The sequence below is a fragment of the Amycolatopsis sp. cmx-4-54 genome, from assembly GCF_046548895.1.
Taxonomy (GTDB): Bacteria; Actinomycetota; Actinomycetes; order Mycobacteriales; family Pseudonocardiaceae; genus Amycolatopsis.
The window spans coordinates 1-115,343 of record NZ_JAEBEJ010000008.1; the positions used below are offsets into that span (position 1 = coordinate 1).

A 115,343-nucleotide genomic window follows, 5' to 3' on the forward strand; every position below is an offset into this window, starting at 1 on the left:
ATCATGATCGGCGACACCATCGCCCGCCAGCTCACCCTCAACCGAGCAGTACGCTACCAACCACTCAACACCAAACTGTCCGACAAGTCCTGAAACACATCTGTCCGTGAGGTCCTGAAACAGCACATGTCGTTCTAGCGACCTAAACCACTCACGACCCACCCAAGCCCATCGCCTCCGCTTGCTCGCGGAACACGTCGTAGGCCGCCTTCCCGAAGAGCACGAACCTCACCAGCTCCACCGAACACGACCCGGCCGAGAGCGTGGTCACCACCGTCTCGAGGGCGATCTCCGCCGCGGATTCGACCGGCCATCGGTAGATCCCGGTCGAGATCGCGGGGAACGCCACGGTGTGCGCGCCGAGATCGGCGGCGACGTGCAGCGAGTTGCGGTGGCACGCCGCCAGCAGCGCGGAGCGGTCCTCGGTGTCGGACCACACCGGCCCCACGGTGTGCACCACCCAGCGCGCCGGAAGGCGGCCCGCCGTGGTGGCGACCGCCTCTCCGGTCTTCAGTCCCTTGCCGTAGTGCCCCGCGCGCAGTGCCCGGCATTCGGCGAGGATCTCCGGGCCGCCGCGGCGATGGATCGCGCCGTCCACCCCGCCGCCCCCGAGCAGTGACGAGTTCGCGGCGTTTACCACGACGTCGACCTGCTGTTCGGTGATGTCGCCTTCGACCAGTTCGATCATCGTGAGCGCTCCGTCAGTCGGTGAAGTACTCGATCAGTATCGGGGCAATGGCCTTCGGCTTGAGCATATGCGTCTGACCCTCGATCGTGCGGTGCTCGGCGCCGGGCACCGCCTGCGCCAGCGCGGCGACCCCGTTGCGGATCCACGCGGGGCTCTTGCCGCCGTCCATGACCAGCGTCGGCACGGAAACGCTCGCCCAGCGGCCCTCGGGCAGCGGGGCACCGTCGTGCAGACCGTCGAACAGCGCGGCGTCGTAGCGCAGGGTCGGCGCGACCTTCTTCAGCTTCGGCCAGGCGGGCATGAACTGCATCATGAACACGACCGGAGCCGGGACGCGGACGCCTTCCCGCATGAAGGTCTTGATCGCGGTGCCGGGCTTGCCGGTGGCGATGGCCTTCTCCAGCCGTTCGGCGTAGTCGGCCGGGACCGGCGGGCGGGTGGCGTCGACGACCAGCGGGAACTCGTAGACCGCCAGTTTCGTGATCGGCAGCCCGGCTTTCGCGGCTTCGAGGGCGAGTGCGGCGCCGGAAGAGATCCCGTAGACGTGGGCGGTCCCGCCCGCTTCCTTGAGCAGGGCCGCGATGTCCTCGACTTCGCGGGCGACGGAGAACGGCTCGGTGTCGCCGCTTTTGCCGCGGCCGCGGCGGTCGTAGGTGTAGACGGTGAAGTGCGCGGCCAGTTCGGCGGCCAGCGGCGTCGCCGGGCCGAACTCGCGGTGGCACATCGCGCCGTCGACCAGGATGACGGCAGGGCCGGAGCCGGTGCGGGTGTAGGCGATGGTGGTGCCGTCTTGCGAGGTCACGGTGTTCATGGCGGTGATTCTCCTGGAGGTGTTCAGCGGTTCGTGCGGAGGATGACGGCGGTGACCCAGCCCCAGGCCAGCATCACGGTGGTCCAGAAGGCGAGCATCACGACGGCGTTCGCGTTGCCGGAGCTGATCCCGGCGAACGAGGCGAAGAACGCGATGCCGATAACGCGGGAGTAGACGGCCCAGCCGCGGTTGCCCTCACGGGAGAAGCGGCTCGCGAACACGAAGGTCGCGGCGATCAGCGAGAGGAAACCGATCGAGCCGGCGGCCATGTGCAGGACGCCCGCGGTGCTGATGGTGCCCGGGCCGGAACCCACCGGGAAGCCGTTGCCGGGGTCGGCCTTGAAGACCGCGGCGAAGAGCATGCTCACGCCGAAGACGCCCAGCAGCCGCGGTCCCCACGTGCTGCCTCTGCCCGGTTCGAGCGTCCGGCGCAGGCCGATCGCTCCGGCGATCACCAATACGCCGGAGACCAGGAAGTTCGTCACCTGGATCCAGCCCGCGCCGCCGTTGCTCAGCATGCTCGCCGGGTGCTTCGTTAAGTCGAAGCCGTCGCGGACGGCGGCCTGGACGAGCGTGGTCAGGAAGTACAGCGGGCCCGAGGCGGCGCCGCACGCGAGCAGGGCGCGGGCAGGCAGTGCGACGTGGGTGCGGGCGGCGGTGATGGTCATCGTTCGGCCTTTCGGGGCGGCGGGTGTGTTGGCACAAACTCTCGCTCCGAAAGTCTCGATTGTCAAGACAAAAAAAATTGTCGGTGGTGCCCGGCGCGCCGCCGGAGGTGTCGCGACCAGGTGACTACTTGCCGTTTCGCAAGGTCAGGAGGGTGATCTCGCTCGGCGCAAAGACGCGCAGCGGCGGTCCCCAGAAGCCGGTGCCGCGGCTCGTGTAGAGCTGTGTGCGCTCGCCGTGGCGCGAAAGACCGGCCAGTACGGGCTGATCGAGCCGGACCAGGAGATGGAACGGCCAGATCTGGCCGCCGTGGGTGTGCCCGGAGATCTGGAGATCGATACCGGCTTCGGCGGCCTGCTTGACCTGCTTCGGCTGGTGGGCGAGCAGGACGACCGGCGTGTCCGAGGTGACGCCGTCGAGCGCGGCGGGGAGGTCGGGGCCGTGACCGGGCAGGCCGGACGCGGCGCCGGTCGGGTCGTCGATGCCGGCGAAGACGAGCGTGTCCCCGCCTTGGCGGACCTTCGCGTGCCGGTTGTGCAGCGGGTCCCAGCCGAGGTCGCGCATGTGGTCGAGCCAGGCCTGTGCCTCGCCGAAGTACTCGTGGTTGCCGGTGATGTAGAACTTGCCGAGCTTCGCCCGCACCTTCCCGAGCGGCGCGACCTGGTGCGCGCGTCTGGCGACCGAACCGTCGGCGAGGTCACCCGCGTGGGCCACGACGTCGGCGTCCAGCTCGTTCACCACTTCGACGACCTTCTCCGACCACGTCGTCCGGTTGAGCGGGCCGAAATGGGTGTAGGTGATGATCGCGAAACGGAGGCCGTCGAGCCCCGCGCCGAGACGGGGGATCACGACGTCGAGTTCCTTGAGCCTCGGCACGCGCCGGGCCTCGAACATCCCGTACGCCGCCAGTGCCACGAAGGCGACGAGGACGACGCCGGACACGATTCCCGCCGCACTGTCCACTCCGGACACGGCGAGCACGAGCCGCAGCACGTTTCCGAGCACCGACAAGGAGAACAGCAGCCAGATCAGCCCGAGGGAGAGGTCGCCGATCTTCGCCGCGAGGTCACGCTGCCACGGGCCGTGGCCGAGGACCATGCACGCGGGGACGGCGACCGCGGCGGTGGCGAACACGATCGTGCCGAGGACTTCGAGTGCGGCCGGGAGTTCCGGAGAGCCGACGATCGTCCACCACGGCACTCCGAACAGGAGGGCGAGAGCGGCGATGAGCACGGCTACGCGGACAAGGATGCGGGACATGATGTCGGCCAGACTAACAGACCATTGGTCTCTACCGCCGTCCTCGCTGAGGCGCGTCTCAGGTACGTAGATGGGCGTACGCGCGGTGTCGCTCCACGGCCGACGCTTTTCGTCTTGGTGCGGAAGACACTCGTCGGCATGAAGTCTGTCGCCTGTTCCTCAGCGGTCTCGTGCACGCGGTCGTGCTGGTCGCGTCCGGCGGTTCGTGGACCGGGCCGCTGTCGATGCGGAAGGCGGTCACGTTCGGGCTGACGCTGATCACCGTCGCCTGGGCGACGTCGTACGTCGCGGTGCGGCCGCGCGTGCGGAACGTGTTGCTGGGCGTTTTCACGGGAGCGAGCGTCGTCGAGACGGCGCTGGTGAGCATGCAGGCCTGGCGCGGGGTGCCGTCGCATTTCAACTTCGAGACCGGCTTCGACAACGCGGTCTCCACGACCCTCGCGGCGGGCGGTGGCGTCATCATCCTGACGGCGGTGTCGTTCACTGCCGCGGCATTGCGCGGCGAAGGGGAGACCACGGCGAGTATGCGGCTCGCGGTGCGGTTCGGCCTTGTCGCGCTGCTGGTGGCGCTGGGCGCGGGCGCGGCCATGATCGCGAGCGGTGTCGTGGCGGCGCGGGGCGGGAACCCGCAGGCCGCGTACACCACCGCCGGCGCGCTGAAGCCGCTGCACGCGGTGGCGATGCACGCGATCCTGATCGTGCCGGGGCTCGCCTGGCTGCTGCGGTTCGCGGACTGGACGGAACGGCGGCGCGTGCGGCTCGTTGGGGTGGCGATCGGTCGCGGGGGTTTCGCCGCTGGCGGCTTCGCCGGTCGAGATGGTGACTTCGGGGGTCGCTTTGGGGGTGCTGGGGGTTATCGGTGCGGTGGCCGCTCGTGAAGCGGTTCGGCGTCGGTCCCGAGTGCTATGAAAGGCCCCTTCATTGCAAAATTTGCAATGAAGGGGCCTTTCATGGCGCGCGCTAGCGGCCCACGTAAGCGCGAAGGTGCTGTGCCGTGAGCGTGTCACCGGAGCCGACCAGCTCGTCGGGAGTCCCCGTGAACACCACCTGACCCCCGTCCGAACCGGCGCCCGGCCCCAGATCCACGATCCAGTCCGCGTGCGCCATCACCGCCTGGTGATGTTCGATCACCACCACCGTGTTCCCGTCGTCGACGAGCCGGTCGAGCAGGCCCAGCAGCTGATCGACGTCGGCGAGGTGCAGACCGGTGGTCGGTTCGTCGAGGACGTAGGTCGCCGACTTCTCTGCCATCCGAATGGCGAGTTTGATGCGCTGCCGTTCCCCGCCGGACAGCGTCGTGAGCGGCTGCCCGAGCCCGAGGTAGCCGAGGCCGACGTCGGACAGCCGGTCCAGGATCGTCCGCGCCTGCCCCGAGGGGAAGAACTCGCGCGCCTCGGCGACCGGCATCGCGAGGACCTCGCTGATGTTCTTGCCCCGCAGCTTGTACGTCAGCACTTCGGCGGTGAACCGCTTGCCCTCGCATTCCTCGCAGACCGTCGCCACCCCGGCCATCATCGCCAGGTCGGTGTAGATCAGCCCGATGCCCTTGCAGTTCGGGCAGGCGCCTTCGGAGTTCGCGCTGAACAGGGCCGCCTTGACGCCGTTGGCCTTGGCGAACGCGGTGCGGATCGGGTCGAGCAGGCCGGTGTAGGTCGCCGGGTTGCTTCGCCGCGAGCCGCGTATGGCCGACTGGTCGAGCACCACCACGTCGTCCCTTGTGGACAGTGAACCGTGAATGAGGGAGCTCTTGCCCGAACCGGCGACGCCGGTGACCACGGTCAGCACGCCGAGCGGGATGTCGACGTCCACCCCGCGCAGGTTGTGCCGGGTCGCGTTCCGGATCGGGATCTGCCCGCGTGCCACGCGGACGTCGGTGCGCAACCGGGCCCGGTGGTCGAGGTGCCGTCCGGTCAGCGTGCCGGACGCGCGCAGTCCGGCGACGTCGCCGGTGTAGCAGATCTGCCCGCCGTTCGGCCCGGCGCCGGGGCCGAGGTCGACGACGTGGTCGGCGATTTCGATCGTCTCCGGTTTGTGCTCGACGACGAGCACCGTGTTCCCCTTGTCCTTCAAGAGAAGCAGCAGACCGTTCATCCGCTGGATGTCGTGCGGATGCAGCCCGACGGTCGGTTCGTCGAAGACATAGGTGACGTCGGTGAGGCTGGAACCCAAATGCCGCACCATCTTCACGCGTTGCGCCTCACCGCCGGACAGCGTCCCGGATTCACGGTCGAGGCTCAGGTAGCCGAGGCCGATCTCCACGAGCGAGTCGAGGGTGCCGCGCAGGGTCTGCATCAGCGGCCCGACCGATGGATCGTCGATCTTGCGGAGGAAGTCGGCAAGGTCGTCGATCTGCATCGACGAGCAGTCGGCGATGTTCAGCCCCTCGATCTTCGAGGACAGCGCCGCCTGGTTGAGCCGCGCGCCTTCGCACGACGGGCACTGCCGGAAGGTGAACGCCCGGTCCACGAACGCCCGGGCGTGCGCCTGCATCGACTCCTTGTCCTTCGACAGGAACAGCCGCTGCACCTTCACCAGGAGGCCTTCGTAGGTGGTGTTCATCCCGCCGAGCTTCATCTTGGTGGCGGGCTTGTGCATGAAGTCTTCCCACTGCTGAGGCGTGTAGTCCTTCAGCTTGACCGCGGGATCGACGAAACCGGATTCCGCCAGGCCCTTCCAGTACCAGCTGCCCGGCGTGAAGTTCGGGACGGTGATCGCCCCTTCGTCGAGCGAAAGCTCCTTGTCGACGAGCTGGTCGACATCGATGCTGGAGACCTTCCCCAGCCCCTCGCATTCGGGGCACATCCCCTCGGGAAGGTTGAAGCTGAACGCGCCCGACGTCCCCACGTGCGGCGTGCCCAGCCTGCTGAAGACGATCCGCAGCATCGTGTGCGCGTCGGTCGCGGTGCCGACCGTGGACCGCGAGTTGGCGCCCATCCGCTCCTGGTCGACGACGATCGCGGCGCTCAGATTCCGCAGCGCGTCCACGTCCGGCCGTCCGACCGGGGCCATGAAGGACTGGATGAACGCGGTGTAGGTCTCGTTGATCAGCCGCTGCGACTCCGCGGCGATGGTGCCGAACACCAAGGACGACTTCCCCGAGCCCGAGACACCGGTGAAGACGGTGAGACGGCGTTTGGGGATGTCGACCGAGACGTCGGCGAGGTTGTTCTCTCTGGCTCCGCGCACCTGGATCATGTCGTGGCTGTCGGCGGCCGAAGGCATGGCTCTCCCCTGGTTGGAACTCTTTAGCCTGTAAAGTGAGGGTAGCAGAGGTTGGTTTATGCTGTAAGGAGTTGGCAAGTGGTCGTCTACGCGGCGCAGGGAGACCCCCGTCGGTCGATGGCTCTGCTGTGGCGGACCGAGACGCCGGACGCCGAGCGGCCCGGCCCCAAACCGGGGCTTTCGGTGGATCTGATCGTCGAAACCGCCATCGCCATCGCGGACGCCGAAGGGATGGCGGGCCTCTCGATGCGGGCCGTCGGAGACCGGCTCGGCCGCACGGCCATGGCGCTTTACACCTACGTCCCGAGCAAGAGCGAACTCGTCGATCTCATGTACGACACGGCGCTCGCCGAGGTGCCGGCCGCTTACGACGGAGATGGCTGGCGGGCCGACGCCGCGCGCTGGGCCGAGGACCTCTGGGACTTCTACCTGCGGCACCCCTGGGTCCTTCAGGTCTCGCAGGCGCGGCCGGTGCTCGGGCCGAACGAGTATGTCGTCCTGGAGGCGCTGGTGAAGATCCTGCGCCGGACCGGATTGCCCCCGAGGGCGCTGCGGCGGCTGGTCAGCGCGCTGTACTCGTGCGTGCGCGAGCCGGCCAGGACGGCCTCGGAGGCGCGGCTGGCCGAAAAGATGACGGGGCAATCCGACGACGAGTGGTGGTACGCGCGCTCCGCGCATCTGAAGGAGGTCTCGCCGGATTTCGCCGAGCGTTTCCCGACGCTGACCTGGATGGAGAGCGAGCACGCGTTCCGGATGGAGGACGAGACGGTGTCCTATCTGGAGCAGGAGGCGAGGGAGGCCTTCGAGTTCTCGCTGGCCGTTCTCCTGGACGGAATCGAAGTCGCGACGAAAGCGGAGTAGCCTTCTCCGCATGCCCTCCGATTTCGCCTTGAAGACCATGAACGCCGTCCACCGCGTCATCCAGAAGGTCAGCGGTGGCCGCGCCGGCTGGCAGGTCGCCGGGATGACCGTCCTGGAACTGACCACTATCGGCCGCAAATCCGGCCAGCCGCGCACCGTGCTGCTGACTTCGCCGCTGCGCGACGGCGACGCGTACGTCATCGTCGCCTCCCGGGGTGGCGACGACCAGCACCCGGCGTGGTTCCTCAACCTCCGCGACAACCCCGAAGTCCAGGTCACCCTGAAGGGCGAGAGCGCGAAGCCGATGGTCGCGAGCGTGGCCGACGCCGAGCAGCGCGCCCGCCTGTGGCCCAAGATCACCGCGGACTACAAGAACTACGCGCAGTACCAGACCAAGACCGAACGGGAGATCCCCGTGGTGCTGCTGACCTCGAAGGCGTGACCCGCCGCTTTTGCGGTGGCGACACCTGGCGTGTTGCGAAAGCCACTTTCACAACCTTCAACGTTGCGAAAGTGGCTTTCGCAACAGCGCCTCCCCGAGCCGGTGGACGCGGTGAACGCGTAACCCGGCATCCCCCGCACGGGCCGGGTCCATTGGCCCTACCGGCGAGTCGGTAAGCCGGGGACCGTGGACCTCGACGCAGTACACGACGAGAACGCGGGGATGCCGATGTCCGACTCCTTGGGTCTCGAGACGCTCGGCCGCGAGCAGTGCCTGGCACTGCTCGCGGGCGCCGGGCTCGGCCGGGTGGTGTTCACTTCGCGGGCCATGCCGGCGATCCAGCCCGCGCGGTTCGCGCTCCACCACGGCGCGATCGTGGTGCGGACGCCGTCACAGAGCGCGCTGTTCGCCGGCGTACTCGACAGTGTGGTGGCGTTCGCCGTCGACGAGTTCGCCAAGGATCTGGGGGCGGGCTGGTTCGTCACCGTCGTCGGCCGCGCCGCCGAGGTGCGTGATCCGATCGTGATCGCCGAGTTGGAGACCCTGCCGCTGGGCTGCTGGACTGGTCAGGCCGATTCCCGGTACCTCCGGATCCCGATCGAGTCGGTGACCGGACGGAGGATCCTCGGCGCTCGCGGTAACGAAGCACTGTCCGTGATCGACGCACCAGATGAGCGATCCGGGCGCGTCTGTCATTCCTGACCCCACTGCCCGGGGCGGTACTCCGGGACGGTGACGCCAGTGCGGCGGGTGAGTGCGGCGAGCGACGCCAAAGTGCCCAGGATTCTGGACGCCGTGGCCGGGATCGCCCACGATCTCAGCCTGTCCGACGTCCTGCGGCGGATGGTCGAATCCGCCTGCGAGCTGACCGGCGCGCCGTACGGGGCGCTGAGCGTGCTCGACTCCGACGAGTTCATCCGCTTCGGCGATGCCTGGGAGCGGCCGCCGTCCGAGGACGAGTCCCGGGTGGTGCCCATCCGGATGCGCGGCCGCATCTTCGGCATGCTGTACCTCGCCCGCAAACCGGACGGTGCGGAGTTCACTGACGCCGAAGACGACCTGCTCGTCGCGCTCACTGCGGCGGCCGGTGTGGTGATCGAGAACGCCGCCCTCTTCGACCAGGTGCAGCGGCGCGAGCGCTGGCTCGAAGCCTCCTACCACGTCACCGGCGCGCTCCTGACCGACCAGGATCTGACCGCGACCCTGCGCCTGATCGCCGAGCGCGCCCGCGTCGTCGCCGGCGGTTCGGCGGGTGCGGTCGCCCGTCCGCGCGGTGACGGGATGCTGGTCTTCGAGATCGTCGAGCCGCCGGGGCCGGACGCCGACCGGATCGCCGGGGTCACCGTGCCGACCGAGGGCACCGCGACCGGACTGGCGTACACGAGCGGCAAACCCGTCGTGGTCCGGGAGTACGGCGACAAGGTGATCGAGCACCAGGGCGGCCGCGGCGTCACGATGCCCGCGATGATCAAGGACCTGGATTCCACGGTCGCCGTCCCGCTGATCGTCGGCGAGGAGAAACTCGGCGTCCTGCTGGTGGCCAAGTTCCGCGACAAGACCCCGTTCTCTGCCTACGACGTCCAGCTCGCCGAGACCTTCGCCGCGCACGCCGCGCTCGCGGTCGAGTTCGCCCGCGCGCAGCAGGACAGGCAGCGTCTCGCCGTCTTCGAAGACCGCGATCGGATCGCCCGCGACCTGCACGACCTGGTGATCCAGCGGCTCTTCGCGATCGGGCTCGGCCTGGAGGGGCTCAGCAGGCTCGCGGGTGAACCCGCCGTCTCCGAGCGCGTGGCGAGCTTCGCGCACGAGATCGACCGCACCATCCGCGAGATCCGCAACAGCATCTTTTCGTTGCAGGAACCGGCCGAGGCGCAGGGCAGCCTCCGGTCGGAGCTGCTGCGGGTCGCGCTGGACGCGGGCTGCGCGTCGGAACCCCGGGTCGGCTTCGACGGGCCGCTCGACTCGGCCGTGCCGGACACCGTCCGCTCGGATCTCATCGCGACCCTGCGCGAAGCACTGTCCAATGTGGTCAGACATGCCGAGGCGACCGCGGTCTCGGTCGACGTCTCCGTCGACCGCGATGGCCGGTGGCTGAAACTTTCGGTGGTGGACGACGGCGTCGGCATGCCCGCCGAACCCGGCCATCGCAGCGGCGTCGCGAATCTGGCCGAACGCGCGGCCCGCTGGAACGGCTCGTTCGCCGTCGAAGCGGCGCCGGAAGGCGGGACGAAGCTCGACTGGTCGGTGGAGCTGCCGGCCCGACAGGGGAGTGTGCGATGACGATTTCGGTGTTCCTGCTGGACGATCACGAACTCGTCCGCACCGGGCTGAAGACGGTCTTCGAGGCCGAAGACGATCTCACCGTGGTCGGCGAAGCGTCCACGGCCGCCGAAGCGTACGTGCGGATCCCGGCGGTCAAACCGCAGGTCGCGGTGCTCGACGTCCGGTTGCCGGACGGCGAGGGGGTCAGCGTCTGCCGGGAGATCCGGGCGTCGATCGACCCGCCGCCCGCCTGCCTGATGCTGACGTCCTATTCGGACGACGACGCGTTGTTCGGCGCGATCATGGCGGGCGCGGCGGGGTACATGCTCAAGCAGGTCTCCGGTGGCGCGCTCGTCAAGGCCGTCCGCACGGTCGCCGCGGGCGGATCGCTCCTGGACAGCACGCTGACGGCGTCGGTGATGAACCGGCTGCGCGGCGAGAGCGAACTCCCGGACCCGCGGTACGAACAGCTGAGCCCGCAGGAACGGCGGGTGCTCGACCACATCGCCGACGGGCTGACCAACCGCCAGATCGCGGAAAAGCTGTACCTGGCGGAGAAGACGGTCAAGAACTACGTGTCGTCCCTGCTGCACAAGCTCGGTTTCGAACGCCGCACCGCCGCCGCCGTCTACGCCTCGCAACGCCGCAAGCCCACGGTCTAGAAGATCGCGAACCCGCCGGCGAAATCGGGGTTCTCGCGCAGCACCCGGCGCAGTTCGTTGAGGGCCCGGTGCTGGGTGACGCGGACCGCGCCGGCGCTCGTCATGCCCAGCGCGCCGGCGGTCTCTTCGGCGCTGTACCCGTGGATCACCCGCAGCACCAGCACGTCACGCTGTTTCGCCGAGAGCACCTCGAACAACCGCGACAACCGGCGGGCCCGATCCGCCTTCTCGACCTCTTCGAACGTCGGGTTCCACGGCCCGTTCGGTTCGGGCTCCGGATCGGGTACCGGCGCGGAGGGGTCGCGGGCGAGGTTCCGGCGGACGTCGGCCACCTTGTGCGACGCGATCCCGAAGACGTACGGCAGGAAGCTGTTGTCCTGGTAGCTGTAGCGGGGCAAGGCAACGAGGACGGCCATCAGGACCTCCTGGGCGCAGTCCTCGGCGCCGGAGATGCCGCGGGTCACCACGCCCAGCCTGCCCGCGCAGTACCGGAACACGATCGGCCGGAGGAGCGCCAGCAGGTTTCCGACGGCCAACCGGTCACCGCTGATCGCCGCGCGGATCAGCTCGCCGTCCGGCTCCCCCGGGCGGTGTTGATACCTCGGGCGGACCGCTTCGGACACGGTCATCACGCCGGATCGGCCGTTCTCGGCGCGCCCCTGTGCGTTCCCATCGTCCCCACCTCCCGAAAGCCCCCAGCCCTGTTTGGCCCCTTCGACGTTACGGAGCGCGTCCGCGCGTCACACCGGTACAGCAGCCCGGAGTGGTCGGGTCTTTGGACCCTGGTGCCGCCGGGGTATGGACTTTCGCCAGATTGGTCTAGACAATTAGCGGAGCGCGGCGGCAGGCCGCCCTTCCACGGAGGAATCGCGATGAGGCGTTCCAGATCCTTGTCATTTCTGGCCGTTTTGGTGCTCGTCTTCACCGGCCTGATCACCGGCGGTGGCACCGCGAGCGCGGCCAACCTGCTCCTCAATCCCGGCTTCGAGGCGGGTTCGACGTCCGGTTGGTCCTGCGCGGCGGGCGCGACCGTGACCACACCGGTCCGTTCGGGCGGTTACGCCGTTTCGGTCACGCCCGGCTCGACGATCGGGAAATGCGCACAGACGGTATCCGTCCGGCCGAGCACGACCTACGCGGTTTCGGCCTGGGTGAACGGGAATCCGGTGTACCTCGGGGTCACGGGCGGGCCGTCGACCTGGACCGCGGCGACCTCCTACACGCAGCTGTCGCTGTCGTTCACGACTTCGGCCACTCAGACGACGGCGGAGGTGTACGTCCACGGCTGGTACGGGTCGGGCACCTACTACGCGGACGACATCAGCCTCGACGGGCCCGGCGGTGGCACCCCCGGCGCGCCGCCGTCACCGGGGAATCCGGCCGTGGGCACGGTGACTAACTCGTCGATCGCGCTCTCGTGGGGCGCCTCGGCGGGGACGGTGACCGGCTATCGGGTGTACGAGGCGGGCAAGGTGGTCGCGACGGTGACCGGGACCTCGGCGACGATCTCGGGACTGACGGCCTGTTCGTCGCACAGCTATTCGGTGGCCGCCTACAACAGCACGGGCGAGTCGCCGAAGACCACGGAGGCGGGCGCCACGACCTCCGGCTGCGTCGACTCCGGGCTGCCGAAGCACGCGCTGATCGGCTACCTGCACGCGAGTTTCGCCAACGGCTCCGGCTACACGCGGATGGCCGACGTCCCGGCGGCGTGGGACATCGTCAACCTGGCCTTCGGTGAACCGACTTCGGTGACCTCCGGCGACATCCGCTTCACGCGGTGCCCGGTCGCGGAATGCCCGACCGTGGAAAGCGACGCGGACTTCATCGCCGCTATCCGCGCGAAGCAGGCACAGGGCAAGAAGGTCCTGATCTCCATCGGTGGCCAGAACGGTCAGGTCCAGCTGACCACGACCGCCGCTCGCGACGCGTTCGTCAGTTCGGTGTCCGCGATCATCGACCGGTACGGGCTGAACGGGCTCGACATCGACTTCGAGGGGCACTCGCTGTACCTCAACTCCGGTGACAACGACTTCCGCAATCCGACCACACCGGTGATCGTCAACCTCATCTCGGCGCTGAAGACGTTGAAGGCTCGCTATGGTGCGGGATTCGTGCTGACGATGGCGCCGGAGACGTTCTTCGTGCAGACCGGATACCAGTACTACGGCGGCCTCGGCGGCGCCGACAACCGGACGGGCTCGTACCTTCCGGTGATCCACGCGATGCGGGACGCGCTGACCGTGCTGCACGTCCAGGACTACAACTCCGGGCCGGTGATGGGGCTGGACAACCAGTACCACTTCATGGGCGGCGCGGACTTCCACATCGCGATGACCGACATGATCAAGGCGGGTTTCACGGTGTCCTCGACCGGGTTCCGGTTCCCCGGGCTGCGTGAAGACCAGATCGCGTTCGGCCTGCCCGCCGCGGTGAGCGCGGGCAACGGGCACACCGCGCCGGCGGCGGTGCATTCGGCGCTGAACTGCCTGGTGAAGAACTCCGGATGCGGGTCGTATTCCTTGCGTGGCGGCGCTTCGCCCGCGTTGCGCGGGTTGATGACGTGGTCGATCAACTGGGACCGGTACTACGGATGGGAGTTCCAGAACGCCCACGAGCCGTTCCTGAACGCCCTGCCCTGATTCGCACACCCGGCGCGATTAGTCCTCTGAATGCGGTCCTTGCGTGTGCATGTACCGCATTCAGAGGACTAAACGCTTTTCGGGGTGGGTGCCTCCGCCTTCGCAACAGTGCTTCTCGGAGTGGGGCGACCCACTTGGCCTGCACGAACACCGGCGGCCTGGGGCACCCCAAGAACCACATCAGCTGGGTAGTGAAGGGGGCCTTTCACGGCCGAACGAGCGCACGCAAAGGAGCGGGCCCGCACCGTGCAGCATCGGTGCGGGCCCGCAGTTCGAGAAACCCGGGGACGTCAGAAAGCCGCGGTGATCCGCGTGAATTCCCAATCGTTCTGCGCGATACCACTGCAGTTCTCGGCGACCCCGCCGTTCGGGCAGCCCCGGTCACGGTTGGTCGACCAGAACGCGAGCCTGGCGATCTTGTTCGTCTTGGACCAGTCGGTGATCCGGGTCCAGGTGTCTAGACTCGTCAGTTCCCGCTGATCCGAGAGACCGTTCATCCCGCTGATGCCCAGGTGGCCGTACGCCGTGGCGTCGTTCCACCCGAAGGTCGACTTCAGCTTGTCCCGCAGGCCGTTCGCCGCCCTGATGGTGTTGCCGTACATATCCGCGCCACCACCGAAATCGAACGGCATGATCGTGTAGACGTCGATCCCGGCGTTCAGCGCCTTCGACTGGTCGATGAGCCGGTTGCCCCACGAGTTCGGGCCGCTGGTCGTCGTGCCGAAGGTGAGAATGGTCTGGACACCGGGGTTGTTCGCCTTCACGATCTTCAGCGCGTTCAGCACGCGGTCCTGCACGACCGCGTTCTCGAACTCGTCGGTGTTCTCGATGTCGATGTCGATCGCCTTGAGACCGTAGGCGTCGATCACCTTCTGATAGGCCCCGGCGAGCGCTTCCGGCGTCGAGCAGTTCGGGCCGAGCTTGTTGCCGCTCCACCCGCCGAACGACGGCACGATCTGCCCGCCCGCGGCCTTGATCTGCGCGATCGCGTTCGCGTCGACGCCGCCCTGGAGCGGACGGCTGCCGTCCCAGGCGGGGTTGCAGCCACCGGAGGACAGGATGAACGCCATCGTGAACCACTTGATCCCGGTCGCGTTCATGACCGTCTGCGGGTTCGGCGGGCTTCCCCAGCCCATGTACAGATACGGCGCGCCACGGCCGCCAGGCAGCGGCGGGTTGCTCGTGGTCGTCGTCGGGGAGGAGGTGGTGGTCGGTGTGGTCGGCGTCGTGGTCGGACCGCCGCCGCCCGGATCACAGGAACCACCGTTGATCTTGCAGTTCGCCGGGGCGACGTAACCCCCGGAATACTTGACGTTGAACCCGAAGCTGGTGGAACCGCCGTGGGAAAGGTTGCCGTTCCAAGTGTTCTTCACCGTCACGTGCTGTCCGGAGACCGAATAGCTGCCGTCCCACAGCGAAGCGATCGAGTGCCCCGCCGGGAGGTCGAATTCGACCGTCCACGAGGGAAGGCCAGCTCCCGAGTTGTTGCTGATCGTGTACTTGCCCTCCCAGCCCGAGCCCCAATCGGAACCCTTGCTGAAGGCGGCGCCGACGCCGCCGGCCGCGGAGGCCGGCGCGATCACGAGGACCGCGCCGGCCGTTGCGGCAGCGGCGGCCAGGCCGACGGCCTGGATCCAAGTCCGCTTGGCCACTGTCGACCTCTCAGTTCAGGCCGTTGCGCATGGCCGTGACGAGTTCGCCGTTCGAGGTGTCACCACTGAGCTCCCAGAAGAACGCGCCGCCGAGACCCTGGTTCTTGGTCCAGCCCATCTTTCCGTTGATGGTCGCGGGAGTGTCGTAGCTCCACCAGTTGTTGCCGCACTTCGCGTAGGCGGTACCCGCGATGGTGCCGGTCGACGGGCAGCTGTTCTTGAGGATCTTGTAGTCCTCGATGCCCGCCTCGTAGGTGCCCGGTGCCGCGCCGGTCGCGGTGCCGCCCGGGGCGTCCTGCGTGACGCCGGTCCAGCCTCGGCCGTAGAAACCGATACCCAGCAACAGTTTGCTCGCCGGGACACCCTTGGCCTTGAGCTTCTGGATAGCGTCGTCGGAGTTGAAGCCCTGCTGCGGGATGCCCGGGTACGAGGTCAGCGGCGAGTGCGGGGCCGTCGGACCCTGCGCCGCCCAGGCGCCGAAGAAGTCGTACGTCATGACGTTGTACCAGTCGAAGTACGCCGAAGCGGGGCCGTAGTCGGCGGCGTCGATCTTGCCGCCACTGCTGGCGTCCGCGGTGATCGCGGCGGTGACCAGGAACGAGGAGCCGAACTTGGTGCGCAGCGCCTGTGCCACGTTCTTGATCGCGGCGGGGCCGCTGGTGTCACAGGTGAGACCGCAGGCGTTCGGGTACTCCCAGTCGATGTCGATACCGTCGAACACGTCGGCCCAGCGCGGGTCCTTGATCAGCTTGTAGCAGGATTCCGCGAACGCGGCCGGGTTCTTCGACGCCTGGCCGAAGCCGCCGGACCAGGTCCAGCCGCCGAACGACCACAGCACCTTGAGGCCCGGGTACATCTTCTTCAGCTTGCGCAGCTGGTTGAAGTTACCGCGCAGCGAACCGGCGTCCCACGAGTCCGCTACACCGTCCACACTGGACCCGGCGTCGTAGAACTTGTCGTAATCGGCGTAGGTGTCGTCGTTCGCGGTGCAGGAACCATTGGTGACGTTGCCGAACGCGTAGTTGATATGCGTCAGCTTGGCCGCGGAACCGGAAGTGTGAATGTTCTTCACGTGGTAGTTGCGGCCATAGACGCCCCACTGCACGAAGTACCCGAGGTTCTTCTTCGCGCCCGGGTTCGGGTTCGAAGTCGTGGTGGTCGGCGGTTTGCTCGTACTGGTCGACGTCGGGGGATTGGACGTCGTGGTGGTCGGTGTGGTCGGCGTCGTGGTCGGGTTACCGCCGCCGGGGTCGCACGAGCCGCCGTTGATCTTGCAGTTGGCGGGCGCGGTGTAGGCGCCGGAGTACTTGACGTTGAAGCCGAAACTGGTGGAACCGCCGTTGGAAAGGTTGCCGTTCCAGGTGTTCTTGACGGTCACGTGCTGGCCGGAGACGGTGTAGCTGCCGTCCCACAGCGACGCGATCGAGTGCCCCGCGGCGAGGTCGAACTCGAGGGTCCAGGTGGTCAGGCTCGATCCCGAGTTGTTGGTGATCGTGTATTTGCCTTCCCAGCCGGAGCCCCAGTCCGACCCCTTGGTCAGGGTGGCTCCGACCCCGCCCGCCGCGTTCGCCGGCACGGTCACCAGACCGACCGCCAGCGCCGCCACGGCCGTGAACAGGCCGACCAGATGCCATCTTTTTCTCGACATTTCACTCCTTACAACCCGGTGCAGGGAAATGATCTTGGAGATGGTTTCGTCAAAGGGAAATCGGCGACATCGCGTTGCCTCGGCCGGAGCCGGGCAGGCGGGGATGCGTCTTCATCGACCACCTCCACGGGAGAACGTTTTGTTGCGGGAGACGGTACGTGGTCTGGACCAATATGGGAAGCATCACTACGTAGAGTGGTGATTTTCCTGCGAACGGCCTAATACGTTCGACAGCGTTAACCGTTCACTGGTTCGGTGCCGTTCACCGGCGGAATTCGTCCATTTCGCCGAGCCGGGCGATATTCGCCGATTCGTCGGGGTCGGGCAGGACACCGGAAAGGAAGACGTCGGTGATTTCGACGGCCACGTCGGGGGCCAGCCGTTTGAGGCTCAGCGCCAGCACGTTGGCGTCGTTCCACTTGCGGGCGCCCGCGGCGATCCAGGTGTCCCAGGCCAGCGCCGCGCGGACGCCGGGAACCTTGTTGGCCGCGATGGCCGTACCCGTCCCGGTCCAGCACATCACCACACCGAAATCGGCCTCGCCGTCCGCGACCGCCCTGCCCACCGCCGCGCCGAGTTCCGGCCAGACGTCCGACGTCGCGGGGCGGAACACTTCGTGGCCCGCCTCGGCGAGATATGCCTGGACGGCGTCCGTGGTGGCGTTCCGGTCGTCGGCGGCGAAGGCGATCCTCATGTCCGGATCGTAACGCCGCGTCGACAGGTGACGAACCGGAAGTCATGGGAGGATCGCGGCGTGGACTCGTCTGCGGAGGAGCACCAGGTCCAGCGTGACCAGGAGATCGCACGGACACGGATTCTCGACACCGCCGCCCGCCTGATCGGCGAGGCAGGGTTCGCCCGGCTCAAGATCGGCATGATCTGCGCCAGGACCGGCTATCCCAGCGGCGTCGTCCACCAGTTGTTCGGCTCGAAGGAGACGCTGGTCCAGCGGCTCGTCGAGTTCGCCGCGGAGAAGTTCGCCGACGTCTTCAGCGCCGCCGTCGCCACCCGGACCGGTGGGCTGACCCCGAGCCCGATGGACATGCTGCGTGCCCTGCTGGACATCTTCTTCGAGCTGCTCACCGACATGCCGCCGCTGAACCGGGCTTTCGTGGTGCTCTGGACGGACGCGACCGTCGGCGATCCGGCGGTGCGGTCGGCGATGACCGAGGCCGACCGCCGGTACCGGTTCGCCATCGCGCAGACCGTCGCCGCCGGGATCGCGGACGGCTCCATCGCCGGCGTCCGCGACCCCGACGCGTACGCGGCGGCGCTGGTGGGGATGCTGAGGGGGATCGCCGTGGCGTCGATCATCGATCCGGGCGGCATCGATCTGCGGGCGGTTCGCGCGGAGCTGGAGTACGCGGTGGACCGGCTCGCCTAAACGGTTTTCGCCAGCTCGGCCGCGCCGAAGGACACGTTGAACCGGTCGCACCAGATCGTCACGCTCGAATAGCGCGCCAGATCGGTGCCCGCGGGCAGCGTGTAGTTCTGGCTTCCCTTGTTGCCCTTGAGTTTCCCGGCGTTCACGTACGCGCCGTCGTCGAACACGAACCAGCCGTCCTTGCCGGGGATGACCGGCGCGTCGGTGAGCCAGACCCGCAGATCCGGCCCGTTGCTCGTGTCGAGGTTCTCCAGGCGCAGCACCAGCGACCCGTCGGCCGCGCGCAAGATCCGGACCTTGCCGCTGGTCGCGTGTTCGTGGCTGATCAGTTCGCCGGTGGCCACGATCGAGGGCTCTTTCGGGGCGGGTGCGGCGCTTTCCGAAGGTTGAACCGATGGCTGGGCGGCGACGGGCGCCGCATCCTGGACCGTTTCGTTCACCCAGAGCTTCCACGGCTGGAACCAGTAGAGGCCCGCAGCCACCGCCACCACCAGGCCGGCCGCCAGAACGGCGAGCACCCGCTTGCGTTTCATGAGGACATTCAACCGCGCGAACCGTCCGGTTCGCCCGGTTCGGGCGGTTACCGAACTCTTACGGCGCCGATCGAGCGGGGTCACGGCTGGGTTTCGGTACCTTGACCCCGTTCACGCCGCTTGACACGATTGCCGATCTGAAAAGGGCATATCGGACGGAGGCCCCTCGATGGGTTCGGCGATGTTTTCCATCCTCCTGCCGGTAGCGCTGGCACTCGTCATGTTCGGGCTGGGCCTGACCCTGACCGTCGGCGACTTCACGCGGGTGCTGAAGTACCCGAAGGCCGCCGTCATCGCGCTGGTGTGCCAGATGATCGTGCTGCCCGTGATCTGCGTCGGCCTCATCGTGTTGTTCGGCCTCGAGGGCGTGCTCGCGGTCGGCATGATGCTGCTCGTCGCCTCGCCCGGCGGGACTTCGGCGAACCTGTTCAGTCACCTCGCCGGCGGCGACGTCGCCCTCAACGTCACACTCACGGCGATCAACTCGGTGCTGGCCGTGTTCACCCTGCCGTTGGTGGTCGGCCTGTCGATGGCCGAATTCCTCGACGGTGGCTCCTCGCTCGGACTCCAGCCCGCGAAGTTCGTGCAGGTGTTCGCGATCGTGCTGATCCCGGTCGTGATCGGGATGGCGGTGCGGCACCGGTTCACCGGCTGGGCCGAGCGGATGCGCAAACCGGTCAAGATCGGCTCCGCCGTGGTGCTCGTCCTGGTGATCGCGGCGGCGATCGCGCAGGAGTTCCGGACGCTGGTGGACAACATCTGGACGCTCGGGCCGGTGGCGCTGGCGCTTTCCGTGCTCAGCCTCGCGATCGGGTACTACGTGCCGCGGCTGTTCCGGGTGGACCGCGGGCAGTCGATCGCGTCCGCCATGGAGATCGGCGTCCACAACGCCACCCTCGCGATCGCGGTGGCGATTTCCGTGCTCGGTGACAAGGCGATGGCCGTGCCCGCCGGGATCTACGGCGTGCTCATGTTCTTCCCCGCCGGGATCGCGGCGTTCCTGTTGTCCCGCAGCCGGGAGAGCGCGCCGGTCTGAGCTACTTCGGGCGACTCGTGAGAGGTAAGGCAAACGTGTCGGGTCTCGAAGCCCTCGGAGCGGCTCGGTCGTCATAAGGGCATCGGCGCCCGATTTGGGTACTTTGCGTATTCAGGCGCCGGGGTCGTGAGTGATAAAGAGCGTTAGAACGACCATTACCACTCACGACCCCCGCGCAAAGCGCCCAAACCGGATACGCGGAGACGCGTCAGAGTCCTTTATGGACAATCAGCTTCGCGCTGCGAAAACCTGCCTTGACGTTTGACGGGTGCAGCCAGTGTGACAGCGCTGGCACCACGACACGTTTGACTTACCCCTCAATAACCGTCCTTGCCACTTACGAGGCTGGACTCAAGACCAGCGCGCGCTAGCGTCCCCAATGGCCTGATCCAGTACGGCGAGCCCTTCCGCCAGTTCGTCCTCGGTCGCCGTCAGCGGGGGAGCGATCCGGAAGACCCCGCCCATACCCGGCAACTGCACGATGTTCATGTGCAGCCCCAATTCGAGGCAGCGCCGGGTGACCAGCGCGCCGAGTTCGTCGGAGCTGCGTTTCGTGGCTCGGTCCACGACGAGTTCCACGCCGACCAGCAGGCCCCGTCCGCGGATGTCGCCGACGACGGGATGACGGGCGGCGAGGTCGTCGAGGCCGCGGCGGAGGAAGGCGCCCAGTTCGGTGGCGCGTTCGTCGAGCCGGTCGCGGGTGAGGACGTCGAGCACGGTGTTCCCGACGGCCGCCACCAGCGGATCCGCGACGTGCGTGGTGAAGAACAGGTAGCCGCGGTCATGCGCTTCCTGCTCGATTTCGGCACTGGTGATCACCGCCGCGAGCGGGAGGCCGGCACCCAGTGTCTTGGACAGCGTGAGGATGTCGGGGACGACGCCGTCGCGTTCGAACGCGTACCAGTTTCCCGTGCGGCACAAGCCGGTCTGTGCCTCGTCGAGGATCAGCAGCATCCCGCGTTCGCGGCACTTCTCTCGCAGAGCCGCGAAGTAACCCACAGGCGGTTCGATGATCCCGCCCGAGCTGAGGATCGGTTCGACGATGCACGCCGCGAGACTGCCGACGGACTGGGCGTCGATCATCTCGAACCCGAAGTCCAGCTGCCGCTTCCAGTCCAGTTCCCCTTCCGGGGTAAGGAAATCCGGTCGATAGGAATTCGGTGCGGGAATGGCGAAGTTGCCGGGCGTGGTCGGCCCGTAGCCCTTGCGGCCCGCGCTGTAGGTCGCGTTCGCCGCCGCTTGCGTCATCCCGTGCCACGACCTGGCGAACGACACGATCTCGTGCTTCCCGGTCACCAGCTTCGCCATCCGGATCGCGGCCTCGTTCGACTCCGCACCGGTGGTCAGCAGCAGCGCCTTTTCCAGCGGTGACGGCAAAGTCTCGGCCAGCCGTCGCGCGAGGTCGACGACGGGGCGGCTCAGCATCCCGCTGAACAGATGGTCGAGCGAGCCGATCTGCCGCCGCACGGTGTCGACGATCTCGGGATGGGAATGCCCGAGGATCGCGCTCATCTGCCCGGAGGTGAAGTCGAGGATCCGCCGCCCGGACTCGGTGAACAGGTAGCTCCCGGCGGCGTGGTCGATGATCTCGCGGGTGAAGTCGCCGGCCCCGGCGTAGCGCACGAGGTGCCGGTCGGCGTCGGCCCAGAAACGGTCGGCGGTGGACAGGTCGGTGATCGGAGCAGCCATGTCTCGACGGTAGGTCGCCGCCGAGCGACACGTCCAGCTCACGATTCCGGCTGTGCTGTTCGGCCGATCCGTACAACAATGGGGCGCATGCTCAATCCCTGGAGGCTCAGCCTGCTGAGCAGGCTGGACACGCTCGGCACCGTCCGCGCGGTCGCGAAAGCGGCCAACCTGAGCGCGTCGAGCGTGTCCCAGCAGCTCGCGGTCCTCGAGGCCGAGACGCGGACGCAGCTGCTGGAGCGCACCGGCCGCCGCGTCCGGCTGACCCCGGCCGGGCGGATGCTGGCCCGCCGCGCGAGGGAGATCCTCGACCACATGGACACCGTCGAGGCCGAGTTGCGCGGTCTCGGTGAGGGACCGGCGGGGTTCGTCCGCCTCGGCGCCTTCCAGAGTTCGATCCACACCATCGCTGTCCCCGCGGTGAACCGGCTTGCCCGCTCGCATCCGCGCCTGCAGATCGAACTGCTCGAACTCGAACCGCACGTCAGCATGCCCGCGCTCCGCGTCGGTGACGCCGACGTCATCATCACCACCACGGATTTCGTCGAACAGCCGCTGGGCCCGGACGTGGAACTCGTGCCGCTCGCGACCGACCCGATCGTGCTCGTCGTCCCGACCGGGCATCCGGCGGCCGGTCGCGGCCCTGCCGACCTCGCCGCCTACGCGAGCGAGCCCTGGGCGTTCGACGTCCCCCAGTCGTACATGGCGAACCTCGCCACCCGGCTCTGCCGCGAAGCCGGTTTCGAGCCGCGCGTGATCGCGCGGTTCAGCAACTACATGATGACCTTGCAGCACGTCGAGGCCGGGCTTTCGATCGCGCTCCTCCCCGGCCTCGCCGTCGACCGGCGCTACCGCGTCGCCACCCGCGAGCTCGCGACGCCGGTCGACCGCTCCATCACCGCGGCGATCAGGCGCGGGTCCGCGCCTCGCGCCGCTGTCGACCTGGTTCTCGAGGCGATCCGGAGTCATCCGGAACTGCCGCTGTGAACCCGTGCCGTCGCGCGACCAGCACCACGGCCAGCGTCGGCACGAGCAGCACGAGGACACTCCAGGGGAACGACTCCGCGCCGAAGCCGTCGAGGAGGACGCCACCGGCGATCCCGCCACCCGCCATCGCCGCGTTCCACAGGGTGACCAGCATGGCCTGCGCGATGTCCGCCGCGCCGCCCTTGTCGCCCGCCTGCGCGGCGGCGGTCTGCAACAGCGTCGGGATCCCGCCCCAGCCGAGCCCCCACAGCGTCACGGCGACGTAGACGAGCGCCGGACTTTCACCCGACAGCGCCAAAATCGTCGCTCCGAGCGCCACGAGAAGGGTGCCGGCGACGGTCAGCGGACGCAGCCGTCGGTCGATGAAGAGACCGACGAACCAGATGCTGACCAACGAAGCCAGCCCGAACACCAGCAGGATCCGATCGACCGAGCCGCCCATCGACACGTGTTCGAGGAAGGTGGCGATGTAGGTATAGAGGATGTTGTGCGCCAGCACGAATGTCAGCGTCACGAACAGGACCGCGGCCACGCCCGGTACGGCGAGGGTCCGGCGCACCGGGAGCCTGCCGCTCTCGTCCTGCCCGGGAAAATCGGGGACGGCCAGCGCGATCCAGCCGAGCAGGGCGAGCGCGAGCACCGACATGAGCGAGAACGTCACCTGCCAGCCGAAGAGGCCGCCGAGGAAGGTGCCGGCGGGGATGCCGAGCGAGAGCGCGAGCGGGATACCGGTCATCACGATGGCGATCGCCTTGCCCCGCACCGGTTCCGGCGCCAGCCGCCGGGCGTAACCGGCCAGCAGGGCCCAGACCACGCCGGCCGCGATCCCGGCGACGAACCGAGCGCCGAGCGTCAAGGGATAGTTCGTGGACAGCGCCGTGGCCGTGTTGGCGACCGCGAAACCGGCGACTCCGGTCAGGAGCAGACGTTTGCGGCGCCAGCCCGCGGTCGCGGCCGACAGGGGGATCGCGGTCAGCGCGGTGCCGATCGCGTACACCGTCACCAGTTGCCCTGTCGCCGCTTCGCCGACGCCGAGGCCGGCGCTCATCGCGGGCAGCACCCCCGCGGGCAGGGCTTCGGTGAGGACGGTGACGAACGCCGCCGTGGTCAGCGCCAGCAGCGCGCCGAGTGGGAGTTTCGCAGTCATGCTCCGTATGCTCGAACCATCACATAGATGTGAAGGTCAAGTCGGCCGGGGTGAGGTGGCGCACATGCGGATCGGGGAGCTGTCGGAGCGGACGGGCACGTCGCGCCGTCTGCTGCGGTACTACGAGGAGCAGGGTCTCATCGTCTCGGAGCGGCTGTCCAACGGCTACCGCGATTACGACGAGGCTTCGGTCGACCGGGTCATCCAGGTCCGCGGCCTGCTCGACGCCGGGCTGCCGACCAGGATCATCAAGCAGATCCTGCCGTGCCTGGACAAACCCCGGCAGATCTACTTCCCGGACGCGACCAGGGAGATGCTCGACACCCTGGAGGCCGAACGCGACCGGATGACCCGGCGCGCCGAATGCCTGCTGCGCAACCGGGACGCCATCACCGAGTACCTCGACGCCGTCCGCGCCTACGACCCGGCGTCCTGAGCCGGAGGGACTTTCCTCGCATCGGTCTTGACAGTATGAGAAAGCGCTTTCAGGATGTGCTCAGGAAAGCGCTTTCAAAGGAGAACGGATGACCACGCGGAAACTCGGCGTCGTGATGAACGGCGTCACCGGGCGGATGGGCTATCGGCAGCACCTGGTGCGCTCGGTCCTGGCGATCAGGGAGGCCGGCGGGGTCGAGCTGGCCGACGGTTCGCGGGTCCAGCTGGAGCCGGTCCTGGTGGGGCGCAACGCGGACAAGCTCGAAGAGATCGCCACCCGGCACGGGCTGACCCGCTGGACCACCGACCTCGACGCCGCGCTCGGCGACGACGACCTCCCGCTCTACTTCGACGCGCAGCTGACCGCGGTCCGCGAGAAGTCGATCGTCCGCGCCATCGACGCCGGAAAGCACATCTACACCGAGAAGCCGGTGGCCGAGTCGGTCGAAGGCGCGCTCGCCCTGGCGCGGCATGCCGAGGCGGCCGGGGTCAAGAACGGCGTCGTCCACGACAAGCTGTACCTGCCCGGCCTGCTCAAGCTGAAGCGCCTGATGGACAGCGGTTTCTTCGGCCAGGTGCTGTCCGTGCGCGGCGAGTTCGGCTACTGGGTCTTCGAGGGGGACTGGCAGTCGGCGCAGCGTCCCAGCTGGAACTACCGCGCCGAGGACGGCGGCGGCATCGTCGTCGACATGTTCTGTCACTGGAACTACGTGCTGGAGAACCTCTTCGGCGCCGTCAACGCCGTGACCGCGAAGGCCGTCACCCACATCCCGGAGCGCGTCGACGAGAAGGGCGACCGCTACGCCGCGACGGCCGACGACTCCGCGTACGCGATCTTCGAGCTCGAAGGCGGCGTCATCGCCCAGCTCAACTCGTCCTGGTGCGTGCGGGTCCACCGCGACGAACTGGTCGAATTCCAGGTCGACGGAACGAAGGGCAGCGCCGTCGCGGGCCTGCACAAATGCGTCATCCAGCCGAGGGAGGCCACGCCGAAGCCGGTGTGGAACCCGGACCTCGCCGAGACGCGGTCGTACCGTTCGCAGTGGCAGGAAGTGCCGGACAACGAGGACTTCGGCAACGGTTTCCGCGCGCAGTGGGAGCAGTTCGTCCGCCACGTCGTGGAGGACGCGCCGCATCCCTACGACTTCATGGCGGGGGTGCGCGGCATCCGGCTCGCGGAAGCCGGCCTGGAGTCCTCGCGCGAGAACCGCCGGGTCTCGCTGGCTTAACGGCCGAAAACCGCTCCCGGGTCTTCCGCGATCAGCACCGAGATCTCCCGGATCTTGCGGTTCGTGTGCTGCGACGCCTCGGTGAGCCAGCGGAAGGCTTCCTCGGCGTTCAGCTCCAGACGTGCCATCACGATTCCCTTCGCGGTGGCGATGGCGTCCCTGGTCTCCAGCGCGGCGACCAGGGTCTCCGCCTGTCGTTCGGCGGCGGCCCAGCGGGACGCGGTCAGGATGATCGCCGAGATCGCCGAGGTGAACATCGCGACCAGGGCCGCTTCGACCGGGTCGAAGGCGTCCTTCTGGAAACTCCAGACGTTGAGCGCGCCGGACAGCGGCTCGGTGTCACGCCGCCGGAAATGGGATTCGTCGGGGACGAACAACGGGCAGGCCAGCGCGGATCGCACGCCGAGCTGGTCGGCGGCGGCCGCGAAATCCGGCCAGCGCGCGGCCGTGTCCTCGTCCAGCAGGGTCCGGACGATCATCCCGCTTTCGGCGGCCTTCAGGCAGGGGCCCTCATCCGCGGTGTACTGCGCCTTGTCGAGGGGAAGCAGGGAGTCGTCGGTCCCGGCGACAGTGCTCGGTTCGTTGTCGGAGTACAGGGTCACCGTGGCCGCGTCCGCGCCCGGCAGCAGGCCGACCACCTTCTTCGCCACCCGTTCCAGCAACTCGTCGCGGGGCTCGTCGAGCCGCATCGACTCGGTGAGCTCCCGCAACGCCGAAGCGGTGTCGCGAAACTGATCCATCGTGGCCCTTTCCCTCGGACGGCGGATTTCGCCGACCATCAAGAACGTACTCGTTCCGGCTGGCGGGGGATTGGCCGATTCGGGCTAACCCGGGGCCGGTGGCCCGCCGGTTCAGTTCGAACCGGGCGACTCTCCCGTGGGCGGGATGCCTGTCAGCTCGGCCCGGTCGCCCCGCGTCACCGAGCCGTGACGGTGCCACCGCGACCGACAGGCCGGGAAAGCAGCGCAGTCACGAATCGTCGGGGCAGTTCCCCCTCGATCCGGCTGACCGGTTCGAGCACGGTTTCGGCCTCCTGGAGCGCCGCTTCCAGCACGAACGGGGTGATCTCGCGCAAGTGCCGCGCTGACCGGGCTGAAGCAACCGGTGTGGGTGACGATCACCACGCAGTCGATGGCCTCCCGGCCGGACGGGCCGCTCCGCAGCGTCGCGTCGACGGTCTCCTCGATGGCTTTGTGGAAGGCGAGCGCAAGGGAGCCGTCGATCTCCGGCGCGCACCGGGTCAGGGTTCGGCGACGGTCACCATCGACCGGAATTGAGCACGTGGCACCCGCCGGGGGCAGGTTTCCCCGCGGGCGGCCTGGGTATGCGGGTGCTGCCCCGACTCCCGGACAGAGAGGCCATCCCGTGCGCGATGACGGTTATGACGCGGTGATCATCGGTGCCGGACCCGCAGGGTTGAGCGCCGCGCTCGTGCTCGGCCGGTCCCGGCGCAGTGCGCTGGTGATCGACGGTGGCGGGGGCCGGAATTCGACGGCCGCGGGGGTGCACGGGCTCTTGGCCTGCGACGGGATGAACCCGGACGCGTTACGGGCCGCCGGTCGTGAGCAACTGTCGGAGTACCCGGAGGTGCGCCTGCGCGAGGGCCGGGTCCGGGCCGTCGACGGCGAATGCGGCGGGTTCACGGTCGTGTTCGAGGACGGCGGTCCGGTGAAGGCGCGCCGGATCGTGCTGGCCACCGGAGTGGTCGAGGACCTGCCCGGGATCGCCGGGCTGGCCGAGCGCTGGGGGAAGAGCGTGCTCGGCTGCCCGTACTGCCATGCCTGGGAATTCCGGGACCGGCCTTTGGCCGTCTTGGCCACCGAGGGACGGCAGGACGTGATGTTCGCCGCCCAGCTGACCCGCTGGAGCCAGGATGTCACCTTGTGCGCCAACGGTTTCACGTTGTCCGCCGAAGACGAGGCGCTACTGGGCAAACGTGCGGTCCACGTGCGCCGCGAGCCGGTGCGAAGTGTGGAGGGACCCGAGGACGAAGTCGAACGGATCACGTTCCGCGAAGGCGACCCGGTGGAATGCGCGGCGGTGTTCCTGCACGCCACCACGCGGCAGGCCGACCCGCTGGCCGGGAAACTGGGCTGCGTGCTGCAGGACGACGGCACCGTGCGGATCGACGATGCCGGCTTCACCGGCGTACCGGGTGTTTACGCCGCAGGTGACCTGGCGCGACGGGAATCGTGCCCGTCGGGCATGACGTTCGTGGTGACCGCGGCCGCCATGGGTTTCGTGACGGCCACCGCGGTCGATCACGAACTGTTCCGGGAAGAGCTGGACTGAAGAGCGGAATCCGTGCTTCACTCCTTGCCATGCCGTACCGCCGGACCCCGAAGACGCAAGCAAGACTGGACTCGCAGCGAGGCGAGATCCTGGCCGCGGCCATCGCGCTGCTGGCCGAGACCGGCTACGCGGGCTGCTCCATGGCCGCGGTCGCCGCGCAGGCCGGCGTGGGCACCGGCAGCGTGTACCGGCAGTTCCCGTCCAAGGCAGACCTCGTCGTCGAGGTCTTCCGCGAGGTGGTCTCCCGGGAGGTCGACGCCGTCGAGGCCGCCGCGTCCCAGGGTGACGTCCGCGAACGCGTGGTCGCCGTGATCGAGACCTTCGCCGGACGGGCGTTGAAGGCGCCGAGGCTGGCGTACGCGCTGCTGGCCGAGCCGGTCGACGCCGTGGTGGAGGCCGAGCGCCTGGTGTTCCGCCGCGCGTTCCGCGAGGTCATCGCCAGGAACATCGCCGACGGCGTGACGAGGGGACTGCTGCCCCCGCAGGACGCCGAGGCGACCGCCGCGGCGCTGGTCGGCGCGGGCGCGGAAATGCTGGTCGGGCCCTTGGCCGGGGACGGCGGGCCGGACACGATCCCGCAGCTGGTCACCTTCACCCTTCGCGCGCTGGGCGGTTCCGATGGCGTTTGAGACGCTCACGTACCGCGTCGAAGATCGCAAGGCGTACCTGACCTTGAACCGCCCCGAGCGGCTCAACGCGATCAACGACGTCATGCCGCGCGAGATCCGGCAGGCCGTGGAGCTGGCGAACGAGGACGACGCGGTCCGGGTGATCGTGGTGCGCGGCGAAGGCCGGTCGTTCTGCGCCGGCTACGACCTCAAGCAGTTCGCCGAAGAAGACGCCGAACGCCGCTGGAACCAGGGCCCGGTCTGGGATCCGGTCAAGGACTACCGGGTGATGAAGCGCAACACCGACGACTTCTTCAGCCTGTGGCGCTCGCTGAAACCCACCGTCTGCCAGGTGCAAGGACACGCGATCGCCGGCGGCAGCGACATCGCGCTGTCATGCGACGTGCTGATCATGGCGACCGACGCGCGCATCGGCTATCCGCCCGCGCGGGTGTGGGGCTGCCCGACGACCGCGATGTGGGTCTACCGCGTCGGGGCCCAGCGCGCGAAACGGATGCTGCTCACCGGCGACACCATCGACGGCACCACCGCGGCGGACTGGGGACTCGCGCTCGACGCGGTGAAACCCGAGCGGCTCGAAGCCGCCGTCGAGGAACTGGCCGACCGGATGGCCGGCGTGCCGACGAACCAGCTGGTGATGCAGAAACTGATGATCAACCAGGCCTACGACAACATGGGCCTTTCCGGCACCCAGACGCTCGCGACGCTTTTCGACGGCATCACCCGGCACACGCCCGAAGGCCGCTGGTTCCGCGAGTTCGCCGAACGCGATGGTTTCCACGAGGCGGTGGCCTACCGCGATTCCGGGCAGGTCATCCCCGACGGCGGCGGACCGCTGCCCGAGCACAAGGATCCGAGGAGGTCGTCATGACCGCGAACACCGAAAGCGAACGCGTCGCCGAGCGCCTGCAGCGCTCCTCCGCGCGGCTGTCCTACGACCCGGACGTCGACGTCGACTGGCAGGCACCGCTGGTCGACGGGGCGTACGGCAAGGCGCCCGAGCGATGTTCCTTGTACGGCACGGAACTCTGGGACCGTCTCGACGAAGACCAGCGCGCCGAGCTGAGCCGCCAAGAGGCGGCGGCCGCGGCGGCATCGGGTATCTGGTTCGAGCTGATCCTCATGCAGGGCCTCGTGCGCCACGTCTACAACAGCGACCCGACGACGCACAACGCCCAGTACGCGCTCACCGAGATCGCCGACGAATGCCGTCACAGCACCATGTTCGCCCGTTCGATCGCGAAGAGCGGTGGCGTCGTCCGGCGCCCGAGCCGCTCGGCGCACCGCGCGGGCAAGCTGTTCGGCGCGATCTGCGGCCCGGCGCTGCTGTTCGCCGGCGCCATCTACGTCGAAGAACTCGCCGACGGCATGCAACGCGAGATGATGCGCGACGACAGCCTGCAGCCGATGATCCGGATGATCTCGCGCATCCACGTCATCGAAGAGGCACGTCACATCAGCTTCGCCAAGGACGAACTGGGCCGGGCCTGGGCACGCCACGGCCGCGTCGGCCGCGAACTGATCCGCTGGGCGATCGCCGGGATGGCCTACGTCGCGACGTCGGAGTTGTTGCACCCCAAGGCATACACCTCCGTCGGCCTCGACCCCCGCGAAGCCCGCCAGGTCGCCGTCGCGAACCCGCACTGGCGCCGGACCAAGGCGGCGTGGGCCGCCAAGGCCGTCGAACACTTCACCGAAATCGGCCTCATCGGCGGCCCGAGCCGCCGGCTCTGGCGCCGCGCCGGCGTCCTCGACTGAACAAGGAAGGCACTCCATGTCCAAGCTCCTCGGCCTCGGCATCGCCGCGACCGGCCTCGCCCACTTCGCCGCCCCGGCGGCCTTCGAACCCGTGACGAAGCTGGCCTTCGCCGACGACGTCCGCAACTGGACCTACCGCAACGGCGCCACCGAACTCGCCATCGGCCTGGCGATCGCGGCCGGCCCCACACGGAAGGCCGGCTTCGCGGGACTGGCCGTCTACGCGGGCTGGCTGGGAAAGCGCGTCCTCGCCCGGCGCTGAGGTCGTCCGCTCAGCGGTCGCCTTCGACCAGCGTCGCCACCAGCTGCCGCGCGTACGCGGGCCCGAGTTAGTTCGGCCGGAACAGGATGCGGTACATCATCGGCGCCACCGCGCGGTCGAGCACCGTCTCCACGTCCGGCGCCTGTTCTCCCCGTTCGGCGGCCCGCGCGAGGATCACCTCGATCTGCTCGGCCGCGTACGCCGAGCACTGGCCGGCGTTGGTGCCGTCCGGGTCACCGAGCAGGGCGTCGCGGATGTAGGCGCGTCCCGGCGGCGAGGACATCTCGTCGAGGAACTGCTCGGCCCACGCCTCAGAAGGACGCTCTCCTTTGCTTCGGTGTGGACTTGGGGGAGGAATTCGTGCGCTCTGCTCGGCGCGCCTTGGGTGCGGTGGCTTTGGCACTGACGTTCGTTGTCGGTGTCTCTGGGGTGTCGGTGGCTGCGGAGGCGGCCCGGTTTCGGGAGATCAGACCACTTCTGCCACAAGTTCGATCGGCACGTCATGCTCAACGCGGTCGAAACCGCAGCGAACGCATTCGAAGCGGAGATCGAAGTGTTTGCGGTCCTGGGCCGTAAACTAATCTGACGAAATCAACCGAAGTCGACTTCGGTCGAAACGAGGTGCCGGGTCAGCGGGGGGTCAGCTCGCGCAGCCGTTCAAGATGCGCGGGCATCTCGCTAACGTAGGCGACGAGTTTCGGCAGCCAGTTTTTGGCACGCTGCTTGAGATCCTCGGGCAGATGGGGGTCGTTCTCGAAGTCGATGAAGTCGTCGCTGGTTGCCCAGCCCAGTGTTTGCACGACCCGGTGCAGCGTGGTGTTGGGCTCTTGTGGCGTGCCATACCCGGCGAAGAAGGCGGGGGGCAGGCCGGTCTCGTTGTAGAGAGAGGCGTGTTTGTGAAGCAGCGCGACTTCTTTCGCCGGGTCGCCCACCCTGGGGAAGTCCCAGTCGATGAGCGTCGCGCGATCCGTCGACACCAGCACGTTCCACATGTTGATGTCCCCGTGTCCCAGCGCCGATCGGGCTCCCCGCAGCGACGGGGCGGCCGCGTCGATGGCCAGGTGTAACTCGCCCAGCAGAGGGATCAGGCCCGGTGCCAGCCGGTGCAGCCCCCGGACGGAATCTTCCACGATCGCGTGCAGTTCGGCAGCAGGGTCTCTGGGGGTCAGTACGAAGCGCGAGGGGCCGAGGTCCTCGCCCGCGAGCCCGCTGGGGAAGGCGACCGCGTGCACCCGTGCGTACGCGGCGCCGACGAGTTGCCACACCTGTTCCGTGTCGGTCCCTTCCTCGATATGATCGCCGAGCGTGGCGCCCTCGGCGAATTCGATGAGCGAGGCGTGTTCGCTGGCGGCGAGCAGTGCGGGGGCGGGAAGACCATGCTGGGCAAGGAATGCCGCCCTGGCGGTCTCAGACTCCCTGGCCTCGGTGAAGACGCGGAGGACCGCCTTGCTCTCGTCCTCGAAGGTGATTACCACGATCGTGTTCTCGAATCCGCGGCCGGTCAACGGGGACAGGTCCACCATCTGTGGCAGACCGGCGGCGGCGACTAGTTCCCCGGCCAGTACCTGTATCTCCTGGGAGATCATGCGATCCAGCGTAATGGTAAGCGTTCAACTGCTCGGCGCCGGCCTTCTCGTCAGCGGTGGAGGACTCGGACGTGCCGCGAGATGCGCAGCCGACAACGGCTGGAATCCTGAAACGCACCATTGCTGTTGACGAAAAGAACACAATGCCGAGAATGATCCCGCGACGGTGTAGGCAGACGCTGCCGGCCACGATCAGAGCCGTCTTAAGTGGAGTGTCGAATTGGAAGAACCCTTCCAGGGGGCTCGTCCGGTTCGAGCTCATAGGGCGTGCGCAGCGGTGGGATCGGGTGCCGAGGCGCCTGCCACTCCACTGGAATCAGACAAGAAATCATCCGTGGCTTACACGGAAATCATGACAGGGCCGGTTTCGGCCCTCTTTTAACGCCCGCACATGCGACCCGTCGACCGCCGCCCGCGACCAGTCCAGCTGGTTCGCCGCGTGCAGCTCCGCCGGCAGTAGCTCTTGCAACTTGTGTCACACCCCGGGGCCTCGGTCCAGTCCCGCAGCCGGCGCCAGCACGTCATGCCCGACCATGGCTCAGCTCCTGCGGAAGGAACTCCCACGGAATCGCCGTACAGAGATGAACATGATCCCGCACAACGCCTTACGGTCATCCAGCCGCTTGCGCCCCGGATACCGATACCGACGCTCCACCCGCGGAAACAACGGCTCAATCCGCTCCCGCAGGCCGTCATCGATCTCCCACGGACGCCGCTGCGCCACCAGCACACCCCTCACAAAAGACCAACGAGAGACAGCATCAAACCACACTCGAGATCATTCTGTCAGGACCCCTTAGTGCGGTTTGAAGCAGTGGCGTGCACCGGTTTTGCTCCAGGGAAATCAGTGTGAAAGGGATCCGTGTCGCTTATTCGGAGCGTGCGTTGGGGTCGTCGCCGCCGGTTCCCCGTGCCGCACCGGTGATCAGCGCGATGTTTCCGGCCGGTGTCCTGCTCAGGACGTCGGGGTGAAGGTAAGCCCGAGTTGGAGGGCGAGGCCGAAGTTGTCCTCCAGGTGCCTGCTCCACACGATCCGGCCGTGCTCCAGCCGGTGGACATCGATGGCCTGGAATTCGACCTGGCGCCCGGTGCCGGCCACGCCCAGCAGTTCGCCGGTGTGGACCCCGCGGCAGGTGCTGCTCACGGCGACCCGGTCACCGTCCACGACGAAGTCTTCGATGATGAGTTCGAGGTCGCTGAGCGCCGTGCGCAGGTAGGTGATGGTGGCCTTCCAGCCCTTGGGGCCGTCGGTGCTCAGCGCGGGAACAGCCTCCCAGTCGGGCGCGAGCACTTCGTCGACGAGCGTCAGGTCGCCGGTGCTCAGCGTGTCATAGAATCGCCTGACCACGGTGGCGGTCTCGGACATGGTGGTGTCGGACATGCGGGGGAGCTCCTTGAATGGTTCGATGATCCAGTAACCTATACTTGTGGGAATCGCTCAAAGTATCCTGATGTCTTGGACATCCACCCCGCCGGGTGGTTGGGAAGAGTGAACAGAACCCATTGCCCACCGGATTCTCTGGCTGCCGACGTCCGTCGCCGTACCACTGGGCGCGATTATTGCCGGCCGGTGTCCGATTTGTCGTCGACGGCGCACTCGCCGGATTTGCGAAACATCGCTCATGACTCGGGTTCGTCGATCGGACGCACTGTGCCGTTCGGGAAGTTGTTTCTGCCTGTGCGCGGAACCTCGTCGGTCGCCGCCGCGGTGCCGACCGGATTCACGATCGACATCGCAATGGCGGGCGAGGTCGCCTTTTGACGTTCGAGTGAACTGAATCCTCCGTGACCTGATTCTCTGGGCGTGGTAAATCCGATTCGTATCACTGTTGCATTATCGCGATGATCGATGTCCTCGCGCGATAAAAGCGCCGAAGAACTGCCCCGCCGGGTCAATGGGCCTGACTACCGAGACAATGTTGACGGAGTGAGTGGCGTCGAGACGGACAGCGGAGTATTCTCTGCGTTTCCCGCACTCCGCCGCTGAGTGCGGTCCACGGCCTGGATCCGATGCCGGGTAGTTCAAGAGCGTGTCGCGGGATGGGATGCGTCGGTTCCACGCCAGGCGGACCGGGTGACAGGACGGGGCGCGATGAACCGCCGAGCCGAAACCCGCAGCACCTGAATGAAATCAGCACCAACCTGCTCGGGCGTGTGTACGCACGCGACGACTCGCCCGAATCCTGCACCACGACCGGCTCAGGAACGCTCTGCAGGCAGGCACGGCCTCACTGGCGAACGGGGCTCGACGGCGTTCGGGAGCCCGCACCGGGCGGCCAGGGCCCGCCGCCGCCACCCCTCGACTCGTCCTGGCCGATCGGCACGAATTCTTGTCGACGGAAGACCGCCGATCCGGCAGGAGATCGCTTCAGGTCAACTGCATCCACGATTTCCCGGAGGGTGCGGCCGACCGGTGCCTGTATCGGCGAACGTCGCCGATACAGGATTCCAGGCTTCTCGGTTCTGGGACTCCGCCGGGAGTCGCCCCATGAGCACGCTGTCCCTATTCGTCGATCCAGCAATGCTTGCGCGCGAGCGCGAGCATGTTCTCCCGCACGGCGAGGATCTGCTGCCCGGTCAGGGAGGGTACGCCAGTGAGCATGGCCTCTGTGAGCTCATCACGCAGCTCATGGACGGTCAAGACATCACATGCCACGTCGTCTTCGTACGCGACCGCCATCGACTTACTGTCGGCGATCTCCTGAACATGCACCTCTGCCCGTTGCTCAGCCAGGCTTACCCGCGACGCCTTCAAACCCCGGTCGCCCTCTTCAGTGGCGAACTTGACCCGTACGCCGGGCGCGATCAGCCGCTTGTCGCACTCGAGGTCGTTGACGTGAATAAAGACGTCTTCGCCGCCCACGTCCGGTGCGACAAAGCCATAGCCGCGAACATCATCGAACCGAAGCACTTTACCGGTAAGCACTGGGGACATTCAGCCACCTCATCAATCAACATAGCCGCCGCGGCCGCGAAAAAAGACTGCCGAATCGATCGTAACCCAGGGCGTGAGAGTCAAGACCGGACAGGCGCCCCAGCGGGCAACCTATGGTCTTCGAACTTACTTCTCGCCCGGGTTCGACGCCGGCGATTATATCGTCGAAACACATCTCAGAAAGCTTCTGCAACTTGACCTATAGACGTGATCTCACTGGATTTCATCCGAGTCCTTTCAGCTGAGTCGGGGGTCGTTGGCGTCCTGAGCCTCGCGACGGTGGAAAGCCGTGGCGCACGGGTGCTGCTGTCGACAGGTGGGACAGACGCTTCCGCGCGAATTCGGACGCCCTGCGGGGCTGTGGGTGTGCCGCTCTTCGATGAAGAAAGGTACGGCACGTAGGCCGACCGATGTCGGGGTGGCTTCCAGGCGTTCCAGTTTGGCGGAAGGTGAGCTGACTGGACTGCCCGAGGCGATGTCTCCGGAAGTAGTAGCGCTCTGGCGCTGCGCGCACTGATGAGACCAGGCAGGCGGACGAACTCGTCATGGGTGAGGGTCGGTACCCGTGATCGATCAATGAGAGCACGATGTCGCTCACCGGATCTGGTGCTCGGCGGCGATGAGGGTCTGGCACCGTCACCGAATCGGTTTGGGATCCACGATGATCTCCGGCAGTCGTGTCCCCGGGCAACTCTCGGCCAAGTAACCGCGAAGCACCTCCGGAAGCCGGCGGGTGATGAACCTGTCGATCGGCTCATCCCGTGGCGGCAGGGTTCGAGTTTGTGAAATGTGGCCATTCGAGGGCCGGATATCGAGCTTTCCCGGGTCGTCGAGCGCGACCTCCACCACCAGGCCTGTCCCCTTGATCACGGAACTCAACGCGTTGGCCGTGACGCCGCCCGCCGAGGGGTTCAGCAACGCGTTGGGTATTCCTGTGACGACGACGGGGCCGGCTTCGACCAGCCGGGTCAACCTCTCGAAGCGGTCTCCTGAGAGATCCTCCCAGCACACCTGATCGAGCTCTGCTTGAGCGTCCTGCGTCTCGACATACAGCACCACATCGTATCGATATCGGGTGATTTCGTTGTCGCCGCGCAGTGTCTTCGCACGCACCGAGGTCTTGACCTTCCTGCCCGAGACGTTGGCGAAGAACATGACCAGCCGTGGGTCGAGGAGTAGTTCCTCTTCTCCGCCGAAGTGCCCAGAGGGCCAACGTGGGTTGGAAGTCTGCCGACGATGATACTCGTCGCTCAGCCCGTGGTGCCGCAGATCGCCGAGGATCACCCGGCCACCCGGTTCGACGAGATCGATGGCGTCACCGAGCACGGCTGCGAGGTACTGGGTTCCCGGGAAGCACTGCGCGACATTGTTGATCAGCACGCAATCAGGCCGTCCCGCCCCCATGACCTCGCTCATCGCCCGTTTGACCTGCGGCGAAGCGATGCCGTGGGCTCCGGCGATCACAGCGTGAGTGCCCGGCAAGCGCGCCTCACGGACCCGATCCACGGCGTACTTGGAAGGATCGGCCCCGACGTAGCATCCGATGCGCCCTTGTAGATGTCGCATCAGAAGCCCGGTCCCGCAGCCGAGATCAAGCACCCGCCGCGGCCTGGATTCCAATACCAAGGCCGCCGTCTGCTCGATCCAGTCGCGAGCTTCGTGCTCAGGCAGGGCATTGCCGCTGGTGAGTCCGACGATGTCCGCGTCGGCTCGATCGTCGAGATCGGCGGACGTGAACGCCCAGTCGTACAGATTGGCCCAGTTCTGCAGATACTCGCCGACCAGTGACCAAGTTCGGGGACCGAAGTTCACCGCGTCACCCGAAGGCCGGACCAGGAGTGCGCCCGAAGGCGTTCGATGGACCTCGTCGACCCACTCGTGTTCAGCGACAGCCGAAACGATGCTTTCCGTCGTCACGGATCTCCTTCGTGCACGTCAGTCCTGATGCATAGTGTGCTGCTGTGTGAGCGTCGATAGCTCGAGCCAAGCAAGAAGACCGGGGCACCGATCCGCAAACGCACCACGCCACCTTCGGAGCCCGTCATGAGCTACGGCCCTCATTGCCCAAATAGACTCACAAGACTTATATCGACCTGATCCGGGCCTGAACAACTCGCAGACCTCTATACGTGGCAAGATTGCCCTGTAACACCTTTCTCGGGTGAAAGTACGGGCAATGCCGGCCGATCGTGCGCGCCGGAAGAAGCACGGCTCGTCATCCGGAGACCACTTGTCCTCGACAGCCGGCGATGCCCTCGACGGCACGCGTGAACCACGGCAAGAGCAAGGTGACCGCCATGAACGGCTTCAGTCGAAGCTCCATGAAGATCTTCGCCCGCGGTTCTCCCGAGTGCGAGCTGCTCTCCGCCTTTGTCAGAGGTGAAGCCCCCGACGCCGCGGTTGGTGAGGTCGAAGTCGGAGTAGGCGATGGTGTCCGCGCCGATGCCGTCGTCGATCCAGCTGACGAGTTGTTCCCGCCCGCAAGAACCTTTTCAGCGTGCGGCCCGTGCCCGCGCCCGCCGAGGTCCCCATGAAACGCCGCCGCGGTTGTCAGACGCCGGACAGGGCTGAAGCGTTGGCCGCCGCGAACTTCCGCCGGTCCACATCGGACGGTCTATGCCCCAAGGACATGTCGACCTCCTGTCGTGTGGACTGATGGAAAGGATGGTCGTTCGATAACAACAGCCGAGCAATGGGAATCACCGACAGGGCCCAAGCGCGTCCAGTAAGAGCAACTTCTTCCGTCCTGCCGGGAGTCACCTGGATCCACAGCGGACGCAAGGCGGCAGGATCACGGGACACTGGTTCGTTGCCGAGGAAGTAGTCCTGCTGTCGCGAGGTCATTGTCTCTCCAAATAGACTGGATCGGTTCGGACGTGAGTGGTGCTGTCGAACGCGTAGCGGTGTGCTCAATCGGCTTCGAGGGCCTTGGCTAGCCGAAGGGTGTCTTCGAGGTAGCGCTCGTAGGGAAATCCGGCCGCGACGAGCCCCGTGCGGAACTCGTCGTAGAGCGGCTTTCCGGCAGCGTGGAAGGCTTTCCGGCCGGACTCGGTGAGACGGACCAGCCGCCGCCGCGCGTGCTCGGGGTCGACGACGATCCGCACCAGGCCGTCCGCTTCGAGCGGTCGCAGCGCCCGGCTGACCGCCGGGTCGGATATCGAGAGCGCCTGCGCGAGCCGATGCTGCGTCGCCGGCTCGATCTCCTCGAGTGTGCCGAGGAGGCGTATCTGGCTGTAGGTCGAACCGTCGGAGTCGTCGGCACGCCGACGGGCAGCTTCGCCCATCAGCATGACCACGCGATGCAACAGGTCTGCGAGTCCGTCATCCACCAGCCCACCATAGCAGAGTGTTGACACGTTAATATTAACAAGGTAAGACTGAAGCCATGGACAGCTTCTCTTACCTCGCCCAATCCGCCTTCCCGCTGGTCTGGGTCGTGGTGCCCGCCATCGGAGCCTTCCTCCGCACTCGCCAGGTGACCTCACCCCAGGAGCGACTCGAGATCTGGCAGCGCTGGTGGGCCATCGGCGCCTTCGGCTGCGGCAGCTTGTGGATGACGGTCGCCTTTCTCGCCTTCCCGGACGTCATGGCCACGGCGATCGGCTTCGACCGGACGCCGTTCATGTTCGAGATCGCCTTCGCGAACCTCGCGCTGGCCGTGATGGGCTTCCGGGCAGCCTCGGCGTCCGCACGCGAACGCATCACCATCGGCATCGGCGGCGGGATGTTCCTCTGGGGAGCCGCGATCGGCCACGTCTACCAGTGGTTCGCGGGCGGTGACCACTCCCCCGGCAACACCGGCGGAGTCCTCGTCACCGACATCCTGATCCCGGCGGTCATGATCATCCTGGCCGTGCGATCCCGGCGGCTCGCGGCCGCCACCCGATCGGTCGCGGCATGACGACCGCCACCGGCCCCGACGCGAACGGGCAGACGCGAGCGGCTCATCATCTTCGTCGACGCGGTGATCGCGATCGCGTTCACCCTGCTGGCCTTGGACCTCCCCATCCCCCACGGCGACACCACCGGCGCCATACTGAGCTCGATCTCGGCCCACGGCAAGGAATACATCGCCTTCGCCCTCAGCTTCGTGGTGATCGCCGCCCACTGGCGTGCCCACCACGAGATCTTCCCCTACGTCAGACGGCTGGGTGTACACCGCTCGCGCCAAGGGGACGGTCGTCGCCGAACTCGGCGGACCGGCAGGGCAAAGGGGCCCTTCTGCGGGCTGCGGACAAGTACGCCCGCGCCGCCCGGGAACTCGGCGTCGGCACAGGCGACGCGCTGGACGCCGCCGCTGCGCTGGAGTCACTCCAGTGACGTGTCGCCGAAGTGTTCGAGTGCTGCCTGACGACGCTGCGACGTTCTCTTCGCCCATGCTTCGCAACAAGACCTTCGACGAGCGGCCGGGGCCCCTGCGGGCTTGGGGGGCTCCCCGGCTGGTGTTCCCGACGGTCAGTGATGCGCTACCTGGTAAGGCGCGGGCTTCAGTGTCGTGGCGGAGCTGGGACAAAGCCATCATGTGAGTGTGCTCGACCGTGGTGGCGAGTCGATGGCGGTGATACGCCGGTCGAAACGGCGCGCCCCGGCGACCGGATCCGTCGCGAGACTCCGTGACGTCTTGCGGGCGACGGCCAAGGGTGGATGTCGGCGTAGGCACGAATGTGCCCACACATGAGCGGTTGTTCTCCTCTGGGTGAACTTGTTCCCTTGCCAACGGCGGTGTGGTCGGGTACCGGATACTGCCGCTGTCGAAGACAGCCTGCTCAGCAGCGGCGTGGTCCGAATCAGTGAAACGCCCCGATGAGCCGACGATTCTCCGCGGCTGCGCGCTCCTCAGTATCGGGCTTGTGGTCGCATCGGGTCTGACGTGTCGTAATCCGGGCACGTCACCTTCGTCGCGACATTCGCCTTCACTGCCGGCAGGTCTTCCTGTTCCTTCTCGATCCGTTCGATGATGTCGTCAAAAAAGCCGAAGTTCTCCGCGGTGCACATCCTGAAGCCCCTTTCGATGCAAGTTTCGGTTGTGTCGACTTCTGAAATTTCGTTCGAATGTCGAATCCGAGGCCGATGGAATACCTCGCGTTGTCGGAAGGTCGTCGACGGTAGTGTGCTTTCGAGTCGACGGGCCGGCCGCCGCAGCCGGGAGCCGCCGTGCCGATCTTCCTCGTGCGCGGGTCAGCGCAGTTCCCACAACTGGACGTAGCCGGGAACGGAAACGCACTGGTAGGAACGGGCCTCGGGACGGCTTTGGCCCATTCTGTCGCAGAGAAGCTGCGCAAAAGCCGCTTCGGTCGAATTGCGTGCTTCGAAGGATTGGACGTACACCCAAACCCCGGAGGGCGGGGTGTCGGCCACCGCCGCGGGGGCGACGGCCGTGGCGGTGGCGAAAAGGGAGAGCGCGGCGCCGAATCCCGCCGTTGTCTTGCGAAGCATAAGAACCCCATCTCGATAGGTCGATGTCGGCTGGTCGCCGTACGCCAAGTAAACAAGCTCTTTCAGCCGTCGGACCGGATCCGGTTACTTTCGGGCCCTCGGCTTTGCCCGAACGGTCCCGTGCGGGGCAGGTCGCCACCCCGCAGTCCGGCGGCCTGGCGAATCAGTTCGGCACTGACTCGCATCGAGGTGGGCGCCCCCGGGTTGAGCAGTACGTCCACCCCCTGTCCGGGCAGGAACCGTGCCAGTTTCGCCACGGTCACCGCTCGCCAGCCCGGGGTGTCGACGCGCGGCCGGTGGCCGGGAGCCGTGGCCACGAGCACCGAGGGCATCCCGTCCGGGGCCGGGCGGACGAGAGCTGCCCCTTTGTCGTCCACGGCTATGCCGAGCAACGCGTCGGCGAGCGCCGCGGCCAGCTGTGGCGCACCCACGCCCGCTCCGTTGGCCAGGAGTCGCAGTACGCCGTCGACGAGGTCCAGATGTGCGCCGGGCTCGGTCGGCACGTACACCGGGTTCGGCCGGAACAACGGCTCTTGCCCCTCGGCGTCCGCCACCCAGACGCCGATGATCTTGTCCAGCGGCGCGACCGGGTGCTCGTCGGAAGGTCTCCATGCGGGATCGACCAGCGCGGGTGCTTCGACCCCCGCGGCAGGCTCTTCCACGGTGTCTTCCGGCATTTCCTCCTCCTCGGTCAGCGTGGCAGCAGGCCGGGCAGCTCACCGAACCGGTCGTGGGCCGCCGTGCCGACCTTGCGGTCCGGCTGGGCCCGCGCCCACTGCTCGGCCGCGGCACGGAGCGAGTTGGCCGCCAGTTCGTCGAGGTGGCCTGCCTGCTGGGTCAGTGCCGGGTCGTCCTCCCGCTCGGACGTTTCGCGCAGTAGCACCCGGCCTTGTCGGCCGTGCTCCGGCGCCACTACTTCGAGCACCCGGAAACGGGTGCCAGGCAAGAAGAGTGCCCGCCCGTGTACCTTTTCGTCGCCTTCCGGTTCGAGGGCTTGGCTCAGCCGCGCGGTCATCGACCAGAGCAGTACGTCGACCTCACCCCGCTGGCTCGGGCATGGTTCGGTCAGCGCGTTGGTGAATCCCCAGTCGGTCACCACGTCGTGGTTCCGGTACAGCTGGAGTTGCGCGGGTGTCGGGGAAGCCCGGTATCCGACGACCCCGCGGTGGGCAGGCAGCCGCGCGAGTCCGGCCGCCGCGCAGCGGGCGAGTGGCACGTGCGGGCCGGTCTCCCCGAACCGGAGAGCCCGGTCGATCTTCTCCCCGCGCGCCGAAAGGTACAGCCGGACCGCGACCGCGTCGGTGTGGATGTCGTCCTCGGCCGCCTGACCGAGCACCCAGGCTCCCGCGTGCTCCGCGACGGCAAGGCTCACCGAACCGGCCATCGCGTCGAACTCGAGGCCGAGGGTTTCTCGCAGCCAGGCACGCTCCGTGCCCAGGCCCCCGGCCGGAGCCTGCGCCGCGGCTTCCGGGGCCGGTCTGGCCTGCGGCCTCGGCAATTCCGCCGCGCCCTGGGTTTCCGGCCGCAGAAAGGGGACCGGGCCCGGCCGCGGGACCTGCCCGGGCGGCGGCGCGGCGGGAGCGTGCCTGCCGACCGTCCTGGCCGCGACCAGACCCGTGCGGGTCCGGACGTCCGGCGGCATCCGGCTGGCCACATCGCGCGCGAGCCAATGCATCCGCGTGGCGCTCTGCTCGGTCGTGTCGTCGAAGAACACCTTGGGCCCGGCGTGGTCGCACGGGTGCGACCGGACGGCGTCCGCGTTGCCGTACCCCTCCGGCGGCCGCAGCCACAACCCGGCCTGCACGATCTCGATCACCGCGTCGGGGGTGTACCAGTATGCGGCGGGATCCAGCTGAGTGACCCCGGCGAACGGCAGCCAATGGGTGCGTACGGCGGGTGTCGCGGCAGTCGTGTCCGTGGCCGGGAAGTACTCGACCTCGCGGGCGAAGCAACGCCAGCCGAGCGACCCGTTCGGCCAGACGGTGTGGATCTCGGGCCATTCCGCGCCACCCACCGGAACGCCCGGGTAGCACACCACGGGCTGGTGCACCATTTGGGCCAGCGCCTGACCGAAGTAGCCGCCGGGCCCCACGGTGACACCGCCGTAGGTGGCGAACCGGATCCCCGCGCGGATGTCATCCGGCAGACAGCTCCGCAGGTAGGCGACATCCTCGATCGGAACCGGGGCCATGCCGGGACAGCCGACGAGCACGGTCATCGCGTCCGGGCGGCAAGGGACGGCCTCGATCAGACGCTGTCGGTGCCGCGCGACGTGTTCGTCATCGGCCGCGGGATGCAGCCACATCCCCGCCGGTATCGGTTCGGCGATGCCGTTCGACCCGGTGGCCAGCACGTCGCCGACCGCGCGGCTGTCCCACGACGGGCGGGGAAAGCGTTTGGCCTCCCAGTGTGACCGTTGCCGTGGACGGCAGGTCAGCCACCCGCTGCCCGGGCGGCCGTGCACGAGGAGGGAGCCGTTGGCGCCTTGGTGCACTTCGCCGTCCGGCACGACCACGGTGCGGGCGAGCCGCTCGGCCAGCCAGTGCCCGGCCAGGGTCGTCGCCTCGCCATAGCCGCCGGCGATGACCAGCCGGAGCGGTTGCCTGCCTCGCGGGATCGCCTCCGCGAGCGTCTCCCACATCGCGACCGTCGGGTCACCCGGCAGGTCGGCGATCACCAGTTCGTGGCCGGGATCGGCCGCCACGGACATCGCGAGGGCGCGTGCGTGCTCACCGATGGCCTCACCGGCGGTGATCACGAACGCGTTGCCGATCGTCGCCCATGGGGTGACGGAGCCCGGGTCAGTATCCGACATAGCCCTGCCCGCTCTCCAGCCCGGCGACACCGGGCACGTTGTCGATCGAGCCGTACCGTTTCAGCGCGTACCGGACGGCGGCGATGATGTTGTGCACCGGGTTCCAGATGTCGTCGTAGCCGGGCAGTTTGTACGCGTTGAACGTCGACGGAATGGTCTGCATGAGGCCCTTCGACGGATGCCCGGCGGCCGCGTTGGAGTCCCAGTTGTTCTGTGCGTGCGGGTCGCCCCCGGACTCGTGCTGGATGATCGCCGCCAGGTCCGCCGGATCGATTGAGCTGGTGTCGACGCCGTACTCGCGCAGGATGCGCAGTGCCTCGGTGATCCAGTCGCGGACCTCTCCGGTGGGCGGCGGGCCGCTCGGTCCCGATTCACCACCACCACCGCCGCCGCCGCCACCACCACCACCACCGTCCGTGCCACCACCGGAGGAGCCGCCGGACGACTGCCTGTCGTGCGCTTCGTGGCTCTGCGCGTCGTCGCCGTCGTGGTGCCCCTCCTGGCCGGTGACGGCCCGGATGGAGAAGTCCGGGGACGGGTTCGCCCGCGGGTTTCGACCAGCGTGGCCGTGGTGGGTCACGCTGGCGGCGATCTCGATCTTCGAGAAGGAGGTCGCGTCGGCCGTGGCTTTGCGCAACGCGGCGGCCGACGCGTCGAGTTCGGCCACCGCGGTGTCGGTCGCTGACCCGATCTCTGTGGCGATGTGCCTGGCGGCCGCGGAAATGGCGGAGCTTCGGCTGTCGGCGGCGACGTCCGGGTACACCGCGTCCTGGCTGCGCACCCAGGACAGCAGCCATTCCGACCTCGCCCTGGCGAAGTTCTGTGCGCGTAGCACGGAATCCGCGGCCCTGTCCAGCGCGTCGGCCGCGCTCACCGAGGCCTGCTCCAGCTCGGCGCCGGCCTTGACCAGCTTGGCGACCAGCGCGCTTCCGGATTCCGCCGCGGCGCCGACCATGCCATCCTCCGCGTCATGCCAGGCCTTCGACAGGGTGGGCACCTCCGCGGTGCACTGTGTCCCCGCGGTTCGCCAGTTCTTCGCGAGTTCCTCCGCGCCGCCGGGCGAAGCGTTGCCCAGCGGCCGGAGAGCGTCGGCCACGACCACACCTCCCGGCAGTCCGGCCAGGTCGTCAACAAGGCTCATGCCGGCCGATCCTCTGGCTGTTCTCGTGGTCGATGGCCTGTGTCTCCAGCAGGAGCCTGCCGGACTCGCTGCCGATCGTGTGCACGAGATACCCGGCGGACCGCAGTTCGGCGCGCAGCGTCCGCTCGAACTCCCGCGCGGCCGCCACCACGGCGGTCGCGCCCTCGACCCGCCCCAGCACGTCGTCGGCCAGCTCGCCCTGGTGCGCTGCCAACTCCGTCAACGTGGCCGTGATGCGGGCGATCACCTGACGCACCCTGTCCACGGCGTACGGATCCACGACCGTCGTTTCCACAGTGCCTGCCGTCCTCTGTGACGTCTTGTGCCTACCCGGACGAATCTACGGCCGGGCCCATCAGACCGACCCGGTGTCGCCGTCACGGACGCGCCATGTAGGGAAATCCCTCGGCAGCGACGGCCGGCTACCGAAGGATGGGGCGACGTGTCGTGAGTGGAGGGCTTTCGCGACCCCTTGGTCAAGGTCGGCACCTGGCCGCCGGTACAGACAGGGTCGTGCGTGGACGGCACGTGTGGTCAGACGGACGACACTCGGCGACGGCCGGGTGTCGTCCATCCAGACACGTATGTCGTCCATCTGATCACGCGAAACCGCCCCGGCCGTAGGCTCGAATCGGACGCGACCATGACGACTTTGCCGGGTCGTGAGTGGTAAGCGGGTCAGAACGATCATTGCCACTCACGACCCCCGCGAATCGACTTTGCCGAAGCCCTGACACTGGACAGAGGAAGGTGGCCTTCAGGTACTGATCACTCGGTCGAGCGGGCCTCGCCGAGCAGGGTTCTCGCCAGTTCGATCCGCGAGGTGAGGCCGGTGCGGGTGAACAGCCTGTTCAGCCGGCCTTCGACGCTCTTGCGGCTGGTCCGCAGCATTCGCGCGATCTCCTTGTTGCTCAGCCCCTCGGACACCAGCAGGCCCAGTAACCGCTCGTTCTCGGCCAAGGTTTCCCGCCGACCAGGGACCGGGACATCGTGCGCCCGCATCAGGTTGCGCAGCCACGCCCGCTCCAGTAGGGCGTCCCCGCCGAAAAGCTCATAGGCCTCGGCGAGCAAGGCCGGGTCGCCGAGCCCGCCGTCGACCAGCCGCGAGATCGACCTGGCCAGCTCGAACGGCTGCCCGCGTTCCCTGACGAGCCGCAGGCAGGCTTCGGCCGCCGCGAGGTCTCCGGTCACCCTCGCCCGGATCAGCAACGCGTGCGTGGCGGCACGTCCGGTGGGCATCGCCTCGGCGACCCTGTCTATTTCCACGAGGCACCGCGCCGCCGTGTCCTGGTCTCCGTTGGCCAGCGAGAGCTCGGTGAGCAGTGACCAGCACAGGTCGGTGCCGACGAGCAGGTCGTTCGCGGCCGCCGACGCCAGGGCCTGCCGGAGCAGGCTGATCGCGTCGTCCGGCTCGCCGAGGGCGTGGTCGATGAGGGCTTCGGCACAGTCGAGAAGGTGGGCAGGCGGTGGGCCCGCGGCCCGGCCGCTCGCCAGCAGTTCCCTGGCTGTGGTGGGTTTTCCTTGCGCGACCAGCAGCTCGGTGACCTCGAGCAACATCGCGGCACGGCCGGGATCGCCGCCCCGCAGCGGGACCGTGGCCACGCAACGGCGACAGAGCTCGATCGCTTGCCCGGCCCGCCCGCGCATCGCGGCCAGCAGCGCCCTGCCCGACAGGCTCAGCTTCTCGGCCGGAACATCCGAACCGGTCAGCAGCTTCTCGGTGCCGCTCAGGTCGCCGGTGGCCAGCAGGCCGGCCGCGTACGCGTCGACCAGCTGCGTCCGGTGCGGTCCGGCGGTGCGCGAGAGTGGGCCATCGCCCAGCCGCGTCGTGGGTTCGAGCTCCTTCGTCCGACCGCCCCAGAACTCGGCGAGCGAGTGCAGACAGCCGCCGAACAGAGCAGAGATCTCGTTGCCGTGCCAGGTTTCCGCCGTCCTGGTGAGCAGACTTCTCGCTTCGGCCCAGCGGTCCAGCAGGCTCAACGCCGTCGCCCTGGGTACCGGGCCGGGCGGGGGACCGAGCGGCCGGTCTTCCCGCCGCTCGGCGATCTGCCGGAGCGTCTCGAAGTCGCCCTTGGCATACCGGGCGAACACCACCATCAGCTGCAGAACCTGGACGGCGCCGGGGGGGAGCTGCTCCGGGCAGTGCTCCAGCAGGGAGGCCGCCTCGTCCAGGCAGCCGTCGGCGTCTCCGGCCAGGTAACCGGCAAGCACCTGCCGGAAAGCGAGGCTCGCGTACTGCTCGATGCCCACCGCGAGGTCGGCGGCCGCACGGAGCCAGCGCCTGGCCCTGTCCGGCCGGTCGGACAGGGCCGCTTGCGCACGGGCCAGCAGAGTGGTGCGAGCCGGTGCCGGGTCGACGAGCCTGCCCGCGGCCGCGACCTGGTCGGCGAGGTAGTCCGGATCCGCGCAGTGTGCGGCACCCGACCACAGTGCGGTGACGGCGATCCTGGCGAGGTGCTGCTTCTCATACGGTCCGAGGGAGCCGACCAGTGCGGTCGCGACCAGCGGGATCGGGAAGCGCCATGACGTCCCGGCCAGGCCACGGTGCAGCACACCGGCCTGGCGCAACAGGGCGATCCGGCCGGCCGCTTCGGTTTCGGTGCAGGCGAGGGCCTCGGCGAGCAGCCGGGGCAGCGCCGCGCCGAGCGGGTACAGGACGGCGACCGCCTTGGCGGCGGTCCACGAGTCCGGCCCCAGTTCCAGCATGGCGGTGGTGAGCCTGCGGTAGCCCATGGGGCCGGTGGACTCTCCATCACCGGCGAGGTAGGCATGGCCTGCCGAGAACCGGATCGCGCCGGCCTGTCGCAGCGTCTCGACCGAGTCGTGCAGTGCGGCAGGGATGCCTCGGCTCCCGCGACGCACGTGGTCGACCAGTGCGGCGTCGGGTACGTGCCGGAGCATCGAGGCCAGCTCGGCGGCGACCTCGTCGCGGCGAAGCCCGCGCAGCCGGATGGTGTGGACCAACCCGTCCCGCCGCAACCTGCGGATGGCCGCCCTTCGAAGGTCGCCGTCCCTCGCGATCGCCGGAACCCGCACCGCGCAGACACAGCTCACGGCCGTGCCCGCCAGCCGGTGGGCGAGCTGCTCCAGCACGGCGATGTCGTCCCGGTCCATCCACTGCGCGTCGTCGATGAGCAGGACCGGCCGTTCGGCGGCCAGCAGGGTGGTGGCCATGCCTGCCGCGGTGAAACGGGCGAGGACAGGGTCTTCGAACGCGCCGGTGACCGGCTTGGCCACCGGCCACGGCGAATCCCGGTGATCGGACCACCGGTCCGGCAGGTAGCCGGGGATGGCGTCCGAATCGGGACTGAACCGCATCGCGGTCGTGTGCAGGCCGCGTGCGGCGAGATCTTCCCGCACCTTCGTCAGCAGCGTGGTGCGGCCGATTCCGGCCGGCCCGGTGACCACGATCAGCGGCGGCAGGTCCGGGCGGCCGATCACGTCGAGCAGCTCGTCCATATGCGCATGCTCGCCCAGCCACCAGCCGACCGGGTGCGCAGGAACCCACGGGTTCCTGTTCGGACCAGCACTTGTGTCCGTCCAGACCGCACGCGCCCGCCTCGGCGGCGACGGTCTTGCCCTAACAAGCCCGAGTGGGGTGGCCGAAAGACACTGATCCGCCGGGCGGCTTTGTGCGGGTGTGCCGACTTGGCTAAATGAAGGCTAGAGCGCCGCTAGTGCCACTACGGGTGCGTCTGGACGGCAGATCCGGAGAAGCAGCCCGAAACCAGGGAGGAAGGCGCGCATGGGACGGACGGGCACCGGGTTCGTAGGCCGCGAGGAGGAGCTCGCCGCCCTGCGCGAGCTCGCGCTCCGGCCTGTCGTGACACTGGTCCGGGGTGCGGCGGGCAGCGGCAAGTCCGCGGTGCTGGCCCGGCTGGGCACGGCATTGGCCGAACAGGGCCGAACGGTCCTGCGGCTCAGTATTCGCGGCGCGATGGACCGGGACCCGTTCGGAATCTTCCCGCTGCTCACCGAGATCCGAGAGCGGTTCGAGGAACTCGACGCCGGGCCGGATCTGCTCTCCCCCCTGAGCGAACTCAGTCTATTTTGGACAATCGAGGCCCATCGGGTCGAGCGCGGGGCCACGTTGCCCGGTGCGCTCTCCGCCCTGCTTTCCGCGCTGGGCGGGAAAGTGGCGATCCTGATCGACGACGCCGACCGGATCCCGCGGCCCGCCGTGCTGCTGCGGCTGGCGCGGCGGGCCGGGGTGCCGGTAGTGGCCACCGCCACCCGCGAAAACGCGCGTCCGGCCGCCGAGCCTGCCCTGGAACCGCTCGCCCAGCACGTGCTCGACCTTGCCCCACTGTCCGAAGAGGACACCCGGACGCTGATCCGTCGGTTCGGCGGGGCACCGGTCGACCCAGGCGTGCTGAGCGCACTGCGGGCCCGCCTCGGCGATCTGCTGGGCAATCCGGGCACGCTGCTTCCCGTCCTGGCCGATCTGCGTCGCCGGGGCCGGTTCGCCGTCGTGGGTCACCATCTGTGCCTGCGTGACCCGGCGGCACCGATCCCGCTGCCGGACGGCCATCCGCGCCTGGAGCGACTGCGGCAGCTCGGCGAGGTCGGCACCGGCCTGGTGCTGCTGGCCGCGAGCGAGGCCACGTTCGGGCTCGCCCAGCTGCCCGCCTTCGCCGTCGCGACCGCGACACCGTTGCCGGAATGCGGCCACGCGCTCGACCGGCTCGTGCTGGACGGCGTGCTGTCCAGCGATCGCTCCGCCCGGCTGCACGTGCGCCACCCCACGCTCGCCGACGCGGTGGTCGAGCGGGCGGGTGCCGACGCCGTCCGGCACCTGCACGCCGGTATCGCCCGCGCCCTGCTGGACGACGGCCCAATCGGCGGCCCGGGCGAGCTGATCCTGCTCGAACACGCGGCGCTGGCCGGAGACGCTCTTCCCGCTCAGCAGGCGCCGGCCGAGCCGGCCCGGCGGGTCCAGGCACCGGATCGTTCCGCCGGACACCGGCTGGCGCGGGCCCGGCTGCGGTGGCGGCAAGGGGTGGGCACGCCCGATTCGGCGCGAGCGGAACTGATCGGGTCGCTCCTTCGGGCCGGACGGTACGAGCCGCTGGCGGAACTGGTGGCCGGGCCCGGTGGCGGTGGCATGACGGCGGCGGCCGGGTCGCTGGCCGCGATCCACCTCGGCAGGCGGCTGCCGCTGCCGGTCAGATCCGGCCCCGCGGCGGATTTGTGCGACCGCTGGTTCGCGGGGGAGCCGATCACCCCGGCGGACGTCGAGCGGGCGGTCACGCCGCTGACCGGCGAGCGGGACGGACGGCCACGGCTCGGCCCGGAGCCCGCGATCGCCTGCGCCCGGCGCGACCTGGTCCCGGTGCTGCGGGCCGTGCTGGGCCCCGTCTACGAGGTACCCACGATCGGACCGCTGGCCGCCTATCACCGGATGTGCCAGGACTACGCCGCGGGCCGATGGTCCGCCGCGCTGAGCGCGGCCAGGGAGGTGGTGCTGACCGGAACCGGAGATCCGCTCGGCATGGGCTTCGCCAGGCTGCTCGCCGCCGAGATGTGCGTCTGGCGAGGGGCGGACCGGGAGGCGGAAGGCTGGCTGGACGAGGTGCCCGCCCACTCCGCACTCGCCGCGATGCGCGGCTGGGTCGACAGCGGGCGCCGCTACCTCGCCGGAGACGTACCCGGCGCGATCACCGCCGGATGGGAGGCCTACCAGGCCGGCGGCGGGACCGGGCCCGGTGCGGTCGAGCTGTTGTCGCGGCTCGCGGTGATCGCGGTGGAACAGGGCTCCGACCGGGTCGCCCTACGGGTGCTCGCCGAGGTGGAAGCGAGGCATCACCGAGAACTCAGTCCCCGGTCACGCGAGGCGTGGGCGTTGGCGCAGGGCCTGGTGCACGGGGTCGCCACGTGGGTGCGGGCGAGCGAGTCGATGGCTCGCCGCCGTGATCATCAGCCGGACCGGGTGTGGGCGTTGCTGGCGACCGGGCTGGTCGCCGCCGAGCCGCGGCCGTGGCTGTACGAGGGCTACCGGCTCGCGACGACCTTGGGCGGCACAGCGCTGCGGGCGAAGATCAAACGGGTGATGGCCGATCGCGGCGTCTCCGCGCCGTCGTCCCGTGACCGGCCGCACGAGTTCTCATACGTGGAACAGCAGATCGTCCAGCTGGTCCGAAGGGGGATGTCGAACCGGCAGATCGCGGCCACGGTGCTGGTCAGCGAAAAGATGGTGGAGAAGCACCTGACGAAACTGTATTTGCGGACCGGCTGCCGCACCCGGCACGAATTGGCCGCGGCCAGCCTCGGCGGCCGCCTGGAGCGGGTGAGCGCATGACCGGGCGGGTGCGCGGAGGAGCGAGCATGAAGAACACCATCACGGTTTCCCCGGCGGGCCAGGGCTACCGCAGTATCGGCGAGGCCGTGGCCCATGCCCCGAACGGTGCCGTGATCCTCGTCGAGCCGGGCCACTACAGCGAGCAGGTGGTGCTGACCAAACCGGTGACGATCACCGCGGAAAGCGGCCCGGGGACCGTCCGGCTCACGGCGAATTCCGGCGCCGCGGTCGTGCTCGCCGCGGACTCCGCGGCGCTGTCCGGGTTGACGATCGTGTCCTCGGACGAGGAGACGCCCGCGATCTTCGTTCCCGGCGGGCAGCTCAGCGCCACCGAATGCGAGGTGCGGGCGGCGAGCTGGGCGGCGGTGTACGCCTGCGAGGGCGGGACCGTGCTGATGCGCGAGTGCTCGGTGCGCAATCCGGCGGGCGCCGGGGTGGTCGTCGCGGCGGGCAAGGGCAGCGTGCTGGATACCTGCACGTTGTCCGGCCTCGGCACCTCCGGTGTGGTCGTCGCCGGGGACGGCGGCCTCCTGATGCGGTCCTGCACGGTGGATTCGGCGGAAGGCAACGGGATCTTCCTCAACGGGCAGAGCACGCTCACCGTCGAGGACAGCACCGTACGGGACGCGGGCAAACCGGCGGTCGCGGTGGAGCAGCAGGCCGATCTGACCGCGACCAGGGTGACGGTGGCGGACACCGGTGCCCTCGGCTGGTTCCTGGCCAGTACCGGGTCGATCCTGCTGGAGGACTGCCGGGTGGAGGACAGCTCGGCGGAAGGCGTTTACGTGGCCGAGTCCTGCGCACCACGGCTACGGGGTTGCCGGATCCGGGGTGCCGGGGGCCGGGGGCTGCATTTCGCCGACCGGGCAGGCGGCGTGGTCAGCGGCGTCGAGGTCTCCGCTGTGGACGGAGCGGGTATCGGGGTGACCGAGCGGAGCGTGCCCGAGTTCGACGGCGTCGACGTGCGGGAGTGCACCGTCGGCGTGTACATCGACGAAGGCGCGGACCCGTTCTTCCAGCGACTCTACGTGCGGGACAGCCGGGACACGGCGATCGCCGTCACCGGGGAGGCACGAGGGCGGCTGGACCGGGTGGAGATCGACGGCGCGGCGGCGGCGGGCCTGGTGGTGGCCGGTGGCGCCCGTCCCGCGGTGAGCGGGTTGAGCGTGAAGGGCGCCGGGACGTCGGCCGTGGTCGTCGCCGAGGCGACCTTGGCGCTCACCGACGCCGACATCACCGGGACGGGCGGGGACGGGGTGCTCGTCCGGGCGGGCGGTGACCTTTCGCTGACCAGGAGCCGAGTGCACGGCAGCGGTGGTACGGGGCTGAGGTTCGAGCCCGGCGCTTCCGGCAAGGTGACCGAATCGGAGTTCAGCGGCGGCTCCGCCGACGGGATCAGGGTGGAAACCGACGACACGGTGTCCATTGTGGACTGTGTGGTGCGGGACAACCACGGCAGCGGCGTCCGGCAGACCGTCGCCGGTTCCGCGATCGAGGTCAGCCGGCTGACCAGCAGCGGCAACGTGGGGTCCGACGCGTACGGCGTCGCGGTGACCGCCGACGCGCCCGAGCGCGCGGCACCCACCAGGCCTGCCTCGACCGGCGAGGCCGCGTCGCGGCCCGTGCCGGGCCCGAACTCGGGCAAGGACCCGCTCGCCGAGCTGCACGACCTGGTCGGGCTGGCCGGCGTCAAGGCCGAGGTCACCTCCCTGGTCAACCTGAACAAGATGGCCCAGCGGCGGATCGACGCGGGCCTTTCCGCCCCGCCGATGTCGCGGCATCTGGTGTTCGCCGGGGCACCCGGCACCGGCAAGACGACCGTGGCCCGGCTGTACGGGCGCATCCTGGCCCAGCTCGGCGTGCTGCGGTCCGGGCATCTGGTCGAGGTGGCCAGGGCCGACCTCGTCGCGCAGATCATCGGTGGCACGGCGATCAAGACCACCGAGGCGTTCACCAGTGCGCTGGGCGGTGTGCTGTTCATCGACGAGGCCTACACGCTCAGCAGCGGGGGCGGCGGCACCGGGCCCGACTTCGGCCGGGAGGCCATCGACACGCTGGTGAAACTGATGGAGGACCACCGCGACGACGTGGTCGTTGTGGTGGCGGGCTACTCGGCCGAGATGGAGCAGTTCCTCGCGGCCAACCCCGGGATGGAGTCCCGGTTCAGCCGCACCATCGAATTCGCCAACTACACGCCGGACGAGCTGGTGACCATCGTCCGCACGCTGTGCCAGAAACACGACTACCGGCTGGACGAGGGAGCCGCGGACGCGCTGTCTCGCTACTTCGACAAGATTCCCAAGGACGGCACGTTCGGCAACGGCCGCACCGCCCGCCGCGTGTTCGAACGGATGGCCGACCACCAGGCGTCCCGCCTGGCGGGCGCCACGTCGGTGGAACCGGCCGAACTCACCAAGCTGACCGCCGCCGACCTGAACGCCGAGACCGGGCAACCGGCATGAGCCTGGTCGCGGAGTGGCGGGGACCGCACGTACTGGTGCGGCACCGGGAGGAGCCCGCCTGGACGGAGGCGTTCCTCACCTGGGCACCCGCTGTTCCGGGCCAGTTGTTCGTGCTGGCCACGCGACGGGTGGCAGGCGAGCCTTCGGTGGGTGTGCAACTCGGCTCGCTGCTCCGGGCCATGCTGGCAGGCCGGGACAGGACGGTGGGGATCGGCGCGATCTGGCTCGGCGCCGCCGGGCTGGCCAGGACACCGGACGGGGTGTGGTCCGCCTGCCACGACCTCGGCGTGGACATTCTCGCCCCGGACGGCGTACCGGTCGCCATGCCGGGGGCCGCCATGTACGCGGGGTACGGCACCGGCGGCACCGGGTGGTATCGCTTCCGGCCGGGGTTGCCCGGCCGGTGGGTGGGCACCCGGTACCCGGCCCCGGCGTGGGAGCGGGCGCTGCCCACGGAGCCGGTGGCCGCGAAGGGTGCCGTCGCGCTGCCGATTCCCGCCGGGGTCGCCGTCCGGCACAGCTGGGCGCCGGCGGAGCACGTCGAGGCGACGTTCGCGGTGCCGGTCGACTACCGGCTGCCGAAGGTCGTCGTCGGTGACGCCGGGCCGGTGCCGGCGCCGGAGCAGGTGGCGAGTGTGCTCGGCGAGCTGCGGCTCGGCCGGTTCCAGCTGGTCCCCGGCCATCCGGACGTCGCGGCCCACGTCTGGCAGGCGGAGCTGGCCATGCAGCTGGGCGAGGAAGTCGAGTTCGGTACCGGCACGCAGCGTGCCTCGGCGACCGGGATGCTGCATACGACCGTGCCGGGCGCGCGACGGTTCCGGCCGCTGCCCACCGTGCTCAGGCAGCCCGCGGGTACGGGGGACCAGGAGGTGCTGGCCGCGGCGGAGCCGCCGCCCGGCTGGATCCGGCGCGGCCCGCGATCGTGGTGTCCTTCCGACGGGGACGGGCAGACGGTGGCCGACGTGGTGCCCTCGGGTGTGGTGATCCGGCCCGCCGGGTCGCCGGAGTTCCTCCCACCCGCGCCGTTCGACCCGGCGGTGTGGACCCTGGCCATCGGCGTGCCGGGCGAGCGAGTGGGCTTCGCGCTGCTCCGCGCCGCGGATCGGTTGCTGGCGGGCCTGACCGGCGACCAGCGCGCCGCGCTGGTCGTGAACGTGGTCGGCACGCTCGACGAGGGTGCCGTGGCGGCCGCCGGGCGGGGAGCGCTTTCCGCCCCCGAGTTGTGTGCTGCCGTGCTCGCCGACGACACAGCCGAGGAGACGGACTCGGAGCCCGCTGCCGCACCGGATGTCGAGCCCGCGGTGACCGAGCACCGGATCGTGACCACTTCGCCGGTTCCGGTGGCCACCGTGTCAGGTGTGCCCGCCGGATCGGTGAGCAGTGCCGGCGGTGCCAAAGCACCGACCGTGCCGGAGCCCACGGAGACGTCGACGACCACGGCGACGGCTGAGACGGCCACGACGGCGACCGCCGAGGCATGGGTGGAGGAGGCCGTCGCCCACCCGCCGGAGCCGCGATCCGAACCGGCCGAGCGACCCGAGCCGGCCACTCAGGCCCCGGCTGCCGTGCTCGACCTGCCGGATCGGGCCAGTACCGCGGCGGAGCAGGCCTGCCTCGCCGAGTCCGCCGGGGAGCGGTTCGCCGAGGCACTGGCCGCGGTGAACGCGGCGATGGCGTCCTGGCCGTCCCTGCGGCAGGAGAACGACCACGGCGTCAAGACCGACTATGTGGCCGTGTACCTCTACTTCGGCACCGGCGAGGGTGCGGGTCCCGCACTCAACGACGCCGTGCACGCGGGCCAGGACCCGCCGCTGGCCGGGCATCTGCCATGCCTGGTCTCCGGGGTCCGGAGGCTGCCCACCCACCGCCGTCCGGTCCTGCGCCAGGGCCTCTCGGCGGACGCGGTCGAGCGGCACGGAGCACCGGGCACGGTGCTGACCGAGCCCGGATTTCTCAGCGCCAGTATGGAACTGGACATCACCCTGCCCGGCGCGGCTTTCGACGTGCTGATCTGGCCGAGCACGGCCCGCCGGACCACCGAGTTGCTGCCCGGCGGCGTGCTGAACGAGACGATCTTCATGGCCGGGGCGAGGTTCAAGGCGCTCGCGGTGCGTACGGCCGCGGAGCGGGCGGATCACGAACCGGGCAGCCCGGCCGCGCCGAGGGACGCCGTGTTGCTGCGGGAGCTGGCGCCGGGGGAGTCGCCGGACTCGACGGAACTGGACGACAGGGATCTCGCTGTGCTGGAGCGGTTGGACCGGGTGCTGGCCCGGCGGCAGGAGGCGACGATCCGCCTGATGGACGACGGAGGTGCGGTGGCCAGGCTGACCACATCGCTGCGTCAGGCGCGGGCCGACGCCGCGCGGCGAGACCAGATGCCCGTGGAGACGGCGTCATGACCGCGGCACGCCGCCTGTCCGGGTACGCCGCGACGCTGGCGGTGTTGCTGGCCGTCACGCCGGTGCCCGCGCACGCCCAGGGCGAGCCGCAGCCGTTGCCGGAACGCCCGCAGGAATGCCTGCCGCCGCCACAGGAGACCGCGGTGCGCACACCGTGGCCGCAGCAGATGTTGCGGCAACGGCAGGTGTGGCCGCTCAGCGAAGGCAAAGGCGTCACGGTCGCCGTCGTGGACACCGGGGTCGACGCGGCCAACGCCCAGTTCGGCGGCCGGGTCTCCGCCGGGGTGGACGTGACCGCGACCGGCGCGGCCGACACCGACTGCCTCGGCCACGGCACGTTCGTCGCCGGGATCATCGGCGCCGCCCCCGTGGCGGGCAGCGGTTTCGCCGGGGTGGCGCCCGCGGTCACGATCTTGCCGATCCGGGTGGCCACCACGATGGACGACGACAAGGCCGGTTCGCTGACCCCGAAGCGGCTCGCGGACGGTATCCGCCGGGCGGTGGACGGCGGGGCGAACGTGATCAACGTGTCCGCCGGGACCACGGACCAGAGCCCGGAGCTGGCCGCCGCCGTGCTTTACGCCGAGCAAAAGGACGTCGTGGTCGTCGCCTCGGTCGCCAACGAGAAGGAGAAAGGTGTCAAGGCGACCTACCCGGCGGCGTTCCCGTCGGTGCTCGCCGTGGGTGCGGTCGACTCGGCCGGGGCGCATGTGGAGACCTCGGCCGTCGCCAGGTACCTGGGCCTGGCCGCGCCGGGTAAGGACGTGGTCAGCATCGGCCCGGGCGGTCGCGGGCACTGGCAGGGCAGCGGGACCAGCTACGCGGCGCCATTCGTGGCGGGTACGGCGGCGCTCGTGCGGGCCTATCACCCCGGCCTCGACGCCGCCGGTGTGCGGGATCGGTTGCGGGCCACCGCGATCCCGCCCGCCGCCGCGGTGCCCGACCCGGCTCTCGGCTGGGGAACGGTCGACCCGGTGGCGGCGGTGACCGAGGTGCTGCCCCGGGAAAGTGGTGCGCTGGTCCGGCCCCCGGACTTGCCGCCACCGCCGCCGGCCGCCACGGAGGAACTGCACACCGTGCTGGCGGTGGTCGGTGTGCTCGCGGCGATCGGAGGTTCGTTCGTGCTGGTGTGGCTGGCCAGGCTGATCGGCTCGGCCCACCGTCGCCGCTGGCGTCCGGCCCGCACGATGAGCGCGAAACCCACGACCGAGTCGTAACCCCGCCACGATGTGGTGGTGAGGCCTGACCTTCCTATGTCCACAAGGACATCATGCGCCGAGTCGTGGCTGAGATCGTGAGTGGTGGTGAGCGTCCTATTGAGAAGTAAGGGAGTTCCCTTCCTTGCGCTGGACGCCAGGGCCCGGGCAAAGTCGCCTAACGGCTGGTCGGTGCTGGCCCACGGTGCCGCGCTCAATGCTGCATTGTGGACACTGAGCCTCTCCGATGTCACATTGGGTGCGCGGCCAGAGGGCCCGCGATCAACCCGAAAGCGCCTCCCTGTGGCGAAGTCGTCTATCCGCGGGTCAAGTGGGCGGCAGAGGTGGCCTGTCTCGGTTGTCCACAAGGGGCATCCTTCGAGGTGGTCGCACCCGATTTGCGCGTTTTGCGTAGGGTCGTGAGTGGCAATGATCGTTCTAACCGTCTTTATCGCTCACGACGCCGACCGGAAACCGTGCAGTAATGCATCAAACGGACATTTTTCCGGCATATGTTGTCCTTTGTGGACATTGCCTGCTCGGGGGGCTCCGTCGTCTGCCCGTTCCGGCGTCCGGGTGAATCGACAAGAGCGACGCGGACCAGCGTTCACGCGACTTTGCCGGGACCCTGCGTCAGACGCAAAGAAGAGGCCTTCATGTACTTCTTCCGGACAGGTCGCCCGCGTCCTGGTATCTGCTCCGAGCGCGCGGGTGGCGGTTTCGTGTGACTGGATGGACGCCTTCGTTTCCCGCGAGAATCAGGCACATCAGTCGGTGAAACGTCTGGCGACGAAAACGACGAACGCGACATCCGGAACGTATGTCGGGATCGTAATGTATTAAAGGGCAGCTCCCGTTCGTGAAATGGGCAATGCTTTACCCGCGCACCGCGCCTTCCATTATTGTTTTCACTAGTCGACGCGTAGTGAACTCGGTATCCGCCGGAGAAACGTGGAGCGCCATGGCAGGGACGGACTGGAGCCTCGCGATGATAGCGAGCCCGCGATTCCATGAACGGGTTTTTCTCGTCGATGACGCGCACGAGCGTTTTCCTTCCCCGGTGCAGGCGGCCGATGCGCGGGTGACGCAGCGGAACATCTGGACCGTGGTGGCGTTCGGGGAGGAACTTCCCGAACAGGGCTGGAAGATTCACGTGTCGACCACCCCGGCGCTGGCGCGGGCGACGCTGGCCGTCGCCGCCGCGCTGTGCGCCGACCGGAAAGTCGATTTCAAGTACCTGCGCAGCAAGACGTTGCTCGACGCGATGAACGGCAAATACGCGCCTCGGGCCTCGTCCGGGAAGTTCCTGACCGTCTACCCGCGCGACGACGATCAGTCGGTGTATCTGCTCGACGCACTCGCCAGAGAACTCAAGGGATTCCCCGGTCCGTACGTGCTCAACGATCTGAGCTGGTCGGACGACAGTCCGGTCTTCACCCGGTACGGCGCGTATCGGGAGCTCACGGTGCCCGGCGCCGAGACGCCGGTTCCTGCCATCCGCGACGACCGCGGCCGGCTGGTACCCGACCCCCGCGGGGTCGCGTTCACGATCCCGGACTTCGTCAGTCCCCCTCAGGCCGTCCTGGCCCGGCAGCGGGAGGTGACCGGTCAGGTGGTGGTCCGCTCCGGCTTGCGGGTCACCGAAGCCCTGCACATCTCCAACGGGGGAGGCGTCTATCGCGGCACCGACGCATCGGGACGTCGTGTGCTGCTCAAGGAGGCCCGGCCGTTCACCGCTCCGTTCGGTTCCGGTTCCGACGCGGTCGAGCTCCTGCACCACGAGTTCCAGATGTTGAGCCGATGCCGGGCGGTGCCCGAGGTGGTCGACGTCCACGGAATCGAACGCCTGTGGAACCACTGGTTCCTCGTCGAAGAATTCATCGAGGGGAGGACACTGGCCGCCGCCGCGGCCGATCAGCGTGAGCGACTCGGCGGGCGACGCTACGCCGAGTGGGCCGGCGCCGTGCTCGACAAGGTCGCCGCCGCCGTGAAGAAGGTGCACGAAGCCGGTGTCGTCATCGGCGACATCCACCCCCGGAACATCATGCTCACCGCCGATGACGCGGTGCGCCTCATCGACTTCGAAGCGGCCTACCCGATCGACCGGCCACGACCCTACGCCGTCGGCGCGCCCGGTTTCTTCGCACCGGACAAGGACGACGCCGACGCCGACGCGCACGCCATCGCCGTCCTGCGGCTGCGGCTGTTCAACGACCTGCCGTCGCTGGCGCCCCTCGATCCCACCGCCGTGGCCCGCGGCTACGCCCTGGCCAAGGCCCGCTACCAGGTCGGCGGCCCCGGCATCGCCGAGGCGGTGGACCTCCTGGGCGCCGCGGCCGCCGAACACCCCGTCGTCGATGACGAGTCGCTGCGGTCCTTCATCAAGGCACACGCGACACCCGAGCGCGATGATCTGCTCTTCCCCGGCTCGTCGCTGTCCACGTCCGGTTACCGGGGAAGGAATGTCTTCGACGGTGCGGCGGGGGTGCTGTGGGCGTGGCGGTGCTCGGGGGTCATCCCGCCCGAGCCGTGGCTCGACTGGCTCGCTCGGCGAGCGTGGGCGGTGCGTGAGCATGCCACCCCCGGTTTCGCCGGTACGCTGGGCACCGCGACGGTGCTGGATCTGCTCGGTCATCCTCGCGGACGGGACCTGGCGGACTACGTCGCGCATGAGCGCTGGGTGTTCACCAGCGACACCTTCGACGCGGGCCGGTTCGGCGCGCTCGTCGGCTATCTCGGCTTCCACCTGCGCTCGGGCGGGGCCGCTCACGGTGACACCCTCGCCCGGCTGGCCGCCTCCCTGCCTTTCCCCGAACCCGGATCGTCGGTGGTGACACCCCACTCCCTGCTGGGGTGGGCCGGACTGCTGGCACTCGACCCCACCCTGTCCCGGCGGGGAGCCATGCTCGACGCTTTCGCGGAACTCCTCGACGACCGCGAGACCGGGCCGAGCGCACGGCGGTACCGCGGGCTGACGATGCTCGCGCTCGCGGCAGGCCAGATCGCGGCGGTCGCCCCGGCGGACGGTACGGAGTTGACGGCACGGGTGCGGGCACTGGCCCGCCGATACCGTGGCGACGCCCGCTCCACCCTGCACGGATGGGGCGCGGTGGCCCTCGCCCTGGCAGACGCCGAGACCGAGGCCGATCTCGACCTCCGGGCCGCCGCGGTGGCGGAGATGCACGCGCGTGCCGTCCGGACGACGGAGGGCATCGCGGTTCCCGCCGAGGGGTTGCTCCGGCTCAGTTGCGACCTCACCGCCGGTTCGGCCGGACTGCTCCTCGTGCACGCGTCGTTGTCTTCGGGGGTCAATCGGCTGGCCGACCTCCTGGCACCGGGACTGGCGACCCGCCCGATCGCGGGATCCGTGCCAGGACCGTCCTTGACGGTCGCCGGCCCACCATGAGCTCACGGTGGCCTGTCACCGCGAGAAACGACAAACCCACACCGAACAAAGGAAGTGAACATGAACATCCTCGACCTGCAGGAGATGACCGTGGACGCCGAGCCGAACGACGCGCCGGAAGCCGCGTCGTCCGTCATGACCCTCGGGTGCCTCGGCTGATTCGCGGGGTCGTGAGTGGCGTTTCGGGTTAGAACACGAAACGCCACTCACGACCACCTGGCGCTCGCCCGGCTTGGCTATTCGTAATCCTGTCGTGGAGGTTTGGTTGAAACGAAATATCAAGAGGTTGACGCTGACCGCGCTGGCCACAATCGCCCTTTTCGGCACAGTTCCCGCCGGTACCGCGGCTGCGACCAATGGGGTGGCATGTGACAACAATCGGACCGACTTCCTCATGATCTACGCGCATTGGGCTGAAGGGCCGGATCGTGCCTACTGTTACGCGAACGGGGGTGAGATCGACGTGCGGGACTATTGGGGAAGGTCGGCGTGGATGGTCAGGTTCTGGACGGGAAACAACAGGGTTCAGTGGTATGGCGACGGGCGCTGGCAGCCGAACGCGCCCGTGGAAAAGTGGACCCAGTACGAATTCCCCAATCACCCCGGCGGAGTGAAGATCCAATCACTGGCGATAATCTGATCGGCCCCGGAGGGCGGGCCCAATAGTCCGGTGTCACGATAATGTTCGAGTGATACGAATCGGGTCCATCATGCTCGGAAAATAAGGTCAAGGAGGATTCAGTTGGCTCTGAACGGCAAAAAAGTGGGCTTGCCCGCCATCGCCGCCATCGCGATGTCGATCGTGATCCCGGTCGGCACCGCGGAGGCGACCAACATCGTTCCGTGCGGAAGCGGGAACGAGTTCCTGAACATCACAGTGCACCCGATCAACGACTCGAGTTACGAGCAGTGTTACGCGAACGCCGGAGTGCACGGCGTCCTCAGCAAGTGGCCTAGCGGCGGACGGATGTGGCTGGAGAGGTTCTGGACCGGAAACAATCGCGTCCAATGGTACGGCGACGGGCGTTGGCAGCCGGAAAACCCGGTCGACAAATGGGTTCTGTTCAGCTTCCCCAACCATCCGGGCGGGGTGAAAATCGAGGCGATCAGAATACTTTGAGCGGTTCGCAGGTTTCCTGACGACGGTGTGCTTGATCGCGGCTCGCGACCAAGCACACCGTCGTTCCATGTTCCGCGCTCGATCCGCGCCGTGTCGTCCGTCCGATCACGCGTGTCGTCCGTCTGATCACGCGTAACCTCCACTCGCGCACAGCGGCAGGCACCCGAGCGCCTGCTCTTCGTGCCGTCCGCGAGTCAGGAACACACGCGGGAGCACCCACCGACGCGTCCGCGCCAGGCTTTCGCGGTGCCTGGCCGGCCGTCCCCGACGGCCGCAGCGCCGGCGTGAGGTGTCCTCACGCCGGCGCTGTCTTGGCCCAGCTCCGTCAGTCCGTGACCCGTGGGGTTTGCACGAGCTGGACGGTGCGCCTGCGGTTGATGTACTGCGCGCGTCCGGCGGGCAGGGTCCGTGGGCGCACGTTGCCGAGGAACGAACCCTCGTCCCTGGGGCAGGACAGCAGCAGGCCCGGGGTGCCGAGTTCCCACATGCGCCGGACGGCCGGGTTCATCATGGACCGGCTCGCCCCTGAGGTGGACCGGGCGATGATCACGTGCAACCCGATGTCGGCGGCCTGCGGCAGCAGCGGCAGCAGCGGTTCGAGCGGGCCGCTGCCCATGCCTTCCACCAATTCGAAGTCGTCCACGATGACGTACAGCCTGCCGCCGGACCACCAGTCGCGCTGGGGCAGCCTGCCGGGACTGATATCCGGTCCCGGCAGCCGTTCCCGCAACGTGACGGCGGCCTTGCCGAGGAACTCGGTCAGGGCGTCCGCGCCCACCGTGTAACTGATCTGGCTTTCCTCCGGGACCGCGTCACGCAGCTCGCGCCGGAAGTCGCCGAACAGCACCCTGCCCTCGCTCGGATGGTGATGCGCGGCCACGGCTCGCGCGATATGCCGCAGCAGGTTGGTCTTGCCGGACTCGGTGTCGCCGTAGACCAGCAGGTGCGGGCTGGCGTCGAAGTCGTGCCACAGCGGTTCCAGCCTGCCGTCCTCGATCCCGAGGCACACCCGCATCTCGGCGGCGGGGCCGGGCGCCTTCGGCCCCGGCAGTTCGGCGGCGGACACCGAGACCGGGAGCAGCCGCACCTTCGGCGCGCTGGGCGCGGTCGGCGTGGCCAGCGCCTCGGCGAGTTCGATCGTCGCGTCGGCCAGGTCGTCGGTGCTGGAAGCGCCGTCGATCCGGGGCAGCGCGGTGAGGAAGTGGAACCCCTCCATGGTGATCCCCCGGCCGGGGACCTCCGGCACGGTGGCGGCGAGTTTGCTGGTCACCTCGGAGTCCACCGGATCGCCGAGCCGCAGCTCGAACCGGGTGCCGAGGACGTCCCGCAGCCACGGCCGCATCTCCGACCACCGGTTCGCGGCCACCACCAGGTGGATGCCGAAGCTCAGGCCGCGCGCGGCCAGCTCGGTGAACTGGTCCTCCACGTCGTCGAAGTCCTGCCGGATGGTGTACCAGCCGTCGACGACCAGGAACACGTCGCCGTAGGGGTCCTTGTCGGCGAACCTGCCCTGTGCCCTGGCCCGGCGGTAAGACGCCATCGAGTCGATGTTGTGCTCGGCGAACAGCGCCTCGCGCCGGGACATCAGGTTGATGATCTCCCGCACGGTCCTGGTCACCCGGTCGCGGTCCAGCCGGTTGGCCACGCTGCCGACGTGCGGCAGGCCGGCGAGCACGCTGAGCGTGCCGCCGAAGTCCAGGCAGTAGACCTGCACCTCGGCGGCGGTGTGGGTGAGCGCGAGCGCGCTGACGATGGTGCGCAGCAGGGTGCTCTTCCCCGCCTGTGGTCCGCCGACGATCGCGACGTTGCCCCGGTTCCCGGCCAGGTCCGCGACGAGCAGTTCCCGGCGTTGCTGGGCGGGCAGGTCGATCAGTCCCACCGGGACGGCCAGGTTCGCCGTGTGCAGGTCGCCGACCGGCCGCGGCCCGAAGTCCGGATGGTCCACCAGCGGCGGCAACAGCTGGTCCAGCGTGGCGGCCTGCCGCAGCGGCGGCAGCCACACCTGGTGGGCCTGTGGCCCGACGCCCCGCATCCGTTCGATGAGCACGTCGATCATCGTCTGCGTGACGGCCTCCTCGGCCGCTTCCGCTTCCGGCTCCGGCTCGGGGGTCGCCGGCGGCTCGACGTAGTCGGTGCCGAAGTCCACGATGTGCTGTTCGACCGAGGCCAGCTTGCCGGTCCGTCGCCGCGGCCGGTAGGGCGCGGAGGCGTAGGCGCCCTTGAACCGCAACAGGGTCTGCGTGTCCGGCCGGAGATAGCCGTTGCCGGGACTGTTCGGCAGCTCATAGGCGTCCGGGACGCCGATGACGCTGCGCGACTCCATGGCGGAAAAGGTGCGCAGGCCGATCTTGTACGAGAGATGGGTTTCGATCTTGCTGATCCGGCCTTCGTCCAGCCGCTGCGAGGCCAGCAGCAGATGCACGCCGAGGCTGCGGCCGAGGCGGCCGATCATGGCGAACACGTCGATGAACGTGGGTTTGCTGGAGAGCATCTCGCTGAACTCGTCGACCACGATGAACAGCGCGGGCATCGGCTCCAGCCGCGCACCCTGCGCGCGGGCCTGTTCGTAATCCCGCCGGGACGAGTAGTTGCCCGACGCCCGCAGGTGTTCCTGCCGCCGGTTGAGCTCGCCGGTCAGCGCGTCCTGCATCCGGTCGACCAGTTCCAGTTCGTCCACCAGGTTGGTGATCACCGCGGAGGTGTGCGGCAGCTGGTCGAAGCCGAGGAACGCCGCCCCGCCCTTGAAGTCGACCAGCACGAAGTTCAGCTCCTCCGGCGAATGCGTCGTCGCCAGGGCGAGCACGAGGGTGCGCAGCAGTTCGCTCTTGCCCGACCCGGTGGCGCCGATGCACAGCCCGTGCGGGCCCATGCCGTCCTCGGCCGCCTCCTTGAGGTCCAGTTCCAGCGCGGTGCCGTTCGCGGCGATGCCGATGGGCACCCGCAGCCGCCGCCTGCCGGTCTTGCGGTCCCGCCGGTACTTGGCCAGGTCGAAGGTCCGGATGTCGCCGATTCCGAGCAGCGAGGCCAGGTCGTAGTCACCGGACAGCGGCTCGTCGTCCTGGGCGGCTTCGCCGATCCGGTGCCGCGCCATGCACCTCGCCAGCGCGGCGGCGGCGGTCTGGCTCATGGCGTCCGGGACGCACAGCGGACTGGTCACCGGCTTGCCGAGCCGGTCGAAGTTCACCGTGGACAGCTGCTCGCCGTCGATCTCCAGGAACAGGGCACCCGGCCGGGACTGCCAGCTGAGCGCGCCGGAAGGGTCCATGACCACCGCGTTGCGGTAGCCCTCGTCGGCCATCCGGTGCTCGTCGGGCACGCTCACCCCGTCCAGCACGAGCACCATCAGCGGCTCGGAAGTCGTGACCGGGGTGTTGGCCTCGAAACTCGGGCGACCGGCGAACTCGGGCCCGCCGAGCAGGTCCTCCAGCTCGCCGAGCTCGGTGGCGACCAGCCTGCGCGGGCCCGCGGCGTCGTGGTGGTCGGGATCCTGGTTGTGCGGCAGCCACTTCAGCCAGTCCCAGCGAGGCAGGCGTTCTTCGGCGGCGCAGACCGCGATCCGCACGTCGCCGGGGGCGTGCGCGGTGGCGAGCTGGGCGAGCATGGCGCGCGTGAGGCCGAGCACCGCGTCCTCGTCGCCGCGCAGCTGTACCTGCGCGAAGCCGCGCAGGTACACCGCGATCGGCGCGTCCGGCAGGGTGGTGTAAGCCCGCAGGAACCGGCGCAGGGCGTGCGCGGCCAGCGGCTCCAGGTCCTCGACGGGTTTGGTGTCCGGCGGGGTCAGGGTGAGCGCCGACTGCTGCTTGCCGAGGCCGATCCGCACCTCGCCGAAGTCGTCGTGGGCGAGACGCCGCTCCCACAGCCGGTAGCCCAGCGCGACCGACCACAGCGCGCCGGGATCGGGATGCACCCAGCGCGCCGCCGTCCGCTGAGCGTCCAGCGACGAGCGCACCCGCCCGCGGAGCTGGGCGAGGTAACGGATGTAGTCGCGGCGGTGCCCGTTGAGCTGGCGCTTGTGCTGGACCGCGTTGCGCATCAGCCCGACGACGAGCATCGCGACGACCGACGCGCCCATGATGGCCCCGCCGACGAGGGCGAACACACCCCCGCCCGGCCGGAGGATCATCATCATCATGCCGAGGGAGCCGAGTGCCATCGGCGCGTACATCAGCACCGAACTCATCCCGCCGTCGGCTTCTTCCGGGATGGGCGGCGGCTCCTGGATCTTGATCTCGTCGGTCGGCGCGGGCGGCTTGGGCCGCCGCGACCGCCGGGCGAACAACATTGTGCTCACGCTGCCCCTCCTTGGTGGGGGTAGTTCCTCTTTTCCAGCCCACGGACCCGGGAAGGCCTGGCGAGGCCGGTTTCCGGAAGTACCGTGCGGGCCGGGTCATGGTCACTAGCCCTGGCAGGAAGGACCCCGTACCCCGTTATGGAAGAGCAGCAGACGCAGCATCGCACAACCAGTGCCGGAAGGCTACGGTTCGTGCTCAGGGAGCAGGCGACGGAAGTCGCGCTGCCCACCGAGGTTCCACTGTCCGATCTGCTGCCCGCGATCCTGCCCCGATTCGGGGCCGAGCGCGTCGAGGAGGCCGCCGATCACGAGGGCTATGTCGCCCAGCGCCTCGGCGAGCCGCCGCTGGACGAGGATCGCACGCTGGCCGAGCTGAACCTGCTCGACGGCGAGACCGTCTACCTGCGCCCGCGAGCCGACCAGCTGCCCGCGATCGCTTACGACGACCTCGTGGAGGGCGTCGGCGAGCAGGTGCGGGCGCATCCCGGCACGTGGGCGGCCGGGCACACCCGGTGGTTGCTGCGGATCGGCGCCGTGCTGACCTGGTTGGCCGGGCTGGTGCTGCTCGCGGGGATCGGCTCGGCCGTGCTGACCGCCGCGCTCGCCGGCACGACCGCGCTCGGCCTGCTGGCCGGTGGCGCGCTGGTCGCGCGCGGCGCGGAGAACCCGCCGGTCGCCACGATCCTGGCCGGCTGCGGTGTCGGTTACGCCGCGCTGACCGGGTGGTCGCTGGTGGCCGTGCTGGCCCCGACGGCCCCGTTCCCGGTGTCGATCACCGCCGCCGCGGGGTCGGCGATCCTCGCGTTGACCGCCGGGCTGGTGGCGGTCGCGGACGCCGCGACCGTGTTCGCCGGGGCGTTGACGTTCGCCATCGCCATCGCGATACCGGGCCTGATCGGCTCGGTGTCGGGGTTGTCGCCGCAGCAGGCGGCGGCGATCGGGGTGGCGGTGATCCTCCTCGCCGGGATGTTCGTGGCGACCACCGCGTTCCGCCTGTCCGGGCTGACCCTGCCGATGCTGCCGGGCGCGCCGGAACAGCTCGGCGAGGACATCGAACCGGTGCCCAGTGAAATGGTGATCGATCGCGGCGCCGCGACCACCGCCTACTCCGTCGCGCTGCACGCGGGTCTGGGTCTGGCGCTGTGCCTTCTGCTGCCGATGCTGGCGCTGTCCGGTTCCGGCTGGCAGATGGCGCTGTCGCTGGTGGTGGCGTTCCTGCTCTGCCTGCGGGCACGGCATCCGAACGGGGTGGCGCAGCGCTGGTCGCTGATCGCTCCGGCGGCGTTGTGCGTGCTGCTGAACGTGCTGCACATCGGTGGCGAGCGGGAGCCGCTGGGCCTGGTGCTCGCGGTGTTCCTGCCGGTGCTGGCGGTGGCCGCGTTGCTGGTGCTGGCCGGGCAGCGGCTGCCGGGGCGCAGGCTCGTGCCGCCTTGGGGACGCACGGTGGAGATCGTGGAGCTGCTCGTCGCGATCGCGGTGGTGCCGCTGCTGTTGCAGGTGCTGGACGTGTTCGCCACCGTGCGCGGGCTGGCGGGCTGATGGAGTCGCGGCGGGACCAAGCCCATGCCTATTTCTTCGTGTTGGGCCGCTTGTCGGCGGCGGTCACCCACGGCAGGCCGAACGCACTGGAGCTGCCGAACAAGCGCTTTCGGCTCGGTACCTTGCTCGGAGTCGTGCTTTCCGTGGTCGTCATGGCGATCTTCGGCATCATCGGCCTGCTCAAGCCCGGCGGGAACACGTCGTGGCGCGCGCAAGGCGCTGTCGTGCTGAACGAGGACAGCGGCGCCAAGTACGTCTATCTCGACGGCAAGCTGCACCCGGTCCACAACCTCGCCTCGGCCCGGCTGGTCGCCGGGAACGCGGGGCCGCCGGTCGCGGTGTCGGCGAACTCGCTGCGAGGTGCGGAGGTGGGGCTGCCGATCGGTATTCCGGGAGCCCCCGACGAGTTGCCCGTCGAACCGCACAAGGGCGCGTGGACGGTGTGTGCGCTGCCTGCCGTGGAAGGCACCGGCCTGAAAGTGGCTCTGTTGCTGCGGGCCGACCCCACGCCGACGGCCGGGCCGGACGAGGCGGCGCTGGTGGCCGCCCCCGACGGCGTGACGTACCTGCTGTGGCAGGGGCGGCGGCACCGGGTCACCGACCCGGTCGTACTGGAGACTCTTGGCTACGGCGCCGTCGTGCCGACGCCGGTGACATTGGCCTGGCTCAACCCGATCCCGTCCGGGCCGGACGTCGCCGTGCCGGACACACCCGGCGCGGGGCAGCCCGGCCCGCTGGTGGACGGCAAACCGACCCGGGTCGGCCAGGTTTTCGAACTACGCAATCCGGCGACCGGGACGACCCAGCTGTACCTGGTGCGCGCCGACGGCAAGGCGCCGCTGAGCCGGACGGCGGCGGCGCTGCTGCTCGCGGCGCCCGCGACCCGCCAGGCGTACTCCGGGTGGCCCACGCTGATCGAGGCCGGTCCCGGCGCGCTGGCGGGGGTGCCAGAGTCGTCATCCGGGCCGGACCTGGTGGGCACCTTGCCGCCGTCGCCGCCGAAGGCCATGGTCCCGCCGCCGGACTCGGCCCTGTGCGGCCGGTACGACAGTGGTTCGGACGAGGCGGGCCGGGTCGCCTTCCAGTTCCTGCCGCGAGCGGTGGTGAACGCGGGCGCGGCCCCGGTGACCGAGCACGTCGGCGGTACGACCGTCGACCAGGTGACCATTCCGCTCGGCGGGGGCGCGCTGGTGGCCGGCGCGGCCACGGCGCAGGGCAGCGCCGGCCCGGTGCATCTGGTGACCGCGACCGGCACCCGGTTCCCGCTCGCCGGCCCCGGCGAGGTGAAGGCACTGGGCTACAGCGAGTCCGACGTGGTGCACGTCGCACCGCAGCTGATCGATCTGTTGCCCGCGGGTCCGGTGTTGCGCGCCCAGGACGCGCTACGGCTGAGCGGCGGGGTGGCGGCATCGTGAGCGTGCCGGTTCCGTTGCCGAGTGGACTTCCCCATCTTCACCCGGATGCACGGCAGACAGTCCGCCCCGCCGGGATCCGCTCTTACGGTGATTACGCACGGCGTCAGTTGGTGAACCGGTGGCGCCTTCGACCAATCGATCGTGACTACGGAGGTTCCCGTGACTACGGGTGTGAACAAAACTGAAGTCAATCACACGGCGAACGCCCATGCACATCTGGCTGATTCCGTGAGGAAAGAGGTCCAGATGATCTGCCAGCGGGCGGAGCAGCTTTCGGCGGAGAGCAAATCCAACATGACAATCGAGCTCGCCAAGGCCGCGAAATTCTTCGAGGAGAAGGTCGGCAAAGGCGTCGTTCAGGACCTGATCGACATGAGCGAGCTCATGCTGACGGCCTCGTCCAATCAGGTGGCGGCGGATGAAGAGAACGCCCGCATCGGCCGAACTGGAATCGATCTGTAAAACCTTGCCCGTGTCGTGAAGGTTGCGAATGGGCGACGGGTCACAGGCGACGGATTTGCCTGTGGCTGCGCACGACACCAGCTCGAAACACCGCGAGCTTCGACGCCGTGAAGGGGCCGCTTTCGCCCCGGGCGTCCCGCATTTCAACTGAGGACAGGAGTGTGAAGGCGTGTCAAGCCTTGATTCGATCCAGTACAAGTACGAGGCCATCGAAGATTGTGCGAGCGATATGCGACGCACCACCAACGAGATCAGCAATAAGGCCGAACTCCTGATTTCGCAGGCGGACAAGCTGATGCAGGACGGCTGGGCCGGCGATGCGGCCGATGGCTACCGGCGGGAGGTCGGCGAGCTGCGGAATAATCTGAATACTGCACGAGATTTTCTCACCGAGAAAGAGCAGCAAGTCCGGGAAGCCTCGGCAAATATGCAAGAAACCGACCGCAACGCCGCGAAGGGTTTCGCCTGATCGGTCTGCCCTGGAATCACCGGGGCGGGCGAACTCTTGAAGAACCTTGTCGGGTCAACCTGGAACCGGGCGAATGACCTTCGAAACCGGGACGGCGCCGAATGTGCGCCGGAAAAGGATCAGCGCGGTTTCGCGGGGAGTCGCCAATGGTGCGGTCCGGGTCGGCTATGGGCGTAATGCCACTTGACTTGATTCGTCAATCTGTGGCCAAGGACGGTGGCGGGCGTGGCGACGAGGGCGGATGTAGCGTCGGCCGCGGGAGTCGTGAGTGTTTTGGGTCGTTAGAACGACCCAGAACACTCACGACCTCCTGTGTCGACACCACATCCGCCGCGCCTGCGCTAACTGAGCAAGTGAGATTACTTTAGTCGGTCGGATCCGGTGGGAATTCGCGGTCTGACGAGTGTAGTGAATGGAACAGGAAGGGAGGCGCGAGATGTCAAAGGCGACTCAGGCCGATTTTGTCGTTCTCAAAAGGGTGGCGAAGCAGATTGGAGGATTGCTCGATGACATGTCCGCGTTCGAAGAATTAAAGGCATTCAAGCCGGACGCGGGTTCGTTTCCGATGGCGAACTGGCTCGAGGGTATCGTGCAGCGGCGTGTGGATGACATTGTGCTGCAGGGGGAAAATCTCAAGAAGGTTTACGAGCTGATATCGAGGAATTTAAAGGAGATTGCCGACCTGCTCGAAGGGCAGGATGCCGATAACGCGAAGGATATCGCGATCAAGGAGATTGTCGACGAAATGCCAAAGAAGATCTCGAAAGCCATCGGCGGCGACAGTGGTGCCACAGGTGAGGGCGACAGCGACGACGGGAAGGATGATGACGACGACAAGGATGAGGGCAAGGGCAAGGATGATGACGACGACAAGGAAGAGGGTAAGGGTAAGGACGACGACGACGACAAGGAAGAGGGTAAGGGTAAGGATGATGACGACGACAAGGATGAGGGCAAGGGCAAGGGCAAGGAAAAGGAGCAAGGTAGCAATGTATCGAAGGATCAGAAAGCTGCGCAATAGTTCCAGTGTGTAAGACTGTTCGTTATAGCATTTGCGTCACGGGCGGAAACAAGTCGTGGTTCTGGCGGAGAACTGCGAGTCCTCGCCCTGCGTGCGGCGACCGTATATGTGACATTGAATTCAGTGGATTAGCCACCATTGGTGGGTCTGAATACTTGGAGAAATCTGATGGCGGACAAGGGCACCGGCGGGTCGGACTCCTTCAATGAAAGCCCGCCGAAGCTGGCATCATACGAAGATCTGGGCGATCTGGAAGATGCGGTTGCCACGTTGATTTACTTGCCGGGCAGCAAGGATGCGCGGGCCTCGTCGGGCAATCATCCAGCTGGGCAGGAATGGCACGGTCTGGGTAGGGCCCTCGGAGCGGCGATCGAGGTGCTTGAGAGCGTCAACGAAGATTTCCGAAAATTCATCAAGAGTGCTGTCGTGGATGCGGAGTTCGCTGGTGAATCTGGTTCGGCTTTCGAAAGTTACGCCAACAGAATCCATAGCGAAAGTCGGAGTGTGCTTTCGGAGATCAATGGAGGGCGCCAGCCCTACTCGTACGAAGTCGGTGACATCGGGCATGACATGAAGGCTTTTGCCGACGATTGGTGGAGAAGAATCGATGATCTGAAGAAAGAAGAAGAGAAAGCAGTAAAGGATGCGGTCAATGCTGCCATGAGTGGAGGTGGCTGGAGTGCGGTAAAGGCAATGATCAAGGCGCAAAAGGGGGTGACGAGCGCATTCGAGGGCCTGCGTTTGAAGGTGATGAACAGGCTTTTCAAGGATCATCAGATAAAATACAGCAATCGGGGGCAGGAGTTGGTTCCGTTCGAACCGGTCACCGGTGCCGCCGGCTCAGGCGGCGGTAGCGGTGGGGGCTCGGGCAGCGGCAACAGCAAGGGCTCGGGCAGCGGCAAGGGCGGCGATAGCGACCACAAGGGCGGCAGCGGCAACAAGGACAGTGGCGGGAACGACAAGGGCGGTAGCGGCAACTCCGGTGGCGGGAACGACAGTGATGCCGAGCAGGAGAAGGCCGCCCAACAGAAGGCCGCGCAGGAGGAAGCGGATGAAGCGCTGAGGAAGCTGCGCGAGGGTGGCGGCGAAACCGGAACGGGCGGTACCGGGTCGAGCGGTGGCGGCGGCTCCCAGGCCAAGAAGCAGACCCAGTCGGACGGTCCGAATTCCAAGGGTGGCAGTGGCGGTTCGGGCGACGACCAGAAGGCCGCACAAGAAGAGGCCGCACAAGAAAAGGCCGCGCAAGAGAAAGCTGCCCAGGAGCAGGCCGCGCAGGAGCAGGCCGCCCAAGAGAAGGCCGCGCAGGAACAGGCCGCCCAGGAACAAGCCAAGCAAGAGGCGGATGAAGCGCTGAAAAAGCTGCGCGAGGGTGGCGGCGGAACCGTTGGGGGGACCGGCGGTACCGGGTCGAGCGGTGGCGGTGGCCCCCAGGCCAAGAAGCAGACCCAGCCGGGCGGCGACCAGGAGAAGGCCGACCAGGAGAAGGCGGCCCAAGAGAAGGCCGCGCAAGAAGAACAGGCCGCCCAAGAGAAGGCCAAACAAGAGGCGCTCGACGCGCTGGACGAGCTGCGCAACGGAGATCCCGAGAAGCAAAAGGCCATCGACGACGCCAAGGAAGCCATTGAGAAACGGTTCGGCGACGGCAAGAAGGACACGCCGGGCGACGGCGAGGTCGACCCGAAGGCGCTGGACGAGGCGAAGGACAGCGCGCAGGACGTGCTGAAGGAACTCGGCAAGAACGACCTGACGCCGGAGCAGCAGAAAGCTCTTGACCAGGCGAAGAAAGACATCGACGGGATGTCGTCCGACGACGACCCGAAGGACCTGGCCAAGGCCGAGAAGGACGCGCTGGACGCGCTGGACAAGCTCCGCAACGACGATCCGGAGCTGAACAAGGCGATCGACGGCGCCAAGGACGCCATCAAGGACCAGTTCGATAAGGCGCTCGGTGAGGATCGGGGCGGCTCCGGTGACGATCACTCCATGCCCGATTCACGCACCGTGGACCGAGCAGCCGACGAGGCCAAGGACGCGTTGGACGACGCCGCCGAGCACAAGCTGAACCCGGAGCAGCAGAAAGCCGTCGAGCACGCCAGGGATGCGCTCGACGATCTGCGCGAAGCGAAGACTCCGGAGGAACTGGCACAGGCCAAGGAGGATCTGTCGGCCGCGTTGGACAAGGTCGGCAAGTCGATCGACGACCCGGCCGTGCGCGCGGAGATCGAGGACGCGAAGAAGGCCGTGACCGGCCTCGGTGAGCACGAACCCTTGTCCACCCACCAGATGAAGGCGCTGGGCACGGTCGAAAAAGAAGCCATATCGGCGATCGACCACCTCGGCAAGGACACCGACGACCCGGCACGGCAGCAGGCGTTCGAAGACGCCAAGGAAGCCGTGCGCAAGTCGATCGGCCACATCGGACCGGAGGACCTCAACCCCCGTACTTCCGGCGGGAGTGGCGGCGGCGGCGGGAGCGGTGGCGACCATTACAAGTCGACCGGTCCGAACGGCAACCGGACGTCCGATCTGGACGACTACCTGCGCGGCAAGGGCCAGCACAACTCGCAGTACAACGGCAACCAGGGCGGTGGCAACCAAAGCGGCGGCAACCAGGGCGGTGGCAGCGGCAGTGGCTACGGCCGGGGCAGCGGTAGCGACGCCACCCGGTTCGATGTCGCGGCCAAGCAGTCGCTCGGCGCGATGACCGGCCAGCAGGGTGGGCAACAGACCACGTCCACCTTCCCCGGGTCTTCCGCGGGCGCGCCCCCGATGGGCATGCCGATGGGCGGTATGGGCGGCGGCATGGCGGGCGGCGGTGGTGCGCAGAACCAGGGCAGGGAGTCACAGATCTGGGTGCAGGCCGACCCGACCGTATGGGACGACAACACGGATAAGCCCACGCCGGTGCTCGGCAAGGGCGGGGCCGAACAGTGACCGACCCCGTATCGCAGACGCCGGCGCCCGACGGGCCGACCGTCGATCAGGTCGCCTCGCTGATCAACGGAATCGACGCAGGCGGTTTCTACGCGCTGGCAGCGGCGTTCGACCGCGCCCGCGACCGGCTCTCGCAGGTGAATGACGGGTTCCGCGCGGCCAACCGCACCGCGCTGGAGCGGTGGGCGGGATCGTCAGCCGACGCCTTCGACGGCCTGAGCCGCCAGGTCGAAGCGAACACGGCCGACCAACTCCACGTCCTGCGCGACCCCGGCCACGGCGCCCTGTTGCGCAAGGCGGGTGACGCGGTGTCGGACAGTCAGGCACGGATGCGTGTTCTGCTCCGAGCCCGTGCCGAACAGCCGGGTGTGGCGGGCGAACAGGCCGCCCGGCCGGAGGCGTGGCGCATTCTCAACGAGCTGGAGCAGGTCTACCTCGACACCGGCAGAGCCCTTGCCAGGCCGCCCGGCGAGGGCGGGACGACCACGTCCGGCGGGGGCGGTGGTTCGGCGAGTGGCGGTTCGCCGGTGAGCGTCGATCCGCCACCCGCCGGGTCGATAACGTCGCAGGAGAATCCCACGGCCCACGCCGGCGGTGGCGGCGGTGCGGGTGGCGTGATCTACACCCTGCTGGGCGGCGGCCGCGGGTACGGCCAGGCCACCGGTGGCGGCGGTGCGGGCGGCATCGTCGTCCGCACTGTCACCACATCGACCGGCGAGGACTTCCCGGCCGCCGAATCGGCGGTGCCGTTCGGCTGGGTGATGGGCAGGACCACGACCGGCGATGGGCACCGGCCCGGGGCGGGTTCCCCAGTCGCGAACGGCACCGGCCAACGCGGTGGTTCGGGCACGGGCTCGCCGGAGACCTTCGGCCTCTTCACCTCCGACCCGGATGGCTTCTTTTCCGGTTCGGGCGCACCCGGCCATCTCCCGTTGGGTAAGTCCGGTGGCTACGGGACGGACTCGCGCCCGGGCGGGTCCGGGCGATCCGGTTCCGGTGACGAGGAGTCGACGGGTGACGTGGTGGCGGCGACCGGAGCGGTCACCGGTCTTTCGGTGATCGGGACGGATAAGGCGGGTTCCGGCCGGACGCCCACCCGGTCCGCGGAGCGAATCCGCACGGCTGGGGGCGAGGTGAACGCGCCGGCCGGTGCCACCGAGCCGACCTCGAACCGGCAGGCCGCGAATCCGCAGACGGTCTCCTCGTCCGCGTCGGGATCGGCCTCGACGACCCTTCCGGTGCGCCAGTTGCCTTCCGAGCTGGCGTCGGTGCAGGGCGGGCCCGGTAGCGCCGCGTCGAGTGGAGGCCCGCTGGAGAGCAAACAGGTCCGGCCGTCCACCGGGGCGGGCGGTGCCGGTCATCCCGGCTACGGCATGGGCCCCATGTCCGGGGGAGCCGGGGCGCCGCAGAACCAGGGCGGATATCGGTCGGTGACCGAGCTGACCGAGCACCGGGACCTGTGGCGAGGTGGCGCCGATCCGAACGGGGTGCTGGGCAGGCCCGAGCCCACCCTTGCCGAGGACGACTCGCGCGACGACACGCAGCGCTACCTCGGCGACCTGTCGAAACTGCTGGACGAGAAAGGAGAAGGCCGATGACCTGGCCGGACAGTTCGGAACTCGATGAGATGCGGCGGATGAAGGACGAGGCGCTCGCCGCGCTCGACCAGCAGCGGGAGGTCGCGAGGGAGACCAGTCGTGTGTGGCGGGAGGAGACCACCACGGTCACGGCCGAGGACCGGTCGATGTCGATGGCCTTCGACGGCCGTGGCGAACTCACCGGCATCACCTTCAACGGGTCGAAATACCGGTCCATGGCGCCCGCCCAGCTGGCCAGCGTGATCGTGGAGATGGTGCGCAAGGGCCGGGCGGAGAGCATGGCCAAACTCACCGCGCACGCACCAGCGGTGCCCGGACTCGATCTCGACGGGCTGATCAACGGCACCACCGATCCCGCCGAAATGCTGGAGAAGCTTCTCGGGCCGATGTTCGACGGAATGGACAACCCGTCGTCGGCGAACGTGCGGAACTGGTTCTCCGACGACACACGGAAGGACTCTCGCGATGGCTGAACGGTTCTTCCTCGACGACGACGATGTTTCCGCGGCGGCCAAGGAGCTGCGCGCCCTCGGAGGGCGGCTGGACGATCTCTCGAAGTGGCTGGTCGGAGGGCTGGACATGACCCGCGGTTGCTGGGGTGACGACGATATCGGTAAATCATTCGCCGCGAACTACCTGCAATACGCCGGCGCTGGAGAAGCGGGTTCGGCGGCGGCTGCCGCCAACGCCGACGCCATGGGCGAGAACATCAGGAAACTCAAGGAGATGTTCGTCGGCCTTGACGAAGACGCGGCGCGACGAATGGACAAATCGATCAAGTTCGAAACCAAAAAGGACTGATCCGAGGGTTCGGTGCATGATGAAGGCGATCCTTGCCGTTACCGCGCGCGGTGACCTGCCGTCCCCTGGTCCGTGGGGGCGGGGATGAAGGGCGGCGTCGGCAGCGGCAAGGGAGGCGCCGAGCGTAACGGTCCTGGGGACGAGTCCGGCGCTTCCGGAGTCTTCAAGCCGACCGAGCTTCCGGACGATCTCCAGAGGTTCTTCCAAGTGGTCGTCGGCCTGCGCTGGCCGGAAGCCAACCTTGAAGGAATGATTTTCCTTCGAGATCTCTGGCGAGATTACGGCGCCGCGGTCGAGGAGCTGCTTCCGGAACTTCGCAGAGCCAGGGAGAAGTTCGACGACGGCATGGACGGGAATTCGTCCGGCCAATTGTTGCGGTATATCGACGACGAACTCATCCCGCAGGCCGAGGGGCTTGTCGAAATCGGCGCCGAGTTGAAGTCGATGGTCGGGCAGACCGCCGCCGATGTCGAAAAATCCATGATCTTGCTGGTGGCTTTCGCCGTTATCGCGCTGGTCTCGTTCATCGCTCTCCTTTATTCGGTCATGCCCTTTTTGGCGGGCCTTGTCGTCACGGCTTTCCGGGAGGTCGGGAAGGCGATTCTCAAGGGCGTGGTCCTGCGGTTGCTGCAGCAGGCGCTCGCGAAGGCAGGCCCCGCCGCGCTCGCGGGGCTCCGGGAGCTTTTCAAGAAGGCGCCCCACATTCTCTTGAACGCGGTCAAGTTCGGTGCCGGTGGTGCGGCGTTCATGGCCGGGCTGGACGCGTCGATCCAGGGCATACAGCTGGCGCCTGGCGGGCTGCGGGAGGAGTTCGACAGCAAGTCGGTCTGGAAAATGGGCGCCGGCGGTGCCATCGGCGGTGCGGGAGCCGGCATCGTCAGCGGTATAGGGCGGACGCTGTCGAAGCAGTTCCCCAAGGTCCCGAAGAACTGGCGCGCGTTCGGCCACGTCGCGCACGCGCTCGGCCAGGCACTCGCGATCGTGCTGACCAACCCACTGGTCTTCCTCGCCACCGGCGACGACGGCGAGTGGTGGGAGGGCATGCTCGGCGAGTTCGGCCCACTCGACCACGCCGGCAACCACGGCAAGAAGATCGCCAAGCACCTGCTGGAGCACCTCCCCGACCTCACGGACTCGCGCGGGCTCACCATGCGGATGGAGACCGACGCTCCACCGTCCGAGGGCGGCGGGCACGACACCAAACCCGCGCCGGAAGGCGACCGTGATTCCGAGGGCGGCCAGGGCTTCTCGGACAAGGCTGGGGCAGGCCGTGACGGCGACCTCACCGCGGAAGACGCGCGGACCCGCTCCGAGAGCGCGGGTCATGACGACAACCGGTCGGTATCGTCGGTCGACAGCGCACGATCCGAGTCGGCCGCGAACTCCCCGGCGACCGGTGCGCCCGGCGGCGCGATGCGGCACCTGCCGGTGACCGGAGCGGACAACCAGCGGTTCGGCACCGTGTTCATCCAGGAACAGGGCGGTGCTTCCGCGCAGCAGGTGCCGATCTCGAACGGTCAGGGCGCACAGGCAGGCAGCGCCGGTTCCGGGCAGCCGCGAGGTTCGCAGCAGTCCAGCCCTGGCGCGGACTCGCGCCCCGGACCGTCCACGAAAGGCGATGCCGGCCAGTCCGTCGACGCCGCGTCCGCACGGCCGGCTCACGGGAACGAGACAGGCCAGGAGACGCTGTCCCGGTCGGTCGGACCGCGCGAACAGGCGGTCTCCGGCGGAGCGGACTCGGCGCCGGACGGCGGGAAGCAGCCGCCGGGACACGAGTACGTGCCGGACGACTCGAACCAGATCCGGACCGTGTCGGAACGGGGGCCCGCCGCCGAGGCCGGGCAGCCTGACGGGTTCGCGGGACACCAAGGAAGTTCGCCGCGTCAGGAGAGCGGGGCGCCTCCGGTCTCCACTGCTCAGCGGCCGCCGAGCCAGCAGGGCACACCCGAAGCTCCCGCGGCCAGGGCGCCAGGCGGTGAACAGGGCCAGGGTATGAGCCCGGAACGGACGGTCGAATCGCGGCTTACCGATCCTGGCCCGGAGCACTCTCTCGACCAGCGGCGAACGGACGGCGAGCCGCAGGCCGCACCGGAGGGCTCGCCGAAGCCGCCAGGTCGCCAAGTCGATGTGAAGTACTCGGATCCGGCGGCCGCTCAGCGCCAGGACGGTCCGGGCACGGACCAGGCCGGCGCGCCGCCCGTCGTTTCGCCGGGTTCCGCGCAGACACCGGGCGGGGAGCAGCCCGTCGTGAGCAAGTCATCCGCCGGCAAACCCGACGGCTGGCAGCCCACCTCGCAGCCGTCGGGAAGGGCGAGTTCGGTCGGTGACGCGCTCGCGACCCAGCGGGTACCGGGCGATTCGGCAGTGGTGAAGGCGGCGCTCGAGTCGGATGGTGCCCCGGTGCCGGGCAGTGACGTCGAGGACGGGTCGGCGGGTCTTGTGGACGAAGCCGCTCCGCCGCCTTATGAGCCTCCGCCGCCGTCATATGCCGAATTGCTTGGCTTGCCGCCGGAGATAGGCGGTGGCAAGGGGTTGGGTGACAGGGGCTTGACGGTTTCGTCTGGGCCGGTGAAGGCGGGGCCTGGCCAGGATGTTGCGGGGTGGCTGGGGTCTCTGCTGGGTGAGCGGGACGGCGGGTTGACCGAGGTGGAGACGCGGGAACTGGTCGGCCGGACGGTGGGTGATCTCACGGTGTTCCCGGTGGGGCTGCCTGCGGACCAGCCGCAGGGTGCTGATGCCGGTGTGGGGAGTTCCGCTGCGGGTGCGGGTGGCGGTGGAAGGAAAGAAACGAAGGCGCGTGCTATCGAACTCGGGGTGAAGCTCCTTGGCGAGAGCGAAGCAGGTGAGAAAGTCGATTGGAGAAAATATGACGAGTACCTGAGGAAGAACGGAATCCCTGTCGACGAGATCTCCGTCGACATCAAGAAACACTGGTTTCGAGAGGTTAAGGAGCAGGCCGGTAAGCCGATTCGGGTTCTTGGGAAGCTTGCCGATCGCGCGGCTCTGAAGGCGCGTGCGATCGAACTCGGTGAGCAGTTTCTTGCCGAGAGCAAAGCAAAAGGCGAAAGAGTCGATTGGAGAAAATTTGACGAGTACCTGCGGAAGAACGGAATCGCGGTCGACGGGTTTCGCCCCGGAACCAAGAAGAAGTGGCTTCAATCGGTTAGGAGGAAGGTCAGTGAGCTGCGGGTTCGTGGGAAGGGTGTCGGTCGTGAGGATTTGAAGGCGCGTGTCCGGAGCTATTTAGCTACAAACCGTGATGCGTCGATGAAGTTGATCAGGTCGGCTTTGTTCAGTCAGCCGGTCGATGGTGTAAAAGAGGGCGTCGAGGACAGCGTCTTGTGGTCTGTTGTGCAAGAGGTCAGGGCCGAGCTGGGTATCTCGCGCAGACACTTGCCGAGCCTGTCGAAGTCGTCGTCGAAGCCGTTGGTGATGTCTCTTGTTCAGGGGTATTATGCCGAGGCTTTGCGGACAGGCGGGAGGCCTATTGGGGTTGGTCTTGTCAGGTATTTCCAGGCTGCCGGATATGGTTTGAGCGCGTATACTGCTCGCGACTATCTTCGGGAGGTTGGTAATGAGCTGGCGATTGCTGGTGTGAGTAGTGTTTTTGCTGCTTTTGTGTCGGGGGCGCGGGGGGTGGTGGATGTTCCTGGTGGTGATGTTGTGCGTGATCGGTTGGTTGGTGAGCTTAGGGGTAATTGGGGTCGTTATGTCGATTTGCCGAATGGTTCGGAGGCGATTACTGAGCTTGGTTCGGGTAGGTCGTTGGCGGGGTTGGATGAGGTGGTGTTGACGGCTTTGGCCAATGTGTTCGGTGTGGGTGTCCGTGTGTTGGAGGGGGGTGGTGGGTATCGGGATTATGGTGGGGAGTTCGTGGGGAATGGGACTGTGGTGTTGTTTCATGGCGCGGAGGGTGAGGGTTTTTATCTGGGTGTGGCGCAGGGTAAAGCTCGTGCCGAGGAAATTGTTGATGGTGGCGTGGAAGAGGGTGTTGCCGGCGGGCCTGGTTTTGCTGGTCATGGTCCGACGGAGGGGCAGTTGGAGTTTTTGGCTGGGTTGGGGTTCGATCCTGTTCCGGTGGCGCCGTCCGGTGATAGTTTGTTCGCTGCTCTGTTTGCTGTTATTCCGGATGCTGAAGCAGTGTATGGCTCGCCGGAGAGTTTGCGTAGCAGTGTGGTCGAGTATTTAAGTGAAGATTCACATGCTGCCCGTTTTAACGATGGTCTTGAAGAGATCTTTGAAGTTTATGTCGCTGCGCTGGGTCAGCCGGGTGTGCCTGTCGGGGGCCTGGCGGATTTGGTCGTGGACGCGGTGGCGGAGATGACCGGTTTTCGCGTGGCGGTGGTGGATGAGTCGGGTGCGGTGCGGTCGCATCAGTCCGACCAGTTCGGTGGTGGGCCGGACGCGGCGACTGTGATGTTGCTTCAGCGTGATTTGGATGGTGGGCATTTTCTGGAGGCGCGGCCGTCGCAAGGGGTTGGCGTGTCTGGCGGGGTGGTGGACCCGTTGGTGTTGCCGGGCGAAGGGCCTGGGTTGCGGGGTGGTGCGCCGCTGCCAATTCAGCAGAAGATTTTCCCTGGTGAGTCGCCTTCCGGTTCGTCGAGTGGAGTCGCTCGGCTGCCGGCGTCGCGGCTGGAGCCGGAGGGGTCGTCCGGTCCGCCGCCCGCGGCAGAGCCGGAGCCGGAGCTGGGGTCTGGTGGTTGGCGGGTTGAGGATTCGTCTGATCCGGGGTTCTTCTCGGAATTGAAGTTCGATGTGTTCAATGAGATCAGGAATGTTGTTCGTCGCACATATTCCGGTGATGTGGACGGGTTTGCCAACGGCTTGGTTCGTGGGGTGGATTTGGAGGCGCGGTATGCGTGGGTTGATTCGGCGGCGTTGCGGACTCCGGGGCGTCCCGCGACGATTATTGCCGACGAACTGCTTCGTGAGCGTAACCATTCTGGGGTAGCGGAGCCGGAATCGGAGGGTCCGGCGGAGCCTGGTTTGGTGTCTGGGAGTGACGTCGAGGATGGGTTGACGGATTTTGCGGACGAGGTTGCTCCGTCTGCTTATGAGCCTCTGCCGCCGTCTTACGTGGAGTTGCTTGGTTTGCCGCCGGGTGTGGTGGGCGACAAGGGTTTGGATGGTGAAGGTTCGACGGTTTCGTCTGAGCCGGTGAAGGCCGGGCCTGGCCAGGATGTTGCGGGGTGGCTGGGATCTCTGCTGGGTGAGCGGGACGGCTGGTTGACCGAGCTGGAGACGCGGGAACTGGTCGGCCGGACGGTGGGTGATCTCACGGTGTTCCCGGTGGGTCTGCCTGCGGACCAGGGGGAGGGTGCTGATGCCGGTGTGGGGAGTTCCGCTGCGGGTGCGGGTGGCGGTGGAGGGAAAGAAACGAGGGCGCGTGCGATCGAACTCGGGAAGCAGCTTCTTGACGAGAGCAAAGCAAAAGGTGAAAAAGTCGATTGGAAAAAATATGACGAGTATCTGAGGAAGAACGAAATCCCGGTCGACGAGACCCCCGTCGAAACCAAGAAAAAGTGGTTTCGAGAGGTTAAGCGGCAGGCAGGTGTGCCGTTTGAGGTTCGCGGGAAGGGCGTCGATATTGAGGATTTGAAGGCACGTGTCCGGAGTTATTTGATTAAAAACCCTGAGGCGCCGAAAAGTTCGATCAGGTCGGCTTTGTTCAGTCGGTCGGTCGATGGTGTAAAAGCGGGCGTCGGCAATAAGGTCTTGCGTTCTGTTGTGAGTGAGATCAGGGGCGAATTGGGAATCTCGGACCTGCGTTTGCCGGTTCTGTCGGCACCGTTGGTGATGTCTCTTGTTCGGGAGTATTATGCCGAGGCTTTGCGGACGAACAGGCAACCATCCGGAAGGGAACTTGTCGAGTATTCCCAGGCTGCCGGATATGGTCTGAACAGGAACACTGCGACCGGCTATGTTCGGGAGCTTGGTGGTGAGCTGGCGATTGCTGGTGTGAGTAGTGTTTTTGCTGCTTTTGTGTCGGGGGCGCGGGGGGTGGTGGATGTTCCTGGTGGTGATGTTGTGCGTGAGCGGCTGGTTGGTGAGCTTAGGGGTAATTGGGGTCGGTATGCCGATTTGCCGAATAGTTCGGAGGCGATTACTGAGCTTGGGTCGGATAGGTCGTTGGCGGGGCTGGATGAGGTGGTGTTGACGGCTTTGGCCAATGTGTTCGGTGTGGGTGTCCGTGTGTTGGAGGGGGGTGGTGGGTATCGGGATTATGGTGGGGAGTTCGCGGGGAATGGGACTGTGGTGTTGGTTCATGGTACGGGAGGTGAGGGTTTTTATCTGGGTGTGGCGCAGGGTAAAGCTCGTGCTGAGGACGTTGTTGTGGAAGAGGGTGTTGCCGGCGGGCCCGATTTTGCTGGTCATGGTCCGACGGAGGATCAGTTGGAGGTTTTGGCTGGTTTGAGGTTCGATCCTGTTCCGGTGGCGCCGTCCGGTGATAGTTTGTTCGCTGCTTTGTTTGCTGTTATTCCGGATGCTGAAGCAGTGTACGGTTCGCCGGAGAATTTGCGTAGCAGTGTGGTCGAGTATTTGAGTGAAGATTCGAATGCTGCCCGTTTTAACGATGGTCTTGAAGAGATTTTTGAAGTTTATGTCGCTGCGCTGGGTCAGCCGGGTGTGTCTGTCGGGGGTCTGGCGGATTTGGTCGTGGCTGCGGTGGCGGAGATGACCGGTCTTCGCGTGGCGGTGGTGGATGAGTCGGGTGTGGTGCGGTCGCATGAGGCTGGCGGTGTGCCGGGTGCGGCGACTGTGGTGTTGCTTCAGCGTGATTTGGATGGTGGGCATTTTCTGGGGGCGCGGCCGTCGCAAGGGGTTGGTGTGTCCGGCGGGGTGGTGGATCCGTTGGTGTTGTCGGGTGAAGGGCCTGGGGCGCAGGGTGGTGCCCCGCTGCCACCGCGGCAGGAGATCTTCCCTGGTGAGTCGCCTTCCGGTTCGTCGAGCGAGGCGACTCGACTGCCGGCGTCGCGGCCGGAGCCAGAAGGGTCGTCCGATCCGACACCAGTGGCGGAGCCAGAGCCGGAGCAGCAACCGACGGCCAAGGAGACAGCGGACGACGACGGCGCCGATCCCGGCACAGCGGCGGAGAACCGGCGGCACGACGCCGAGCCGGACTTCACCCCGGCCCGCACCCTGGGCGGTGCGAGCATGGCCGGCCGGGTCGCCGAAGTCGACCAGGCGGTCGGTGATCTGCGGCGGCTGCTGCCGGAGGCGTCGAAGATCACCGGCCTGGACGCTATCCAAACCAAGCTGGCGGAGCGCCCGGAGGAGCTGGCAGGCGGTACCGGGAAGTGGTTCGAGGTCACCGCGGGCAGCCGGAAGCTCGACGTCCTGGTACGCACGGAGTTCGATTTCGGCCAGGCTCGCGAGCCGGGTGCGGATTCGCCGGGACAGGTGTCCGGGCGCCACGAGTCGTCGGACAACACCGCCGTGCTGAACCGGACACTCCATCAGGACCGTGCGCACCGGGTGATCGCCGTCATGCCGACGCCGGGAGTCGGCTTCTTCGGTGCTATCAAGGCCGTCGCCACCTTCCTTCGTCCGAACACGACGCGGGACGAAACGGTGACGCGCGAGGCCGGCCACACCGTCGAGTACGAGGTGCCCCGGCGGTTGCGCAACGCGGAGGTTCCGTTCCGGACAGTGGTGTCCGTGTTCGACCGCGGCAACGCGATCGTGCAGGAGCGGACACTGGGCCGCTCCCCGATACCGGCGCCGATGACCGTGCCGGAGAGTCTTCCTGCGCCGCAGGCCGACGGCTGGCGGCCGGTCGGCCGTCGGCTTCCGCGCGCCGGGGTCATCGATGTGCACCTGGACCCCCATGCGCCGGCGACCCACAAGGGCAAGAACCTTCAGCAACCGGGGACCTTCGGCAAGGTCAAGTCCTACCTGCGGAAGGTGCTGCCCCGCCTCGACGAGGCTGAGCAGAAGATCGTCCAGGAGTTCCTCAGCGACGCGGTGATAGCGCAAAAACTGCAGTCGATGGAGATCACGCCGACACAGCAGGAGGACGGGGCGAGCGGGTGGGTGGACGTGGGCACCCTCGTCAAGGGCGCCAACAGGTTGAAGGCACGGCGGACCATCCGGGCGCAGGTGCAGATGCGGTTGGTGACCCGCCGACACCAGCATGTCGAGGACGTCGACGGGCTGAAGGTCACGCGCACACGGCGCGAAGGCGACGGCGTCGCGAACACCACCAGCGCCACTCACCAGAAGATGCTCGAACTCGCGGGCGGCGCGCTGGGCGATTTGGGAGTGGTCAAACCGGCCGGTGGGGGACAGGTGATGGGCTCGGGGGCGAATACCCACCAGTACACGTCGAAGGCGAAGAACACCGGCAAGGACGTCAAGACCACCACGGAGAACGGCGTCATCTGGTTCGCCGAGTCCGATGTGGAGGTTCGGGTGGTGGGCAGGCCGCCGATCACGTTCCGCGGCGCCCTCACCTCCTACCGGGTGACCACGGCCGAGGAGGCTCGGGCGACCGGAATCGTCGCCGGCCCCGCGGGGCCGACGACGGCGGGAGCGCAGCCGCCCGCGGTGCTGCACCGCGCGATGCTCGAACACACCGGGGCGGGCGACCGGCTGGCGAAGCTGGTCATCGAGACGCTGCGGAAGGTTCCAGGGCAGGGCGAAAGCCGGCTCTGGAGGTGGGGAGACACCGATTTCCTCGTCGATCCCGACGACCCGGCCGTCACCGGAAGGCTCAGCCGCGAGCTGGCGGAGCAGGTCGGGCGAGCCGCCGAGGCGCGGAGGAAGCTGCGCGACGATCAGCTCGGCGCGAGCCCGGTGACCACCCTGGCGTTCAGGCGCGAGGGCACGAGGTACACCGACCACGTGCTCATCGAGGTCACCAGGGAAATCGAGACCGCCGTGCGGGGCGACCAGGTCGACGGTCAGCGCGGCCCGGAGACCGTTCGCTCGACCGAGGGCACAACGGATGTCACCCGGCGAGCGAAGAAGTCTTTCGGCGGGGCGCTGGTCGGCCGCTTCTACTTCGCGGCTCTCGGGTTCACACAACTTCTGGACGTGAAGTCCGGCGTCACCACGGCCACCGACCGGTCCACGAGGATCGGCCGGTCGGTCGAAACGGAAACCACGAAAACGGTGGGCCATCCCGGTCCGGACGGCACGCTCGGCAGTGAGCCGTCCCGTCGTTACACCGGAACAGTGCGCTACCGGCTGGACGGCGAGTTCTGGCGGGAAGACAACGAGGTCGTCACGGAATTCCGTTCGCGGCGGGCCGGCGTACCGGAAGAACTGATCTTCGGCGACGGCTCGCCGGAGGCTTCCTCGGTCGAAGTGGACTTCGACACCCTGGTCTCGGACGTCGACACGCTGATACCCGAACTGAGCCGGCCGCGCGACCCGCGGATCAGCGAACCGAGCCCGCTCGATGACGTGGCGATCAACCACGACGGGCCTCCGGCCACGGACCGGCTCCGGCGCACCGGCGATCGCCGGCTCGACGGTGTGCGGACGGAGCGCGAGGACGGGGCAGGCCGCCGGGTGGCGCTGGGACAGGAGCTGGTCGGCAAGGTAGCCCGGTCGCCGTTGGACGGCAGCCAGCTCGCCAGGATCAAGGCCGGCCTCGGTGCCGCGAGCGGCTTCGGCAAGTTCAGCGTCTTCGACGTCTCCCCGCCTCCGGTCACCCACGGTTCCGGCCAGCGCATCGTCCTGGCCGAGTCGAATATGCTGCTCAACCCTCAGGAGCTGGGGTACCGCAGGTGGACTGAGACCAGCCACACCGAAACCGGTGCCACGGTCATCGAGTCCCAAGACGGACGGCAGTGGAGTTTCGACCCGCTGAAGCTCGAAGGCGTGCTCGTCACCATCGGTCCTCACAGCGGCCCCGGTGGTGCGGGAGTTTTCGAGGGCAAGCCGGTTTCCTGGCAGACATCGCGTACGGCGGGGCAGCGCGCCGAGCCCGCCAACATCACCACGCGCGGCTCATGGGCAGAGCCGGAATACCTGGTGAGCGTGACCAAACGGACCTTGCAGGTGGTGGAAAGCTCGTTCTACGGCAAGGCGGGCAGGCGTACGGTGAACCGGCACTCGCCTGCCTGGAAGCGGCTTTTCGAAGGGCCGGGACCACGGCCCAGGGACGAGATCACCCGCGCGGCCCACGAGTTCCACGAAGAGAACGTCCTGGTCTGGCTGACCTCCGACCAGCTCGCCGCGGTACGCGAGAACGCCGATCTGGAACAGCAGCGGCTCCTGCTGGAAGAGTTGCCGTTCCCGGAACCCGGTACGGAGACGCCTCAGGCAGCCGAGGTGAACGAACCCCCGGCCGCGACGGCCCGGACCACCCCGTGGCGGCCCGGTCTGAAGTCGCCGACCACACCGATCGACCTGACCGAGGCCATCCCCCGACTGCGGCGCGCGCTGGCCGAGCACTCCGACATCGGGCCGGAAACCGCCAACCGGATCTTCGAGCCCACGCCTGCCCGGAGCAAACACGACAACCACACCAGGGCCGAGGAGGTCCTGGCCAACGCGCAGCAGCACCTCGATGAGGCCGGCAGGGGCCACCTGGCCGTCCCGTTGCCGGTGGCGGAGAAGACATCCCGGCAGACCTACGAGTTGTGGATCCAGACCAGGCAGAAGGGGCTCGCGCGCCCCGGTGAACCGGCGCCGGGAGGTCTGGCCTTCACCAACCGGCTCCCGGAAATCAGCAGCCACGCGCGTGGGCGGAATTGGACGCACGCCGTGGTGGCCGCGACCACCTTCGGACTCGTCACCTTGTCCGGCGAGGACAGCGACGTCAGCCATCCCGGGTATGGGGCCGCCGGCGCCGGCGGGACGACCGAGCACCATTTCGGGGCCGTGAAGACGGAGACCGAAATCGAAACCGTCGGAACCGACGAGCAGACCGCCGCGATCTCCGGCTCGAGGGAGCGGACGACGGCCGAGCTCGAGTTCGACATCTCCGTCCGGCGCGGCGACACGGTGTACGCCCAGGTCCAGCTGGTCCGCGAGGTCGCCGTGGAACAGCCGGTGGAAGAGGAGTTCTCCCCCGCGCCCGCCGAAGAACGGCTCGGCACGGTCGGCGACCCCGCGATCCGGAAGCAGGACGTGTCACCGCAGGCCCTTCGCCGGTGGCACCGTGAGCCGGGCCACCTGGCAGCCCCGGACCCGGGAAAGTCCTTTGTGGAGGAGGTCTACCTGGACCCGGACCGGCTTGCCGCCATCGCGGGACAGGGGATCACCGAGGGCGGCGGTACCGTGTCGAAACAGCTTCGCCGGGAGCTGGCCGCATCCTTCGGTTACCGGATGACGAAGAACGGGCTGCTTCGCGCCATGGGCGACGACGGCCTGCCCATCCCGGGGAACCCCGCGCTCGGCCTCGACCTGGTCCTGCATGCCCGTCCCGGCAAGTCCGCGCGGCTGGGCGTACCCAGCGAGCGCGTCGAACTCGGCGGCAGGCCCACCGAGACCACGAAAGAGACGCACAAGACCGAATTCACTTCGCACCATCACGAGTCCGCCGTCCTGCTGGGACCGATGGGGACCGGCCTGCCGGTCTTGCCTGCCTTGGTGCGCCCGATCGCCGAAGGCAGAACCGTCAGCGAGAGCGAGCACACCAGGGAGCAGGACAACACCCCGCGGACCTGGGACAAGCTGTCGGCGGACGAAGCCAAGCTCACCGGATCCTGGCTGGAAGATCTCGAATTCCTGCTGGTGGTCAAGCCCACGGCGAAGTTCGGCCTCAAACATGCCGTGGTGGCCGAGTTCCCGGCCGAGAACGCCGCGCGGATCCGGCGCGCCGACCGCAACGATCGGATCCCGTCCTACCTGGCCGAGGCGACCAGGATCTTCGCCCAGCGGGACCAGGTATGGAACGACGCGGCACGGCGTTTCGCCGCCGCCCGATGGCGGGCAGAGCAGGCGGCTGAGCTGGACCGGCTGCTGTCGCTGCCCCGGCCGCACAGCGAGAACGACGCCGCCAAAATCGACGTGCTGACCAGCCAGGGCGTTCGTGCCGAGGACAGTACCGGTGCGGAGCAGGCCGCGCGGGACGCCGAAGACGCGCTCGCACGGGCAGCCGACGCACGTCGGCTGGCGAAGTCCGCGTATGGCGCGGCGATCGCCCGTGCCCACCAGGCCGTTGTGGTGAAGCCGGAGCCGGACGCGACGATCACGGCCGACCGGACCAACCTGCAACGGCTCGAAGACGACACACGGCTGACGCGGATCGCCCATAACCTGCTCGCCTCGAGCGGCGAGAGCCACGCGCCGCGACTGGAACTGCGTGGCTTCGGTGACCTCACCACGACGGACGCCGTCAAGGATCACCTGAGGGACGTCATCAAGCGGCTGGACGACCTGGTCGGCCTGGCGGGGTCCGAGAACGGGCACCGGCCCACCCTCTCCGAACTCGGCGTCCAGGTCCACATCAGCTACGTGTCCGCCGACGGGCCAGTCCAGGCGCAGGTCTGGCTGGACAAGGGAGAACGCGTCGATTCGCCGGGTGAGGAGGTGGACGAGGCGGTGCTTGCCGGGTACCGGGAGCGGCTAAAGGCGTTGTCGGGCCCTGGTGAGAGTACTGCTGTTTCTGGGGTGCGTGGGCCGGTGTTGCCGGAGGATCCTGGTGCGGGGAGCCGGGATTGGTCGTCGGGTGAGGTCGATGAGTTTGTCGCTCGGGCGCGTGAGTGGTGGTTCGGGTCTGAGGGGGTGGGTGCGGATCGTGGTTCGGCGGAGCGGTTGTGGCGGGATTTGGGGCCGGGTTTGGAGGGTGGTGGGGTTCGGTTCGATCCGGGGCGGCGGGACGCGGCGGTTGTGGCGGTGGCGTTCGCGGAGCGTTCGGGGTTCGGGCCGGATGGTCTGGCGGAGCTGGTCGGGCGGTTGCGGCAGTGGGCGTGGGTGCCGGAAACCGTCGGTGCTGCGGGGCCGGAGTCCGGCGGGTCGACCGTCCGCGGCACGGAAGTACCGGCAGAGTCACGGGAGCTGATTCGGAACTGGCGTCTTGATCCCGGTGATCCGCAAGCTCCTCTGACGCTGCTGGAGTACATGTCCAAGCTGCCGCTCGGGAATCTTTCGCTGACGACCTATGGCACACGCAGGATATTCCTGCCGGAGGTCGTCGAGCTGGTGCGACCCTGGGTTCTGGGCATGCACTCGGAGACGAATCCGGATACGCGCAGGCCGTACACCTCGGACCGGGTGGCGCTGTTGTCCGGAGGCGTGGTCGCCTACCGCAAGGTGGACCAGTGGTGGCTCGAAGCGTTCGGTGTCCAGCCGGTACCGACAGAGTCACAGGAGGCGATTCGGAACTGGCGTCCTGATCCCGGTGATCCGCAAGCTCCTCAGACGCTGCTGAAATACATGTCCAGGCTGCCGCTCGCGAGGCTTCAGCTGGTCACTGACGTGCGTGGGAGGTACCCGGCTGGGGTGATCGAGCTGGTGCGGCCGTGGGTACTGGCTATGAACAGTTGGCAAAACCCGGCTACCCGCGAGCTTGCCACCGTGAACGAGGTGGCAGCGTTCTCCGGAGAAATGTTCCAGCCGCGTACCGTAACGGAATGGTGGCGAAAGGCCGGGTTCAGGCAGCGCGGTCACGCGCGGGATTCCACGGCGGCTGAGGCGGGGACGAAACGTGCCGGCGAGGCTGACGAGGCCGAGGCATCGCGGAAGCGGCGGGCTGAGGATGGTCAGTCCGGGCCGGGACAAGTGCTGGCGATCCGGGAACGCGATTTGCTCCTGCCGGGAGCCGCCGGTTCCGGCAGCCGGATGCTCGATCAGGGGAGAACCGAGCTCTACCGCGCCGACGAGAGCGCAGATGAAGCCGACGACCTGCGGATCGTGCGCGTGGTGTCACACCAACTGACCCCGATGCCGGGAATGGACAACGCGTTTCCGTTCCGTGACCCGAATGATCCCCAGCGCCGGGTATACGGGCCTTACGCCGACGAGGATGGACAGGTACATCCCGCGGTGGTGCGCCGGGCCGACGACATCACCGCCGAGATGGTCGGGGCCAAGGCCCTGCTGAAGGGGATAGCCCGCGATCCAGACGACACGCGGTTGCCGGTCGCGGCGGCCACGGAGCTGACGGCGGTGTGGCCGGCGTTGGAGCGCGCTGTCGCCGCCGAGATACGGCGATTGGTCAGAGAGGAACCGCTGGCGACACCGGTGGTCAGGGTCGGTGAGGTGACCGAAAAGCACGTCCGGGAGCATGAGCGCGCCCTGGTCGGTGAGAACGGCTTGTTCCTGAGCCGACGGCCCGCCGACATCCCGCCCGCCGAACGGCCGTCACTGCGTAACGGCAAGATACTCGGCTTTTACCAGGGAGCCGTCCTCGATAGTGACGAAACCGTCGCGAGGTGGGAAGAGAAATATAGAAAATTCCCGAGTTACATCATGGAATTCGATACGGCTCGGTCGACCATGAGCGCTGAGGGATCAGCCAACTCCATCAATTTCGCCAACACGGCAACGGAGGATTCTGGTCACGGGCTGATCATCGATCATGATCGGGTCAACGCGGTATTCGTGAGCTTCAAGATCCACCTGTTCGACAAGGACGGCAACCCCAGGGCGCAGACCATAGCGGTCCTTATGGCCTTGGACAACGCGTTTGATCAGGAGACTAACCCCGATGGGGTGATCCTTGCCGACTACGGCGATGGCTATCTTCCGCTGCTGGAGAACCCGGTCAAGCCCGAGCCGGAAGCGGATCCCGATGTGAGCCGGTATGCCCAGGCGCCGGACGTCGGCGCGGAACTGGAGCCGGGTTCCACGGCGTATTTCTCGGTGCTGCACCACGCTGTAGTCAGTGAGGTGCGGAGGCTGGCCCGTACGGATTCAGGCGACATCGGGGACTTTGTCCGGGACCAGGTGACTCAAGTGGTGGTGGAGCGCTGGCTCTGTGAGGTAGAGCCGGAATCGAACCACCTGAACGGCTTCGCCTTCGAGATCGCGAAGGCCGTGCTGGAGTTTCATGGGTTGCTCGGTGGCGCGCCCGCATCCGTGGGCGGTCCAGCCGGTACCCGTGTGCGGTACCCCGCCGAGCCGGAGGCTGGGCCGTCCAGTATTCCTGGCGGTGACCGACTGGTCGGCGAAGCGCAGCCGGACGTCCATCCCGCCGCGGAGCCACGGCCTTCGGATTCCCCGGGGTTTGTGCGGGCCGAAGGCAACCGTGTGGTCTTCCCGGCGCCGGGAACGACGACGGAGACCGCTGGTTCGGCGGCGGCTCAGTTGCCGGTGTTCCCCGGGGTGCTCACGGTGGGCGCCCGGCTGGCGGCGGATGGCTTGGGGGTGTTGCGGTGGGACGGACAGGGCGTCCACAGCTTCGCCGAGTTCGCCGGCCTGCTCCAGCAGTGGCTTCCGGAATCGCCCGAACAGCGCAGGATTCTGCTGGTGTCGTGTTATGCCAGTGAACTGGCGGCCTCGCTCAGTCGTTTTGGCGCCTCGGTGATCGCGACAAGTGAACTGGTCTGGGAGTTCAACGGGGGGCAACTCGTCGCGGGGGACGTGCGATTGTCCGACGACGGCACGATGCTGCCCGCCGGCTCCCGGAACAGCCTCGACCGCAACCTGTTCGAGCTTCACGAGGATGGTGCTCCGGCTCGGTCCCTGGACACGGCGGTCGCCGGACAGGCTGTGTTGCGGGCAGGCTGGGCTTCCGCGGAAGCCCTCGCGGACGACAAGGCGAACGTGGGCGGCGATCGCCTTACCGAACCCCTCCATTGGGGCGATGAGTTCGGCGCGAAATGGCGGGAGGTTCAGGGTGCCCCCGCGGGCTGGCCGCGCACCATCGGGCTCGGGGACGTCACCCTGAATCACATACTCAAACTGCACAGTGGCGGATCGACGGTAGCCGGAAAGTCAAGGTTCCCCGTCGAGTGGACCGCAGAAGACGTAAAGAAGCACATCCTCGATGTCGCCAAGAATCCGGACGTGCCTCCCAGAGCGGGTAAGGGGAAAGAAGTCTGGATTGCCACCGGTGTCCGCGCCGGCGTTTCCATCGAGGTGGTGGTCGAGAGTCCGGGAATGATCCTCACCGGCTATCCGGTGAAGGGCAAGGGCGTCCAGGTGGACTCGGCTGTCTCCGGAATGACCGGAGCGGAGCTCGACAAGCTCGTCCAGGAGCACGAAAAGCGCGATTTGGGGAACGCGTGGTCACGGGCTTGGGGTGGCAGGACGCCGAAGTTGCTCTCTGTCCGGTTTGGACGCCTGGCGACGATACTGGAAAATACCAAAGATGTCGGCGAATTCGGTTCCTCCGCCTTTCCCCGGGACTGGAGCGTTACCGGGACTGTCGACCGGCTGCTCCACGTCGCGCGCGAACCCGATGAACCGCCAACCCCCCTCGACAAGGGGGGTTGGCGGGCGACCGGAACCCGAGACGGTATGCAGGTGGTCGCCTTCGTGACCGAACACGGCGAGGTGTTCGACGGGTATGCACGAACCGTCTCCGGTCAAGGCGGTGCCACAAGCTCGCGGAAGCGCCAGCGCCACGACCACGAAGAACCACCACGAGCGGTCCCCAGGCCGAAACGCGCGCTGGGCGAAGCCGCCCCGGCAGCGGGTTCCCGCGGCTTCACCTCGGTGGCGGAACTGGTCGGTCAGCTGAAGTCGAAGGCCGTCGACCCGCGTGACCACCAGGGCGAGTCGGGCCGGACGATGGGACCGGACTACTTCTCCCGGCGAAAGGCGCCTTCGGCGGCCGGCCCAGTTCGTGGCCACGACTACTCCGGGCTGAACGCCGCGGGCTGGCAGGCGTTGCTGGCGAAGCTGGATCTTGCCTCCCCTGTTCGCTTCGGCAGCGACGAGTACGCACCGGCCCGGATGACCGGCTTCGAGGACGCGGTGCTGACCAGGGAACTCACCGAGGCGGAACGGGAGCAGTGGGCTCCCACTTCGGACAAACCCCCGCTGCCCAAGGTGCTGGAGATGCCCAAGACCGTGACCTCGATCTGGTTCGGCAACCCCCTGCCCGATGCGCAGGCGCCGAATTTCCGGGCCGGCGTCGCCCGGATGGCGGGCGAATTCGGTCGCGACTCGGCTTTCGTTCATGTGACCAACGTGTCCAGGGAATCCGTCGAGCGCGCGAGAGAGGGCGAAAGCGGGAAGTACTTCGACGATGTGCGCGAACTGGTGGGCTGGGCGCGGGACAACAACATCATCCTGATCGACATCTACGAGGTGTTCACCAAGGACCACCCCATGGTCCTGCAGGAGTTCTTCGAAGCGGAAATGGCCCGGCAGGCGCCGGGTGGCTACGGCGCGGCGAGCAACATGGCCAGGCTCGAACTGCTCAAGCTGATGGGCGGTGTCTACCTCGACGGCGGCGACCGGCTGACCAACCTGGACCCGCTCAACGTCATCCATACCCGGCAGGCGTTCACGATCTGGAAGAGCGACGACGGCAAGGAGTTCAACCAGAACCTGCTGGCCGCGCCCCGTAACCACCCATTCCTTGAGCTGTATCTGGAACAGATCAGGAAGAACTACCTCGCCCACGAGGACGGCCGGAACGACCGGGACATGTGGCGCACCGGACCTCCGGTGCTGCACACCCTGCGGGACAGGCTGGGCTACCAAAGCCAACAGGAATGGCTGCGTGTCCTTGGCGTCGAGACCGATCAGAGCACGTTGAGCTGGGCGCCCGAACGGATGCGGCATGTGCGGGAGATCCCGGCGGACAGCCGGTCGGCGACGCTGCGGCTCACCCAGCGTGTGGTGCACACGCTGGTGTGGAAACTGCACAGCAGCGAAGGGAAGCTGGATCTCACCAAGGTCGAGTCCGCGCTCGACCGGCATCCGAAGCCGGGGCTGGTGCTGGGTGCGGCGCTGGAGTTCATCTTCGGCAGGCCCGAGCTGGTCGCCATGGTCAAGGAGGTCATCGAACCCGGACGTGAGTACTCGGTGCCCGTTCCGCGGAACGCGCGAGACCTGTTCAAGCGGAGTGGGCAGGACGACGCGCGGATCGGCGGATCGGCGGAGGTGTCGATACCGGTACGGACGCGACCCGCGGGCGCGCCGGAAAGCACACGACCGCCGGGCAACGCCGGTCCGGTGCCCGGCGGGCCGGACCGCGGTGGCTGGGCGTCCGCTACCGGGGCCCGGATACCCGGGCTGAATGAAATCGGGTTCGGGCCCGACAGCGTTCAGCACATCATCGACAACCACGCTGCCGGATCAGGGAAGCCAGGGAAGACGGAGTTCCCACCCAGCTGGAATCCGGGCATGATATTCGACAATGTGAGCGATGCCGCCAGGTTCCCTGACTCGACACCAGAGTTGCTGAGAACCGGAAAATGGCGCGTCCAAGGCGTGCGTGACGACGTGCTCATCGAAGCGATCGTCGATCCTTACGGCGGGATTCTCAGTGCGTTTCCGCAGTCCGGAGAAGGAGTGGCACTCAACGCACACCGCGGTCCGCGCCTGACAGACGCGACGGTCACCGAGCTCATCGAAAGGCACTCCAGAAATGGCCTCGCGGGTGAGTGGGCGAAGATGCAGGGGGGTTCGAGGTTCACGGAGGGCGTTGCCAAGCCGACGAGTGTCAGGATGAGCATGCGGACCGCGCGTGAAATCCTGGAAAATCGCACGGACGGTATCGCCCCGTCAGGGAAGACGACTTTTCCCGAAGGCTGGTCGGGCCTCCAGAGCATCGAACGAGTGCTCCAGGTGGCTCACGACCCCGGCGTGGTGCCCAGGCTTCGGCCCGATGGGCGCTGGGAGGTGATCGGCACCCGCGACGGAGTCGAGATCGAGGTGTTGCTCGAACCGGACGGCGCGGTGTGGAAGGCACGCCCTCGCTTCTCGACGGCGTCGAGCAGGGGCGCGAATGAACTCCGTTCCGCGTTGAGAAGGCGGCGGGGCGAAACAGCGGCAGCTACGGTAATGCGGTTCGACGCGGGCTTGGCGTGGGCGTATCGCCAGGTGCCGGAGAGGCTGCGGGCGAACCTGGAGGAGGCGGCCGACCGGATGGCCTCGGAGCTGCTGCGGGTACCGAAGGCGGTGCGGGACCAGTCGTTCGAGGCGAAACTCAAATCAGCGTTGAAGCGGTTGCTGAGCCCCGGCCGGGACAAGGAGTCGGTCGAGAGGCTCGTGCGGAAAATCTGGGCGTTCGATCCGGGACTGGCGTGGGCGTATGACTTGGCGCCGGAGGAGGTCTGGAAGAACCCGACGAGGCTCGCCGAGTGGATGGCCGAGATGCTGGTGGCCGGTCAGCCCCTGAAACTGCTGGGTGGTTCGGAACGGGCCGACGGCACGAGTGGGCCCGGTGCGCCTGACGGACCGTCGGTCGGCCAGCTACTCGAAGAGAGCATCGCCGAAGAACCGGACGGGCCCGATGTGGATCGGGAGTTCCGCCGTCGCTGGCATCACGAGGTCACTTCGGCCTTGCGGGCCCTGCTCGACCACGGCGACAAGACACAGGTCGGTCAGGCGACCACGCTGGCGCAGGGGCTGGTGGGCAGGCCCGAGCAGACTTCGGTGCTGGAAGAGACGGTCGTCGACGTGCTGGCGTGGCACATCCTGGACGAACTCGGCAAGGATCGGGGGCCGGTGGCGTGGGAACGCGCGGCTCGCGCGGCTTGGGAACGCACCAGCCGCATCCGCGCCGAGGGGCTGACCGGCCCGGCGCGGACAGTGTCCTGGGACGCTATCCGTTCCCGTGGCGGCGAGGCGCTGGTCGAGAACGGGATAGCCGACATTGAGCACATCTGGTCCCGCGAGGTGCGCCAGTTCATGTCGTATGTCGACGCGCACGGGCACGGGAGCGACTGGCTCAACGATGTCGTGTTCATGGTCGACGCCATGCTGGGGGCGCTGCGTGCCGGGACGGGCAACCTCACCAGGGAAGTGCACGCGCGCGTTCGGTTTGTGTTGGGGCCGGTGCTGGGCAGGCTGATGATTTCCTCGATGCAGGGGCGGTCTTCGCCGGACTTGCGGGACGCGAAGGACGCGTGGGACTCCACGGCCGGCTTGCGGGCCGTGATCGACGTGTTGCGGTCGTTCTCCACCGATACCGAGGCCCCTGCCGCACTCGCGCCGGAGCAGGCGGGCGTGTTCAGCGTCCCGTGGCCGGAGGTCCAGGCCGCGGCCGAGCGTGCGGCGCGGCAGATAGCCGGTATTCCCCCGGACGTGGCACGCAGGTTCGCCTCGCTGGAGGACGAAGTCGAGCGCCGCCGCCGGGCCACGGCCGAACGTGAGCAACGTGCGGGACAGGACTCCTCGGATTTGGTCGAGTGGACCGTTCCGCTGGTCGATGCCATGCTCGGGGGCCAACCGGAACCCGTGCCAGGGTTGCCGAGTCATCCGATGGCCGGGCAGGAGCGTCACGCCCTGCTGCACAGGGTGCTGGTCGGCGCCGTCTACGCCGCCGGTTTCGAGGGCACGGGCTGGAGCCGGACGGAAGCGGCCGTCGCGCAGGCGGCGTGGGAGTCGACCGCGCTGGTACGGGTGTATCTGGACTTGCTGCGGACGTGGGGTAGCCCCGGTGTCCACGCGCGGTGGGCGCTGCCGTGGGCAGGGAACGTGCCGGACTACTCCGAGAGTGCGCCGGGCGCCCCGCCGGGGTACTCCGAGTTCGCGCCGCACAACGCTCCGGCCGGGCCGCCAGGGTATTCGGAGGACTCACTGCGGCGCGACGGCCTCGAGGAGCCGCCGCCCGAGGGCACGCTGTGGTGGGTGCAGGGCGAGGACGGCCCTCTCGGCCTGCATCTGCGGCGCCCGGCCCAGCCGGGCGATGCCGACACGCCCCTGCTTTCCGTCGAGCAGAAGGCCGGACTCGAGGTGTTGGGCGACTACCTCGGTGTCCGTGGCGACGGGCCGCGCCAGGCGCACCGGATCAGCATCGTCGGGCACGGTCCGCGCGATAACGCGCTGCACAGGCAGATCGAGCAGGAGCTCAGAGAACACCTGAACCGGCACGACGCCGACACCTCGGAACTGGTGTCGATCCAGCACCGGTTCGACGAGGGCTCCGCCGGGGCGTCCGGGGGCTGGGTGGAGGTCGTGTTCGAGCCGGTGGCCGAGGGCGCGCCGCAGACTCGTCGCAGACGGTTCGGGGAATGGCTGCACGAACTGGGCCGTCGCGGACCGGCTAGCTCCGCGTCGGAGAGCGCGCCGGGCCCGTCCGGAAATGTCCGCTCGATCGCGTTCCACTACAGCGACGGCTCGCCGAAGGCCGTGGCGTTCCCGTTGGGAGAGGAGCGGTTCCACCAGCACACGCACAGGTCGGCCCCGGACAAAGGCTATGGCCGCTATACCCAGATCACCTCCGATGGCACGCCGGTGGCCACCGAGCGGACGCCCTACAAGGGCAGGCAGCTCGCGGTGGATCTGCACAGCGATGACGGGTTCTTCACCGTCGAGGACGCTGTCTCCGGGGAGACCCGGCGGATCAGCGGCCGGGAGCTGGCGCGGATCATGCACGCTTCCGGTGCGTTGAGCCCGGGGCGGCCGGTGCTGCTGATCTCGTGCGACCCGACGCGCGGAGAGTCCGCCGGCGAGTTCGTCGACGAGTTGCGCCGGCTGGGACATCCTGGCCGGACTTACGCGTTCAATCAGGCGGTCACGACCTCCCAGCGGCGGGATGCCCAGTTGCACGTGCTCGGCGGCACCAGCGGTCTGCTGGTCGAAGTCGGCGCCGGCCGTTCCACCGCGTCCGGTGGCGAGCCGCGCGGCCATGGGGACGTGTCGCTTCCCGCGGACTACGACCCGCCCCGCGCCGCCCCGCCCGCCGCGGTGCCACCGGTGACCACCGACTCGGCCGGATGGCTGCTCGCCGAGTTGAACGAGGCGACACTGACCGAACCCGCTCGCGGCGGGGTGCTGCCCGAACCCGACCTGTTCGGGCTGCTCGCACCCGCCGAGCCGCCGGAGTTCCTGCGTGGTCACGACCATTCCGAGATCACTGCCGGCCAGGGCCTCGACCTGCTGCGCAAGCTCGACCTGAAGCACCCGGCGCCGGACTGGTCCGATCTCGCCCCGGAAAACCTGCAGGATTTCGACGACTTCGTGCTGACCCGGGAGCTGTCCGAACAGGAGCGGCATGGCTGGGCGGCAAACGCCGGTCCGCTGCCAGCGCGGCTGCAACTCTTGCGTGCCCGTGCCTCCATCTGGTTCGGCGGTCCGCTGGACGCCGGCAGCGCGGCCAAGTTCGAGATGCGCGAGAACATCGCCGCATCACGAAGGGAGTTGCGAGGTTGGGCACCGATGGTGTTGTTCACCGACGTGTCGCGTGCGTTGTTCGAGCGGGCCGCGCGGTTCTCGGACGAGGCCGCCGACAGCTCGCTGACCGGAGTTCGCGAGATGCTCTCCTGGGCCGAGGAAAACGACGTGCTGCTGGTCAACGTGCACGAGGTCTTTCACAGCGGTTGGCCCATGCCGGTTCAGGAAGCGTTCCTGGCGGAGCTGGCCAAACAGTCCAAGCCTGGATACACGGCGGCGAGCGATCTGCTGCGGATGGCTCTCGGCCGGCGTTTCGGTCCGCTTTACAGCGACGGTGAGTACGAGACCGGGTGGTCGGAACTCGCGGAGATGGAGCGGGTACTGGGCTCCCCTGAAGGCTACGGAGTACACAAGAGGGGCGAGGCGTTCAACAACGACCTAGTGGTCGTACCCAAGGGACACCCGTACGCGGACGACTTCTTCGAGTCCATGCGCGAGAACTACGGAATGCGGCAGGCGGAGGTGCATCCGGCGCCCTCCTCACTCGGCGCCGAGGCATTCGTGAACCTCCCCGAACTTCGATCGAAACGCTATTCGGTCGAATCCCGGACCGGCCCGATCAACCACCGGAAGATCGTTCGGGAACTCGGCCACGATGACCCCGCGCGCGGGGCGATCAGCGGTCCGCGGATGACCACCGGCGGCCAGTGGCTCGTTCGTCCCCGTGAGCGGCCGTCGATCCCGCTGAGCGACCGCGAGGCGACGGTCGAGCTGACCAAGAAGGTCGTGCAGACACTCGTCCGGGAGCTGTACAACCGCGACGGTGACCTGCACCTGACACTGGTGGCCGACGGTGTACTGCGCCACGAAACACCGGAGGTGATCTGGACGGCCGCGCTGGGCTACCTCGCGCAGCGCCCCGAGTTCGCCGGGATGGTGCGGACCGTCACCGACCGGGAACTCGTCTTCAGCCCCGGGGGCTCGCACGAACAACGGCGCATCGAACTACCCGAGCGAGCCCAGCGGTACCTCAAGGACCTGCCAGGGGATGAGTTCCATCGGCTCGCAGAGTTCTCGCGGCCCACCACCATGGCCCCGGACTCCTCGGTGTTCGCTCGGGCAGGCGACGACCGCATCGTGTTCCCGCCGCCGGGGATCACCCTGGACACCGCCGGCGCAATGGCCGCCCAGCTGCCCACGCTGCCCGGCGTGCTCACCGTGGGCGCGCGGCTGACCGCTGACGGGAACGGGGTCCTGCGGTGGGACCGGCCAGGTGGGTACGGGTTCGCGGAGTTCGCGGAACTGCTACGGGAGCAGCTGCCGAAGTCACCTGCCGAGCGCCGGATCCTGCTGGTGTCGTGCGACAGCGCCGAGTTGGCCAAGGTGCTCAGCGAAGTGCTCGATGCCGAAGTGATCGCACCCGCCGAGCAGGTCTGGCAGGCCAACGGCGGACTGCTGCTGCCAGGGCCGGTGCGGATCTCCGAGAACGGCGAGATGCTTCCCGCCGGGCCCCGCAATTTCCCCGACAGCAGCCAGTGGCAGTTGTACAAGGGCGGGCATCTGCAGGGTCGCCTTGGCGCCGGGGACGCGCGGGAGGCTGTGCTGGAAGCCGGATGGCCCATCACCGAACACCTCCCGGACGGTCTCCAGCAGGTGGAAGGTGACCAGCTGGCCGAACCGATCCACTGGGGCGACGACGATTCCGACGGCGATGCGACCATGTCCGACGTCGCGGATTCCGACAGCGACGAGGAGGAAGCGGGGCAGTCCCGGGGCGATCTGACCGACGACGTCGTGATCGACTCGTTTCGGGATCACATTGCCGACCGGGTTGCCACGGCCCGTGCTGCCTTGCGCGAGAACGAAAACGTGTCGCAGCAGCTGAGGACGGTGGCTGGGACCTACGCCCAACGGTGGGCGACTGCCCTCATCGGACCGATGCCCGACGCGGCGGCCGCAGACGCGAACGTCCGGCGACTGGGTGACCTGCACCAGCAGGTCACCGACGTGCTGGCCGCTGAGATCCTGGACGCCGCGTCCGAGGCGGAAGCGGGTGCGCTGCGTCGCGCGTGGGAGGCCACGGCCGACATCCGGGGAGACTACGAGCGACTGCGCCGCTGGTTGCGGCTGGGAAGCCTTTCGGCGCTGAACGAACTGCGCGACCACCCGGACGTGCGGGCCGGCCTGGACCGGGTGCGAGCGGCCCGAATCGTCGCCGGTGGCGCCCTCGCCCGGTGGGCCGATGTGGGCCGGGCGTCCAGGCAGGACTGGCGACAACGAAATCAGTCGGGTGATACCGGTGCCCTCACCGAGAACCAGCTGTATGCCGGCGACGACGCAAGGCGTGCGGCAGAAGCACGCCGGCAGCAGGACCAGGTGGTGGCACAGTGGCGTGAGGATGGCCATCGTTTGCTCGGAATACCCGATGCCGAGCTGAACGAGCAGGAACGCGGGCTCGTCGATGAACTGGCCGAAATGCTGGGGCATCGGCTTCACCTGGCCAGAGATCAGCGTGATCAAGCCGTTCAGGACGCGGCGACCTGGGAACTGGCGGACCGGCTGCGGCACTGGTTCACCGCGCTGCGGAACCAGGAAGGCTCCGAACAGCCTTGGGAGGTCGCCGAGCAACGCCTGCGGGACGAGCCCGGGACTGTCCACGAGCTGATCGAACGAGCCGACTCCGCACGGCGATGGCTTGCTCAGGGGGCGCCCGAGCGGCAACGGCAGAACCGGGTACGGGGCCGCGCGGTGCTGGGACTCATCGACGAACCGGCCAACACGTTCCAGCTGACCCGGAGGCGCCTTCTGTCCATGCTGGGCACCCTGATGGCAGCCGTCGTGTCCGTGGAGAACACGACACAGGGAGCGGTGGAAGCCCAGTGGCGGGCGATCGCGAACCTGCGCACGAGGGTGGCCGCCCTGGTGAACGAGGGCGGCCCGCAGTGGGTCGACATCGATGTCTCGTTCGATGTCGCCGCCCGGCGGCTCCACTCCGTGAGCCTCGCCATGGCGGTGGCAGACTGGCACGAACACTGGAGCGGGGACATCGAGCGGGGCGATCGGCTGCTGACCCTGGAGCGACTGTCAGGGCAAGCCGCGCTGCGGCAGGAGGCGGAACGACTCCTCGGGCCGCCATACGAACCACGGCCTGGCGGGCCAGGGCCCGAGACGGCACGGTGGTTGCGGGAGCGCTCGGTCGCGGCGGTGGCTCACCGTGTCCACCTCGGAGGGGGCGCCGTCGGCGACGCAGAGGCCCTCGGCCAACGGGTGTGGAACCTGCTCGGTCACGCTGAAGGTCCGGCCATGCTCCAGACGTTGCTGCCGAGCGCCCGGCAGACCATATCCGAGCTGAACGAAACCATGCTGTCCGGGCTGCGGTCCACGGCCAGGGCGATGCTCGGTCCGCTTGGCGCGCCGACGCCCACGCCCGGTGCTGAGCACCCGATGCGGTACGCGGAGGTCTATCGCGCTCTGGTCGACGTGCTCGCTGTCCGTCTGCGCGCGCAGCCTTCGACCGAGCCTGGCTGGACGAGGACCGCTTGGGTTCGCGCCCTGCTCGAGACATGGTTCAACTGGGATGGCCGGCAGCGCGTCGACTTCGATGTCCCTTACCAGGTGGCCCAGCGCCGCCACGCCGCCGGTTCGGTCACCGAGCAGGTCGCGAGGTTCGAGAACGGCTGGGACGAAGCGCTGTCGGAGGGCGATGCCTACCTCGTTCGGCGGGACCCTTCCCGCGCCGGTGAGGAACTTTCCGAGGCCGATCGGCTGTTGGGCCTGCCCCCCGAGCCCCGCGAGGGGCTGGGACCGAGCGCAGCTGAGCAACAGCGGTTGTGGCAGCGGATGCGGGCCGCTGTCGCGGCGAAATGGCAGGACGATCAGGACGCCGCTGGTCCGCTCGCGCAAAACCTACGGGACGGTTTCGGTCGCCTGCACGGGTATGACGAGCTTGCCGGGACGACCGAGGCGATTCTGGCCAGCGCATCCGACGCGCACCAGTACGCGCGGCGCGCGCTGAACGCGGCGAGCCCGGAGCGGCAGGCCGAGGTACTTCGGTCCGCCGAGGCCATGGTCGGGCCGTCGGCGACGGTCGTGCCTGGGGTCGGCCCGGCTGCCGCGGCGCAGCAACTGCATCGGACCATGCTGATCGAGATCGTCGCCGGTCACTTGCTGACCGTCCGTGCGACCGATGGTGATGGCTTGCTGGACGTTTGGAGGCGGAGCGCGGACATCCGCCAGAGCTTGGAGTACCTGCGGACGTGGACGCCGTCCGGTCCCGCCGTCGCGGCGCCGGACGAAGGCTACCTGGTAGACGAGGACGCGGTCGCCGGGCGCGTCGAGGTCGCCGACCCGGGCGGGATCGAGCGGGCGGTCGCGAGATTCGAGCGCGAGTTGTCGGAGTACGCCATCGAAGGGGTAGCGCGGCTGGATGCGCTACGGCACAACGACGAAGACTTGCTTACCCGAGGAACTGACCGGATGCAGGCTGGGGACGTGGGCCGGGACGAAGGCAGGGACGAGCTCCTGCGGCTAATCGGGCACGGCGACGACCACCACGCGGCGACGGTGGCCATGCGGCGCCACTGGAACCGCCTCCGGATCGGCGAGCTTTCCGGCGAAGAGCTTGCCCATGCGATCGCCGAGTTCCGTCATCCGGCAGACTGGCTGGCCGCCGAGGGAGCCCGGTTGATGGGCGTCGCCGAACAGGACTTGCCACCGGCCCCGGCGGATACCCCGGAAGGGCGCAGGGTAGAGCTGTTGCGGGATATCGCTCGTGTGGTGCACGCGTCGTCGGTATCCGACTTCAACCAGAGTGCTTTGCGGCAGCAGTGGGAGGACCTGGGAATCGCCACCAGCGCCGGTGCCGTGCTTGACGAGCGGATCACCGAGTTCAGGACCGTCTTTTCGCACATTTTCGACCAGTACGCGATTCCCTGGGAAAACCTGCTTACGGCAGCTGAGTTCTTTGTGGCCTCCACCTTGGAGGGAAGAGCACGGCAACTGCTCGGCTCGTACGAACTGGCCGCCGTACCCGCGGATTCGGAGCTGACTCCGCAGCAGGCACAGGCGCTTTCCGGCATCTCCGCGCAAGTGGCAGAGCAGCTGTACCAGATGATGGTGTCGGCGCTGGTGAGACAGATAGCCCGACGTCCGACGGAGACCGGTTATCACCAGGTTCTCGCCGAGCAACTGCGTAGCGGACAGGTGCCGGGTTTGCCCAGCTTCAACTCCCTGCTGAGCTGGTATCGGCCCGAGCCGGAGCACGTCGCGGACGCGGATCCGGTACCGCCGTACATCGAAGACGCGCTACCCGACCACCGATGGCTTGAGTGGGCAGGGGAGGCACTCGGACCACGCCCCGAACTCAACCTGCGAACCGACGGGGAAGACGGCCGCATCCCGGCCAATGAGCGTGGACGGGTACTCGCCGCGGCCAGGCTGGCCAACCAGTACGACCAGATGTTGCACGCCGTGGCGCTGGCAGGGCAGTACGGCGGTGTCGAAGCGGCGCAAGCGCTGCTGGCGGCGTGGCGGGCACGGATGGAAGCCGACCGGCCGGGGCCGGGACCCGGCCAGGGAGGAGCAAGGCCTTCGGAGCACATCGATCTGGAGTGAATGCCCCAACGGGCAGCGGCGAGTAGCCGTGTGGCCTTGGCCCGATCGCGGCTCTTGTCACCAGGGCCGTCACGCCAGTTGTCTGGTCGTGCCCGCGAGGAGAACCGATGAGGACGGAGATGGCGCCGATGATCGGGACGGACACACGGCACTGGCCCGTGCCCGACCGCGCGGGGGAGGACACGGGGTCCAGTGACGAGTCCGCGATCGCCGTCCTGGTCGCTGTGCTGAGCGCGACGCCGGGGGCACGCGGCCTGTGGCGCACGCGGTGGGTCGACCTCGGCCGGTCGGGGCCGGACGGCGAGACCGAAACGGTGTACATCGCGCTCGCCGAGTCACACGCGCTGCCCGCGCTGGCGGACACGGTGCGCCTCGGCGGGGATGCCGCCGTCGAGGTCGTGTCCGCCGACGGGGACCTACCCCAGCCGACGCGGACCGCGCTCGCGTCCGGCACCCTGCTCTGGGCCGCCGATCCCGCTCCCGTCCTGAAGATCGCGCGGGTGTTCGACGGGGTGCAGGCCGACGGCACCCCGTTCTTCCTGCCCGACCACCCCGAACTGGCCGGAGCCCCGAAGGTCCTCGAGTATCTGCGCGCGGCCACCACCCTGCTCACGACACCGGACGCCATGGACGACGTGTGGGAACCGGGGCGGGGCCGGGTCGTACCGATGAACTTCCGTACCGACGGAACCTGGATCTGGCCCGACACCGTCGAGTACTACCTCGAAGAGCACGGTCTCGCGCCGGAAAGCAGGCTGCTGGCCCACGTGCACACCGCCGGTGACCGGCCGCCCCGGCTCGACCAGGTGGCGCTGCACCGGGCGATGACCGAGCTGTTCCGGCAGCGATGAGATCCGCCTCGGAGGCGACACGGATGAGCGATCAAGGCGAAGGCACCGGCCAGGAGGAGAACTGGTTCCTGCTGATGGACCCGGCATGGGTGCCGAGCGAGGACGACGACGTGCCACCGATGGAGTCGGTCGTCGGTGTCTGGCCTCTCGCCGCCGACGGCGCCGTCGGCCGTTTCCTGCCCAACCCGGACTACCGCCCGCTGAACCCGGACTCGCCGACCGACCCGCTGGACGCGGTGCTGCGCCGGATGGTCGAGGGCACCGCCGAACCGGAACACCTGCAACCACTGCTGCGGGACACCGAGTTCGACCTGGCGATGAACGGCGACGGGCGCCCGCTCATCGTCCTGGCACCCGACGACGTGCTGTGCGCGGTGATCGCGACCGCCGAACGGCATCGTGAGCGGGTGGTCGCGCCGATGTGGCGCCGGGTCGGCCTGCCGGACCTGCTCGAACTGCTGGAAGACCGGTTCGACCTGCTGATCAACCCGGACGGCCCGGCCGCCGTGCGACTGGTGGCGAGCCTCGTGCGCGCCGCCGGCGCGATGACCGACGACGAAGCCGCCGCGCTGTACCGCACCCTGGGCACCGGCGACACCGGCCTGGAGGTGGTCCGCTGGATCCTCCCGGCCGACACTCCGTCGTAGGGAGGGGTGAGGCGAACCTGCCGCGCGGTGCGGGGTCGTGAGTGGCGTTTCGGGTTATCGAGGAAAGTCAACCGTGGCGTGATCGGCCCCTTTGTCGCGCAGGCCGTTCTCGCGATGAGGTGGCCACCCTGGCCGGCAGGGTTCCGGACCGACTTGCGGCCCCCCGGCGCACATTGTCCACAAGGGACAAAGCGTGCCGATCGCACGCCTGGTTGATGTCGTGATGTCTGGTTTTCGCGGGGGGTCGTGAGTGGTAAAGAGGGTTAGAACGATCATTGCCACTCACGACCCCCGCGCAAAGTACTCAAATCGGCGTGCAGGGGAGTTTTGGTGTCCCTTGTGGACGATGCCCCTCACTGACCGTCTGTGCCGCTCACGAGACGCGCCCCACCGCGCCGTCGGCGCCCTTGCCACAAGGTGTGAAGGTAGTAAAGGCATCCTTGAGGGACTCGTCTTTGTTGGCCCACTGGTGAGGCAGGGGTCGAGCCTGAGGGGTTCGGGACGTTGAGGCGCTGGTGTTCTTCTACGCCTGGCGTTGTCGATGAAGGATTCAGGACAGATCCTTCATCAACGACACTCGGCCCGCCGCCGCGGATCGTGACCGGGCACGACCTCACTGCCTTCAGAGTAGGCGAGGATGCCTTCACGGAGCCACCTTTGCCTTCCCCCACAAGAACGCGAAACGCCACTCACGACCCCGGCGCCGAACACCGAAAGCGACACAGACCAGCGACCACCCGACTTTGCCGGAGCCTCGCGGCTCAGCCGAGTGAAGGGGCCTTCACGCGTGAAGCCCTTCGGGTCAGGACAGTCCGCCTAACTGGGCACGGACGTCTTCGGCGGCCGCGTCACCAAGGTGGTCGAAGAGATCCAGTGCGGCTGACAGCGCCTCGATGGCTTCCGCCCGCCTGCCGGGTAATAGCAGGTACGTCTCGCCGAGCGCGCGCAGCGAAAGCGCCTCCTCGCGCCGTGCTCCCACTATTCGCGCGAGCCGCCGGGCCTCGATGAAGTGGTTCACCGCCGGACGGTTGTCCCCGGCCCGCGATTCCAGCCTGCCGATTCCGCGCAGGCTGGAACTCTGCCCGGACAGGTCGCCCTGCTCCTCGCGTATCGCCAGCGCCTGTTCGTGCCGTTCCCGTGCCTCGCTGAGCCTGCCCAGCGCGGTGTAGGCCTCGCCAAGACACGCGAGAAGTCCCGGCAACCGCTTGGCGACCTCGCGGTGCTCTCCGGTCAACGCCTTCTCGAGCTGTTCCGCGGCCTCGGCGGGATGGTCCGTGCCGAGCAAGGCGTTACCGATGGCGTTGCGGACGTAGGGCCGCACCCCCGGCTCCGTGTTGATCTCGTCCGAGGCGAGTAGCTCGAATGCCTCCGCCAGTGTCCGGTCGAACTGGCTGACCTGGTTATACGCGATCAGCCGGTTGTATCGGCAGCGAACCTCCGCGTTCGGGTCGCCGAGGGCCCGGCACTGCTCGATCGCGATCGTCATCGTGTGGATCCATTCCGGGAAATGGCAGCGTCTGATGAAGAACCCGATCAGGAAGTTCGGGATCAGCCAGGCGTGCCTGCGAAATCCCGCCGATGCGGCCAGCTCGATGACAGCCAGCATGTTGGGCAACTCGGCTTCGCACCATTCCGTGGCCATCCGCTGATACGTGAACTCCGGTGGAGTGACGGCTTCCGGCAGAGGTTCCATCGGTGGGCCGGGCGCTCGTGGTTGCGGGGACAGCAGAGTGTCGGCCGCCTGTGCGCCGTGGAGATACCAGCCGACAAGCCTGCGCTGGGCCGATTTCTTGGCCTCCTCAGGTTCGTCGAGTTCGAAACGCTCCAGCGCGTAGGCGCGGATCAGGTCATGCAGCCGGTAGTAGCCCGCCGCTCGTACCTCCAGCAGGTGGGCTTCCTGCAACGCGCGGATCGCGCTCTCGGCATCCGGGGCCGCGCAACCCGCCATCGCCGCCGCCATCGGGGCCGAGACGTCCGGCCCCGGAAAGCCGCCCAGCAGGCGGAAGACGCGCGCGTGTTCCGGTGCCAGCGCGGCGTACGACCAGGAGAACACCGCCCGCAGGGACGTGCTGTCCTCGCCCACGGACAGCACGTCCAGCCGTCGATGGGCCTCGGTGAGCTCGGTGACCAGCTCGGCGAGGTCGCGGCGCGACCGCATCGCGGCACGCTCGGCGACTATCCGCAACGGCAGGGGCATCAACCCGCAGAGCCTCGCCAGGTCGGCCGCGGCGGCGGGTTCGGCGGCGACCCGCGGGTGGCCGATGATCCCGGCGAGCAACGCCACCGCCTCGGATTCCGCGAGCATGTCCACCGGCAGGCGCAACGCGCCCTCGCTGACGGCCAGCCCGCGCAACCGCCGGCGACTGGTGACGATTGTGAGGCAACCGTCCGTGCCCGGCAGGAGCGGCCGGACCTGTTCGGCGTCCTGGGCGTTGTCCAGCACGATCAGTGCCCGCTGGCCGGCGAGCAACGTGCGCAGGTAGGCCACTCGCGCGCCGTCGTGCGCAGGTATCCGGTCGGCCCGGGCCCCGATGGCACGCAGCAGCGCGCCCGCCGCGGCACCGGTCGACAGCGGCTCACCACCCGGTGCGAAACCACGCAAGTCCACATAGAACCGGCCATCGGGAAAAAGGCCGGCGACCTCGTTTCCGAACCGCACCGCCAGCGCGGTCTTCCCGGAACCACCCGCGCCGTGCAACACCATCAGCCGTGGGGAACCGGCAGGCGCGCGGGCGAACTCGTGCATCCGGGCCAGCTCGGCCTGCCTGCCGGTGAACGAACGTACGTCCGGGGGCAGGTGCTTCGGCGCGAGGTCGCCCGCGGGTGCCGTCTTCTGGCCACCGGTAATTTCGGCGAGCAGGGAACTCAGGTCCGCCGAGGGCGCCATCCCGAAGCGCTCGCGCAGTTCCCGCTCGACCAGTTCGTAATGGGTCAGGGCTTCGTGATCCTGACCGCACTCGTGCAGAGCCCGGATGAAGCACGCGGCGAGCCGCTCCCGCATCGGGTTGGCGGCGGCGGGCTCGCGCAGGGTCGCCACGACCTCCGCGGGTCTGCCGAGTTCGAGCAGGACGCGTGCCCAGGATTCCAGGACGTTCAACCGGTGTTCGATACAGGAGTTCCGCTGTGCTTGGGCGAACGGCCCCTGAACGCCCGCGAGCGGTTCACCACGCCACTTCGACAGCGCGGTGTGCAGGGAGATCGCCGCGTCGTCGAGCCTGCCGTCCGCCGCGGCCTGGTAACCCTCGTCCGCGAGCCTGGAGAACTCCTGGATGTCCACTGTTCCTGGCGGAAGGCGCAGCTGGTATCCGCCTCCTGTCCGCACCAGCAGCCCAGGCGGCTGGTCCCGCGGCCGGTTCGGCTCCAGCGCCCGGCGCAGGCCCGACAGGTAGGTCTGCATGTTGCCGGCCGCGCTCGACGGTGCCGCGTCCCCCCAGACGAGCGAGATCAGCTCGTCCGGCTGGACCACCTCGGGTGCGCGCATCGCGAGTGCGGCCAGCACCGCCTGCCGGGTGGGGCCGCCGAGCGACACCGGGCTGCCGTCGACGAGCGTCTCCACCTTGCCGAGCAGTCTGATCTCGATGGTCATCGCGTGCCCGCCCGGGTGAGCAGCCTGCCATACCTGCGTACCAGCGCAGGTACTCGATATCTGTCGCCGCCGAGGTGATCGAGCAGGCACGATTCGACCAGTTCCGCCAGTGCCACAGGTTCGTGTTCACGAGGCAGCCCGGCGATGTGCTCCTCTTCGCCGATCCTTGAACTCAGCCGGGTCAGGAGTGCCAAGGCGGGCGCGGACAGCGTCCGGGTGGTGTGCTCGAGTCCGGCGAGGACGGACGACTCGCTGTCGTTATCGCCCGGAGAAAGCAACTCCAAGAAATTTTCGTGGTTCCGGAGCCGCAGGGTGAACTGCCGGACCGTGTCGGCCTCGGCGAGGAGGACGGCGGCGGCCCGCACGGCCAGTGGAACGTAGCCGCATACTTCCACGATGCGGGCCACTCGCGGGTCGGAAAGCGGGACGTCCAAAGGGGTTCCACAGCCGCCGATCAGCAGCCGCTTGGCGGCATCGGGCTCGAGTGCGGGCAACGGCACCCGGCGCACTTTATCCAAAGTGGACAGGCGGCTTCGGCTGGTGACGATGGCGGCGCTGGTGGTGCCTTCCGGGAGCAACCGGGCCACCTGTTCCGCGTCGGCGGCATCGTCGAGTACCACGAGGACACGGCGAGCGGTCAGCAGCGAGCGCCACCGTGCGGCCTTCTGTTCCACTGTGCCCGGTAGGTCATCGGTGTGGACGCCCAAGTTCAGCAGCTGATGATCGAGCAGTTCACTCATCGGCGGCACGCTGGTGCGCTCCGAACCGCCGAGGCTGAGGTAGAGCTGGCCGTCGGGGAACCGGGGCGCCAGTTCGTGGGCCACCTGGCAGGCGAGGGCGGACTTTCCGATACCGGCGTGTCCGGTGATCACGATGGGCAGGTCCGCCGGATGGGAAAGCTCGGCCGTTTCGTGCTCCCTGCCGACGAACCCCCACGGCCGGTGGGGCAGCTGCGCCGGCCGGACGGCCCTGGGCGAACTGTCCGGCGTCGCCGATCTTCCGTCCGATGTGGACGGACTGGTCGCGGTGCTCACGGTGTCGACATCGCCGGTCAGCATCTGCTCGTAGAGCTCGTCGGCCTCGGCGCCGGGCTGGGTGCCGGTCTCCTCCCTCAGCCGCCTGCGGAAGGTGTCCAGCTTGCCGAGTGCCTCCGCCACCTGTCCGGCACGGTAAAGACTTGTGCTGTGCAGCACGGCGACCCGCTCGTCCAACGGATACGCGTGGGTGAGACTGGTGCACTCCGCCACCGCCTCGGCGACCTGTGACGTGGTGAGCAGCGCCTGCACGCGCAGCTTGCGCAGCGCGAGCCAGCGATCCTCCAACCTCCGCCGCTCGGCATCGGCGACCGGCCCCGCTATCTCCGGCAGCGGGGCACCGGTCCACAACTCCGTGGCTCGGTCCACGGCGTCGAAGCATGTCTCGACCGCGCCTCCGGACCAAGCGTGCGCCGCACGGTCGACCCAGCTGTCGAATTCCAGCGCGTCCACATCCTCGACACGGACGTCGAGCCGGTACCCGTCCCGATCGGTATGCAAAACCTGGGGTTCACCGAGTATTTTCCGCAACTCCGAAATGTAGGTGTGCAGGTTTCCGGTGGCGCTGGGTGGCGGCTCCTGGCCCCAGACCGTGCGGACGAGTTCATCCTGGCGTACGGGCCGCCCCGCGCGCAGGGCCAGGCCGGCCAGCACCGCGCCTTGCCGTGGCCGGTCGAATTGCACGGTGATTCCGTTTCGCCGTATCGCGATGGTACCGATCAATCGAATGGCAGGCTGTTCCTCAGCGTCCACGCTGATCATTACCGACCTTCCGGGCAAAGCGAGGATTCTTCATAAATACCTTGCTCATTTGAGCGGTCGTCCCTTCGGTGCCTGCCGTTCTGTGACCCTTATACTGTGTGGACGCGGCAGCCCGGGGAAAGGTTGGGGCCGAATGGGTGTCGATAGGACTCTTTCCATCGAACTCCTGCGCCCGTTACGGGTGCGGATGGCCGGCCGCGAAGTCCCGGCCGGGCCACCGCGTCAGCAGGCCGTGCTCGCCTACCTCGCCCTGCATGCCGGCACCGTCGTGTACCGGGACGAGCTGATCGACGCGATCTGGGGGGAAGCGGCCCCGCCCTCCGCGGTCGGAAACCTGCACACGTACGTGTCCGCGTTACGGCGAGTACTCCGCCACGACGATCAGGGCGACGGGCGGATCTTGCTGGCGTCGGGTTCCGGCTACCTGCTCGATGCGGCCGACGACCAGCTCGACCTTCGCCAGTTCGAAGGTGGGCTGGCGAAGGCGGCCCGGTGCCGGCGGGCCGGCTCGCCCGCTGAAGCCTTGCGGGAGTGGCGCGACGCCCTGCGGCGGTGGGTGGGCACGCCGTTCGCCGGCATGGAGGCGCCGTTCGTGAAGGTGGAACGGACCCGCTTGGCCACGCTTCGGCTGGCCGCGATCGCCGATATCGCCGAGACATCCCAGCGATACGGTAACGAGTCCGACATCCTCGCCGCGCTGACCACGCTCCGCCAGGCGCTCGAAGAGTATCCGCTGCACGAACGCCTCGCCGCACTACGTATCGACATCCTGAACTCACGTGGACGCCGCGCGGACGCGCTCGCGCAGTTCGAGCGCACGAGGCGACTGCTCGTCGACGAACTGGGGATCGAGCCTGGTGAGCGGCTGCGGAACGCTTATCGGCGCACCCTCGCCGGTGTGTCGACCTCGGCGGTCGCGAAGCCGTGGCCTCGTCGAAGTCCGGCCGGATCGACCCGGCTGCCGCCGAGGCCGGGCTCGTTGGCAGGCCGGGAGGCCGAGCTCGCCGAACTGGGTGAGAGCCTGGCCGAGCTGCCGTCGAGCCCGCTGGTCGTATGCGCCATCGACGGTCCTCCCGGCATCGGCAAGACAGCGCTCGCCGTCGAGTTCGCCCACCGGGTACGCGAGCGGTTTCCGGACGGATGCCACTATCTGAACCTGCGGGGGCTGCGCGGACCGGGCTCTCCACTGACCGTGGCCGAGGCGTCGCGGGCCTTGGCCACGGCCATCGGCGGCGTGGCGGTCGCGCCCGCCGACGGACTCGACACGTATCGCCGTCTCATGGCGGACAAACAAGCTTTCCTGCTCCTCGATGACGCCGTCGACATCTGCGAGATTCGCCAGTTGCTCGTCGCGGGCGCCGGAACGATGGTGGTGGTCACCAGCAGACGACGGCTGGGTGGTCTGGTCGTGCGGGACGGGGCGGTGCGGATGTCGCTCGATGTGCTGTCGCCCGGCGAAGCGGCCGACGTGCTGACCAGGCCTTTGGGGCGGTCCCGGGAAAGCCTGGACGGAGCGGAGGTGGACGAGGCCGCGCGGCTGTGCGGTGGTCTGCCACTGGCCTTGTCGCTGGCGGCCGAGCAGTTACGTGCCATGCCGAGTCCCGACGCCGCCCGGCTACGGGACTGGTTGCGGGACCCTCGTACCCGGCTGTCCAGGCTCAGCCCGGTTCCCGGTTCCGGCCCGTCCTGGACGGTGGAGGAGGTGTTCTCCTGGTCGTTCTCCGACCTGGACTCCGACAGCGTCGAGGTGTTCGGGCGTCTCGGGGACCTGGAGGGCGAATCGGCGACGGCCGAAGCGGTGGCGGGCGACTGGCCCCTCGAGCGTGCGGGGCGGGCCCTCGAGGAACTCGCGATGGCAGGCCTGCTCGACTGGGGCCCACGGGGCACCTACCGCATCAACCCCCTGCTGCACCTGTATGCCGCCGGTCTGCGACACGCGGGCGCCGTCCGGAACGGCCACGGCCGACCGGGCCGGCTCTTCGGCCCGGCACGAGCCGGTACGCCTACTCGAATCGAGGAAAAGCCGCGCGGCAACGCCCGGTAGGCCGCTTGTGAAGGTCGACGGTCATTCTTAATGGTTCTTCACGTACTGGAAGTCCAGAAAGGATCCCTTGGTGCTTACGTCCGTGAAGTCCGAGTTATTGGTGTAGCTGTATCCTTCGTCGAAACTTTGGTTGTTGCCGCGTGTCGACGTGACGTGCAGGTAATAGCTCTCGCCGCGGTAGCGGTTGCCCTTCCAGCAGCTGTTGGCGAAAGTAATGGTGCTGGAGAAACCGCCGCTGTCCGGGAACACGGCGGTCACCGCGTAGTCGCCTACTCCGTAGTTGCACAGGCTGAACAGGGTGCTCCCGGCCGGTGCGGCCGTCGCCTGTCCACTCATGGCGAGAGTGCCGAGGACGGCCGCGGTCGCGCCTACGGCGATTTTTCGGGTCAGTGATGACATCGGCTGCACGTTCCCTTCGTCGAGAAGTGAGAATGACCGGTACGTATTGACGAACCATATTCTTCCGGCAAATGATGGGACTACGCGACCAATTCGCCGCGTACTGCCCGTTCGGTACCCCGGATGGTGCCCGAACGCGTTGCTCAGTGATGTCGGGCGGCCGGATCTTGTCCTTCGAGACCCGGAACTCTGCTCATTTGAGCGGACGATGCCTGCCTGAAGAGGCTATGTGGTCTTTGTGGAGTGTGGTTGGAGCGTACGAGTGCACACTTGAGCACCTAGGGAGTGGTGCTCGCGGAGGTATGTGGTGGAGCAGACGGTTCAAGTCACGGTCGAGGCGCTGGATCCGATCACGGAGGCGGGGTTGGTGACACATTTGAAGTGCCTGCGTGAGGTGCGGGTCCTGCCGAGAAACCAAGCCGGTGGAGCAGACGTCGTCGTCGCGGCATTCGACCGTATGTCGACGGACGTGGTCACCGCTTTGCGCCGGGTGGGGAGTGAGATCGGCAAGCCCATCGTGCTGATCGTCGATGAACTCAAGGACGACGAGTTGTTGCTGGCGGTGGAGTGCCGGGTCGTCGCGGTGCTGCCCAGGACGGCCATATCGGACGGTACGTTGCCGCGGATCGTCCGCACCGCCGCCGAAGGTGGTGCCGCACTGTCCCCGGACCGGCTCGGTGAGCTTTTCGCGCATATGGAGCGGTTGTGGCAGCTGGTGCCGCGAAGGAGTGGGCTGAGGGCGACCGAGCTGGCCGGTCGGGAGATCGAAGTTCTGCGGCTGATCGCCGAAGGCTGGGAGACCGCCGAGATCGCGAACAAGCTGTGTTACTCCGAGCGCACGGTGAAGAACATCCTGTACGGCATCACGAGGAGGCTCAACCTCCGAAACCGTTCGCACGCGGTGGCTTGCGCGTTGAGGGCAGGCATCATCTAGCTGAGTGATTCCGTGAAGGTCGTGTGAGGCGTGGAACTCGTGTGCTCGGAACCGGAACTCGTCGTTCTCGGGGTTAAGTGGGACCGAGGAGCCTGGGCTGTCTCCGCACTGAGATGGCTCGCCTCCGGTCACGCGAGTTCCGGCTTCCCGCACAAGAGGCACGCGTGCGGTCGCACAAGAAACCGGCATCGAGACCCCGGCGGCACCCTTCACGGAATCACTCATCTGGACAGCGTCTCGTGAAACGCGTTCGGATGAGTGCCGCGCCCCGGCTCCCGGTCGCGAGGGCGCGCGGTGTGGGTGTTCGGCGGGTTCGCGCGGCGTGATCAGCGGGTGAAGGTTCGCGGTAGCCGCGCGGGTCGGTATTCGATGGCGAGCGGAAGCCCAAGCTGCCGAAGCGGGCCGAAACTCCTTCGCGAACTCACGCCCGGGTGCTCGCCCGGTCTGTGGCCGGTTGTCCTCTGCCACGGCCAAGGGGCCACGGCGGGGTCGCGAGTGGTAAGTGACGGTTTAACCTTTGCCGCTCGCGAACCCGTGTGAACCTGTGCGTATGGGCATCAATCGGACGTTCTCCGCAGAGAAGTGTTCTGTGTGAATACTCGGTGCACGGACGGACTCGTCGGCCAGTCCGGCCTGCGGTCAGACCGTGGATGCGCGGCGAAGTGACAGGCTGATTCTCGGGGGCAGCTCGGCGTGCCCGGACGGTAGCGGTCCTCCAACCGCCAGGTCGAGCAGAACCCCGCGGGTCACGATCCCAGCGGCGGAGGCCGTCGTCGAGCCGATGGTGACGCCCGCGGCCGTCACGACCTGGTCCCTCGGGCGGCCGGGGTAGACCTCGTTGTCGGTCGACCAGTGCGCCAACGCGTCGATGTACGTTGACTTCGCGTGGTGGTTTGTGAGCATTATCAGATCGGCCGCCGCGCCCACTCCGGTGCGAGACCACCGTCGAGGGCGCGAACGGGCTGCTGATCATCGGGTGGGCGTGATCGGTTGCGCCCGTGACACCCCATCGGCCGGTTCGCATCTCGGCGGCGGCGTTCGCGCGCACGTCGTCGGTGACGAGGTCGAGCGTGCCGAGTTCGTCGTCGGAGCCCCGCCGGCCCCGTTACCGGGCAGGTCGGACCGGTCATGCGGGTGGTACCTCTCCTTGGGAATCACCGTGATGGCGGGCGACGGCTCCGCGCGTCGAGACCGGAGTGCTTGACCGAGCGAGTCCGCTATCGGTGCTTGACTGGCGTACTCCACCGGCACTTGGGCTTCCCTGGCGGACGACACCGGTCTCCCCGGAACTGGCGTTGTTGTTCAAGTGCCGGACATTCAGATCGCTCCCGTTCGGACGGCGAAGGCCAGGGCGTGGGACCGCGAACGGAAGTTGTGCCGTCGCTTCAGTCCGGAAAGGACGCTCTTCACCGTGCGTTGCGAGTAGCCGAGTTTCGCCGAGATCTCATCGGTGTCCAAACCTTCCGCCACCAGGCCGAGTACCTCCCGCTCGCGGGTGTTCAGTCCGGACAGGGAGATCCCGCGTGGTTCCAGCTCGGTCCGCCGGAGGGCGTCCAGTTCGGCGAGCAGGGCGCCCTGGAGATCGGCGGGCAGGCAGGCACCGCCCGCCGCTATGAAACGCACCGCTGCCGCGAGCCGGTGACTGGTCGCGGTCGCTCGGTTCAGCACCCCGAAAACCCCGCTTTCGGGCAAGGACAGGGCGCTGGCCCGATCCACATGTTCGGTCACCACGAGGTAGCGAGGCCGCGCGGACGCCGGGAGCTCCGCGCGTTCCCGGTACAGCTCGCTCAGTGTGGCATCGTTGAGCACGGATACAACTCG

General features: G+C 68.0%; 75 protein-coding genes and 2 pseudogenes (1 of these 77 running past the window's edge). 42 read left to right on the forward strand and 35 right to left on the reverse strand.

Annotated features, from left to right (window positions below):
* Nucleotides 1-151 precede the first annotated feature (151 nt).
* From ACLJQ7_RS25485 to ACLJQ7_RS25500, 4 genes are all read right to left on the reverse strand, one after another.
* Complete coding sequence (locus ACLJQ7_RS25485; protein WP_410650684.1) at nucleotides 152-688, reverse strand: O-acetyl-ADP-ribose deacetylase; 537 nt, start codon at nucleotides 686-688, stop codon at nucleotides 152-154.
* Between the two features lie 13 nt (nucleotides 689-701).
* The gene (locus ACLJQ7_RS25490; protein ID WP_410650685.1) at nucleotides 702-1,499 is read right to left on the reverse strand and encodes an alpha/beta fold hydrolase; all 798 of its coding nucleotides are present in this window, start codon (nucleotides 1,497-1,499) and stop codon (nucleotides 702-704) included.
* A 23-nt stretch (nucleotides 1,500-1,522) separates the two neighbouring features.
* Nucleotides 1,523-2,167, reverse strand: a complete 645-nt coding sequence (locus tag ACLJQ7_RS25495; RefSeq protein WP_410650686.1) for a DUF998 domain-containing protein — start codon at nucleotides 2,165-2,167, stop codon at nucleotides 1,523-1,525.
* Nucleotides 2,168-2,291: 124 nt separating this feature from the next.
* Entirely contained in the window at nucleotides 2,292-3,425 is a 1,134-nt protein-coding gene (locus ACLJQ7_RS25500) for a metallophosphoesterase (RefSeq protein ID WP_410650687.1), read from the reverse strand.
* A gap of 152 nt (nucleotides 3,426-3,577) precedes the next feature.
* On the opposite strand from ACLJQ7_RS25500, the pseudogene ACLJQ7_RS25505 reads away from it, so the two are divergent.
* Nucleotides 3,578-4,334, forward strand: a pseudogene (locus tag ACLJQ7_RS25505) (hypothetical protein).
* Nucleotides 4,335-4,385: 51 nt separating this feature from the next.
* On the opposite strand, the gene ACLJQ7_RS25510 reads toward ACLJQ7_RS25505, so the two are convergent.
* Nucleotides 4,386-6,647 (reverse strand): ATP-binding cassette domain-containing protein, encoded by a 2,262-nt coding sequence (locus ACLJQ7_RS25510; protein ID WP_410650688.1) that lies wholly within the window; start codon nucleotides 6,645-6,647, stop codon nucleotides 4,386-4,388.
* A gap of 78 nt (nucleotides 6,648-6,725) precedes the next feature.
* Here ACLJQ7_RS25510 and ACLJQ7_RS25515 point away from each other — a divergent pair, with 78 nt between their 5' ends.
* The 5 genes from ACLJQ7_RS25515 to ACLJQ7_RS25535 all read left to right on the forward strand — a co-directional run bounded on the left by ACLJQ7_RS25515 (nucleotide 6,726) and on the right by ACLJQ7_RS25535 (nucleotide 10,874).
* On the forward strand, nucleotides 6,726-7,508 hold the full coding sequence (locus tag ACLJQ7_RS25515) for a TetR/AcrR family transcriptional regulator C-terminal domain-containing protein (RefSeq protein WP_410650689.1): 783 nt from the start codon (nucleotides 6,726-6,728) through the stop codon (nucleotides 7,506-7,508).
* A gap of 10 nt (nucleotides 7,509-7,518) precedes the next feature.
* The gene (locus ACLJQ7_RS25520) at nucleotides 7,519-7,950 is read left to right on the forward strand and encodes a nitroreductase family deazaflavin-dependent oxidoreductase (protein ID WP_410650690.1); all 432 of its coding nucleotides are present in this window, start codon (nucleotides 7,519-7,521) and stop codon (nucleotides 7,948-7,950) included.
* A 222-nt stretch (nucleotides 7,951-8,172) separates the two neighbouring features.
* Complete coding sequence (locus ACLJQ7_RS25525; protein ID WP_410650979.1) at nucleotides 8,173-8,652, forward strand: pyridoxamine 5'-phosphate oxidase family protein; 480 nt, start codon at nucleotides 8,173-8,175, stop codon at nucleotides 8,650-8,652.
* Between the two features lie 30 nt (nucleotides 8,653-8,682).
* Nucleotides 8,683-10,230: a GAF domain-containing protein gene (locus ACLJQ7_RS25530; RefSeq protein ID WP_410650691.1), complete on the forward strand. Its 1,548-nt coding sequence runs from the start codon at nucleotides 8,683-8,685 to the stop codon at nucleotides 10,228-10,230.
* Nucleotides 10,227-10,874, forward strand: a complete 648-nt coding sequence (locus ACLJQ7_RS25535) for a response regulator (protein WP_410650692.1) — start codon at nucleotides 10,227-10,229, stop codon at nucleotides 10,872-10,874. Before ACLJQ7_RS25530 ends, ACLJQ7_RS25535 begins: the two co-directional genes overlap by 4 nt.
* On the opposite strand, the gene ACLJQ7_RS25540 is transcribed toward ACLJQ7_RS25535, so the two are convergent.
* Complete coding sequence (locus ACLJQ7_RS25540; RefSeq protein WP_410650693.1) at nucleotides 10,871-11,503, reverse strand: sigma-70 family RNA polymerase sigma factor; 633 nt, start codon at nucleotides 11,501-11,503, stop codon at nucleotides 10,871-10,873. The genes ACLJQ7_RS25535 and ACLJQ7_RS25540 overlap by 4 nt on opposite strands.
* Before the next feature lie 243 nt (nucleotides 11,504-11,746).
* Here ACLJQ7_RS25540 and ACLJQ7_RS25545 point away from each other — a divergent pair, with 243 nt between their 5' ends.
* The gene (locus tag ACLJQ7_RS25545; protein ID WP_410650694.1) at nucleotides 11,747-13,516 is read left to right on the forward strand and encodes a chitinase; all 1,770 of its coding nucleotides are present in this window, start codon (nucleotides 11,747-11,749) and stop codon (nucleotides 13,514-13,516) included.
* 290 nt (nucleotides 13,517-13,806) lie between these two features.
* Here ACLJQ7_RS25545 and ACLJQ7_RS25550 read toward each other — a convergent pair whose 3' ends face one another.
* The 3 genes from ACLJQ7_RS25550 to ACLJQ7_RS25560 form a co-directional block, all read right to left on the reverse strand.
* Complete coding sequence (locus ACLJQ7_RS25550; protein ID WP_410650695.1) at nucleotides 13,807-15,168, reverse strand: cellulose binding domain-containing protein; 1,362 nt, start codon at nucleotides 15,166-15,168, stop codon at nucleotides 13,807-13,809.
* Nucleotides 15,169-15,178: 10 nt separating this feature from the next.
* The gene (locus tag ACLJQ7_RS25555; protein WP_410650696.1) at nucleotides 15,179-16,816 is read right to left on the reverse strand and encodes a glycosyl hydrolase family 18 protein; all 1,638 of its coding nucleotides are present in this window, start codon (nucleotides 16,814-16,816) and stop codon (nucleotides 15,179-15,181) included.
* A 262-nt stretch (nucleotides 16,817-17,078) separates the two neighbouring features.
* Nucleotides 17,079-17,510: an RpiB/LacA/LacB family sugar-phosphate isomerase gene (locus ACLJQ7_RS25560; protein WP_410650697.1), complete on the reverse strand. Its 432-nt coding sequence runs from the start codon at nucleotides 17,508-17,510 to the stop codon at nucleotides 17,079-17,081.
* Between the two features lie 60 nt (nucleotides 17,511-17,570).
* Here ACLJQ7_RS25560 and ACLJQ7_RS25565 point away from each other — a divergent pair, with 60 nt between their 5' ends.
* The gene (locus ACLJQ7_RS25565; RefSeq protein ID WP_410650698.1) at nucleotides 17,571-18,200 is read left to right on the forward strand and encodes a TetR/AcrR family transcriptional regulator; all 630 of its coding nucleotides are present in this window, start codon (nucleotides 17,571-17,573) and stop codon (nucleotides 18,198-18,200) included.
* Here the strand turns inward: ACLJQ7_RS25565 and ACLJQ7_RS25570 are convergent.
* Entirely contained in the window at nucleotides 18,197-18,733 is a 537-nt protein-coding gene (locus ACLJQ7_RS25570; RefSeq protein WP_410650699.1) for a DM13 domain-containing protein, read from the reverse strand. The genes ACLJQ7_RS25565 and ACLJQ7_RS25570 overlap by 4 nt on opposite strands.
* A gap of 169 nt (nucleotides 18,734-18,902) precedes the next feature.
* Here ACLJQ7_RS25570 and ACLJQ7_RS25575 point away from each other — a divergent pair, with 169 nt between their 5' ends.
* Complete coding sequence (locus ACLJQ7_RS25575) at nucleotides 18,903-19,769, forward strand: bile acid:sodium symporter family protein (protein ID WP_410650700.1); 867 nt, start codon at nucleotides 18,903-18,905, stop codon at nucleotides 19,767-19,769.
* 351 nt (nucleotides 19,770-20,120) lie between these two features.
* Here the strand turns inward: ACLJQ7_RS25575 and ACLJQ7_RS25580 are convergent, their stop codons facing one another.
* Nucleotides 20,121-21,458 carry an aspartate aminotransferase family protein gene (locus ACLJQ7_RS25580; protein WP_410650701.1) on the reverse strand — a complete coding sequence of 446 codons (1,338 nt, stop codon included), beginning with the start codon at nucleotides 21,456-21,458 and terminating at the stop codon, nucleotides 20,121-20,123.
* A gap of 87 nt (nucleotides 21,459-21,545) precedes the next feature.
* Here ACLJQ7_RS25580 and ACLJQ7_RS25585 point away from each other — a divergent pair, with 87 nt between their 5' ends.
* Nucleotides 21,546-22,442, forward strand: a complete 897-nt coding sequence (locus ACLJQ7_RS25585; RefSeq protein WP_410650702.1) for a LysR family transcriptional regulator — start codon at nucleotides 21,546-21,548, stop codon at nucleotides 22,440-22,442.
* Here ACLJQ7_RS25585 and ACLJQ7_RS25590 read toward each other — a convergent pair.
* Complete coding sequence (locus ACLJQ7_RS25590; protein ID WP_410650703.1) at nucleotides 22,363-23,589, reverse strand: MFS transporter; 1,227 nt, start codon at nucleotides 23,587-23,589, stop codon at nucleotides 22,363-22,365. The two genes, ACLJQ7_RS25585 and ACLJQ7_RS25590, sit on opposite strands and share 80 nt — an antisense overlap.
* 64 nt (nucleotides 23,590-23,653) lie before the next feature.
* Here ACLJQ7_RS25590 and ACLJQ7_RS25595 point away from each other — a divergent pair, with 64 nt between their 5' ends.
* A complete protein-coding gene (locus tag ACLJQ7_RS25595; protein WP_410650704.1) occupies nucleotides 23,654-24,025 on the forward strand; it encodes a MerR family transcriptional regulator in 372 nt (123 codons plus the stop codon).
* Between the two features lie 88 nt (nucleotides 24,026-24,113).
* Nucleotides 24,114-25,253: a Gfo/Idh/MocA family protein gene (locus tag ACLJQ7_RS25600; RefSeq protein ID WP_410650705.1), complete on the forward strand. Its 1,140-nt coding sequence runs from the start codon at nucleotides 24,114-24,116 to the stop codon at nucleotides 25,251-25,253.
* Here the strand turns inward: ACLJQ7_RS25600 and ACLJQ7_RS25605 are convergent.
* Nucleotides 25,250-25,993: a GAF and ANTAR domain-containing protein gene (locus tag ACLJQ7_RS25605; protein ID WP_410650706.1), complete on the reverse strand. Its 744-nt coding sequence runs from the start codon at nucleotides 25,991-25,993 to the stop codon at nucleotides 25,250-25,252. The genes ACLJQ7_RS25600 and ACLJQ7_RS25605 overlap by 4 nt on opposite strands.
* A 176-nt stretch (nucleotides 25,994-26,169) precedes the next feature.
* Nucleotides 26,170-26,328, reverse strand: a complete 159-nt coding sequence (locus ACLJQ7_RS25610; protein ID WP_410650707.1) for a hypothetical protein — start codon at nucleotides 26,326-26,328, stop codon at nucleotides 26,170-26,172.
* A 31-nt stretch (nucleotides 26,329-26,359) separates the two neighbouring features.
* Between ACLJQ7_RS25610 and ACLJQ7_RS25615 the strand changes: the two genes are divergently transcribed.
* The 6 genes from ACLJQ7_RS25615 (at nucleotide 26,360) to ACLJQ7_RS25640 (ending at nucleotide 30,194) form a co-directional block, all read left to right on the forward strand.
* Nucleotides 26,360-26,530, forward strand: coding sequence for a hypothetical protein (locus tag ACLJQ7_RS25615; RefSeq protein ID WP_410650708.1), 171 nt, complete (start codon nucleotides 26,360-26,362; stop codon nucleotides 26,528-26,530).
* An 88-nt stretch (nucleotides 26,531-26,618) separates the two neighbouring features.
* A complete protein-coding gene (locus ACLJQ7_RS25620; RefSeq protein WP_410650709.1) occupies nucleotides 26,619-27,545 on the forward strand; it encodes an NAD(P)/FAD-dependent oxidoreductase in 927 nt (308 codons plus the stop codon).
* Between the two features lie 29 nt (nucleotides 27,546-27,574).
* Entirely contained in the window at nucleotides 27,575-28,174 is a 600-nt protein-coding gene (locus ACLJQ7_RS25625; protein WP_410650710.1) for a TetR/AcrR family transcriptional regulator, read from the forward strand.
* On the forward strand, nucleotides 28,164-29,045 hold the full coding sequence (locus ACLJQ7_RS25630) for a crotonase/enoyl-CoA hydratase family protein (protein ID WP_410650711.1): 882 nt from the start codon (nucleotides 28,164-28,166) through the stop codon (nucleotides 29,043-29,045). Before ACLJQ7_RS25625 ends, ACLJQ7_RS25630 begins: the two co-directional genes overlap by 11 nt.
* Complete coding sequence (locus ACLJQ7_RS25635; RefSeq protein WP_410650712.1) at nucleotides 29,042-29,932, forward strand: AurF N-oxygenase family protein; 891 nt, start codon at nucleotides 29,042-29,044, stop codon at nucleotides 29,930-29,932. Before ACLJQ7_RS25630 ends, ACLJQ7_RS25635 begins: the two co-directional genes overlap by 4 nt.
* 16 nt (nucleotides 29,933-29,948) lie before the next feature.
* Nucleotides 29,949-30,194 carry a hypothetical protein gene (locus tag ACLJQ7_RS25640; protein WP_410650713.1) on the forward strand — a complete coding sequence of 82 codons (246 nt, stop codon included), beginning with the start codon at nucleotides 29,949-29,951 and terminating at the stop codon, nucleotides 30,192-30,194.
* A gap of 67 nt (nucleotides 30,195-30,261) precedes the next feature.
* Here the strand turns inward: ACLJQ7_RS25640 and ACLJQ7_RS25645 are convergent, their stop codons facing one another.
* From ACLJQ7_RS25645 to ACLJQ7_RS25660, 4 genes and pseudogenes are all read right to left on the reverse strand, one after another.
* Complete coding sequence (locus ACLJQ7_RS25645; RefSeq protein ID WP_410650714.1) at nucleotides 30,262-30,597, reverse strand: TetR-like C-terminal domain-containing protein; 336 nt, start codon at nucleotides 30,595-30,597, stop codon at nucleotides 30,262-30,264.
* A gap of 226 nt (nucleotides 30,598-30,823) precedes the next feature.
* Nucleotides 30,824-31,780 carry a phosphotransferase enzyme family protein gene (locus ACLJQ7_RS25650; RefSeq protein ID WP_410650715.1) on the reverse strand — a complete coding sequence of 319 codons (957 nt, stop codon included), beginning with the start codon at nucleotides 31,778-31,780 and terminating at the stop codon, nucleotides 30,824-30,826.
* A gap of 370 nt (nucleotides 31,781-32,150) precedes the next feature.
* Nucleotides 32,151-32,480, reverse strand: a pseudogene (locus ACLJQ7_RS25655) (transposase); the annotation flags it as partial.
* A 255-nt stretch (nucleotides 32,481-32,735) separates the two neighbouring features.
* Entirely contained in the window at nucleotides 32,736-33,161 is a 426-nt protein-coding gene (locus ACLJQ7_RS25660; protein WP_410650716.1) for an ester cyclase, read from the reverse strand.
* A gap of 189 nt (nucleotides 33,162-33,350) precedes the next feature.
* On the opposite strand from ACLJQ7_RS25660, the gene ACLJQ7_RS25665 reads away from it, so the two are divergent.
* Nucleotides 33,351-33,542, forward strand: a complete 192-nt coding sequence (locus ACLJQ7_RS25665) for a hypothetical protein (RefSeq protein WP_410650717.1) — start codon at nucleotides 33,351-33,353, stop codon at nucleotides 33,540-33,542.
* A gap of 741 nt (nucleotides 33,543-34,283) precedes the next feature.
* On the opposite strand, the gene ACLJQ7_RS25670 is transcribed toward ACLJQ7_RS25665, so the two are convergent.
* From ACLJQ7_RS25670 to ACLJQ7_RS25685, 4 genes are all read right to left on the reverse strand, one after another.
* Entirely contained in the window at nucleotides 34,284-34,715 is a 432-nt protein-coding gene (locus ACLJQ7_RS25670) for a cold-shock protein (protein ID WP_410650718.1), read from the reverse strand.
* Nucleotides 34,716-35,351: 636 nt separating this feature from the next.
* The gene (locus ACLJQ7_RS25675; RefSeq protein WP_410650719.1) at nucleotides 35,352-36,632 is read right to left on the reverse strand and encodes a class I SAM-dependent methyltransferase; all 1,281 of its coding nucleotides are present in this window, start codon (nucleotides 36,630-36,632) and stop codon (nucleotides 35,352-35,354) included.
* A 633-nt stretch (nucleotides 36,633-37,265) separates the two neighbouring features.
* Nucleotides 37,266-37,559 (reverse strand): hypothetical protein, encoded by a 294-nt coding sequence (locus tag ACLJQ7_RS25680; protein ID WP_410650720.1) that lies wholly within the window; start codon nucleotides 37,557-37,559, stop codon nucleotides 37,266-37,268.
* A 65-nt stretch (nucleotides 37,560-37,624) separates the two neighbouring features.
* Nucleotides 37,625-38,044 carry a MarR family winged helix-turn-helix transcriptional regulator gene (locus ACLJQ7_RS25685; RefSeq protein WP_410650721.1) on the reverse strand — a complete coding sequence of 140 codons (420 nt, stop codon included), beginning with the start codon at nucleotides 38,042-38,044 and terminating at the stop codon, nucleotides 37,625-37,627.
* Nucleotides 38,045-38,100: 56 nt separating this feature from the next.
* Between ACLJQ7_RS25685 and ACLJQ7_RS25690 the strand changes: the two genes are divergently transcribed.
* Together ACLJQ7_RS25690 and ACLJQ7_RS25695 are read left to right on the forward strand one after the other, a co-directional pair.
* A complete protein-coding gene (locus ACLJQ7_RS25690; RefSeq protein WP_410650722.1) occupies nucleotides 38,101-38,616 on the forward strand; it encodes a DUF6790 family protein in 516 nt (171 codons plus the stop codon).
* Between the two features lie 63 nt (nucleotides 38,617-38,679).
* Nucleotides 38,680-39,066, forward strand: a complete 387-nt coding sequence (locus ACLJQ7_RS25695) for a TMEM175 family protein (protein ID WP_410650723.1) — start codon at nucleotides 38,680-38,682, stop codon at nucleotides 39,064-39,066.
* 485 nt (nucleotides 39,067-39,551) lie between these two features.
* On the opposite strand, the gene ACLJQ7_RS25700 is transcribed toward ACLJQ7_RS25695, so the two are convergent.
* From ACLJQ7_RS25700 to ACLJQ7_RS25730, 7 genes are all read right to left on the reverse strand, one after another.
* Nucleotides 39,552-39,710, reverse strand: a complete 159-nt coding sequence (locus ACLJQ7_RS25700) for a hypothetical protein (protein WP_410650724.1) — start codon at nucleotides 39,708-39,710, stop codon at nucleotides 39,552-39,554.
* 183 nt (nucleotides 39,711-39,893) lie between these two features.
* Nucleotides 39,894-40,151 carry a hypothetical protein gene (locus ACLJQ7_RS25705; protein ID WP_410650725.1) on the reverse strand — a complete coding sequence of 86 codons (258 nt, stop codon included), beginning with the start codon at nucleotides 40,149-40,151 and terminating at the stop codon, nucleotides 39,894-39,896.
* Between the two features lie 62 nt (nucleotides 40,152-40,213).
* Complete coding sequence (locus ACLJQ7_RS25710; RefSeq protein WP_410650726.1) at nucleotides 40,214-40,828, reverse strand: type VII secretion system-associated protein; 615 nt, start codon at nucleotides 40,826-40,828, stop codon at nucleotides 40,214-40,216.
* 14 nt (nucleotides 40,829-40,842) lie between these two features.
* Nucleotides 40,843-42,966 carry a hypothetical protein gene (locus ACLJQ7_RS25715; protein WP_410650727.1) on the reverse strand — a complete coding sequence of 708 codons (2,124 nt, stop codon included), beginning with the start codon at nucleotides 42,964-42,966 and terminating at the stop codon, nucleotides 40,843-40,845.
* Nucleotides 42,953-44,107, reverse strand: a complete 1,155-nt coding sequence (locus ACLJQ7_RS25720) for a transglycosylase SLT domain-containing protein (RefSeq protein ID WP_410650728.1) — start codon at nucleotides 44,105-44,107, stop codon at nucleotides 42,953-42,955. Before ACLJQ7_RS25720 ends, ACLJQ7_RS25715 begins: the two co-directional genes overlap by 14 nt.
* Nucleotides 44,094-44,354, reverse strand: a complete 261-nt coding sequence (locus ACLJQ7_RS25725) for a hypothetical protein (RefSeq protein ID WP_410650729.1) — start codon at nucleotides 44,352-44,354, stop codon at nucleotides 44,094-44,096. The genes ACLJQ7_RS25720 and ACLJQ7_RS25725 overlap by 14 nt, the downstream gene beginning before the upstream one ends.
* A 521-nt stretch (nucleotides 44,355-44,875) precedes the next feature.
* On the reverse strand, nucleotides 44,876-47,566 hold the full coding sequence (locus tag ACLJQ7_RS25730; protein WP_410650730.1) for an AAA family ATPase: 2,691 nt from the start codon (nucleotides 47,564-47,566) through the stop codon (nucleotides 44,876-44,878).
* Nucleotides 47,567-47,852: 286 nt separating this feature from the next.
* On the opposite strand from ACLJQ7_RS25730, the gene ACLJQ7_RS25735 reads away from it, so the two are divergent.
* The 7 genes from ACLJQ7_RS25735 (at nucleotide 47,853) to ACLJQ7_RS25765 (ending at nucleotide 60,988) form a co-directional block, all read left to right on the forward strand.
* Nucleotides 47,853-50,405: an AAA family ATPase gene (locus ACLJQ7_RS25735; RefSeq protein ID WP_410650731.1), complete on the forward strand. Its 2,553-nt coding sequence runs from the start codon at nucleotides 47,853-47,855 to the stop codon at nucleotides 50,403-50,405.
* A gap of 26 nt (nucleotides 50,406-50,431) precedes the next feature.
* Nucleotides 50,432-52,867, forward strand: coding sequence for a right-handed parallel beta-helix repeat-containing protein (locus tag ACLJQ7_RS25740; protein ID WP_410650732.1), 2,436 nt, complete (start codon nucleotides 50,432-50,434; stop codon nucleotides 52,865-52,867).
* Nucleotides 52,864-55,266 (forward strand): hypothetical protein, encoded by a 2,403-nt coding sequence (locus ACLJQ7_RS25745; protein WP_410650733.1) that lies wholly within the window; start codon nucleotides 52,864-52,866, stop codon nucleotides 55,264-55,266. The genes ACLJQ7_RS25740 and ACLJQ7_RS25745 overlap by 4 nt, the downstream gene beginning before the upstream one ends.
* A complete protein-coding gene (gene mycP / locus ACLJQ7_RS25750; protein WP_410650734.1) occupies nucleotides 55,263-56,483 on the forward strand; it encodes a type VII secretion-associated serine protease mycosin in 1,221 nt (406 codons plus the stop codon). Before ACLJQ7_RS25745 ends, mycP begins: the two co-directional genes overlap by 4 nt.
* Nucleotides 56,484-57,522: 1,039 nt before the next feature.
* Nucleotides 57,523-59,868 carry a protein kinase domain-containing protein gene (locus ACLJQ7_RS25755; RefSeq protein WP_410650735.1) on the forward strand — a complete coding sequence of 782 codons (2,346 nt, stop codon included), beginning with the start codon at nucleotides 57,523-57,525 and terminating at the stop codon, nucleotides 59,866-59,868.
* A 265-nt stretch (nucleotides 59,869-60,133) separates the two neighbouring features.
* Nucleotides 60,134-60,508, forward strand: coding sequence for a hypothetical protein (locus ACLJQ7_RS25760; protein ID WP_410650736.1), 375 nt, complete (start codon nucleotides 60,134-60,136; stop codon nucleotides 60,506-60,508).
* Between the two features lie 102 nt (nucleotides 60,509-60,610).
* Nucleotides 60,611-60,988 carry a hypothetical protein gene (locus ACLJQ7_RS25765; RefSeq protein WP_410650737.1) on the forward strand — a complete coding sequence of 126 codons (378 nt, stop codon included), beginning with the start codon at nucleotides 60,611-60,613 and terminating at the stop codon, nucleotides 60,986-60,988.
* A gap of 325 nt (nucleotides 60,989-61,313) precedes the next feature.
* On the opposite strand, the gene eccCa is transcribed toward ACLJQ7_RS25765, so the two are convergent.
* Entirely contained in the window at nucleotides 61,314-65,270 is a 3,957-nt protein-coding gene (gene eccCa, locus ACLJQ7_RS25770) for a type VII secretion protein EccCa (protein WP_410650980.1), read from the reverse strand.
* Between the two features lie 201 nt (nucleotides 65,271-65,471).
* Between eccCa and eccD the strand changes: the two genes are divergently transcribed.
* From eccD to ACLJQ7_RS25830, 12 genes are all read left to right on the forward strand, one after another.
* On the forward strand, nucleotides 65,472-66,818 hold the full coding sequence (eccD, locus tag ACLJQ7_RS25775) for a type VII secretion integral membrane protein EccD (protein WP_410650738.1): 1,347 nt from the start codon (nucleotides 65,472-65,474) through the stop codon (nucleotides 66,816-66,818).
* Nucleotides 66,818-68,233, forward strand: a complete 1,416-nt coding sequence (gene eccB, locus ACLJQ7_RS25780) for a type VII secretion protein EccB (RefSeq protein WP_410650739.1) — start codon at nucleotides 66,818-66,820, stop codon at nucleotides 68,231-68,233. Before eccD ends, eccB begins: the two co-directional genes overlap by 1 nt.
* A 159-nt stretch (nucleotides 68,234-68,392) precedes the next feature.
* Nucleotides 68,393-68,695, forward strand: coding sequence for a hypothetical protein (locus tag ACLJQ7_RS25785; protein ID WP_410650740.1), 303 nt, complete (start codon nucleotides 68,393-68,395; stop codon nucleotides 68,693-68,695).
* Between the two features lie 169 nt (nucleotides 68,696-68,864).
* Nucleotides 68,865-69,164, forward strand: a complete 300-nt coding sequence (locus ACLJQ7_RS25790; RefSeq protein ID WP_410650741.1) for a WXG100 family type VII secretion target — start codon at nucleotides 68,865-68,867, stop codon at nucleotides 69,162-69,164.
* A 412-nt stretch (nucleotides 69,165-69,576) separates the two neighbouring features.
* Complete coding sequence (locus ACLJQ7_RS25795; protein WP_410650742.1) at nucleotides 69,577-70,185, forward strand: hypothetical protein; 609 nt, start codon at nucleotides 69,577-69,579, stop codon at nucleotides 70,183-70,185.
* A gap of 168 nt (nucleotides 70,186-70,353) precedes the next feature.
* Nucleotides 70,354-73,119 carry a hypothetical protein gene (locus ACLJQ7_RS25800; protein ID WP_410650743.1) on the forward strand — a complete coding sequence of 922 codons (2,766 nt, stop codon included), beginning with the start codon at nucleotides 70,354-70,356 and terminating at the stop codon, nucleotides 73,117-73,119.
* Entirely contained in the window at nucleotides 73,116-74,717 is a 1,602-nt protein-coding gene (locus tag ACLJQ7_RS25805) for a WXG100 family type VII secretion target (protein ID WP_410650744.1), read from the forward strand. The genes ACLJQ7_RS25800 and ACLJQ7_RS25805 overlap by 4 nt, the downstream gene beginning before the upstream one ends.
* The gene (locus ACLJQ7_RS25810) at nucleotides 74,714-75,190 is read left to right on the forward strand and encodes a YbaB/EbfC family DNA-binding protein (RefSeq protein ID WP_410650745.1); all 477 of its coding nucleotides are present in this window, start codon (nucleotides 74,714-74,716) and stop codon (nucleotides 75,188-75,190) included. The genes ACLJQ7_RS25805 and ACLJQ7_RS25810 overlap by 4 nt, the downstream gene beginning before the upstream one ends.
* Nucleotides 75,183-75,518, forward strand: a complete 336-nt coding sequence (locus ACLJQ7_RS25815; protein WP_410650746.1) for a hypothetical protein — start codon at nucleotides 75,183-75,185, stop codon at nucleotides 75,516-75,518. Before ACLJQ7_RS25810 ends, ACLJQ7_RS25815 begins: the two co-directional genes overlap by 8 nt.
* Nucleotides 75,519-75,602: 84 nt before the next feature.
* The gene (locus ACLJQ7_RS25820) at nucleotides 75,603-103,265 is read left to right on the forward strand and encodes an EndoU domain-containing protein (protein WP_410650747.1); all 27,663 of its coding nucleotides are present in this window, start codon (nucleotides 75,603-75,605) and stop codon (nucleotides 103,263-103,265) included.
* 107 nt (nucleotides 103,266-103,372) lie between these two features.
* Nucleotides 103,373-104,116: a hypothetical protein gene (locus ACLJQ7_RS25825; RefSeq protein WP_410650748.1), complete on the forward strand. Its 744-nt coding sequence runs from the start codon at nucleotides 103,373-103,375 to the stop codon at nucleotides 104,114-104,116.
* A 23-nt stretch (nucleotides 104,117-104,139) separates the two neighbouring features.
* Nucleotides 104,140-104,763 (forward strand): type VII secretion system-associated protein, encoded by a 624-nt coding sequence (locus ACLJQ7_RS25830; RefSeq protein WP_410650749.1) that lies wholly within the window; start codon nucleotides 104,140-104,142, stop codon nucleotides 104,761-104,763.
* Nucleotides 104,764-105,565: 802 nt separating this feature from the next.
* On the opposite strand, the gene ACLJQ7_RS25835 is transcribed toward ACLJQ7_RS25830, so the two are convergent.
* Nucleotides 105,566-108,349, reverse strand: a complete 2,784-nt coding sequence (locus ACLJQ7_RS25835) for a BTAD domain-containing putative transcriptional regulator (RefSeq protein ID WP_410650750.1) — start codon at nucleotides 108,347-108,349, stop codon at nucleotides 105,566-105,568.
* On the reverse strand, nucleotides 108,346-110,067 hold the full coding sequence (locus tag ACLJQ7_RS25840; RefSeq protein ID WP_410650751.1) for a BTAD domain-containing putative transcriptional regulator: 1,722 nt from the start codon (nucleotides 110,065-110,067) through the stop codon (nucleotides 108,346-108,348). The genes ACLJQ7_RS25835 and ACLJQ7_RS25840 overlap by 4 nt, the downstream gene beginning before the upstream one ends.
* 211 nt (nucleotides 110,068-110,278) lie before the next feature.
* On the opposite strand from ACLJQ7_RS25840, the gene ACLJQ7_RS25845 reads away from it, so the two are divergent.
* Nucleotides 110,279-112,189 carry a BTAD domain-containing putative transcriptional regulator gene (locus ACLJQ7_RS25845; protein WP_410650752.1) on the forward strand — a complete coding sequence of 637 codons (1,911 nt, stop codon included), beginning with the start codon at nucleotides 110,279-110,281 and terminating at the stop codon, nucleotides 112,187-112,189.
* Between the two features lie 27 nt (nucleotides 112,190-112,216).
* Here the strand turns inward: ACLJQ7_RS25845 and ACLJQ7_RS25850 are convergent, their stop codons facing one another.
* The gene (locus ACLJQ7_RS25850; protein ID WP_410650753.1) at nucleotides 112,217-112,588 is read right to left on the reverse strand and encodes a hypothetical protein; all 372 of its coding nucleotides are present in this window, start codon (nucleotides 112,586-112,588) and stop codon (nucleotides 112,217-112,219) included.
* Between the two features lie 367 nt (nucleotides 112,589-112,955).
* On the opposite strand from ACLJQ7_RS25850, the gene ACLJQ7_RS25855 reads away from it, so the two are divergent.
* Nucleotides 112,956-113,522, forward strand: coding sequence for a response regulator transcription factor (locus ACLJQ7_RS25855; RefSeq protein ID WP_410650754.1), 567 nt, complete (start codon nucleotides 112,956-112,958; stop codon nucleotides 113,520-113,522).
* 639 nt (nucleotides 113,523-114,161) lie between these two features.
* Here ACLJQ7_RS25855 and ACLJQ7_RS25860 read toward each other — a convergent pair.
* Nucleotides 114,162-114,425 carry a hypothetical protein gene (locus ACLJQ7_RS25860; RefSeq protein ID WP_410650755.1) on the reverse strand — a complete coding sequence of 88 codons (264 nt, stop codon included), beginning with the start codon at nucleotides 114,423-114,425 and terminating at the stop codon, nucleotides 114,162-114,164.
* Between the two features lie 414 nt (nucleotides 114,426-114,839).
* Nucleotides 114,840-115,343 carry the 3' portion of a helix-turn-helix transcriptional regulator gene (locus ACLJQ7_RS25865; protein WP_410650756.1) on the reverse strand. Its footprint extends 129 nt past the window's final position, so 504 of the gene's 633 nt are visible here — the last part of the coding sequence; its start codon lies beyond the right edge, outside the window — the gene reads right to left on this strand; its stop codon occupies nucleotides 114,840-114,842.

Excerpts from the sequence above, each read along its gene's own strand:
- ACLJQ7_RS25545 (WP_410650694.1), top strand. The coding sequence starts at position 11,747 with ATGAGGCGTTCCAGATCCTTGTCATTTCTGGCCGTTTTGGTGCTCGTC.
- ACLJQ7_RS25590 (WP_410650703.1), bottom strand. The coding sequence starts at position 23,589 with ATGACTGCGAAACTCCCACTCGGCGCGCTGCTGGCGCTGACCACGGCG.
- ACLJQ7_RS25820 (WP_410650747.1), top strand. The coding sequence starts at position 75,603 with ATGAAGGGCGGCGTCGGCAGCGGCAAGGGAGGCGCCGAGCGTAACGGT.
- ACLJQ7_RS25745 (WP_410650733.1), top strand. The coding sequence starts at position 52,864 with ATGAGCCTGGTCGCGGAGTGGCGGGGACCGCACGTACTGGTGCGGCAC.
- ACLJQ7_RS25670 (WP_410650718.1), bottom strand. The coding sequence starts at position 34,715 with ATGTCCCCAGTGCTTACCGGTAAAGTGCTTCGGTTCGATGATGTTCGC.
- ACLJQ7_RS25650 (WP_410650715.1), bottom strand. The coding sequence starts at position 31,780 with ATGATCTCCCAGGAGATACAGGTACTGGCCGGGGAACTAGTCGCCGCC.
- ACLJQ7_RS25715 (WP_410650727.1), bottom strand. The coding sequence starts at position 42,966 with ATGTCGGATACTGACCCGGGCTCCGTCACCCCATGGGCGACGATCGGC.
- ACLJQ7_RS25625 (WP_410650710.1), top strand. The coding sequence starts at position 27,575 with ATGCCGTACCGCCGGACCCCGAAGACGCAAGCAAGACTGGACTCGCAG.
- ACLJQ7_RS25605 (WP_410650706.1), bottom strand. The coding sequence starts at position 25,993 with ATGGATCAGTTTCGCGACACCGCTTCGGCGTTGCGGGAGCTCACCGAG.
- ACLJQ7_RS25740 (WP_410650732.1), top strand. The coding sequence starts at position 50,432 with ATGAAGAACACCATCACGGTTTCCCCGGCGGGCCAGGGCTACCGCAGT.
- ACLJQ7_RS25595 (WP_410650704.1), top strand. The coding sequence starts at position 23,654 with ATGCGGATCGGGGAGCTGTCGGAGCGGACGGGCACGTCGCGCCGTCTG.
- ACLJQ7_RS25555 (WP_410650696.1), bottom strand. The coding sequence starts at position 16,816 with ATGTCGAGAAAAAGATGGCATCTGGTCGGCCTGTTCACGGCCGTGGCG.
- ACLJQ7_RS25640 (WP_410650713.1), top strand. The coding sequence starts at position 29,949 with ATGTCCAAGCTCCTCGGCCTCGGCATCGCCGCGACCGGCCTCGCCCAC.
- ACLJQ7_RS25580 (WP_410650701.1), bottom strand. The coding sequence starts at position 21,458 with ATGGCTGCTCCGATCACCGACCTGTCCACCGCCGACCGTTTCTGGGCC.
- ACLJQ7_RS25690 (WP_410650722.1), top strand. The coding sequence starts at position 38,101 with ATGGACAGCTTCTCTTACCTCGCCCAATCCGCCTTCCCGCTGGTCTGG.
- ACLJQ7_RS25720 (WP_410650728.1), bottom strand. The coding sequence starts at position 44,107 with ATGAGCCTTGTTGACGACCTGGCCGGACTGCCGGGAGGTGTGGTCGTG.
- ACLJQ7_RS25560 (WP_410650697.1), bottom strand. The coding sequence starts at position 17,510 with ATGAGGATCGCCTTCGCCGCCGACGACCGGAACGCCACCACGGACGCC.
- ACLJQ7_RS25795 (WP_410650742.1), top strand. The coding sequence starts at position 69,577 with ATGGAACAGGAAGGGAGGCGCGAGATGTCAAAGGCGACTCAGGCCGAT.
- ACLJQ7_RS25540 (WP_410650693.1), bottom strand. The coding sequence starts at position 11,503 with ATGACCGTGTCCGAAGCGGTCCGCCCGAGGTATCAACACCGCCCGGGG.
- ACLJQ7_RS25710 (WP_410650726.1), bottom strand. The coding sequence starts at position 40,828 with ATGCCGGAAGACACCGTGGAAGAGCCTGCCGCGGGGGTCGAAGCACCC.
- ACLJQ7_RS25815 (WP_410650746.1), top strand. The coding sequence starts at position 75,183 with ATGGCTGAACGGTTCTTCCTCGACGACGACGATGTTTCCGCGGCGGCC.
- ACLJQ7_RS25800 (WP_410650743.1), top strand. The coding sequence starts at position 70,354 with ATGGCGGACAAGGGCACCGGCGGGTCGGACTCCTTCAATGAAAGCCCG.
- ACLJQ7_RS25630 (WP_410650711.1), top strand. The coding sequence starts at position 28,164 with ATGGCGTTTGAGACGCTCACGTACCGCGTCGAAGATCGCAAGGCGTAC.
- ACLJQ7_RS25810 (WP_410650745.1), top strand. The coding sequence starts at position 74,714 with ATGACCTGGCCGGACAGTTCGGAACTCGATGAGATGCGGCGGATGAAG.
- ACLJQ7_RS25680 (WP_410650720.1), bottom strand. The coding sequence starts at position 37,559 with ATGACCTCGCGACAGCAGGACTACTTCCTCGGCAACGAACCAGTGTCC.
- ACLJQ7_RS25510 (WP_410650688.1), bottom strand. The coding sequence starts at position 6,647 with ATGCCTTCGGCCGCCGACAGCCACGACATGATCCAGGTGCGCGGAGCC.
- eccCa (WP_410650980.1), bottom strand. The coding sequence starts at position 65,270 with ATGTTGTTCGCCCGGCGGTCGCGGCGGCCCAAGCCGCCCGCGCCGACC.
- eccB (WP_410650739.1), top strand. The coding sequence starts at position 66,818 with ATGGAGTCGCGGCGGGACCAAGCCCATGCCTATTTCTTCGTGTTGGGC.
- ACLJQ7_RS25835 (WP_410650750.1), bottom strand. The coding sequence starts at position 108,349 with ATGACCATCGAGATCAGACTGCTCGGCAAGGTGGAGACGCTCGTCGAC.
- ACLJQ7_RS25735 (WP_410650731.1), top strand. The coding sequence starts at position 47,853 with ATGGGACGGACGGGCACCGGGTTCGTAGGCCGCGAGGAGGAGCTCGCC.
- ACLJQ7_RS25850 (WP_410650753.1), bottom strand. The coding sequence starts at position 112,588 with ATGTCATCACTGACCCGAAAAATCGCCGTAGGCGCGACCGCGGCCGTC.
- mycP (WP_410650734.1), top strand. The coding sequence starts at position 55,263 with ATGACCGCGGCACGCCGCCTGTCCGGGTACGCCGCGACGCTGGCGGTG.
- ACLJQ7_RS25520 (WP_410650690.1), top strand. The coding sequence starts at position 7,519 with ATGCCCTCCGATTTCGCCTTGAAGACCATGAACGCCGTCCACCGCGTC.
- ACLJQ7_RS25570 (WP_410650699.1), bottom strand. The coding sequence starts at position 18,733 with ATGAAACGCAAGCGGGTGCTCGCCGTTCTGGCGGCCGGCCTGGTGGTG.
- ACLJQ7_RS25635 (WP_410650712.1), top strand. The coding sequence starts at position 29,042 with ATGACCGCGAACACCGAAAGCGAACGCGTCGCCGAGCGCCTGCAGCGC.
- ACLJQ7_RS25825 (WP_410650748.1), top strand. The coding sequence starts at position 103,373 with ATGAGGACGGAGATGGCGCCGATGATCGGGACGGACACACGGCACTGG.
- ACLJQ7_RS25585 (WP_410650702.1), top strand. The coding sequence starts at position 21,546 with ATGCTCAATCCCTGGAGGCTCAGCCTGCTGAGCAGGCTGGACACGCTC.
- ACLJQ7_RS25500 (WP_410650687.1), bottom strand. The coding sequence starts at position 3,425 with ATGTCCCGCATCCTTGTCCGCGTAGCCGTGCTCATCGCCGCTCTCGCC.
- ACLJQ7_RS25705 (WP_410650725.1), bottom strand. The coding sequence starts at position 40,151 with ATGCTTCGCAAGACAACGGCGGGATTCGGCGCCGCGCTCTCCCTTTTC.
- ACLJQ7_RS25730 (WP_410650730.1), bottom strand. The coding sequence starts at position 47,566 with ATGGACGAGCTGCTCGACGTGATCGGCCGCCCGGACCTGCCGCCGCTG.
- ACLJQ7_RS25830 (WP_410650749.1), top strand. The coding sequence starts at position 104,140 with ATGAGCGATCAAGGCGAAGGCACCGGCCAGGAGGAGAACTGGTTCCTG.
- ACLJQ7_RS25860 (WP_410650755.1), bottom strand. The coding sequence starts at position 114,425 with ATGCTCACAAACCACCACGCGAAGTCAACGTACATCGACGCGTTGGCG.
- ACLJQ7_RS25600 (WP_410650705.1), top strand. The coding sequence starts at position 24,114 with ATGACCACGCGGAAACTCGGCGTCGTGATGAACGGCGTCACCGGGCGG.
- ACLJQ7_RS25575 (WP_410650700.1), top strand. The coding sequence starts at position 18,903 with ATGGGTTCGGCGATGTTTTCCATCCTCCTGCCGGTAGCGCTGGCACTC.
- ACLJQ7_RS25660 (WP_410650716.1), bottom strand. The coding sequence starts at position 33,161 with ATGTCCGACACCACCATGTCCGAGACCGCCACCGTGGTCAGGCGATTC.
- ACLJQ7_RS25525 (WP_410650979.1), top strand. The coding sequence starts at position 8,173 with ATGCCGATGTCCGACTCCTTGGGTCTCGAGACGCTCGGCCGCGAGCAG.
- ACLJQ7_RS25490 (WP_410650685.1), bottom strand. The coding sequence starts at position 1,499 with ATGAACACCGTGACCTCGCAAGACGGCACCACCATCGCCTACACCCGC.
- ACLJQ7_RS25535 (WP_410650692.1), top strand. The coding sequence starts at position 10,227 with ATGACGATTTCGGTGTTCCTGCTGGACGATCACGAACTCGTCCGCACC.
- ACLJQ7_RS25700 (WP_410650724.1), bottom strand. The coding sequence starts at position 39,710 with ATGTGCACCGCGGAGAACTTCGGCTTTTTTGACGACATCATCGAACGG.
- ACLJQ7_RS25845 (WP_410650752.1), top strand. The coding sequence starts at position 110,279 with ATGGGTGTCGATAGGACTCTTTCCATCGAACTCCTGCGCCCGTTACGG.
- ACLJQ7_RS25495 (WP_410650686.1), bottom strand. The coding sequence starts at position 2,167 with ATGACCATCACCGCCGCCCGCACCCACGTCGCACTGCCTGCCCGCGCC.
- ACLJQ7_RS25485 (WP_410650684.1), bottom strand. The coding sequence starts at position 688 with ATGATCGAACTGGTCGAAGGCGACATCACCGAACAGCAGGTCGACGTC.